Below are 111,908 nucleotides of genomic sequence, written 5' to 3' on the forward strand. Positions count from 1 at the left end.
CGGCTACGTCTGCGATGACCGCCGAGCCGAATAAATCAGCGTTTCCCTAGCCTTCGTGCGCTATCCGCCTATCCATTTAAACGAACACGACGTGCTTTGCGCGAGATCCGCCGCGACGTCGTGCGCCCACTTATATCGAGGATGCCCGTGACCCATCTGGCCCGTGATGGCGCCGCTCGCACGAGCGGCATGATCGAACTGTCCCACAGCTTCGACGCAAACCGGTTTCTCGCCGCGCTCGACCGCGACGAACGCGCAGCGCTGATTCCTCAGCTTCAACTGGTCCATCTGAAATCGGGGCAAGTGCTGTGCGAGCCCGGCGCCAGGCTGGCCGCCGTCTACCTGCCCGTCACGACCGCGATCTCGCTGCAGTACGTGTCGTCGGGCGGCATGACGCTCGAGGTCGCCGAGATCGGCAGCGAAAGCATCGTCTGCGACGACGTGATCGGCGGCAGCGGCACGATGCCGTGCCGCGCGGTCGCCTGCCGCGACGGCTTCGTCTACCGGCTCGACCGACAGGCATTCGCCGCGGCGTTCGACGCATCGCCGGTGATTCGTCATCTGGTGTTCGTCAGCGTGCGCCTGCTGATGGCGCAGGTGTCGCAAATCACGTTCTGCAGTCGCCATCACGTGTTGAAACATCAGTTATGCAGATGGTTCATGCTGGCCTATGACCGCTCGCGCAGCATCGAGATTCAGGTCACGCACAGCATGCTCGCGCAGATGCTCGGCGTGCGCCGCGAGACCGTCACCGATGCGGCCGGCGAGATTCAGAAGCTCGGCCTGATCCGGCAATACCGCAGCTCGATCGTGCTCGCCGATCTGCAGGGTCTCGAGAAGATGTCGTGCGGTTGTCGCGCCATCGTGCGCGACGAGATGAAGCGGATCCTCTCGGCCGACAGCGGCGTGCCGGCCGCGGCACGCGTTTGACCGTTGTCATGCGCCGGTACTCGAGCGCACATCGGGCCTGCCGACTGTAGGTTGGCGAACAGAACACGGCGACCCCGGGTGGTCTACTGACGCAGGACTGCCGGGGGGAAGTCAGCGCGCTGCGCCGCTTCTTCCCGTGCGGACGACACCACGCACGCCGGAGTTGCATGTGAAAAACGAAATCAGAGCCATTCTCAAGCAAGTCGCCCACCTCGAAGCCGCAGTCGATTCGATCGGTGACGCAGACGATCTGTACGAAGCGGGCCTGTCGTCGCTCGACACGATTCAGCTGATGCTCGCGCTCGAGCGGCAGTTCAACGTCGAAATTCCCGACGAGCTGCTGAACCGCAATCTGTTCCGCAGCATCGACGCGCTCGCCGAAACGATCGGCGCCCTCCAACGCACCGAGCACTCCGCATGAACGCGATCCTGCCCGAACTCGAAGCGGACGACACCGCGGGCCGGCTCGACGAAGCCGCGCACGCCGTCGCCCGCATCGCCGCGCAGCACGCGGATGCCGTCGATCGCGATGCGCGCTGTCCCGTCGAAGCGATCGAGGCGATGCGCTCGCGCCGCCTGCTGAGCGCGCTCGTACCGACGCGGCTCGGCGGTATCGGCGCCTCGCTCGCGGAGGTCGCATCGGCGTGTACGATCCTCGGCCGCGCCTGTGCATCGTCGGCGATGGTCTTCGCGATGCATCAGATCCAGGTCGCGTGCGTCGTCGATCACGCGGTCGACCACGGGTGGCACAAGCTGTTCCTGCAGCAGCTCGTGCGCCATCAGTGGCTGCTCGCGTCGGCGACGTCGGAAGACGGCGTCGGCGGCAACCTGCGCGCGAGCCAGTGCGCGCTCGAAGCGGACGGCGGCGAATTCCGGCTGCACAAGGCCGCGCCGACGATCTCGTACGGCGAATATGCGGACGGCATTCTGGCCACCGCACGCCGCGACGCCAACGCGCCCGCGTCCGAGCAGGTACTCGTCACGCTGCTGCGCGACGGCTATACGCTCGCGCGCCGCGGCGACTGGGACACGCTCGGCATGCGCGGCACCTGCAGCAACGGCTTCATGCTCGACGCGCACGGCGCGACCGTGCAATGCCTGCCCGTGCCGTTCGCGCAGATCGCCGAACAGACGATGGTGCCCGTGTCGCACATTCTCTGGGCCGCCGTGTGGATCGGCGTCGCCGGCGACGCGTTCAACCGTGCACACCAGTTCTTCCGCGCGCAGGCGCGCCAGAGCGACGGCGCCTCGTCGCCCGCGTCGCGGCGGCTCGCCGAATCGCTCGCGCTGCTGCAGGCGATGCAGGCGCGCGTCGACAACGTGCTGCGCCTGTACGAGAGCGGCGCGCCGCGCTCGTGGTCGGGCGGCATGGCATGGGCCGCCGAGATCAACACGCTGAAGACCTACGTATCGACGACCGCGCTTCAGGTCGCACACGAAGCGATGATGATCTGCGGGATGGCCGGCTACAAGCACGGCACGCCCTTCAGCGTCGGCCGTCATATTCGAGACCTGCATGCGGCGCCGCTGATGATCAACAACGACCGCATTGCCACCAACACTTCGAGCCTGCTGCTCGCGCTGCGTCCCGCGACGCTGGAGAAACACACGTGAACGATCGCCTCTCCGTAGCCCCCGCTGCCCCCTCCGTTCCGGCGGATGCGCCGCTCGACCGCGCGGGCGTGAACCCGCTGCGCGACGAAATGATCGATGCGGGCCTGCTGGTCTCGACCGGCATCCAGGGCCTGTTCGGCCGCAGCGAAGCGTTCGAGCGCGTCGTCGAAGCGCTCGACGCGTACGTCTCGCGCCTCGGTGCGGACCAGCACGCGGAAGTGCTGCGCTTCCCGCCCGCGATGAGCCGCCTCGAGTTCGAGCGCAGCGAATACATGAAGAGCTTTCCGCAGCTTGCGGGCAGCGTGCATTCGTTCGGCGGCAACGAACACCAGCATCAGCGGCTGCTGCAATGCCTCGAGCGCGGCGAGGACTGGACCGAGAACCAGAAGCCGACCTACGTCGTGATGACGCCGGCCGCGTGCTATCCGATCTACCCGGTCGTCGCACGCGCCGGTGCGCTGCCGCCGGACGGCCGGATCTTCGATGTCTTCTCGTACTGCTTCCGTCACGAGCCGTCGCTCGATCCGACGCGCATGCAGCTGTTCCGGATGCGCGAGTACGTGCGGATCGGCACGCCCGAGCAGATTCTCGCGTTCCGCCAGACGTGGATCGAACGCGGCACGCAGATGATCGACTCGCTCGGCCTGCCGAACACGATCGATCTCGCGAACGATCCGTTCTTCGGGCGCGGCGGCAAGATCGTCGCCGACAGCCAGCGCGAGCAGAACCTCAAGTTCGAGCTGCTGATCCCGATCGAACACGACGGCCGGCAGACCGCCTGCCTGAGCTTCAACTACCACATGGACCACTTCGGCCTGCTGTGGAACATCCGCACCGCGACCGACGACGTCGCGCACACCGGCTGCGTCGGCTTCGGGCTCGAACGCCTGACGCTCGCGCTGTTCCGCCACCACGGCTTCGACATCGAGGCATGGCCGGCCGACGTGCGCAACGTACTGTGGGGAACGCCATGACATTCGTATCCCGCGACGGCGAGGATGCGTCGTTCGACGCGGTGCGCCACCGCGCGCGCCACTATCTGCCGCATCCGCTGCATGGTCCGGAGATGGTCTGGAAGCAGACCAACTGCTACGTCGACATGTGGCTCGAGGTGCTCCGGTGGTGGGGCTTGAACCCGTATGCGGCGCTGCCGTTTACGATCGCGCTCGATTTCGAGGGCGACCAGTTCACGTTCTTCAAGTTTCCGCTCGACGAACTCGAACGGCTGTACGGCATCGTCGTGCAGGAGCATTCGATCTACGAGCCGCTCGACCGCCACATCGAGACGCAGGTCGCGCGCGGCCATCTGATGATCGTCGAAGTCGACGCGTGGTTCCTGCCCGATACGCGCGGCATCAGCTATCGCGCGCAGCACACGAAGACGACGATCGGCATCGATGCGATCGACCGCGAGCGCCGCCAGCTCGGCTACTTCCACAACAGCGGCTATTACGTGGCCGACGGCGACGATTACGACGGGCTCGTCGGCGAGGCATCGCCGATGACGCTGCCGCCGTACGTCGAGTGCGCGAAGCGGCGCTTCCCGCCGCTCGACGAGCGCGCGCTGTGCGAAGCATCGCTCGCGCTGCTGCAGCGCCACCTGCGGCGGCTGCCGGTCGTCGATCCGATCGCGGCGTTCCGGTATCAGCTGCGCGACGAAGCGAAGCGTCTTGCCGACGCGCCGATCGAACGCTTTCACGCGTATTCGTTCAACTCGGTCCGGCAGCTCGGCGCGAACTTCGAACTGTTCGGCCATTACGCGCGCTGGCTGCAGGCGAACGGCTGCATCGGTCCGTTCGCCGACATCCGCAGCGCCTGCGAGCGCATCGCATCCGAAGCGATGGTGCTCGAGTTCCGGCTCGCGCGCGCCTGTTCGCGCGGCAAGGAAGAGCGCGGCGACGCGACGCTCGACGCGATCGAAGCCGCGTATCACGATCTGATCGCGTGCGCGCGGCAGATCGCGCCGCCGCTGCTGCATCGCGCACCGATACGCCACGACGCGGCGGCGATGCCGCTCGGCCGATGACGCGGTCCGGCGCCGCGCCCGCGTGGTCGATGCTGACGACCGACGCGGGCGCGGCGGACGAACCGCGCGAATTGCCGACCGAACGAGGCTGGATCGACGCACCGGTGCCCGGTACGGTCGCGCAGGCGCTCGCGCTTGCGGGCCGTACCGACGAGATCGCGTCGCTCGCCGAGCGCGATCACTGGTACCGAACGGAACTGCACGGTCACGGGCCGCGCGTGCTGCGCTTTCACGGCCTCGCGACGCTCGCCGACGCATGGCTCGACGACACGCCGATCCTGCAGTCGCACAGCATGTTCGTCTCGCACGATGTTCCCGTCTCGCTCGACGGCGCGCACCGGCTCACCGTCCGCTTCCGCGCGCTGGCGCCGCATCTGCGCGAGGTGCGCGCGGCGCGGCGTGCACGCTGGCGCACGCGGCTCGCCGAACCGGCCGGCCTGCGCGCGGTGCGCACGTCGCTGTTCGGGCACATGCCCGGCTGGTTTCCGCCCTACGTGCCGACCGGCCCGTGGCGGCCGGTCGACGTGCTCGATCCGGCGCTCGGCCCGGTGATCGTGCATCGCGATCTGCAAGCGCGCGTCGACGGCGAGACCGGCTGGCTCGACGCGGAGCTCGGCTTCGCGTCGCCGCTGCCCGATGACGCCGCCGTGCGGCTCGCCTGCGGCGAGCACGTCGCGACGCTCGAACGCGTCGCGCCCGACCGCGTACGCGGGAGCGTCGCCATACCGAACGTCAGGCGCTGGTGGCCGCATACGCACGGCGAACCCGCGCTGTACGACGTCGAGCTGCATCTCGGCGACGAACGCCGCCCGCTCGGCGCAACCGGTTTTCGTACGATCGAAGTGGACGCCGGCGCGGACGGCAAGGGCTTCGCGTTGCGCGTGAACGGCGTGCCGGTGTTTGCGCGCGGCGCGTGCTGGAGCAGCGCCGCGCCGCTCGCCCTGCATGCGGACGACGCGACCTACCGGCGTCTGCTCGGCTATGCGCGCGACGCCGGCTTCAACATGATCCGCGTCGGCGGCACGATGACTTACGAAGCCGATGCGTTCCATGCGTGGTGCGACCGGCTCGGGCTGCTCGTCTGGCAGGACTTCATGTTCGCGAACTTCGACTATGCGCTCGACGATCCGGCGTTCGCCGAGGCCGTCGATCGCGAAGCCGATCAGTTCCTGCTGCGTCATCGTGCGTCGCCGTCGCTCGCGGTGCTGTGCGGCGGCAGCGAGATCGCGCAGCAGGCCGCGATGTCGGGACTCGGCACGAAACAGCGCTTTCTCGAGCTGACGGCCGAGCGGCTGGCCGCCCACGCGGCCGCGCGGCGGCCGGACGTCGTGTACGTCTCCGACTCGCCGGACGGCGGCGTGCTGCCGTTCGTGCCGCGCGAGCGCGTGTCGCACTACTACGGCGTCGGCGCCTATCTGCGCCCGCTCGAGGACGCGCGCCGCGCCGACGTGCGCTTCGCGAGCGAATGTCTCGCGTTCGCGAACGTGCCGTCCAACGCGATGCTCGACGAGCTCGGCTGGCCGGGCGTGCACGAACCGCGCTGGAAAGCGGCCGTACCGCGCGACCCCGGCACGTCGTGGGATTTCGACGATGTGCGTGACCACTATTTGCGCACGCTCTACGACGTGACGCCCGATCGCCTGCGACGCGAGGATCCGGCACGCTACTTCGAACTGTCGCGCGCGGTGATCGCCGACGTGATGCGCGACACCTATTCCGAATGGCGCCGCAACGGGTCGCGCTGCGCGGGCGCGCTCGTCTGGCAGTTCCAGGACGTGATGCCGGGCGCCGGCTGGGGCGTGATCGACGCCTCGCATCGGCCGAAATCGGCGTGGTACGCGTTGCGCCAGGTGCTGCAGCCGGTGCAGGTGCTGCTCGTCGACGAAGGGCTCAACGGGCTCGACGTGCACGTGCTCAACGAGCGGCCGGCGCCGCTGTCCGCGACCGTCGAGCTGGTCGCGCTGCGCGACGGCCGCACGCCGGTCGCGCGTGCCGGCTGCCCGGTGCGGATCGCCGCGCACGATACGCTGCGGCTCGGCTCGGCCGAATTGCTCGGCCGGTTCTTCGACTGGACCTACGCGTACCGCTTCGGCCCGTGCGAGCACGACACCGCGGTCGCGACGCTGCGCGCGGACGACGGCACGCTGCTGTCGCAAGCGTTCTACTTCCCGTCGCGCACGCATCCGGTCGTGTTCGCGCGTCGCGAGCTCGGCCTCGAGGCCTGCGTGTCGCGCAGCGGCGACGTCTGGCATGTCGACATCGACACGCGCCACGTCGCGCGCCACGTGCAGATCGACGCGCCCGGCTTCGTGCCGCGCGACGACTGGTTCCATCTCGCGCCCGACACGCCGGCGCGCGTCGCGCTCATTCCGCTCGAGGGCGATCCGGCACGTGCGGCGGCCGATGCGGCGCCGGTTGTCGAGATCCGTGCGATGAATGCCGCGCGCACCGTGCGCGCCACGCAGGCGGGCTGACGCACGCGCAGCGGCGCGGCGGCACACCGGCATACCGGTGCACCGCTGCGCCGTGCGAATCGAATCGGTTCGATGAAGGTCCGCGGCGCAAGCCGCGGCCCGAGGTGGTCGGTCAGTCGGACGATCCGGTACCGCGCGGCCGCTCGATACCGTAGGCTTCCATCCACCGATACAGCGTCGCGCGCGATACGCCGAGTTCGCGCGCGGATGCCGCGACGCGGCCGCGCGTGCGCAGCAGCGCGGTTTCGATCGCCTCGCGCTCGATCGACTTGCGCATGTCGGCGACCGACGGCGATGCGGCGTCAAGGCAGTATTCGAGCTCGAGATCGCGCGCGGTGATCAGCCGCCCTTCGGTCATCACGACCGCGCGCCGCACGCGATTGATCAGCTCGCGAACGTTGCCGGGCCAGTCGTGCTTGTACAGCGCCGTGATGGCATCGGTCGAGAAGCCGCGCACGCGATGACGCGCATCGCCGCGGAAACGTTCGAGCATGTGATGCGCGAGCAGCTCGATGTCCTTGCCGCGCGCCCGCAGCGGCGGCTGGTCGATCCGCATCACGCAGAGCCGGTGGAACAAGTCTGCGCGGAAGCGCCCTTCTTCCATCGCGTCGCGCAGATCGACGTGCGTGGCCGACACGATCCGCACGTCGACGGGCACCGGATCGCTGCCGCCGAGCCGGTGAATCGCGCGCTCCTGCAGGAATCGCAGCAGGCTCGCCTGACTCTCGTGCGGCAGATCGCCGATTTCGTCGAGCAGCAGCGTGCCGCCGTTCGCGGCTTCGACGTAGCCGATCTTGCGCGCGTTCGCGCCGGTAAACGCACCGCGCTCGTAGCCGAACAGTTCCGACTGCAGCAGATGCGGCGGAATCGCGCCGCAGTTGACCGCGACGAACGGGCCGTTGCGGCGTTCCGAATGACGGTGAATCGCGACGGCCGTCAGCTCCTTGCCCGTTCCCGTTTCGCCGAACACGAACACCGGTGCGTCGGTGCGCGCGAAACGCCGCACGGTATCGAACAGCCGCAGCATCGCGCTGCAGGTGCCGACGATGCCGTGCTCGTCGGATTCGAGCCGTTCGCGATCGCGCGCGAACAGGCATTCCATCCCGTACGCGTGGCCGACCGTATCGGCGATGCGCTGATGCGAGGCCGGCAGCGTGACGTAGTCGAAACAATAGTCGCGCAATAACGCACGAACGTTCGGCGAGGCCGTCTGCCCGGCGTCGACGAGCGCGACCCACACGACGTCGCGCATCGAGGCACAGGTCGATGCGATGCTGCCGATCGCGTCGGCATGGCCGCCGCTGAGATCGAGGATGCCGCAGGTGATCTCGCCGGCGGTGTCGCGCAGCTCGTTTGCATGCGTGACGATCGAGACCTTCCAGTCGCGGCGCGCCAGTTCCTTGCGCAGCATGACGGATGGCGCTTGCGTCCAGTAGATCAGCGGGCGCTGCCCCGCGTCCCTCTCCCCGCCGGCGTTCTTATCGCGCGTTATTGGCATATTCATAACAAACCGTCACTTTCTCCACTCCCGGAACCGTTCGCGTGCGTTGCGGCGGGCGCATGAGCGCCTGTCCGCGCTGCGTTTCCGCAGCTTTGGCGAAGATCGAAACCACGCACGGCGAGAGCCCCCGGAGGTCGAGCCGGATGTTTCCCGGTCCCGTTATCGTACTCGAAGGGAACGCGTGACCTCTTGCGTCACGATGTTCCGGCTTTGATGCGACGTGCCGCCAGGCAAGCACGTCGGCAAACGGGATCTCCGTCCGCATTTGCGTCGCGTCGTACACGACAGCCGCGCCCGATGCTGAACCGGACGGCAACCAACCCGCTTTCGGGATGGCCGCCCCCTTTCGTTCGCTCCTGAATTTACACCCCGTTCCAAGATGGTCTTGTTACCAAACGCTAAACATCGAATCATTCGATTACGCCGCCGCACCCCCCGCCAAAACGGCCCTTTAGCGACTGAGATTTGATTATCTATGACCATTCGCGTCAATCGGTGGCAAATACTACTTTTCCCCACGACCGGCGTCGCGGATTGCCGACGATTGTTGTCGGAATCGCGCCGCCGTTGCGCCAGCCGTTCGTATCGTCGAACAATCGTGCCGGCGTCGGGCCGCTGCTCCCGCCCGACGCGCGCCGTGCACGGGCCGTGCCGTTACAACGTCGTAACGTCCGCGGCTCGCCGGGAACGCAACTCGCTGTGCGCGGCCCCGTGCGTCGCACCGCACCACCCGCCGTGTACGCACGGAACCGAATCGATTCCCATTCACACCCGTCGCGGGCGCCGCCGACCTGCGCGCCGGCCCGCCGGCCGCCGCCTGCACGTCGGCCATCGCGGCGAGCGACGCCGCGCGTCGTTGCGATGTGCCGGGCGCGGGCGGACGGCGCCGCGGCGCGTCCGGAGCATGCGCGACTATAGCTGCGTTCGGCGTGTTGTGCTCAGGCGGCGACGGTCGCGCCGCGACGGCGGGATACGCACGCCGGCGATCGACGTCGCCGACGCGCGCGGTGCGTTCGATGAAGCGTGCGGCGCGCAGCGCGATCGGCTGCGCCATGCAGTCGGTCTCACTCGCCGGTGCACGGACGGCATCGGCGTGCGCGCCCGGTTCACGCTGAACGATCGCAATCATCAAGGACTTCCCCGGTATGTGGAATTCGTATTGGAAATCGACGGCTCGCGTCTTCGGCAAGCGCGTCTGAATGCGTTCATTATCGAAAAGCGTCGGTACGGCCGATGTGTGCTATCGCACACAGCATCGCGCCGACGTTGCGTCGGCAAGCGTGCGCAACGCCTGCGTCAGTATGCTTTCGAACAGACCTCGCGACATTGCATGCGCATCATCAGTATCGTCGCGCCGCAACGGACGCACGTTCGTGCCGCGACATGCGCAAGGCATCACGCGAGGACTGCATCATGGAATGGCATTGTTGTGAATTCGAACACCTGGGCGCCGTCGATCTCTATGCGATCCTGCGCGCGCGCAACGCCGTGCTCGTCGTCGAGGACGCGCACACGCATCTCGACATCGACGGCAAGGACACGGCCGCGCTGCACGTCTATGCACGCGTGCCGGCGCAGGACGGCGTCGAAGTCGCCGCCTACGCGCGCATCCTGCCCGGCGACGACATCGATCCCGACGTCGTGATCGAGAAGGTACTGACGAGCGAAGCATGCCGCGACGACGACACGCTCGAGCGGCTCGTCGAGCGCGCGCTCGCGGCCGCGCACGTCGCGTGGCCCGACACCGCGATCCGCATCCACGTGCCGGCGGCACGCCAGGCGTTCTACAAACGCTTCGGCTTTCGCAAGGCATACGGCCCGTATCTCGAACAGGGCGCGCCGTTCATCGGCATGGTGCGGCCGGCCGATCGCACCTCGGGCGCGCTGCGCACGCTGCTGTCGCGCGTCGTGTCGGCAGCCACGCCGGGCGACGACGATGCGCGTGCGGGCAGCCGCGCGCCGCAACGCCTGCCGGCCGACACGGGAGCCAATCGATGACGCGCACGCTCCGCCCGGTGCCGCAGCCCGATCTGCCGCGCATTCTTCCCGTGATTCTCGCCGGCGGTTCGGGCACGCGGCTCTGGCCGCTGTCGCGCGAACAGCATCCGAAGCAGCTGATCGAGCTGGTCTCGGACGAGTCGCCGCTGTCGGCTACCGCGCGCCGGTTGAACGGGATCGCCAACGCATCGCTCGACGATCGACTGCTGCTCGTCTGCGGCGAGCAGCATCGCTTCATGAGCGCCGCGCAAGTCGTCGGCCGCGGCGCGGGCACCGCGCGCATCCTGCTCGAGCCGAGCGCGCGCAATACTGCGCCGGCACTGACGCTCGCCGCGCTCGACGCGTGCGCGGACGCGGACGATCCGGTGCTGGCCGTGATGCCGGCCGATCATGTGATCGTCGACGTCGCCGCATTTCAGGACGCAGTCGGCCGCGCCGCGCGCTACGCGCAGGACGGCGCGATCGTCACGCTCGGCGTGCTGCCGCGCCGCGCCGAAACCGGCTACGGCTACATCCAGGTCGGCGAGCCGCGCGCGGGCCGCCTCGGCGGTCAGGGCGGCTATGCGATCGGACGCTTCGTCGAGAAGCCCGATGCGACGCTCGCCGAACGCTATCTGCAATCGGGCGACTACTGGTGGAACAGCGGCATCTTCGTCACGCGCGCGTCGGTCTGGCTGAAGGCGATCGAGGCGCTCGCACCGGAGATCCATGCGGCGTGCGAAGCCGCGTGGCGCGCCGGCGTCGCCGACGATCCGTTCTTTCGCATCGATGCGGCAGCGTTCGACGCGTGTCCATCCGACTCGATCGACTACGCGGTGATGGAGCGTCTCGCGGACAGCCCCACGCTCGGCATCGACGGCATCGTCGTGCCGCTCGCGGCCGGCTGGTCCGACGTCGGCACCTGGGACGCGATCTGGGAAATCATGCCGAAGGACGCGCACGGCAACGTCGCGCGCGGCACGGTCGTATTCGAGGATACGCACGACAGTCTCGTGCGTTCCGAAGGGCGCCTCGTCGCGTGCGTCGGGATGAAGGACGTCGTCGTGATCGAAACGCCGGATGCGGTGCTCGTCGCGAACAAGCACGACGGGCAGCGCGTGAAGAACATCGTCGCGCGGCTGAAGATGGATCGTCGCCCGCAAGTGAGCGAACACCGCAAGGTGCAGCGGCCGTGGGGGCATTACGATTCGATCGATCTCGGCGAGCGCTTCCAGGTGAAGCGGATCGTCGTCGAGCCCGGCAAGCAGTTGTCGCTGCAGATGCACTATCACCGCGCCGAGCACTGGATCGTCGTGCGCGGCACCGCGCGCGTCACGCGCGGCAGCGATACGTTCCTGCTCAGCGAGAACGAATCGACGTATATCGCGGTCGGCGAGGTTCACCGGCTCGAGAATCCCGGGCGCATCCCGCTCGAGATCATCGAGGTGCAGTCGGGCGACTATCTCGGCGAGGACGACATCGTGCGCTTCGACGATCAGTACGGACGCGCGGTCGTCGACGCCGGCGCGCCGCGCCGGCCGGCCTCGATCATGTCGCCCGAACCTGCCGAGCGGGCCGAGCCGGCACCGGCCGAGGCAACGACGGAGCGCGACATCGTTCGATAAGTCGCGCGATCCGCGGCGGCGCATGCGCAGAGATTGCGCGCCGCCGCCCGGCCATGCCTGGCACCCAGTCGCCCGCGCGTTGCATTCGAACGCCGGCCGTCGCGGCCCGCGATGCGCGATCGACCGATCGCTCGGCCGAGCATCGCGCATCGCGATCAGCGCGTCTGCCGAAGCGCTTCGCGCACGCGCGGCAGCGACGCCGGATCGGCCCCCACTGCATCGGCCGCGGCCGACATTGCCTGAGTCGCACCGCCGCATAGCGTGCCGATCATCGCGGATGCCGCCGATACGCCGGGCACCGACCGGGCCGCGCAACCGTTCGACGAACCGACCCGCACCGGTTGCGCGCCGATCCCAGCGAGCTGATTGTCCGCGAGCCGTACGTCGGACACGTTGCCCCACAGACGAATGGCGTCGAACCGCGTATTCGACACACGATTGCCGATCACCGTCACGCGCGAGATCTTGCCGGACCACGTGCTGACTTCGATCGCCCCCTGCTGCGTGACCGGGCGCGGATCGGTGCGGTCGGCTTTCGTCTGAATGTCCGAGATCACGTTGTTCTCGATGCGCACGTTCGATGCGCCATACGTGTGCCAGCTGTCTTCCTGCCCGACGAGAATCCCCGAACTGACCTGGACGTTGCGCACGACGTTGTTCGCGATCGTCACGTCGGCGCCGCCGACGACCGTGATGCCGCGGCCCCACGCATTGCCTTCCAGCGAGTTGCCGGTAATCAGCACGTTGCGGCTCAGCGCGCCGTCCTGCTGATAGCTCACGACCGCGATCATGTCGTCGCCGGTGTCGCCGACGACGTTGCGCTGAACCAGCACGTCGCGCGCGCCGTGCGTGATGTGGATGCCGTCCGCGAGCGTCGCGCGCACTTCGTTGCCGACGATCGCGACGGCGCTGCCGCCGAACACGAAGATGCCCGCACTCGCGCCGCCGTCGATCACGTTGCCGAGCACCTGCACGTCGTGGCCCGTCACCTGGATCTTCGTCGACTCGCGCGATCCGAGACGCGTCGTTCCGGTCCCCTTGAACCGGAATCCGACGAGCGCCGTACCGTCGCCGCGCAATTCGAGCGTCTGGTCGTTCGGCGAGGTCGCGACGAGCGTCGCACCGTTGCCCTGCAGCACGACGTGCGGCTGTCGCACGGTGAGCGAGCGGCCGACGACATAGCGGCCCGGCGCGAACACCAGTCGCTGGCCCGGCCGCAGCATGTCGAACGCGCGTTGCAGTTCGGCCGCCTGGTCCGATCCGTCGGCGGCCGGGCGAACGTGCGCGTCCGGCACGTTCGGGCGAACGTCGGCCGCTGCCGACGTGCCGGTCGCCGCGATCGCGTACCGCGGCCACGATAGTCCGCCGGTCACCAGCATGCCGACGATGGCGGTGTAGCTGACGAGCAGCCGTTGTGAGCGATGCATATCGAATCCTTTTCCGTCATGCGTGCGCGGCGAATCGTCGACGCGGCGCGCGATACGTGCGATACGTGCGATACGTGCAATTGAATCATTCGAAACCGGCGCCTCTCGGTGCGTTGCCGGACCGACCGGTTGGCCGATCGCATGCGCTTCGCATCGCGACGGCGCCGCTTGTCGCCGGCAATCGTTCGCGCGCGTTCGCAATTCGACCAAATAACGAATCATCGTTCAATAAACGTCGTCATGCGCGGACTTTCTGCGCCGAATCGCCTGATCGGTAAGCCATCGCACCCAGCGCGACAAATGGGCGGCACACAATGATCCGGACCTCAGGATTCGCGCGTCTCGCACGGAAACCGAACCGCACGCACAGGCCGCGACACCGAAAACCGGAGCACGGATGCGATGAACACGACGGACATGCATCGGTAAATCAGGAATACGTAATTCGTTCAACGACGCGTTGCGAGACGTGCGGCTCGATGTCGATTTGACGATTCACCGGCCGCTGCCGTCACCGTGCGTGACACAGCGAACGATCGAATCGATAGACCCCGAAGATGACTCAAGAAAAGATCGTTCACATTGCCGAAGCGTTCGGTGGCGGCGTGCTGTCGATGCTGACCCAGCTTGCCAACCATGCGGCTGCGGCCGGTATCGACGTGACCGTGCTGCACGCGATCCGTGCGGAAACGCCGTCCGACTTTCCGTCGTTGTTCAGGCCCGACGTGAAGCTCGTCTACGTCGACATGGCGCGCGAGGTCGACGTCAAGCACGACCTGCGCAGCTTGCGCGCGCTCGTTGCGCACTTGCGCCGCTACGACCCGAAGGTCATTCATCTGCATTCGTCGAAGGCCGGCGTGCTCGGCCGCGTCGCCGCGCGCATCGCGACGCCGCATGCGGCCGTGTTCTATTCGCCGCACGGGCTGTCGTATCTGCGCCGCGACGTGTCGCGCATGAAGCAGTACGCGTATCTCGGCTTCGAGCAGATCGCCGCGCGCATCGGCGGCACCGTCGTCGCGTGCTCGGCCAGCGAGCTGGGCGAGATCAAGCAGCGCGTGCGCGCGCGTTCGGCCGTGCTCGTCGAAAACGGCGTCGACGTGTCCGCGATCCCGCAGCGCCGACCGCGCGACGACGGCAAGATCGTCGTCGGAATGAGCGGCCGTGCGTCGTTCCAGAAGAATCACGAAGCGTTCGCGCGGCTCGCGCAGAAGCTGCAGCACGCCGACGTCGAGTTTCTGTGGATCGGCGGCAATGCCGCCGAAATTCCCGATCCCGCTGAACGCCGCGCCGTCGTCTGCAGCGGCTGGGTGACGCGCGCGCGGGCGCTGGATCTCACGTCCGGCATGAGCATCTACGTGCAGACGTCGCGCTGGGAAGGCATGCCGGTCGCGCTGATCGAAGCGCAGATCGCCGGCATACCGGCCGTCGTGACCGACGTGATCGGCAATCGCGACGTCGTCATCCACGGCGTGACCGGTTACGTCGCGTCGAGCGAAGACGACATGGCAGCGTATGTCGCGAAGCTGCGCGACGATCGTCAGCTTCGCGAGCAAATGGGCACCGCGGCACGCACGCTTGCGATGCAGCGTTTTTCGATGAGCGAGATATTCCGGCAATGGCATGCGCTCTACGGCCTGGACACGGACAAGACCGACGGCGTGCGCGTCGATACGCGCGGTTTCGAGCCCGTTGCGGCCGATCATGTCAAAGCCTGATATCGAACGACGACAAGCGACATGAGCACTTTGAAGACTCCGAAACCCCTCGTCTATAACGGCCGCTTCACGACGCAGAAGACGACCGGCGTGCAGCGCGTCGCACGCGAACTGATCGCGGCGCTGATCGACATTCATCCGCGCGACCCGGTCACCGTACTCGTGCCGCCGCAACCGAGCGACGCCGTCAGCGGCGCGAACACGGTGAGGATCGGCTTCGGCAAGGGTGTCGTGTGGGAGCAGCTCGTTCTTCCGCTGTTCGCGCGCCGCGGCCGCATCGTCAATCTCAGCAACTCGGCGTCGATCTTTCTCGGCAACCAGGTCATTTACATGCACGACGCGGCCGTGTTCGACACGCCGGCGCATTTTTCCCGTGCGTTTCGCGTCTGGTATCGGATCATGTTCTGGATCCTCGCGCGTACGTCCGCCTGCGTGCTGACCAACTCGTATTTCTCGCGCGACCGGCTCGCGCATCACTGCCGCGTGTCGGCCGACAAGATCCGCGTCGTGCCGCTCGGCGCCGACCATCTCGATGCCGTGCAGCCCGACACGAGCGTGCTCGAGCGCCATGCGATCAAGCCGGGCCGCTTCGTGCTCGCGGTCAGCAGCATGAATCCGACGAAGAACTTCGGCCGTCTGATCGCGGCATTCCGACAGCTCGCCGATCCGTCGGTCGATCTCGTGATCGTCGGGATGCAGAACAAGACGGTGTTCGGCAAGCAGGATCACGTGACGGCCGACGAACCGAACATCAAGTACGTCGGCTACATCAGCGACGCGCAATTGAAGGCGCTCTATCAGAACGCGGCCTGCTTCCTCTATCCGTCCATCTACGAAGGGTTCGGCATCCCGCCGCTCGAGGCGATGCGCTACGGCTGCCCGGTCGTCGTCGGGAACTCGGCAGCACTGCCGGAAGTCTGCGCCGACGCCGCGCTGTACTGCGATCCGTATTCGGAGGGCGACATCGCGGCGAAGCTGCGCAGCCTGCTCGACTCGGCGCAGCTTCGGGACGAGTTCAAACGCCGCGGTATCGCGCATGCGGAAAAATATCGCTGGAGCCGTAGCGCCGAAATGATGAAGGCCATATTCGAGCGGCTGTAGGACGCGCGCCGCCGCCCTTTCCTGCTCGCCACTCGCTGTCGTCGCGCGCGGATCGACAGGATCCGCGCGCGTGCCATATCGGCGTTGCGTCCGCTTGCAGAAGCCTCACACGCAACACCGAAGACATCGACTCGCATGCCCCCGGATTCGTCGATCGGAACGACGGCCGATCGGCGAATCGCGTTACCGCGAGCGCGCCGGCATATCGATCAGACCGACCCGTTCGCGGTACAGCACATACACGAGCGCCCCCACCACGGCCGTCTCGACCAGCAGCACGGCGATGGCCGCCCCGCGTTCCGCGAACAGCGCCGCGAGCGGCGGCAGGATCGTCACGTTCAGCAGCCCCGACGAGATCAGGATCGTGCTGAATGCGCGCTTCATCCCGAGCGGCAGCATCGTCTGAACGCCGAACAGGTCGGTCATGCAGGCCATGAACGGCACCAGCGCGAGACAGCGCAGCACCGCGACGGTCGGCTCGAACGAGGCGCCATAAAGAATCCGGACCGCCATCGGCGCGAATGCGTAGATCGTCGCCGACATCGCGAGCACGAGCACGCCCTGCCAGACGATCAGCTTGCGCAGGAACGCGAACGCCTCGTCGCGCGCGTGATGCATCAGGTTCGTGATGTGCGGATAGGTCGTCGCCCGCAGCGGCTGCAGCATGCCGACGGCCGCGCGGATCAGCTTGTCGCCGGCGGCAAAGTAGCCTGCCGCGACGTTGCCGGCCACCATGCTCAGCAGCACGGTGTTGGTCGACGCGTAGAACGAAATCGACGTCGATGCGAGAAAGACCTGCGTGCCGCCTTTCACGGCGGTGACGATGTCGGCGAGCCGCACGCGCACGCGCGCGACCTCGCGGCAGACGAACAGATAGGCGAGCAGCGTCACGCCACAGAGCAGCGGCACGGCCGCGTTGATCGCGATCGCGGGGAGAATGTCGTCCGGCGTGTGGACCCAGAGAAAGAACGCGACGACGCTCAGCGCGCGATACACGACGACCGTCATGCTGTAGACGCTGAGCTTCTGGATCCCCTGAAAATACCAGCCCGGCGTGAGCGCGGCGCCCACGGCCATCCCGAACCCGATCAGCAGCGGCGTGCGCTCCGCCGCGAAGTGCGGAATCGCCAGCGTCAGCGCGACCAGCACGCCGAGCCCCGCGATCGCGATCAGCCACTGCGCGGTGACGGTCGTCCAGAAGATTCGCGAACGCTCGAGCTTGTCGCGCGCGAGCGCGACGCGCGGCGTGGCCGTCAGGTCGAAGCTGTAGTTGACCAGATTGATGAAGTACGTCGTCACCGCAAGCACGAACGACAGCCGTCCATACTGCTGCGGGCCGAGCGCGCGCGTAAGCAGCGGCAGCGTGACGAGCGGCACGACATACGTCGAGATTTGCAACGCGAACAGCATCGCGAAATTTTTGCGAATGGCGGTCATCGTGCCTTCTGGGCTGAGAGTGAACGTGCGCCGACTGTCAATGGGCGTGCGGATGCGGCGCCGACGCATCGATGCCGAGTACCGCGTACAGCGACGAGGCGTAGCAGTCGATCGAGTAGCGCGACCAATCGTAACGGCGATTCGCGTCGCCGAGGTGTGCGCGCAGCGCCTCGATCGCGCGCGAAAAATCGTCCGGCGTGTTCCGGTAGAGGATCTTGTTGCCGATCTCGTTGCCGAACGTCGACAGGCTCCCGATGTCGTGGACCAGCACCGGCAGGCCGAGCATCGCCGCTTCGACGATCACGAGCGGCGCATTTTCCACCCAGATCGACGGCAGCACGAGCGCGTCGTGCTGCGGCAGCGCGGCGAACAGCGCCGCATGGTCGAGCCGGCCCGCGAAGCGCAGCCGGCCCGCTTCGACGAGGCTCGCATAGCGCGTTTCGAGCGCATCGCGCTCGGACCCGTCGCCGTAAATCGTGAACGATGCGATCGCCTCGCCTGCCGGCCCGGCCATCAGCGCGAGAAACTCCGCGAGCCCTTTGTCCGGATGCATGCGGCCGACGAAGGCGAGATCGAGCCGCTCGCCCTGCGCGGGCTTCGGCGCACGCGGCATCAGCGTCGTATCGATCGGATTCGACAGCAGCGTGGTGCGCGTGCGCGCGAAGCGCGCGATCAGGTCGCGCATGAACGGGCTCGGGCACAGAATTTCGTCGAACAGGCCGAGCGGATCGAAAAGCGCATTGACGACGTGCCAATGCACCTTCTTCACGACGTCGTGCACGATCCCGTGCGGGCTGGCAACCGACACGAAGCGCCGGTGTCCGCGCAACCGGTCGAGCGACAACGGCTGCGCGCGCCCGCCCGAATAGACCTGCAGGCTCGGATTGTAAAAGACGAGGTGATAATCGTGCGCGGTCAGATACAGACCGCATCCCGAGCGTCGCTTGTAGCGCGCGAGTACCGGCAGGATCGCGCACGACAGCAGGTTGTGATAGTTGTGGACGAGAATCCGCTGCGGCCGGAAACGCTCCAGCAGCGCGACCAGCGCACGCGCGGCCGCCGGCGACCATGCACGTGTGCTGCGCTTGTTCTCGACGCCGCGCAGCGCCTCTTCGTCGAAGGTTTCGACGACGACGTCGTTGCGCGCGCGCAGCACATCGACCGACACGCGGTAGACCTCCTCCGCGCCGCCCTTGCGGACGAAGTCGTTGATGACCAGCACGCGCATCACGACGGACCTCGATCCGTGATGTAGCGGACCGTCGACATATCGACGCCGCATCCGGACGTGGCCGCGATCCTCGCGCGGCCGCGCTGCGCGCCGCTGTCGCGCGACGCGCCGCGGACGATGCCGCGCGCCGCCTGTCGGCAATCAAGTAGGCTCAATCTTTGCATGGCGTGCAATTTCGTTTCGTCGACCTTCGGAACGGCGTCGCCACACCGCGCCGCTTCCACGAAGCGGCCGGTCCCCGACGACACTGCGACGATAAGGCGTCCGGCACGGCGAAACTGTACGCACGGTCACTTAGGCCGGCATTCGCAAAGCGCGGCCGACGCGGCGGCATGGGTGCCGCCGCGTCCCGCCCGGACGGCGGCAGCGGCCGCGAAACGGACGCTCCGCCCCCGACAACGATTGCGCGTCAATGCGTCGATTCGGTGCGATGCTTGCGCAAATGCCACGACATCGTGCGTCTTGCCTTCGGCAGCGGCGCCGTACGCTCTGCCGGCGCCCACCAGCATGCGAGCAGCTCCGCACAGCGCTCGATGACGTATTGCGCGGCGCGTTCGCCGTGCAAGGAATGATCGACCGTTTCCTGCACGTCGGCCGACACGTTCGGCAAGTGCGCGAACGCACGCGAGACGGGCCCGAAATGGCGCACGACCGCATCGACGCCGGGATCGTAGGTGCCGTAGATCAGATGGGTGCGGATGCCGCGCGCCGACATGTCGCGCAGCAATCCGCGCGGCGTATCCTTGCCTGGGCCGCGCCCGAGCCGCTCGGCCACGCGCATCAAGGGCACCGACATCGCATCGGCGGAGAAACGCCATAGCGCGCGCAGCACCGGGCGCAGATCGCGACGTCGCGCGAACAGCCGTCGCCACTTGCCGGCGCTGCGGACCGACGCGAAATAGCCGCGCATCGAGTTCGTCTGATTCTTGACGGCATTCTCGAGCGTCTGGCCGCGCGGCCACACGAATACGGGAAGATTGACCGCGATCGCGCCGGCGAGCTGCCCGGTCGCCGCGGCATGCAGCGACGTATAGGCACCCGAGCAGATCCCGAATGCGACGATCTTGTGGTGGCCCTCGGCCTTCAACCAGTTGGCCGCGTTCAGCACGTCGTCGATCAACTGGTCCGAATACGGGATGTCGGACTGAACGTCGCGCGCACGCTCGCTGCTGTCGCCGGTGCCGGTCGAATCGAACCGCAGCGTGCAAATGCCGCGCGCGGCCAGCGCTCGCGCGAGCCGCACGGCGAGCCGCCCGTCCGCGGTGCGCGGGTTCGCGGCCGTATTGGTGATCAGCAGCGTCGGCGCGGCCGCGCGCATCGTCTGCTCGTCGGGCTCGCACAGCACGCCGACCAGGTTGTCGGGGCCGATGCGGATCACGCGCTCGACACTGCCCTCTCCTCTGAGCACGACGTCCGCGTCGGGCCACTTCGGCGATACGCGACCGATTGCGTCGGCGCCGGCGCCGGCCTCAACGTCGATCCAGTCCGCGACCGTATCGAACAACCCGGCCGGGAATCGCGACCACAACGGCTCGCGCATCGCGACGGGCCAGTCCGCACACGGCTGGACTTGCGCGGCGACGCCGCGCGCCTGCAACGCGCCCGCGAGCATCGCGGAGTCGCCGTACGGCGCGTCGACGAGCAGCGCGCGCGCCGGGAGCGCGCCCAATTCGCCGACCGCCTTCGACAGATCGAGATGCCGCAGCGTCGCGACGAGATCGTCGGGATAGGCATGTCCGAGGACATTCATCGGCTTCTCGTCGCGCATCGTGTTGCGCACGACGGGCGGCATGTTTTCGAGCCAGTGCTGCGCGACGGCCGACAGCTCGCGCAGATAGCCGCGCCCGCGCACGACGGGCGCAAGCGCGACGAACCGCGTGACCTCGGGCATCGCGTCCGCCGCGAGCAGCGCGACGGCGGCGCCCGCGCGCACGCCGACGAGCGCCACGCTGTCGACCGCGACGCGTTCGCGCAGCGCCTGCACCGCGCGCCGCGTGCTGTCGATCATCTCGGCGAAGCGCCCCTCGTCGCGTTCGTCGCCGAGCGAATCGCCGCTCGCCCGATAGTGAAAGCGCAGCACGGGAAAGCCGCGATCGGAAAGATGCTCGGCGAGCGAGCGGACGAGCTTGTGAAGCCACAGGGCTTCGTGCCCCAACGGCTCGCAAATCACGATGCCGTGCGTGCGCGTGCCTTCGTGCAACCAGCCGATGCATCCATCAAACTGGATCGGTGTCATGTTTGGTTCCTTGCGCTAACAATTCGGGTTTTGGGAGCGGCCAACGCGCCGCCGGCTCGATCAACCCCTTTGTAGTTTCACTTACTGCGAGCTTACTGCGAGATTACTGCCCATCGATGCTCAATCATCCATGCAGGCCGCGGATCCTTGTGTGGTCGCGATTACCGAGCTCGACGGTGCGTCGTCGCGCGACTCGACCGGCCCGGCGATGCGCGCCGCGCAAGGCGGCCCCTCTTGTTTGCGTAACGGCGTGGGGCGTCCACCGGCCGACGCTGCGGCATCCAACCCGCCGCGCCGGGATACACGGCGCCGGCGCAGGACGCGCGACTGGCACCGGTCGCACGCCCGCCGCCGACTGCGTCGGGTACTGCTGTCGAAAGCCGAATCGACGCTCGCCGTTCAGCCTTCGGCGTCGCCCGACGCGAGCGCGCCGCTTCTGCGCCGCGCCGTCACGGTACGCGCCAGTTGAACGCACGGCACTTCACAGACGCGATAGCCGGCCCACGCGAGCGGGACCAGCGGCACGAGCGGCACGACCATGTACAGACCCAGCGGCCATCCGACGATATGGAAGCGCTGACACAGCCAGAACGCAACGAATAGCGGCAGGCTGTGCAGCAGATAAATCGAGTAGCTGATCTCGCCGAGCCATGCAAGCAGCCGGATGCGCAGCTTCAGCACGGTCGCCAATGCGGCGAATATCGCGATGCCCGCCAGGTAGGCGAGCGACGTCGGCAGATGTTCGAGGTTGCGATGCCAGTCGTTGACGGCGCCCATCACCGCAATCACGGCAATCGGCACGGCCACCCACGCTGCGGCTGCGCGATACGTGATCGACAGATCGGCGAGCGGGCCGCGCTTCGCCAGGCGGATAGGCAGCAATCTCGACGGCGTGTCGTACGCCTGCCGAAAACACGCGCCCCAGAACATGATCGCCAGGTGGTACGGCAGCGTCTTGTATTGGCTCAGCACGTCGGCCGGGATCAATTGCAGCTTCAGCGCTGCGACGAACAGCAGACACAGACCGATGCTGACCAGACACAGCGCGCGCATCCGATGAAGCGCGCCGCACCAGAACAGCACGAGGCACGCGCCGTAAAAATACAGTTCCGTTTCGAGCGTCCAGCCGTGCGGCAGGATCAGGCTTTCGCCGAACGCAGCCGGCATCATCGTCAGGTTCGCGAGGAACCCGCCGATGTCCATTTGCCTGCCGAACAGATACCAATGGACGACATAGCCGGCAGGAAGCGCGAACCAGTACGCGGGATAGAGTCGAAAGAACCGACGCACGAGAAACCGTTTCGTGCCGGCACGCACGGGCCCGTGCAGACTCGTCGGGATCAGCATCCCGCTGATCGCGAAGAAGATCACGACACCCATGCGCCCGAAATTCAGCGAACGCTGCAGCGTATCGAGCGCGTGCTGCGAGCCTGCCAGCGACGCAAACCGCTCGGCGTAGTGGGTCCATATGACGAGTATCACGGCAACGGCGCGCATCGCATCGACATGGTAGAAATGTTCGGAGCTGTTTGTTTTCGACATGACTGTATGGTGACGCGCCGCGCGAGGCGATGTGCCTGCCGCATGCGCGCGAGATGGATCAGAGTGCCCGGACGCAGCCACCGCGACGATGCCCACCCGCGAAGGTAGGCGACGCTGCAGCAGCCGCCGACAATCCCATCGAATACAGTCAAATCCATGCCTTCAAACACCTGCGCGTCCCTCTTGTTTCATCCGCCGTCCCTGCGGATCCGGGGCGCTTCGATTCCAGCCGATACAACGAAAACGGTAGCCGGCACGCGCTCGACGTCGCGCGCGTGCATGCGTCGGATCAGCTCGCCGTTCGCTTGTCGACGCAATACCACCAGAGGAGCGCGAGCACCGCGTAAAAGAGGGTGCGCGAGCCGAACATCATCCAGTACTCGCCTTGCTGGACGGCGAACGTCGCATACGAAAACACCTTCGACATCAGCCACAGCATCACGACGCCGCCGCGCATCGCGACCTGGATCTGCAACGCACCGAGCGCGCCATAGACGAGGCCCGTCATCGCGACGAACAGCGCGCCGCCGACATAACCGAACCAGTACACGGGGATGGCCATGTTCCCCATCGTGAACGTGACGTCGTCGAAGATGTACGCCTTCAGCAGTTTCGGCTCGGTATACGACATCATCAGATCGCGCAGGCCGCTCGGTTCCGCATCGCTGAAAAACGTCGGCATCGTCCACGAGCCGAGCGAATGCACGAAACGCCAGAATGCGTCGATGCCGCCGTACATCGGCGGCGAGAACATCCCGGCATCGCTGTCCACCACGTACCACGGCTGCCCCTGCAGCAGGAAGCGCGACGAGATCACGTCGGCGACTTCGAGCCCCTGCCCGCGGTATGCGTAGATGATCGACACGGTACCGAGCAGCAGCGCGAGTCCCGCGCCGATGCCCAGATAGCGCACGACCGGCTTGCCGTTCATCGCATGCAGCGCGATGAACGGCGTCAGCGTGCAGAGGCCGATGTGGAGCACGGCCATGAACTGCTCGCCATGCAGCACGTTCAGCGCGAGGTCGACCGCCATCGTGACGATCGCCAGCCATCGAATGCGCTTGTCGGTATTCGTCGCGATCGTGCCGAGCAGCAGGCCGACGAAGGTTTGGTTGTTCAGGAACAGGTTGAACATCGCGCCGTTCGATGCGTCGTTGCGCAGCGCGTACCGGTTGATGCCGGTAAACATCGAGAAGCCGGACGTCAGACCCGCGAGCACGCCGACGACGATCACCGCGAAAGCGAGCCCGAAGCCGACGATCACGCTGGCCGGCTGCCGTGAAAGGCGCGCGACGATCGTCTCGCGGCCCGGGCGCTCGTCCAGGAACCGCTCGAACGCGACGAACGCACAGGCGACGAAGATCAGATAGAACGTCAGGAGCCGGCTGAACGCACCGGTCGCTTCGCCGGTGATGTCGGTTTCGCGCAGATAGCCGCCGTTCTCGAGTCCGACGCCCGCGAGGAAGGCCGTCAAGCCGATCGCGAGCACGTAGAGCATCGAGATCGAGAACACCGGACGCGCTCGGACGAGCGCGACGACGCCCAGCATCGCCAGCACCAGCGTGCATGCCGCGCTCGACTCCTTCATGCCGAGCGCCGGCATCGCCGCATTGATCAGCAACGCGATCGCAAACAGCGTCGATATCATCAGGCCCGACACGGACATCGATCCGCCGTCGACCCGCATCGTCCCCGTCGTCTTACCTGTCATGCTGCAACCCGAGATTCGTCCATCGGTCATGCACCGTGCGAGCCGGTGCACCCTGCAGCCGGGCGCCGCCGCCTGCGGCGGCGTCTGCGTCGACACCGTGCAGGTGCGCGACGAGGCCCCGGCTGCTCATGTCATACGCCGCCCGGCACATGCCGAGCGGCGCTGTTCTCAATCGCTGCCGGTTCGTGCCAGCAGCGTGCCCGGGACGGCTTCGCCGGCATCCTCGCGCGGCGGGCTGTCCTTCGTCGATCGATGCGCGCTCGCGTAGGCGTCGCGACTCAGCGACGGCGATTCGAAGCCGTTGAACACGAGACCGTCGACTTGCGCACCGACCTTGCTCAGGTTCTCGACCGCTTCCGCGACGGCGACGTAGGTGACCGCACCCTGCCGGGCCGTCATCAACGTGACGTCGACGAACCGCGACAACATCGCGACGTTCGCGACGGCACGCGCGGACGGTGCATCGACGACGATCATGTCGTATTCGTCGCGCAGCGACGCGATCAGTGCCTCGAGCCGCTCCGTACGGAACAGGTTACGCAGCGGCTCGACACCCTTGCCTGCCGACAGCACGTCGAGGTGATCGTTGATCGGGGAGATCGCGCGCTTCAGTTCGAGCGTGCCTTTCAGCAGATCCGAGAGGCCCTTCTCGTACTTCATCGGCAACGTGCGCCCGGTGCCGACGTCGCCCGCATCGGCGCGCAGCAGCAGCGTCTTGAAGCCGCTCTCCGCGAACAGGTAGGCGAGATTGGCCGCGATCATCGACGTGCCCTGCCCCGGTTCCGGCGACGTCATCAGCACCGCCTTCGAGTTTTCGTGCTGCGCAGTCAACCGGTAGTGGAGCAGCAGCGCGAGATTTTCCAGCGCTTCGCCGAGCGGCGTATCGCGATGTTCGCGCGCCACGACGAACGGCGGCCGATCGCCTGCGCTAGCCTGCAGCGCACGCGGCGCGGCAGGCAGCACGCCGAGCATCGGCACGCTGACCACCGCTTCCAGATGCTTCGGGTCGCGGACGCGTCGCGAGAACAACGCGCTGGCCTGCGTCGCGGCGAGACCGAGAATCAGCCCCAACGCGGCGCCCAGTGCGATCACGAGCACGCGCTTCGGCCGGATCGGCTTGTCGCTGACATCGGCCTTGTCGATGATCGACGCATTGCCGACCGTGCCGGCCTTCGCGATCTGCAGCTGCTGCGAGTTGTTCAGCAGGCCGACGTAGAGCTGGCTGTTGACCTCGACTTCGCGAGCGAGACGCAAATACGTCTGCTGTTGCGACGGCAGGTGCGCGACCTTGTTCTTCAGGTCGGCCGACTGCTGATCGAGCGTCTTCAGCTTGCTCGCGACCGCGGCGAGCTCCGGTTGTCCCGCGACGTACTTCGACGACAGATCCTGATACTCGAGCTTCGCTTCGAGCCGCGCCTTGTCGACGAGAGACAGTTGATCGATCAGCAGCTTCACGTCGCCCTGCGGATCGATCGATCCCTGCGCGTTGCGGAACGTGTTCAGCGCTTCCTCGGCCTGCTCGAGGCGCGCCTTCACGACCGGCAACTGCCGATCGAGGAACGCCAGGCTGCGCTCGGCGTCTTCGGCGCGGCGCCGCGCGTTCGCGTCGAGATACGCGGCCGCAATCGCGTTGAGCAGCCGTGCGGCATACACCGGATCGTGATCCTCGAAGCTCAGCTGCATGATGCCCGATTGACGCTTCGTCTCCGCGCCGCTCAGTTTCGTCAGGATCGAATCGAGCCGCACCTGCGTCGACTCGCGGCGTACGCGAAACTCGGTGCCGGGGCGCGCGACGATCCGCGCCACCTCGACGTTGTAACCGTTCGCGACGGTCGGCTTGCCGACCACGCCGCGCAGCACTTCGTCGCCGTGGCTGTCCCTCAGCACGAAGCGGTTGCCGGGCAGATAGTCGAGCTCGAGCTTCTTGCCGATCTGCGCATCGGGAATGTCGAATTTCCGGAACTCGACGCGTTCGCCACCCCACGCCCAGAACGGCGTATTGAACAGCGGCACGACGAGACCGTTGCGGTCCTTGCGCAGAAGCGATGCGACGAAGCCGCCGATCAGCGGAATCGGATTGCGGACCGACACGTCGACTTGTGCGAGCGTCTCGTCCATCGCGCGCGTGACGACGGTGCGCGAACGTGCAATATCGATTTCGCCCACGACGCTCGAACTTTGAATATCGAGTGCGTTGGAAATCTCGGAAAGCGAGCCGAGCGCGCTGTGTTTGTTTTCCTCGACCTTGATCAGCGTGTCGACCGAATAGACCGGTGTTGCCGTGATCGCGTAGATCGTCGCCAACAACAGGCAGCCGAGGAAAACGGCGAGAAAGAGACGGCGATGATCGAGCACGTTCCGCAGCGATTCGCTCATCGTCAACTTGAACGTATCGCGAGAAACAGTTGCCGACCCGTCTCGATACCCGTTCGATGAAGGTCTATCCAGTGCCATGCGTATGCTCCAAAAGTGCCACCCTGACAGGTTCATCGCTGCAGTGCGTGCGTTTGGTCACGCATGTCGCGCCACTCGTGCCGCACCTTTCGCTCCGGCACCCGCCCTGCATTCAGTGACGTAGTTGGATGCGCACGCCACCGAATGATTGACCCCAGGACAATTGATTCTGTTTGCCGAGCCCACTATGCGATAAACGGGCGGCATGCTAAGTGCGATGCCTTACATTAAGAAGCAGCGATGACGCGAAGCACTGGGTTTGCCGATCCATCTCGTGCTACGTTTAGCGCACCGTTGCATGACGCACGAGCTGTCATGGCGAAACCGTCGATCGGCAACGATCAAGGCCCATCGAACGGACGCGGAATATCGACGAGAACGCGAGCGTGAATTCGACGCGCGCTTCGGCCGGCAACGTCGATCGGCATAAGCGCAACGGGTGTGCGTAGTGGAGTGGCCGCGGGCCGCGACGCGCCGGGATCGCGCGAGCCAGCGGTGGCGAAGCCGGTACGCGGTCGCCCCGAAGGCTGCGAACCTGCCCGTTCTTCACATAAATATTTTTGTTTAACGATGCTGAATAACGACATGAACAGCCACCAGCCATTCGACACGTCCGTGCCGATCAACAACCGCCCTGCGGTGCGTCGCGCGTGCGCCGCGTTCTCCGTCGCCATTTGTGCGCTGCTGTCCGCGTGCGGGATTGCGCCAGGCCAGCACATGGCCGATCCGCCCGCCTTGCCGGTCACCACGTCCGACAACGGCGACGTGACGAGCGACATGAAGGTGCCGGTCAAGCAGATCGATCTCGCGCTCGTCAATCAGATTCGCGCGGAACAGAAAAGCGTGACCGCCGCACCGGTTCCTGCCGACCTGTTCGGCAGATCCAGCGGCTACAAGCTCGGTCCGGGCGACGTGCTGCAGATCACCGTGTGGAATCACCCCGAATTCGCGGCCGCCGCGGGCCAGCCGATGCAGAACACGCGGTCTGCCGACGCGGCACCGGGCTTCGTGATCGAAAGCGACGGCAGCGTGCAGTTCCCGTACATCACGCGCCCGATTCGCGCGGCCGGTAAGACACCGTCGCAAGTCCAGCAGGAGATCGAAGCCGAGCTGAAGAAGGTCTTCGTGAAACCGCAGGTCACGGTGCGCGTCGCGTCGTTCCGCGCCGGTCAGGTCTACGTCGACGGCGAGGTACGCGCGCCCGGCTCGCAGACGATCAACGACATTCCGATGACGCTCGTCGAAGCGGTCAACCGCGCAGGCGGCTTTGCGCCGACCGCCGACCAGAGCCGCGTGACCATCACGCGCAACGGCACGGCCTATCCCGTGAACGTCGCACAACTGATGAAATCGGGCGTGAACCCGGCCACGATCATGCTGCAGCCGGGCGACCTGTTGCACGTCGCCGCGCGCGAAGACAATCCCGTCTTCGTGATGGGCGAAGTCAACAAGCCGGCCTCGGTGCCGCCGCAACGCGACGGCACGCTCACGCTGAGCGAAGCGCTGTCCGAGGCCGGTCAGCTCAACCAGCAGACGTCCGATGCGAAGCAGGTGTTCGTGCTGCGCAAGCAGGCCGACAACGTGCCCGTCATCTATCACCTCGACCTGAAGTCGCCCGTGTCGATGCTGCTCGCGAACCAGTTCCCGCTCGCGTCGAAGGACGTCGTCTATGTCGACAACACCGGGCTCGTCCGCGCAAGCCGCGTGCTGAATCTGCTGATCCCGGCGATCAGCGCAGGGCTCACCGGCGCGCTCGTCACCAAGTAATCGTTCTTATCCGAAGGGCCGGCATGGCGATGCCGGCCCTTCGCACCCGTGCCCCGTGGCGCATCGTCGCGCATCGCTGCATCTGCGTGGCGCAAACGCATCGTCGTCCCGGTGTCGCGATCGTCACGACATCGCGGTCCTCCGCCCTTCTCCATCGTGCGTAGCATGCATTGCGCACCGCTCGTCGAGCCGCGTTTTCACCGGCACTTCTTACTCCGCTGCACAGCCGCAATCGGGAACGATGACCGGTTTTTCACCCGTGCGGCAACGCGCTGGAACAAAGATCGGATGTATCGGTAGAAACACCGATGCTGTAGTCAAACTACATTCCTACTATTAGGCGCTGCAGAGAATCGCTACATCCGCTTGCGCGGCGTCGTGCGGCTTGCACACGCTCGTCGACGCACGTCGGACGCGCCGATCCGGCCGTCGCGATTCCCCGCCTGCTGGCATGCCGCCCCGCCTCACCCCGCATCGCCAGCCGAATGCGTTCGGTGCGAATCCACCGGACGCGCGCAGCTCCAGATACATCCGAACAACACGCAATACGATCATGGAGAGCAACATGCGGGACAAACTCTGGCCGGCCGCCCTCTTGGCGGCGGCCCTCTGCACCGGTGTCCATGCGGGCACGAACGATTTTTCGTCTGCGGCCGATGCCGCCGATGCCTTCGCGTCGAGCGCCGCGCAGCGGCGTGCCGATCTGCTCGTGCGCAAGATGACGCTCGACGAGAAACTGCAGTTCATCCATTCCCAGTACGAAATGTCGAAGGTGCCGGGCGGCGGCGCCGGCTACATCCAGGGCGTGCCGCGGCTCGGCATCCCCGATCTCAACATGGTCGACTCGGCGACCGGTTCCGGCAGCACGTCGCAGGCCAGCACGACGTTCCCCGCGACGATCGCGGTGGCCGCGAGCTGGGATCGCCGTCTCTCGTACGACTACGGCAAGCAGGTTGCGATTCAGTTGCGCGCGCAAGGGTTCGGCATGGGCCTCGGCGGCGGCACGAACCTCGCGCGCGAGCCGCGCGGCGGCCGCCTGTTCGAGTATCTCGGCGAGGATCCGCTGCTCGCGGGCGACCTGCTCGCCGAGCGCACGCTCGCGACACAGCGTCAGAAGGTCATCGCGACCATCAAGCACTACGCCGGCAACGAGCAGGAGCATGGCCGGATGGGCGGCAACAGCCAGATCGACGAGCGCACGCTGCGCGAGCTCTATCTGCTGCCGTTCGAGATCGCGGCGAAGCGCGGGCGGCCCGGCAGCGTGATGTGCAGCTACAACCGGCTGAATGGCACCTATGCTTGCGAGAACAACCATTTGCTCAACGACGTGCTGAAGAACGAATGGGGCTTCGAAGGGCAGGTGCAGTCCGACTGGGGCGCGACGCATAGCACGGCCGCCGCGATCAATGCGGGGCTCGACGAGGAAGAGGACGTCGGCCCGAGCGTGTATCTGACGCCGGCCGCGGTCAAGCAGGCGATCGCGAACGGATCGGTATCGACCGCGCGCCTCGACGACATGGTGCGCCGCAAGCTCGCGGTGATGATCCGCGTCGGCGTGATGGACGACCCGGCGAAAGCCGGCGGCTCGATCGACTTCGCCGCCGCGAACCGCTTCGCGCAATCCGTCGCCGAGCAGTCGATCGTGCTGCTGAAGAACGACGGCAACCAGCTGCCGCTCGTCGCGTCGTCGCTGTCGCGCATCGCGGTGATCGGCGGACACGCCGATGCTGCCGTGATGTCCGGCGGCGGCTCGGGCAATACGCGCGATCCCGTCACCGGTTCGTTCGCCGGTTGCGGCGGCCTCGCGTTCGGCACGTCGACCGGCTGCAACTGGTGGCGCAATCCCTGGCTGAAGGTCGATGTGCCGATCGTCGCGGCCATTCGCGCGCTCGCGCCTGCCGCGCAGGTCACGTTCGCCGGCAACAGCGATCAGCAATCGCCGTTCCGCGCGTATACGCAGCAGGAAATCGACCAGGCCGCGGCGCTCGCTGCGCGCTCGGACGTTGCGATCGTCGTCGTCGCGCAGCCGGCCGGCGAAGACTTCGGCGATCTGCAAAGCCTGAGCCTCGCGAATCCGTCGAATCAGGACGCGCTCGTCGAAGCGGTCGCGCGTGCGAATCCGCACACGATCGTCGTCGTGCAGAGCGGCAATCCGGTGCTGATGCCGTGGAAGGATCGCGTGTCGGCGATCGTCGAGGCATGGTATCCGGGCGAAGGCGGCGGCAAGGCGATCGCGAACGTGCTGTTCGGCGCGGTCAATCCGTCCGGCAAGCTGCCCGTCACGTTCCCGGCGCGCGATCAGGACACGCCGACCTGGGGGCAAAACGGCGCGTTCGAGAGCGATCCCGTCTACGCGGAGAAGCTGAACATGGGCTATCGCTGGTACGACGCGCACAACATCAAGCCGATGTTCGAATTCGGCTACGGGCTGTCTTATACGCACTTCGCGTATTCGGGGCTCTCGGTGACGAAGCAGCGTGACGGTTCGCTGAACGTCGCGTTCACGGTGCGCAACGACGGGCGTGTCGCCGGCGCCGAAACGCCGCAGGTGTATCTCGGCGTGCCGTACAAGGACGAACCGCCGAAACGGCTGGTCGGCTGGGAGAAGATCCGGCTGAATCCGGGTGAGGCGCGGCACGTTCGCATCACCGTGTCGCCGCGGATGCAGAGCGTGTGGGACACGGCGCGTAACGGCTGGCGGTACGTGCCGGGCGCGACGGTATATGTCGGTGCATCGTCGCGCGATATTCGCCTGCAAGGGGGCTGAGCACGCGCCCGCGCCGTGGCGGGCGGCGGCTGCCGGACGGGCCGACGCCCGCGTACGCATTCGTGCGACAAATCACTGCGGATTTCCCGAGCGCGCGGGCAATCGTCATGCCTCGTTCGCGTGGCCAAGCCGTCCTCGTCAATTCGCGCGCCGGTCGGACATGATCGAAAATCGGGAACGCCATCCATTCCAGGATTGCCTTGCTCGCACCTCCCGTTCGCGTACGATATGAGCGTGCCGACAGGATCGGGTACCGGCCCCGACGCACGAACGTGATGGCGCGGTGAAATCGCCGCGGGCGCCGTGCTGGCGCGGCACGCGCTGCAGCGGTGGATCGCGGGCGCGCCTCGTCGTCAATCGTCATTGCAAAGGAGCTTTCTACCATGTGGACCAAACCTGCCTACACGGATCTGCGTCTCGGTTTCGAAATCACGATGTACGTGTCGAATCGCTGATTCCGCAACGCGGCGCCGAACAGCAAGCCTCGGTCCGCCGAGGCTTTTTCTTGGCGCCGCATGCGTCCTCACGGCGGATCGACATGCGCATCCATATCCTCGGTTCGGCCGCGGGCGGCGGCTTTCCGCAATGGAACTGCAACTGCGCGAATTGCGCGGGGTTTCGGGCGGGCACGATCCACGCGCGCGCACGAACGCAGTCGTCGCTCGCGCTGTCCGACGACGGCACGAACTGGATCCTGTGCAACGCGTCGCCCGACATTCGCGCGCAGTTGCAGCGCTTTCCTTCGCTGCAACCCGCCCGTGCGCTGCGCGACACCGGCATCGGTGCCATCGTGCTGATGGACAGCCAGATCGACCATACCGCCGGGCTGCTCAGCCTGCGCGAAGGCTGTCCGCTGCAGCTGTGGTGCACCGACATGGTCCATCAGGATCTGACCACCGGCTTTCCGCTGTTCGACATGCTCGAGCACTGGAACGGTGGCCTCATATGGAACCGGATCGCGCTCGACGGCCGCTTCACCGTGCCCGCATGTCCCGCCCTGCGCTTCACGCCGCTGCCGTTGCGCAGCGCCGCGCCGCCCTACTCGCCGCACCGTTTCGATCCGCACCCCGGCGACAACATCGGGCTGCTCGTCGAGGACCGCCGCACCGGCGGCACGCTGTTTTATGCACCGGGGCTCGGCGAAGTCGACGACACGCTGCTGCAACGCATGAACGACGCGGACTGCGTGCTCGTGGACGGCACGCTGTGGGACGACGACGAAATGCGACGACGCGGCGTCGGCACCCGCACCGGCCGCGAAATGGGCCATCTCGCGCTGAACGGGCCGAGCGGCATGCTCGACATGCTCGCGCGGCTGCCGCGGCCGCGCAAGGTGCTGATCCACATCAACAACACGAATCCGATTCTCGACGAACGCTCAGCCGAACGCGCGACATTGCGGCAGCGCGACATCGAAGTCGCTTTCGATGGAATGGACATCGTGCTATAGACGAACGTCAGGGTTGCGCCGCCACGCCGACGGGGCGCATGAGCGCACGCATCGATGGTGCGACGCCGCGTCGGTTCTCCACCCCACACTCTCATGGAACCGTCGATGAGCCGACCCGCTCTCACTCCGGCCGAGTTCGAACAAGCGCTGCGTGCGAAGGGCGCCTTCTATCACGTTCACCATCCGTATCACGTCGCAATGGCCGAAGGCCGCGCGACGCGCGAACAGATCCAGGGCTGGGTCGCGAACCGCTTCTACTATCAGGTGAACATCCCGATGAAGGATGCGGCGATTCTCGCGAACTGCCCGGACCGCGAAGTACGCCGACATTGGGTTCAACGCCTGATTGACCATGACGGCGCAACCGGCGAAGAAGGCGGGATCGAAGCATGGCTGCGGCTCGGACAGGCAGTCGGGCTCGACCCCGACGAACTCCGATCGCAGACACGCGTGCTGCCCGGTGTGCGCTTCGCCGTCGATGCGTACGTGAATTTCGCGCGCCGCGCGAGCTGGCAGGAAGCGGCGAGCAGTTCGCTGACCGAGTTGTTCGCGCCGCAGATCCATCAGTCACGCCTCGATACGTGGCCGCGCCACTATCCCTGGATCGATCCGGACGGCTACGCGTATTTCCGCACGCGCGTCGCCGAAGCGCGACGCGACGTCGCGCACGGGCTCGACATCACGCTGCGACACTACACGACCTATGAAGGCCAGCGGCGGATGCTCGACATCCTGCAGTTCAAGCTCGATGTGCTGTGGACGATGCTCGATGCGATGTCGATGGCTTACGAACTGCATCGGCCGCCCTATCACACCGTCACCGACCGGCCCGTCTGGCACAAGGGAATCGCGTTATGAGCCTCGACAGGAATTGCGTGCCGCACTGGCGTCCGGGCTTTCGCTTTCAGTTCGAGCCGGCGCAGAATGTGCACGTGCTGCTGTATCCCGAAGGCATGATCCGTTTCAACGAAAGCGCGAGCGCGATCAGCGCGCTGATCGACGGCGCGCGCACGGTTGCCGACATCGTCGCACACCTCGAACGACAGTTCCCCGACGTGCCCGAACTCGGCGGCGACGTCGACGCTTTCATGGAGACCGCCTGTGCCGAACACTGGATCGAACTCGCGTGACGCGACGCCGCTCGACGCGGCCCGGCCGGCTGTCGGACTGCCGCTGTGGCTGCTCGCGGAACTCACGTATCGCTGTCCGCTGCAATGCCCGTACTGTTCGAATCCTCTCGATTTCGCGCGTCACGGCGACGAGCTCGACACCGGGCAGTGGTTCGAAGTCATGGCGCAGGCACGGCAAATGGGCGCCGTTCAGATCGGCTTCTCCGGCGGCGAACCGCTGGTTCGGCCGGATCTCGCTGCGCTGCTCGGCGAGGCACGCCGCCTCGGCTACTACACGAACCTCATCACGTCCGGCATCGGGCTGACCGAGGACAAGATCGACGCGTTTCGCCGCGCCGGCCTCGACCATATCCAGATCAGCTTCCAGGCGAGCGACGCGACCGTCAACGACATGCTGGCCGGCTCGAAAAAGGCGTTCGCGCAGAAGCTCGCGATGGCGCGTGCGGTAAAGGCACGCGGCTATCCGATGGTGCTGAACTTCGTCACACATCGGCACAACATCGACGATATCGACCGCATCATCGAGCTATGCATCGCGCTTGATGCGGATTATGTCGAACTCGCGACCTGCCAGTACTACGGCTGGGCGTATCTGAACCGCGCGGCGCTGCTGCCGACACGCGCGCAGCTCGCGCGCGCGGAACGCATCACGAATGAATACCGCGCGATACTCGCGGCCGCGAACAACCCGTGCAAGCTGATCTTCGTCACGCCCGACTACTATGAGGAACGGCCCAAGCCTTGCATGAGCGGCTGGGGCAGCCTGTTCCTGATCGTGACGCCCGACGGCACGGCACTGCCGTGCCACGGCGCGCGGCAGTTGCCGATCGCGTTTCCGAACGTGCGCGATCACGACCTCCGGCACATCTGGTACGACTCGTTCGGCTTCAACCGCTATCGCGGCGACGCGTGGATGCCCGAGCCTTGCCGCTCGTGCGACGAGAAGAAGAAGGATTTCGGCGGATGCCGCTGCCAGGCGTACATGATGACGGGCGACGCAAGCGTCGCCGATCCGGTGTGCGGCAAGTCCCCTGATCATGAAATCGTCGTGCACGCACGCGAAGCGGCGCTCGCGCCGCTGCAACCGATGACGCAACTGATCTTTCGCAATGCGCGCAATTCGCGTGCGCTGCCGAAGTGATGACGGATACACGGGGCTGCACGGGTGTTTCCGGATTTGAAACGCAGTGTTCGCGCATTGCGCCGGAGCCGCCCACTATAATTTGACCACCTAACCGGACCTACCGCCTATTACCGGAGCAGACCATGAACGACCTCCATATCGTCGCCGTGCTGTACGCGAAAGAAGGACAGGAAGCGCAGTTGCGCGAAGATTTGATCGCACTGGCTGCGCCGTCGCAGCAGGAAGAAGGCAATCTTCGCTACGAGGTGCACGTCGACAGCGAAGATCCGCGCCGCTTCGTTTTCGTCGAACACTGGGCGAATCCGGCGCTGCGCGAAAAGCATCACACGCAAGGCGAGCACATTCTGAATTTCCATGCGAACGGTGTGAAAAATGTCGAGCGCGCGGAAGTCTTCAAGTTATCCCGCCTCGCCTGACCGTCCGCTTCCGCTGGAGCGCCGCATCGGCCGCGGCTGCCCGGCCGCTCTGCCGCCCCGACACGCGCGTGTCGCTCCGCACAAAGCCGCCCCGCGCCCGCGCACTGCGCGCGGGCGTTCCCCGAAACGAATAAGCCCGGACATCCGACGATGTCCGGGCTTCGCTCTGCTGGCGCGGCACGCGATCGTCATGCGACGAAACGATCGAATGCCGGCGCCCCCTCGTGCCTACTGCTTCGGAATCGCAAATGCATACAGCTTCTTGTTGTCGCCTGCGTACGGCAGGCCGAGCACCTTCGTGTGATAGCCGCTGCCCCAGTACACCGACCCGTCGACGACCGCCGCGCCCGACACGACCGCCCCCCCGCTCTCGAACTTCCACTTGATCTCGCCGGTGGCCGCGTCGAGCGCGTACATGTTCGCGCCGGTTCCGGCGAGCGAGCCCGCATAGACGACGCCGTTCGCCTCGGTCATCGCAACCGTATCCATTGCCTGCTGCGGATCGGCGGTGCGCCACAGCACCTTGCCCGTCGACGCGTCGACGGCGGCCCAGATGCCGCCCGTGGTCGTCGTCGTGCCCTGCGGCCCGGTCACCGCAATCGATTCGTGATTCAGGTTGCCGATCGATACGTAGATCCGCTTGCCGTCGGCTGCCGTTCCCCACAGCATACCGCCGAGCAGACTGCCCGGCCCGACCTGCGTCTGCCACACCACCTTGCCGGTCTTCGGCTCGAGCGCCCAGTAGACGCCGCTCTTCTGGCCCGCGCCGAGCAGCGTGCGCTTGCGTCCGCCGATGGTCGTCGTGAACAGGTTCGGGCCCGAGCCGAAGTCGTAGTCGGGGCCGTCATCGTGATCGAAGTTCGTCGACATGTCGGCGGGCAATGTGCGCGTCGCCCACGCGATCTTGCCGGTCTTCAGATTGAGCGCGACGAAACTGTCGATGTAATTGTCGCGCGCCCCCGGCTTGCATTTCGTCTGCGTCGGATACCGGCACACGCCCGGCGGCACGGTGAAGTTGTTGCCCGTGGTCACGTAGACCAGACCGGTCTCGCGATCGACGACGGGCGTGTTGCCCCACACCGAGCCGCCCGTATAGCCGACCGGCACCATGTAGGTCTTCCAGAGCAGCTTGCCGGTCATCGCATTCAGTGCGACGACGCTGCCGCGATACTTCGGCACGTCCTTGAGCGCCTCAGCCCGCGACGACACGCCGACGTAGACGATGCCGTCGTCGATGACAGGCGAGCTCGTGATCACCGCCGACGGATCCGCTTCGACCTGCGTGCGCCACAGCGGCGAGCCGTCTTCGGCCTTGATGCCCAACATGTACGCGCCCGACGGATTGTTGGTGACCTGTGTGCCCTGACCGATCACCAGCGTACCCTTCCAGTACGCGGGACTCGTGCGCGACGCGTCGTTCGGGACGCCGCTGTACTCGCTGACCTTCTTGCGCCACTTCACCTGCCCGCTCGCCGCATCGACCGCCCAGAGCGTGCCGCCGAAGTCGGGAACATAGACGACGCCGTCCACGACCGTCGGCGTTGCCGACACGTTGCCGTCGGTATCCACCGACCATCGCGGCGCGAGCTTTGCGACGCTGTCGACGCCGATCGCGCGCTCGTCCGACGCGCTGCGTGTGTTGTGGGCGCTTCGGCCCGCCATCGGCCAGTCGGTCGCGGTTTGCGCGAGGGCAGCCGTGCCGGCCGCGACGGTTCCCGCCAGCAGCGCGGCGACCGCGATCGCCGAGCGCCGTCCCGGCCGGCAGGCATGCCACCGAATGCCTTTCCTGTTGAGCGTCTTTTTCATTTTTCCCTCTCTTGTGAGATCGTGGATGGGGACCAGTACCGAACAGCGGCGTGTATCGAACTGCGCGCAACGTACGTCGCTCGCCACGAACGACGCAATCGATTCGACCTTCGGTCAGACGAGCATGGAAACGTCGGTCGCCCCGGCGCGGCGATCACGTCGACGTGAACCGGGTCCGCATAGTCGTTTCATCGGTCGGACTCCTGTCTGTTTGCGTGGGGTTGCCGCGACTCATTCGGCCGGACAACCTCGCCCGCTTCATGCACGCGCCGATGTCGTCGACGCTCGTCGACACGCGCGCGAACTACTCGTGCGCACCTGATCATCGCGTGTTATCGCACGGTCAACAACTCGGCGCCGGGCAATGCAGCGATTCCGTTTCTTCGACGGTATCCGACGGTTCGCCGCGGGCGGCCGGCGCCCACGGCGCATCGGACAATTGCTCCACCAGATAGTCGACGAATGCGGTCACGCGCACCGGACGCAGCGTGTTCGGCGGCATCACGAGCTTCACGCCGACCGGATCGACGTGCCAGTCCGACATCACGGTGACCAGATCGCCTCGCTTCAATGCGTCCGCAACGACAAACTCCGGTTGCAACGCGATACCTCGACCCGCCAGCAACGCCGGCATGACGACGTCGGCGCTGTTGCTGCGAACGCTGCCGCGCGTGCCGACCGCGAACGTCGTTCCATCCGCATGGCGGAATTGCCACGGTTCGGGCGCCGCCCAGCCGGTGTAGACCAGACATGCATGGCGGGCGAGATCGCGCGGATGCATCGGCCGGCCGCGCCGCTTCAGATAGCCGGGCGACGCCACCAGCGCGAAATGCACCGCATGGAGCCCACGCATACGCAACGACGAATCGCCGAGTTCCGCGATGAGCACCGCCAGGTCGAATCCGCCTGCGACGACATCGACGGTCCGGTCGGTGACGGACAGGTCGATTTCCACGTCCGGATAGCGTTCGATAAACGCGGGAAGCAACGGGGCAATATAGCGGCTCGCGAACGACATCGGCGCGGCGACACGCACCGGGCCGCGCAGTTCCGTCGCATGCGACGACGCCTCGTTCTCGGCCGCCGCCGCTTCGCTGAGAATGCGCATTGCGCGCGAGCGGGCAAGTTCGCCGGCAGGCGTCAGCGATACCTGACGCGAGTTTCGATACAGCAGCGTCGTGCCGAGCCGACGCTCGAGCCGGGAGATCGCCTTCGACACGGTCGGCTGTGACAGATCGAGCGCTTCCGCCGCGCGGGCGAACGAGCCCGTTTCGAGCACGCGCGCGAAAATCGCCCATGCTTCGAGATCGGGAAGTCCCTGCATCGTTGCTCCTCCATTGGGTTTTCGCTACGGCTGGCCGTCCGCTGCGAGTGTGTCATTCGTGCGTTACCGCCCATCCGTTACCCGCCGCGGTGCGTACCTCGCTAGAACACCGTATGAACACCGATTCGTCCGATGCCCTGATTCGCACCGGACGATGCGCCGTCCGGCTCCATGACGCCGTTGATGCGCGCCTGCGCACCGTTGCTTGCGTGCTGCCACGCCGTGCTCGCGTACACCATCGTGCGCTTCGACAGTGCGTACTGCACGGTCGCGGTGACCTGATGCGCGTGGTTGTGGTCGAGCGCTGCGTTGCCCTTCATGTACATGTAATCGGCGCCGATCAGGAGCGGACCGGCAAACTGCCACGTGCCGCCCCATTCCGTCATCCAGATCGAGCCGCCGGATGCCGCGTTGCGCACCGTCGTCACCAGCGCGCTCAGCCTGGCGGGACCGATTCGATAATGCGCGCCCGCGCCCCAATTGCGCACGCTTGTGGCGGCGAATCCGGGCCGCGGTTCGTACTTCTGGGTCGTGTAGGCGGCGGCCGCCCCGAACGGGCCGACCTCGTAATCGACGCTCGCGCTCACCGCATTGCCGGCGCCGATGGAGCCCGGTACGCCGCCGAACCCGTAAAGCACGCTCGCCTTCAATCCGTGAAAGACCGGGCTTACGTACTTCACCGAATTGGCGATGCGCTGGCTGCCGGCCATGCGGTCCCAGTCGAACGCACCGGTCGGATTGCCGGGCAACGCGAGCTTGCTGAACGGGCCGTTACGCAGGTTGTACAGCCCGGCGACATCGGCGGCCGCGTCGGTACCGCTGAAAAACAGCGTTTCCGCCATGAACTCGTACTGATTGCCGAAGGTAACCGTGCCCAGACGATCGTTCTGTACGCCCACGTACGCTGTCCTCGCGAACAGGCCGTTTCCGATCGTCGCGCCGGTGCCCGGCGAAAGCTGGCTCACGAGCTGGAATATCACGCGCGTGCCGCCGCCGATGTCTTCGCTGCCGCGCAAGCCGAGCAGACTCGGCGTGAAGATTCCGTCGTCGAACTTCGCGGCGGCGTGGCCGCGCTCATTACTGACGTAACTGAGTCCTACGTCGAGGGCACCAAACAACGTGACGCTGCTCTGCGCGCACGCGATCGGTACATGCGCGACTATCAACAGCCCCGTGACATAAAAACGCTTTCCGGCCATGAACGGTTTTCTCTATTGATTCGCGATCCGAATGAATCGGTGCGAACTTCCTCGTATGCCGTGCGCCTGCAGATGTACGCACAACTTGTCGGTTACACCGGACCGGACGGCCGACCCGCGCGGCCATCGGAGCGCCGGCAGGGCACCGCGTGTTGCTGGCCTGGCGGCACGCCCGTCCTGGAAAAGTCTAGCGTATCGAACCGCGTTTCGACGTTCGTGACACGAGAACATAATGTTCTGCATCTCGCGGCTACGCAGCGCCGCCTCGATCGCCTACACTGGTTGGTCGCCCGCGGTCGTCCCGCAATCGAACGATGCATTCGCCGCGTGTGCCGTCGCGCTCGCCAGCCCCACGCCGACGACAATCGCCCGGCATGAAGACGCCGCGCCTCGAGCGGCGGCGGGCGGCCACGGCCGACCGCGCAACGCGCCGCTACAATCGCATCTGGCCCATCATTCGCGGCTTGCTTGCGCGAAACCGAAACAGGGAGATTCAGATGCGCATCGAAACGTCATTTCTGTTCGATCTCGACGGTACGCTGGTCGACAGCGTCTATCAGCACGTGCTCGCGTGGAAGGAAGCGCTGGATGCCGAAGGTCTCGAGCTGTCCGTGTGGCGCATCCACCGGAAAATCGGCATGAGCGGCGGCCTTTTTCTGAACCAGCTGCTGCGCGAAACATCGGAAAACATCGACACCGACCGCATCGAGCGGCCCGCACGCCTGCATGCGGCCGCCTACCAGCGGCTGCGCGCACAGGTCCGCCCGCTGCCCGGCGCGACCGAACTGCTGAGCTCGCTTTCCGCCGCCGGCATCCGCTGGGCGATCGCGACCAGCGGCCGGATGGAGACGGCGAGCGTCAACCTCGACGCGCTCGGCGTCGACGCGACGAAGGCGGTCGTCGTGACGCGCGACCAGGTCAAGTATGCGAAACCCGACCCCGATCTGTTCGTCGAAGCCGCGCGCCGGCTCAACGTGCCGATCGAGCACACGGTCGTCGTCGGCGACAGCATCTGGGACATGCTCGCCGCCTGCCGCTGTCGCGCGCTCGGCGTGGGACTGCGCTCGGGCGGCTATGGCACCGAGGAACTGCAAGACGCCGGTGCGCTGCGCGTCTATGACGACCCGGCGGACCTGCTCTGGCATCTCGACGAAATCGCCGCGCGGCCGTAGGTGCGTCGCGCGGTGGTTCGATACGGTGCGGACGCGCGTTGTCGACGTGCAACGGTCCGCGCGACAGCGCGTATCAAGAGCTGCATATGCCTAAAGGCCGAAACAGAGAAGGCCACTTCGTCATGGCACACCTGTAAGACGCGGAAATCGTCAGCGCATCTCGCCGACGCATCTGAAGTGGCCGATCAGCTTGCGCGCGAGGCAAGCCTTATGCGGGATTGATTCCAATGTCTGTCGCCATCGTGCTCTTTCGCCGCGACCTGCGGCTTTCCGACCATCCCGCGTTGTCGGCGGCATGCGCGCGGCACGATGCCGTGCTGCCCGTCTACGTACACGCGCCGGATGAAGACACGGCGTGGGCGCCGGGCGCGGCGAGCCGATGGTGGCTCCACCACAGTCTGACGTCGCTCGATCGCGCGCTGCGGCAGCAAGGCGGGCAATTGCACGTGATGGAGGGCGACCCGACGATCGCGGTGCCGATGCTCGCACGTGCCGTCGGGGCGCAGGCCGTGCACTGGACGCGCCGGTACGAGCCGGCCGCCATCGCGTGCGATACGGCGCTGAAAACGACGCTGCGCGCTGAAGGCATCGCCGCACACAGCCACCCCGGCGCGCTCTGGCAGGAACCTTGGACGCTCGCGACCGAGGCCGGGCAGCCGTATCGCGTCTTCACGCCTTTCTGGCGCAAGCTGCGCACGAGCTTGTCCGACTGTCATCCGCTACCGGCCGCACGGCCTCGCCGATGGCTGACTGCGGACGGTTCGATCGCCATCGATACGATCGGCCTGCTGCCGCCGATTCGATGGGACGCGGGACTGGCCGAGGCGTGGCGCCCCGGCGAAGCAGGCGCGTGGGAACGTCTGGAGCAGTTCGTCGACGAAGCGCTGGCCGAATACGGCGACGCGCGCGACGCGCCGGCTCGCATGGGTACCTCGCGGCTTTCTGCGCACCTGCATTTCGGCGAGATCACGCCGACGCAGATTCTACGAACGCTGCAAGAGCGCGTAGCGCGGACGAGCGACAGCGATCGGCCCGACCTGGAGCCGTTTCTGCGCGAACTCGGCTGGCGCGAGTTTGCGCATCATCTGATCTATCATTTCCCGCACACGACCGACGCCAACTTCGACGCACGCTTCGACACCTTCACGTGGGCGCCTGACGACAGCGAGCAATTGGCGCGTTGGCAGCAGGGGCGCACGGGCATTCCGCTCGTCGATGCCGGCATGCGGCAGCTCTGGCAGACCGGCTGGATGCACAACCGCGTGAGAATGGCGGTCGCGAGCTTTCTGACCAAGAACCTGCGTCAGCACTGGCGGCACGGCGCGCGATGGTTCTGGGATACGCTCGTCGATGCGGATCTGGCGAACAACACGCTCGGTTGGCAATGGGTCGCCGGTTGCGGGGCCGATGCCGCACCGTACTTCCGCGTGTTCAATCCGTATCTGCAAGCCGCCAGGTTCGATCCCGACGCTGCGTATCTCAAGCGCTGGCTCCCGGAGCTGTCGGGGCTGCCGGCCGACGTGCTGCATCGGCCATGGAAGCATCCGGCCGCGCTCGCGGCCTGCGGCTATCCGGCGCCGATGATCGACCTCGCGGCTTCGCGAGAAGCTGCGCTGGCGGCGTATGCTCGACTTCCGAAGTCGCGCGGCAACCCATCATGACGATGCCCGTTCGGCCTGTCGCAGCCTCGACGGCGCTGCGCGGGCAAGCGCGGGACACAAAAATCGCCATTTGCCCGCCCGTCCGCCGGTCGCGTTTCCCAGCCTCGGGCTCGACTCTCCGCTTCCTCCACTTCGGTTCGCCGCGCGCAACGACTTTCGATACCGCGACACGCCCATCGGCGGATAATGGCCGCGCATAGTATCGAGTTGCCGAAGTCTCGCCCGGTCACTGTCGGAATCGTGTCGTCATGGAAAATCGTCTGAGCTATGTCCAGGTCACGGCCTGCGCGGAACGAGAGATACAGCATCATCTGTTGGCGGCCGCGGCACGTCCGCGCGGCAGTCATGCGGCCGATCTGCATCTCGGCGCGGCCATCGGCGCATTCGACCTGTGGCGCTGCCTCATGATCGAGCTCGGTGCCGAAGGGCTCGAACAAAGTTACGCCGGTGACGCACAACGCCTTCAGGCCCTGCTCGGCGCGGCCTCGTCCTCGTGAGCGCCCGTCATCGGCGCTGCTCCCGCCGCCGAGTCTAACGAAACCGGGACGGCACGACAGGCAGGCATGCCGCGCATGCTACGATCAGCGACGTCGGCCGCGACCGATAGCTCTCTCGCCGCTTTTGGGGTAATCATGCCCATCAACTATCTTCGCGCATTCACCACGCTCCATCGCAGCGACGCCGCGAATCGCCGTCTGGGGCGATCGTTGGCCTTCGTAGCGGGGGCGGCCAATGCCGGCGGATTCTTCGCTGTCGGGCAATACACGTCCCACATGTCCGGCATCGTATCGTCGATGGCCGATAACCTCGCGCTGGGCGACATCGGCGTCGTGGCGGCCGGCCTCAGTTCATTGCTGTCCTTCCTCGCCGGGGCCGCCACGTCGGCGATCCTCATCAACTGGGGCCGCCGCCGGCAGCTAAGCAGCCAGTACGCGATGCCGCTGATTCTCGAAGCGACGCTGCTTCTCCTGTTCGGCCTCCTCGGATCGGGACTCGAAACGCACCACGTGCTATTCCTACCGGCCACCGTCTGCCTGCTCTGTTACGTGATGGGCCTGCAAAACGCGATGATTACCAAGATCTCGAAGGCGGAGATACGTACGACACACGTCACCGGGTTGGTCACCGACATCGGCATCGAACTCGGCAAGCTGATTTATTGGAACGTCGGAGCGTCGCAGCGGGATCTCGTTCGCGCAGACCGGCAGAAACTTCTTCTGCTTGGATCGCTGCTGCTGTCGTTCCTGGTCGGGGGACTGGCAGGCGCGGTCGGCTTCCGCCATGTCGGGTTCCTGTCGAGCGTACCGCTCGCCATTGTCCTCGTGACACTCGCCGTCGTGCCCGTCTTCGACGACATGCTTGCTCGACGTCGTTAGCTGCGGCGCCGGCCAATACCGGCTGCAATGCGCCAGCCGGTCACCGCGATCGCGGGCGGCGTGCCCGCGTCGAGCTTTCCGCGTACTCGGCGCACTGGCCTATCGGCCAGCCGGATCGGAAAGCATCGTCACGCGGATCCGGCCGTCGCCGTGCGATACCCGAGCCGGACAGCGAGCCGGTCGGCGCCCTTTTCGATGGTTCGCGATCGGCAGAAGCGAACGTGCCGCGATGTCGATACTGACGGCCGTCGCCGTTGACCGGGATCAATCTGCCGCGCGCCATCGTCGCGAAAATGGCTGTACGCAGACTCTCTGCGACGACCGGAGATAGTCATGAGCGCCAGTGCTTCCGCCACCGAGGCTCACTACGCACATCGGCGCGTGCTGATCGCGATCGACGTTTCCGCCGCCTCCGAGCGCGCGCTTGCGTACGCCCAACGCATGCTGCACGCGAACGCGTTCGTGCACCTCGTCAGCATCGCGGAAAATCCGCGCACGCTCGTACCGCTCGGATCGCACGCGATGTCGTTTCTTCACGCCGCCCGAAACGAACTGCTGAAAGACGCCGCCGACTGTCTGTCGCGCGCCCAGCGCACCATGACGCGGCGCCCCGACATCGTCGTGAGCACCGAAGTCGTCGACCTTTCAGCGCACGGCGGCGATATCGTCGACGCACTGACCGACCGCGCACAGACGTGGCAAGCCGATCTCGCGATCGTCGGCACACGTCAGCATCATGGCGTGCGTCGCTGGATCGAGGGAGCGGTCTCGGGCCCGCTTGCGGCTCGTATCGGCTGCCCGCTGCTCATCGTGCCCGAAGGCTTCGTGCCGAATGCCGACGCTCTGCCACGCCGCATCCTGTTCGCGGTCGATGGAAGTGGTCCGGCACTCGACGCGTTACGCGTCGGATTGCAGTTCGCGACGCCTGGCGCCGAACTTCGTGCCCTATATGTCGTCGATCGCGCCGTCTCGCTCGGCGACTTCGTACCGATCGACACGGTCGAACGTGCATTGAACGCAGAGGGTGACACCGCGCTACGCGAGGCCACGGCAATGCTCGTAGCCATCGGCGCGCACGCACACTCACACCTCACTCAAACGGATCAGACGGCGCCGGACGTCCCGCACGCGATCGTGCGCGAAGCCGTCGAGTGGCATGCCGACCTGACCGTGATGGGCACGCACGGCCGGCGAGGAATCGCAGGCTGGGCGCTCGGCAGCGTCGCGGAACGCGTCGCGCGAATCACGAACACGCCACTGCTCCTCGTCAATGCAAACCCCGCCTGATGCGCAGCAATCAGGCGGCCGGCCGATCATCCGAAACGACGGGCCGCTCGAAATGCAGCACATCGTACGCGGCATCCGTCCAGCCGCTGTCCGTCTACGATAGGCGCCCGTCCTCGGCCGGCAACCCGGATCCGGGCGGCCGCAGGAACTGCAGGCGAAGCGTCAGGCCAGATTGAGGCGATCGACGACTTCGCGAACGCCGGCGACCGACGCCGCTGCGCCGCATACGGCGCGTCTTTCCGCCGGCGACGCCACCGTGCCCGTCAACGTGACGACGCCATCGTTCGCCTGGACCGAGATGCCGGCCGATTCGCGCCGCGCGCGACGCGCCAGCGCGTCCGCAATCCGTGCGCCGACGTCCGGCACCGTGCGGTCGGTCCGCACGCGGAGGCGATCGGCTATGTCTACGACGCCGATCATCCTGCTCACCATCGCTTCGGCCGCATCGCGCTGCGATGGATGATCGACTTCGCCGTCGAGCGTCACGCAGCCGTGATCGACCTCGACATGGATCTTCTGACCGCGCAACGCCTGCTGCCAGCCGAGCGCGAATGAGATCGCGATCGCGAGTTCCCGATCCGCGCACGCGTTCTCCGGCGGAACGACACGCAGTTCGAGCAGCAGCACCCGTGCGTCGGCAATATGCAGCGCCGTCTTTTGCGCCTCGAGTTTCTGCGCCCGGCTATCGACCGTGCCGCGCAACGTGACGACGCCGTCGCGCACGGTTACGTCGATCCGGCGCGCGTCGATCGCCGGGTTCCAGAACAGCGACTGCTCGACTTCCTGCTCGAGTGCTGCGTCGGACTTCATGTCGGTCTCCTGTCGGCCACGGCGGCCGCGATTCGTGCGGCCGGCTTCGCGCGATGCCGGAACGAGCATCGCGCATCGGCGCGCCGCCAGTTTGACGAGGATCAAGCGGCGTTCGGCTTGCCGTGATGTAGGCCGTCCGCGCGGCACGTCGCGACATGTCGATTCGTCCGTTGATACAGATCAATCCGCCGGCGCCGCACCACGCGATCATGACGCAAGACGCCGGAAAAGCCGCGCGCCGCGCGAACGCTTCGCGGCGCACCGCAACCGGTGTCGTCCGGGAGACCGCCATGATCCGAAACCATTACCGAATCGCTCTCGCGACGCTCAGCGTGTTCCTCGCGATTGCGTCGCTGGTCGGCATCGTTCACGGGATGCTGTTCGACGAACGTGTCTTCAGATATTCGATCGCCACGTTGATTTCGAGCATCCTCTCGTTCGTCGTGCTGCTCAATCCGGCGCCGGGCGAGCGCCCGTGACAGACGCGGCCGTCACGGAACGCACGATATTCGGTTCCGTCCCGCCGCATGCCCGTTCGCGGGCCGACCGACTCGCGACAGCCCCCTTCCGGCGAGGTCTTCATGAAACTGACTTTTCTCGGTGCAACGGAAACCGTCACCGGTTCGAAGTACCTGCTCGAGTACGGCAAGCGCCGCGTCCTGATCGATTGCGGGCTGTTTCAGGGAACGAAGAATCTGCGGCTGCGCAACTGGAGCCCGTTGCCGTTCGCGCCCGACACGCTGGACGCCGTCGTGCTCACGCATGCGCATATCGACCATAGCGGCTACCTGCCCGTGCTCGCGCGCAACGGCTATCGCGGGCCGGTATATTGCACAGCGGCCACCGCCGAACTATGCGACATCATGCTGCGCGACAGTGCGCGCCTGCAGGAGGAAGAAGCCGACTTCGCGAACCGGCACGGTTACTCGAAGCATCACCCGGCGCAACCGCTCTATACGGTCGACGACGCGCAGCGCGCGCTGCATCTGCTCATGCCGATCGCATTCGACGAGTGCACGACACTCGCCGACGGCCTCTCGTGTCGTCTACTACCGGCCGGGCATATCCTGGGCGCGGCGAGCGTCGTCGTGCACTGGGATCGCAAGGTGCTCGCGTTTTCGGGTGACCTCGGCCGCTATCGCGATCCGATCATGCAGCCGCCGCTGCCGCCCGTTTACGCCGACTATCTGGTCGTCGAATCGACGTACGGCGACCGGCTCCATCCCGATTCGGATCCGGAGAGCGAGCTGGCCGCGCTGTTCGACAAGACGTTCGCGCGCGGCGGAGTCGTCGTGATGCCCTGCTTCACCGTCGGCCGCGCGCAGGAAGTCCTGCACTATATCGCGCGGCTCAAGGCAGCGGGCCGCATGGCGCACGTACCCGTCTTTCTCGACAGCCCGATGGCGACCGACGTCACCGACATCTATCGCCGCCACGTCCTCGAACACCGGCTGACGCTGTCCGAGGCCGACGCGCTTGGCCATGCGGCCACGATGACCCGCACGGTCGATCAGTCGAAGGCGATCGGCGAACATCAGGGTCCGATGGTCGTCATCGCCGGCAGCGGCATGGCGACCGGCGGACGCGTGTTGCATCATCTGAGCCGCTACGCGCCCGATGCGCGCAATACGATCGCGCTGGTCGGCTATCAGGCCGCGGGCACGCGCGGCGCCGCGCTCGCCGCACACGAACCGACGCTCAAGATTCATGGCGAATACGTACGCGTGCGTGCCCAGGTCGAATCGATCACGGCGCTCTCCGCGCATGCCGACTACGCCGACTTGCTGCGCTGGCTCGGCACGCTGCAGCGCGCGCCGCAGCGGACCTTCGTCACGCACGGCGAACCCGGCGCGGCCGATGCGTTGCGGCGACGCATCGCCGAGCGACTGCGCTGGCGGTGCGAGGTACCCGTCTACGGACAGTGCGTCGATCTCGACACGCCGGAAACCGGCGAACTGCGTGAGCGCGCCGCGCCCGCGACGGTTTCATCCTGACCCGCGGCCGTGACGCCGGCTCGCCGGCGCCACGCGCAGGTGAACCGGCAATGCGAGCCGCAGTCCGCTCGTGACGAGCTCGACACGATCAGCGCAGTGGCTCGACCTCGCGCGCCGCTTCCTTGCCGTGCGCACGTACGGCCGCGCCGTCGGGCGATCCGCTCCCGTCGATGTCGCCCGCGATCCGGTGCTCGAGGGCCGTCATCCAGTCGTGCCACGGCATGCTGGCCCCATCGACGAGCGCCAGCCGGCTCAGATCGGGCAACCAGTCGATCTGTTCGCGCGGCATCACACCCGCGCCGTATTCGCGCGCCCACGCGCGCCAGACGCCGGCGCTTTCGTATTGCCTGCGCAGCGCCAGCTCGGCCGCGTCCTGCCAGATCGCGACGGACGCAATGGCGTAGTCGCGCATCGCCCGCTGCACGATTTCGCCGAAAGCCGGCCAGTTCTGTGCTTCCGCCAACGCCTGCTGCAACCGACGGATCGCGTCGCGGTCCCGCTCGATGCGCCGGCCGGTCAGCGCATGCCATCCGTGCTGCCAGTCGGCGATCAGCGCGTGGATGCGCAATGCGAGATCGCTCGTGGCGCACCAGACTTCGTTCGGCTTCGTCAAAGTGTCGGTGCTCATCGTCGTTCCTCGTTCGGTCCGGTGACCGGGCTGTCGTCGTCTTGCGGCCGGCTCGAGCGGCGAGCGCGGCACCGCGTCCCTGCCACTGTGCGGCGGCAGCGCACAAGCCCCGTTGATCTGCGTCAAGCGCGTACCGGGCACGCTTCCTAGACTGAACTGCACTGACGGATGACCCGTCGATGGAGCGATTCCGATGACCTACAAAAGCCTAGTCGTGCATCTCGACACGAGCACCGGCGCTCACGCGCGCCTCGAGTTCGCGCTACGCGTCGCCCGGCGCTTCGGTGCGCATCTGACCGGGCTGTTCGCGACCTATACGCCGGAACCGCACTCGTTCTACGTCATGGCAGGATCCGCCGACTACTTCCGCGATCAGCGCGAGCGGCGCGACGAGCGGCGCGCGGCACTCGAACGCCTGTTCCATGCCGAAACCGTGCGCGCGAAGGTGCCGTCGGCCTGGCTTCGCACGGACGCACGCGCGAACGTCGCCGTGCCGCGCGCGGCGCGGCTGGCCGATCTGGTGATCGCCGGCCAGAGCGATCCGAACGATCCCGAGACCTACATCGACGACCAGTTTGCGGAAAATCTCGTCCTGTCCGCCGGGCGCCCTGTGCTGTTCGTGCCGTACACGGGAACGTTTCCGTCGGTCGGCGAGCGCGTAGCCGTCGGCTGGGACGGCAGCCGCGAAGCGACGCGCGCCGCGCATGACGCATTGCCGTTTCTCGAACATGCGAAGCGCACGACGGTCGTTGCCGTGACCGACGGCGATTCGGCAGCCGCCACGATGCGCGTGCCGGCCGCCGATGCCGCGCTGATGCTCGCGCGCCATGCACCGGACGTCGATGTGCTCGACATCGATGCAGGCGCCGGTGCGTCGATCGGCGACACGCTGCTGTCGCGCGCTTACGAATCGGGCTCGGACCTGCTCGTGATGGGTGCATACGGGCATTCGCGATGGCATGAACTGCTGATGGGCGGGGCAACGCGTACGGTGCTTGCGTCGATGACGCTGCCGGTGCTGATGTCGCACTGAACGATGCGTACGCTCGCGCGGCTCGTCGAGCTCGTCGTGCCGGAATGCCTCGTCGTGCCGCGCCTGTTCGATACCGGCGCGCTGATCGCGCCGCTCGGCAGGCTCGACACGCGCGTTTTCGCCGCCGGCATCGGCGAGTGTCCGGCCGATTTGCGCGAAAGGATCTGCACGTCCCGCGCGCAGCTCGACATCGACGTCGATCCCGCGGCGAGCGCGGCCGATATGCAGATCGTGTCCGCGGCGTCGCGCGCCGTCACGGTGGCCGTCGAGCGAACCAACGCAACGTCAATCGCCGCGCGCCCCACGCTCCGTCTGCTGCACGGCCAAAGCGGCGCTTGATCCAGATCAGCGCGACCGGCGCGCACGCGCCGATGATGAAAGCGTGCACCACCATTCAAGGGGACCATCGTGTATTCGAACATTCTCGTCGCGCTCGACGGCAGCGAAACGTCGTCGCGAGCGCTCGACGCCGCGCTCGACGTGGCGGCGCAAGCGGGTGCGCAACTGACGCCGGTCTATGTCGTCGACTTCCTCGTGCCGGCTTACGACACGTTCGGATACGACCCGTCGATCCTGATCGATTCGTTCCGCGAGGAAGGGCTGCGCGTCGTCGAAGACGCGGCGCGCCGGATGGCCGCGCGGGGCGTGCGCGGCACGCCGCAGATCGCCAACGTCGAGCCGGCCGGCGAAGACGTCGCCCAGCGCATCGTTCGCATCGCGCGCGACATGGACGCCGATCTGCTGGTGATGGGCATGCACGGCCGGCGCGGTTTTCGGCGCGTCGTGCTCGGCAGCGTGGCCGAACGGGTCCTGCGTCAGGCGACGTGTCCCGTTCTGATGATCTCCGCCGCCTGCGTCGCGAAGCAGCCGGCCCCCACCGTCGCGGCATCAACCGAAAAGGCATCGACATGAGCTACAAGACCCTGCTCGTCCATCTCGACGACAGCGAACGCTGCGCGACGCGCGTCGCCCTCGCGCTCGATCTCGCGGGACGCTGGAATGCGCATCTGATCGGTCTCTACGTGGTCTGTCAGGATCTGTTCGAGCCGCTGCGGCGCCCGGACGAGCCGCTCAAGCTCGCCGTCTACGAGCGCCTCTGCGACCAGCGGCGCAAAGAGGCCGAGGGCAGATTCCTCGCGGCCGCCGAACGAGCCGGACGCAGCGTCGAATGGCAAGCGCCGTCGGGCAATGCGATCGACGCGGCGGTTCTGCATGCCCGTCATGCCGATCTGCTGCTGCTCGGCCAGGAGGATCCCGACGATCGCATGACGCACGTTGCGCGCCATTTCGTCGAGGACGTCGTGATGGGCAGCGGACGTCCGGCGATCGTCGTGCCGTATGCGGGCGACCTGCGCAGCTTCGGCCGGAACGTGCTGATCGCATGGGACGGCGGACGCGAAGCCGCACGCGCGATGAGCGATGCGCTGCCGCTGCTCGCGCCTGCGCGGTTCGTGCACGTCGAAACGGTCGTTCACGGGCATCGCGACCCCGAGAAGACGCCGGCCGGCGTCGACGTCGCCGCGTATCTCGAGCGTCACGGCATCCGCGCGGCGTTCTCGTCGACGCCGCACGATCCCGCCGCCGGCGTCGGCGCGACGCTGCTGAACCGGATCACCGACCTGCACGCGGATCTTCTCGTAATGGGCCTGTACAGCCACACGCGCATGCACGAGCGCGTGCTCGGCGGCGCGACGCGTACGATCCTCGAAGCGATGACGGTGCCGGTTCTGCTGTCTCACTGAAGCAGCCGCGCTGCATTGCCGGCGGCGGAGGGCGCCGCCTGCGGGCGCCCCTGATTTTGCTCATAGGCGGCCGGCAGCGAAATCCGGCCCTCACGCACCACCCGCACCGGCCGGTCCGCGTCGCGTTCGGCCGCCACGCCTACCGGGACGGCCGACGTGTCCGCCCCGTCCGCATCGATCGTCTGCGCAGCGCGCGCCGGACAGCGCAAACCCAGCTTTCGCATCGGTCCCGATTGGCGAAAACGGCAAAGCGGCGCACAATCGCGCACGAGATCGCCGTTTCCGTGCAGCCTCGCCCTTCGCGCCTCGCATGCCGTGCCACCAGCCTGCGGCGTCCGCCACGATGAACGGCAGTGACGGCCAAGGCGCCCGCTTCGAAGACCGTATCGGCTTCAGGCCCGGCGCAGGCTTCACGGTCGCCGTCACGCTATCGCTTCGTGCGATCCGCCAAGGAGGCGTCCTGCCATGATCAAGGTCCTTATCGCCGACGACCACGCGCTCGTGCGGGACGGCCTGCGGCACATCCTGCAAGACGCGCGCGGCTTCGACGTGGCCGGCGAAGCGCGCGACAGCGTGTCCACGATCGCGCTCGTGCGCAACACGGACGCCGACGTTCTCGTGCTCGACCTGTCGATGCCCGGCCGGAACGGTGTCGAGCTGATCAAGCAGATCAAGGACGAGAAGCCGTCATTGCACATCCTCGTGCTGACGATGCATGCGGAGCAGCAATATGCGGTGCGCGCATTCCGGGCCGGCGCATCCGGCTACATGACCAAGGAAAGCGCGAGTGCCGAACTGGTCGCGGCGCTGACGAAGATCGCCGCGGGCGGCGTCTACGTGAGCCTCGCGATGGCCGAGCAGTTCGCGCAAAGCCTGAATGAACCGACCGACCTGATGCCGCATCAGCGCCTGTCCGACCGCGAGTTCGATGTGTTTCGGCGCGTCACGAGCGGGCAGTCGATCTCGGAAATTGCCCAGGCGCTGTGCGTGAGCGTCAAGACCGTCAGCACGTACAAAACCCGGATCCTCGAAAAAATGCAGATGCCGAACGATACGGCGCTCGTGCGCTACGCGATGCGCCACAAGCTGTTCGACGATCCGGACGAGCTCTGACGGTCCGAGCCGGGCGAACCGACTCTCGCGATGAAGGCGCGGCCGCGAACGGAACGCGAGCGCGCCGAGCGCTGCACGGCGATCGGCATCCGATGCCGCAAAGCCGGGCGCGCATCGTCGAGGTGGGTCGGGCATGCGGCCGCTGCGCGGACGTCGCGCGGGTCGCACCGATCGCGACAGGCTGCCGCATCGCTGTAGGAAACGCCCTACAGCCCTTCCGCGTCGCCTACCGCATCTTCAATTCCTGCTGATTTTCTTCACGGCGGCCGGCATCCATACTCCGTATCAAGAAAAACGACCACGCGCGCCACCCGGAACACACGCAGCGTCACGATCGAGGCCGGCCTATCGACCTCCGCGCTCAGCCGGCGTGGTGCCCCGGTCAAGGACAGCGGCGGAAACCGAAGCCGCCGGTACGGCGGCCCGCACGATCCTGGCGGGCAGCAATGCGCCGCCTACGAATTGGAGCCGATCATGCAGAGCCATGCCGATGTTTTGTCGCCGCACCCATCGCGTCCGTTCATCCCCTTGCATCCGGTCGAGCGGACTGACCAGCCCAAGCGTGCGGCGTCCCGCTGTTCATCGTGCGCGCTGCGCACGGTGTGCCTGCCGGCCGACCTTTCGGCAGACGATTTCGCACGCGTCGATGCGATGATCTGCACGACGCGGCACATCAGGCGCGGCGAGACGCTTTACCGCGCCGGCGACACGTTCAACAGCATCTATGCAGTGAGAACGGGATCGTTCAAGACCGTCATGATGCATCGCGACGGCGACGAGCAGATCACCGGCTTTCAGATCGTCGGAGAATCGCTGGGACTTGACGGCGTTTGCGCCGGGCGACACAACGCAGACGCGATCGCGCTCGAAGACAGCACGGTCTGCATCATTCCGTTCGGTCAGCTCGAGCAGATTTGCCGCGAAGTGCGCACGATGCAACATCACGTGTATCAGATGATGAGCGGCGAGATCGTCCGCGAATCCGCGCTGATGCTGCTGCTCGGCACGATGAGCGCCGAACAGCGCGTCGCCGCGTTTCTGCTGAACCTGTCGGCGCGCTTCAGGGCGCGCGGCTACTCGGCCGCCGAGTTCGTGCTGCGGATGACGCGCGACGAGATCGGCGAATATCTCGGGATAACGCTCGAGACGGTCAGCCGCATGCTGTCGAAGTTTCAGCGCACCGGGCTGGTCGCGGCACACGGCAAGCAGATCAGCATCGTCGATCCGAAAGGGCTGAGCCGCATCTGACGCAAGCCCCGGCCTGCGCGTCGAATCTCATTCGCGCACGCTCAGCACCGCTGCACCGGATACGCGTCCCATGCGCAGATCGTCGAGCGCGCGGTTCGCGTCGGTCAGCGCATAGCGCACGGCTTCGACCTTCAGCGGCATGGCGTCCGCGACGCGCATGAACGCGCGGGCATCCGCGCGCGTCAAGTTCGCGACCGACGCGATGCGGCGCTCGCCCCAGAGCCAGGCGTACGGGAAAGCCGGGATGTCGGTCATGTGGATGCCGCCGCACACGACGATTCCGCCCTTTTCGACCGCTCGCAGCGCCGCCGGCACCAGCGCGCCGACCGGCGCAAAAATCAGCGCCGCGTCGAGCGGCTCCGGCGGCGTCTCGTTGCTGCCGCCGGCCCATGTCGCGCCGAGCGATCGCGCGAGCTGCTGGGCCGCCATATCGCCCGGCTTCGTCAGCGCAAATACTTTGCGCCCTTCGAGATGCGCGACCTGCGCGACGAGATGCGCGGCCGCGCCGAAGCCATAGATTCCGATCCGCCGTGCATCGCCCGCCATGCGCAATGTCCGATGACCGATCAGCCCCGCACACAGCAGCGGCGCGGCCTCCAGCGCCGAGTAGCGCGGTGGCAGCGGCACGCAATACCGATGATCGGCGACGACGCATTCGGCATAGCCGCCGTCGATCGTATAACCGGTAAACGCCGGGCTGTCGCACAGATTCTCGCGACCCGATGCGCAATAGGCGCAATGACCGCACGTCCATCCCAGCCACGGCACGCCAACCCGATCGCCGACGGAGAAGCCCGTCACGCCTGAACCGAGCGCTCGCACGGTTCCGACGATTTCGTGCCCTGGAATCAGCGGCAGCTTCGGGTGCGCGAGCTCGCCGTCGATCACGTGAAGATCGGTGCGGCATACGCCGCACGCCAGTACGTCGATCGATAGCTGCCCCGGCGCGGGCCGGGGATCGGGAGTCTGTGTCACGTGCAGGATCGGCGTCGTGCCGTCGAACGTCATTGCAAGCATGCTGACCTCCGTGCGCGATCGTTCGCGTTCCATTCTCCCAGCGTAGCCGCCGGCGCACCGCATGCACACGTTTGCGGTAACGCGCGCTTGACGTGAGTCAACGGCCGCCGGCCGGTTGCTGAGACGATGAAATGGCATGCCGCCGGCCCGGCGACCAGGAGATGACCGCATGATATCCGTTACCCCGCTTGCCGCCAGCGCCCATCCCGACAGACGGCTGAAGTCGCTTCTGCGTTATGCGGCGCTGGCGCCGTCGAGCCATAACTCCCAGCCGTGGCGGTTCATCATCGACGGCAATACGATCGCCCTCTGCGCGGACCGCGCCCGCGCCTTGCCGGTGATCGATCCGTTCGACCGCGAGTTGATTATCAGTTGCGGCGCGGCATTACTGAACCTGCGCGTCGCGCTCAATCACGCGGAACTCGCGCACACGATCAGCACGTTTCCTTCCGATATCGACCCCGATCTGCTTGCGCTCGTGCGCATATGCAACGACGGCTATACAGACACACTCCTCGGCACGCTGTTCGACTCGATGCCGATGCGCGTAACGACGCGTGCGCCGTTCGAATCGACCGCGGTGCCCGACGAGATCCAGCGCGCGATGATCGCGGCGGGCGCGGCAGAAGGCGCCGATGTCGTGTGCATCGATTCGGTCGCGCATCGCGCACGGGTGGCCGAGCTGGTCGCCGAGGCCGATCGTCAGCAGTTCGCGGACCCGCGCTTCCGGCGGGAGCTGGCGAGCTGGATCGATCCGCGCCGGCGCTTCGACGGCATGCCGGCATTCGCGGCTGGCGTGCCCGCGCTGCTGGATTTCGCGGCGCCCATCGCCACGATGGCGGTACGCACGTTCGATCTCGGCAACGGTCTGGCCGCGCTGCATCATCAGCTCGTCGGCGCATCGCCGTTGATCGTCTGCCTCTCGACCACACGTGACCACCGCGACGCATGGCTCGCTGCAGGGCAGGCGCTGGAGCGGATCCTGCTCGTGGCAACGCGTGCCGGCTACACCGCGTCGTACCTGAATCAACCGATCGAATCGCCCGGACCGCGTGCGCATCTGCGCCATGTGCTCGGCCTTCAAGGCGAGCCGCAGTTGCTGCTGCGCGTCGGACGCGGCCCGCATGTGCCGCATTCGCCGCGACGCCCGCTCGACGACATGATCTCCTGAACGCGCGCGGCGTTGCGTTCGCCGCTGGCCCCCCGAAAGAGGATGAAACGACATGAACGTCGTACGTTGCCTGCCCTTCTGCACGATCGCCGCGGCCAGCATCGTCGCTGCTCAGACAACCCTGCCGGAGCCAGTCGAACTCGTCGACGCGCAGCACTGCATGTTCTGCCACACGTCCGACCTGCCGTTTCTCGGCCCGTCGTTTCAGCAGATCGCGCAGCGATATCGCGGCGTGCCGAATGCTGCCGACAAGCTGGAGCGCAAGTTGCGCGTCGGCGGCCCGGTCCATTGGGGAGACACGCCGATGCCGCCCGCCGTCGATCGCGGCGCGGCGCTGTCCGCGGACGATGCGCATCGGCTCGTGCAATGGGTGCTCAGTCAGTGAGCATTGCGCGCCGTCGTCCTGGGCGGGCCAGTGCGTGCAGCGCGCGACCGAAGCAACCGTCGCACCGGCCTGCATCGAACGGACGCGCGCACGTTCAAGCGAGGGCGCAAGGAGCGAAGCGGACGAGCGTCATGTGTCTCCGGCGCCGCGGGCGCGCTCACGCGCCGCTGCGCACCGGTCGACGACAACGACGAGACCATTCTGCAGCGCGCGAGCATGCGCGGCACCCGGCTGCAGTTCCACTACTGGAAGGCGGAAGCGCGTCTGCAGAAGGCGCGCATTTACCATGCAATCGTGAGTCGCGACCTCGAGCTATTTACCTATTGCAAATCCGCAACCGGCATCTGGCACGCGATCGGATGCTGGTACGCGCAGCGCCGCGCGTAGCGGACGATACGGCGCCGCGCTTCGTCGAAGCCATCCGCCATGTAGGAATCCGCCGACGTCGTTTGCGCGATTCCTACCGCAGCTTCCGGGCCGGCTGATTGAATCGTCCGGACACGGTGACGATACTGAAACCGTAGAAGCCGCCTGCGTCGCAGGCCGGCCGCAGCCATCAGGAGACACGCCATGTCATACGCTGCCCCCCCCTCGTTCCGGTCCGGACGCCGGCGCCGCCCGTCGCGTGAGCGAACCGGCCGTCGCCCTCGACCTGCAGGCGCTCGTCGAACTTGCCCGGGAAGCCGGCATGCTCGTGATACTGGACGGTCAGATCGGACGCGAGCGCTACGAGAGCGTCACGGGCTCGATCGCCACACTCGCCCGTTTCGCACGGGCGTTGCAGCTTTCGGCGCCCGAAGCGGCATGACGCCGAGTACGCGTCACGCAGCAACGTCGATCATGCATGCCGTCCGGCGGTGCTTGCATCGCCGGTTGATGCGAACGATCGGCGGCGCCCGGCGTTGCGTGGATCGGTCGCGGCTCGTCACCTTCCGCCAGCCGTGCGCCTTGATACGCGTCGCGTCGCGTTAGCGCCGATGGAGGATGAAACCGCGATGAGGCGTCTCCTTTTCGCACGAATTGCACGCCTGCTGCCCGGCACTGCCGTCATCGCGCAGTATCGACGCGCGTGGCTCACACGCGATCTATATGCGGGCATCGCGCTGTCGGCTGTACTCGTTCCGGTCGGAATGAGCTACGCGCAGGCGGCCGAATTGCCGCCCGTCACCGGACTCTATGCGTCAATTGCCGCGCTGCTCGCCTATGCGCTGTTCGGGCCGAGCCGGATCCTCGTGCTCGGCCCCGATTCCGCACTCGCCGCACTGATCGCCGGTGCGATCACCCCGCTCGCCGGCCACGATCCGCAACGTGCCGTCGCGCTTGCGGGCGCGCTTGCGTTGTCGTCCGGCGCGATCTGCATCCTGCTCGGCACGCTGCGACTCGGCTTCGTCACCGATCTGCTGTCGCGTCCGATTCAATACGGCTACCTGAACGGCATCGCCATTACGCTTGCCGTCGGCCGCCTGCCGGAGCTGTTCGGGATGCCGGGCTCCAGCACGGACGTCTTGCCGAACATTCCGCAGATCCTGCAAGCGCTTTCCGAACACCGGTTCTCGGCGGACGCCGCGCTGCTCGGTGCGGCCGTCCTTGCCGGCATCGCGCTCATGAAGCGAACGGTGCCGCGTTGGCCCGGCGTGCTCGTCGCCGTCGTCGCTGCGACGGCGCTCGCGCGGCTATTGCCATTGCACGGCATCGCCACCGTCGGCGCGTTGCCGGCCGGTGCGCCCGCGCCGCATCTGCCGCACGTCTCGCTCGCCGACTTGACCTCGCTCGCGTCCGGTGCGGCAGCGATCGCACTCGTATCGTTCGCCGACATCAGCATGCTGTCGCGTGCGCTTTCCATACGTGCAGGCGACATGCCCGATCGCAACCAGGAGCTCGTCGCGCTCGGTGCGGCGAACCTGCTCGCCGGCGCGATGCAGGGCTGCGCCGTCAGCAGCAGCGCGTCGCGCACGCCCGTCGCGATCGCGGCAGGTGCACAGAGCCAGCTCACGAATCTGATCGCCGCCGCCTGCATCGCGTTACTGCTCGTGGCCGCACCGATGCTGCTGACGCTCGTTCCGCGCGCGGCGCTGGCCGCAGTCGTGGTCTATGCCGCCATCGGCATCGCCGACGTTCGCAGCGTCGTCCGACTCTATCGGATGCGGCGCGGCGAATGCCTGATCTCGGTGCTGTGTTTCGCGGGTGTCGTCGGCATCGGCGTCGTGCCCGGCATCCTGCTCGCGAGCGCGCTGTCGCTGCTGTCGTTCGTCTGGCGAGCATGGCACCCATACGATGCCGTGCTCGGCCGGCTCGCCGGCGTGCGCGGTTATCACGACATCGCGCGGCATCCGGATGCGGTGCAGACACCGGGGCTCGTGCTGTTTCGCTGGGATGCCCCGCTCTTCTATGCAAACGTCGAAATCTTCTGCGAGCATCTGCACGCCGCGATCGCCCGGGCGGCGCGGCCCGTCGCACGCATTGTCGTTGCGTCCGAGCCCGTCACCGATATCGACGTCAGCGCCGCCGATCGGCTCGTCGCACTTTGCCACGAACTTGGCGAACAAGGGATCGCATTGAACTTTGCGGAGATGAAAGGTCCTGTGAAGGACCGGCTGCGCGCGTACGGCCTGTTCGACGTTTTCGGGCCGGCCAGCTTCTTTCCGACGGTGACCGATGCCGTCGCCCATCACGTTCAGCGGAGGAAGCCGGCCAGCGGCTCGAACGGTGATCCGGCACCGTATGAAACCGCGCCCCATGTGCGAGATCGAGCGGGCCGATGATCGCGCAAAACGCGCTACGCACGGATCCTGCGCGGACCGCATCGCGCAACAGCGCGACCTCGCCGTCGATGCGACCCGCGGGTCCCGCGGCAGTTCAGATCGTGAACGTGTTCGCCTTCTTCATTTCGACCCACGTCATGCCGGCACGAAGTCCTTCGACCGCGGCCTCATGCTCGGTCGCATACGTCCTGCCGGGCGCGAATGTCCGCTCGCACGCGCCCTCCGGCGCCGTCAACGTCAGACGGACGCGACAACGATAGCCGCCCCCGTCCGCGGCGGCCGTTTCGATCGCCACCGTCCAGTCGGCGTCGCGAAGCTCGCCTGAAATCGCCATCGGATCGCCCCCCTCTTTTGTACGGACATCGGCGCCGTCCGTCGCTCATTCGACGATCAGATCGTCGACGACTGCGCGCACGCCGCGGGCCGACCACGCGGCGCCGCGCACGGCCTTGCGCTCCGAGAACGAACCGACCTTGCCCGACAGCCGCACAGTCCCGTCGCGCACGTCGATGCCGATGTGCCTCGCTTCGCGCTCCGCATGTCGCATGATCGCGCGGCGGATGTTCGCGCCGATGTCCGCCGATCCCGCCGCGCCTTGCACGCTGATGCGATTCGTCACGCCGGTCACGCTGCGCATCTGCGAGATCGTGCGTGCGGCGAGATGGCTCTGGTATGCCCAATCGACCTTGCCGGACAACGTGATCCAGCCGTGTTCGACCTGCACCTTGACTGCATCCTCGTGCAACCCGACCGTCCAGTGCAGGACCGAGCGCACGGCATGGGCGATGTCCTCGTCAGTGCGCACGTCGTCGTTGGGCAGATGCACGGTCATGTCGACCACGACCGCCCTGACGCCGGCCACACGATTCGCCGCACGCTCGACGGCCAGCTTCTCGGCGTAGCTGGGAGGATGACCCGAAAGCGTCACGATCCGGTCGGACACTTCGACACCGATGCGCGTCGGGTCGATCGCCGGATCGGACGCCAGTTCCTCCTGCACTTCCTGCTTCAACTGCTTGTCGCTTTTCATCGTCCGTGCTCCAGTGACGACGGCCCGCCCGCGGGCCGCACGCATCCAGATTTGCACATGGGCAACACCGGTTCGCTGACGCAGGTCAACGGCAGCTGCGGCAGATGGTCCGCGCGTTATCCGAGCGACTTCGGTATGGCTCAATACGCGCCACGGTAGAATTTCGTTTTCTCGTTTCACCGGCCCATCCAGGTACCGTGAAAGCAAAATCCCCGTTTTGCTTCCACGCCGATCAACATCGAACGATCGATCGCGGCAGCAGTACCTCAGCCTCTGGATTCCTCTCGCATTTCATCAGTCCGGACCATGCCCTACTCGCTCGCCGCCGCCACCACCCGGGAACTCGAAATCCGCAAAAGCCGCTTCATCGCACACGCGATCCCGGTCGAAGACCGTGAGGCCGCCATGCAAGCGCTGCAGCAACTGCGCGACGCCCACCCGACGGCCACGCACGTCTGCTGGGCGCTGCTCGCGGGCGGTCAGTCGGGAATGTCGGACGACGGCGAACCGTCGGGCACCGCGGGCAGACCGATCCTTGAAGTGCTGCGCCATCACGATCTCGACGGCGTACTCGGCGCAGTGGTGCGCTACTACGGCGGCGTAAAACTCGGTGCGGGCGGCCTCGTGCGCGCCTACACGGACGCGATCGCGTCGGCGCTGCTCGATGCGGAACGCGTCGCGCGGATTCGCCACACGCGGTTCGCCATCGAAATCGGTTATCCGGACGAGGCGCGCGTGCGCCGCTGGATCGAACAGGCGGGATACGAACTGGCAGACAGCGCGTACGGCATGACGGTCAGGCTCGTGATCAAACTGCCCGAGACCGCCGAAGCGGCCGCAAAGACAGCGCTGTTCGATCTGACGCAAGGCCGCGCGGGCTTCCCTACCGCGTGATGCGGCATGCGTCGCACCGCGCACGCATGGCGATCGACCGACGCCTCGCGCCCGCGCCGGTCACCCGCACCGGTCAATAGATTTCCGGCACGATCATGTGATCCGGCACCGGCCGGCGAATGTAGTCCTCGTGATGCTCGCGCTGCGGCAATTCGATCGTCGGCCGCGGCACTTCGTGGTACGGCACCTGGCTCAGCAGATGATGGATGCAGTTGAGCCGCGCGCGCTTCTTGTCGACGGCCTGCACGACCCACCACGGCGCCTCGGGGATATGCGTACGCTGCAGCATCTCCTCCTTCGCGGCCGTATAGGCCTCCCAGCGACGGCGGCTCTCGAGATCCATCGGGCTCAGCTTCCACTGCTTCAGCGGATCCTCGATCCGGCTCTGGAAACGCAGTTCCTGCTCGCTGTCGGTGATCGAGAACCAGTACTTGACGATCTGGATGCCGCTGCGCACGAGCATCTTCTCGAACTCGGGCACCGACCGGAAGAACTCCTCGTATTCGTCGTCGGTACAGAAATTCATCACGCGTTCGACGCCCGCGCGGTTGTACCAGCTGCGGTCGAACAGCACGATCTCGCCGCCGGCCGGCAGATGCGCGACGTAGCGCTGGAAATACCATTGCGTCCGTTCGCGGTTGTTCGGCGCGGGTAGCGCAGCCACGCGGCAGACGCGCGGATTGAGCCGCTGCGTGATGCGCTTGATTACGCCGCCCTTGCCGGCCGCATCGCGCCCCTCGAAGATCACGACGAGCCGATGCCCGGTGCTCACGACCCAGTCCTGCAGCTTCACGAGCTCGCCCTGCAGGCGGAACAGTTCGCGGAAATACTGCTTGCGCGCCTCGCGGCGCTCCTGCGAGAACAGCAGCTCGTCGCCGTCGTCGAAGCGGCGATCATCGAGCTCCATCTCGAGCTCTTCGTCGTAGGCGTCGACGAGATCCTCCTCGAAACGGCGCCGACGCGCGTCGAGCGATTGCGTGTCGGAGCGGTCGTCGGTTTCGGTGCGGTTGTCGTTCATCGAGCCTCCTTCGATCGGGTCGCAGCCAAACTCCCGCATTATCCCAGCGTCGCGCGTCAAATTGATGAAAAACGACTTCGTGCCGGCGCCGGCACGGCACGGCACGCGCGACACGCACGGCAGCGCGCCGCATGCGCCGGTCCACAACGGAAAACGCCGGGCGCGAACCCGGCGTCTCGATTGTCAGCGCGGCCGCGCGAATGACGCGCGTTACCGGATGATGCGCGTCACGCCGCGTCCGCGCGGATCGGCCACCGCTTCCGGCGTTTTTCCGTCGACCTTGATCACCTGGATGTCGCCGCTGAAGTCCTGTCCCTTCAGCGTATAGCCGCGCGCCTCGAGCTGCTTCGCGAGCTCACCCTCGATCGGGTGGTACGGCTCCCAGAAGATCGTGTTCGGCGGCAGCAGTTGGTGATGGAAGCGCATCGCGCCGACGGCCTCCTTCAACGGCATCTTGAAGTCGTAGATGTTGTTGATCACCTGGAAGATCGACGTGAAGATCCGCGAGCCGCCCGGCGTGCCGATCACGAGCGACACCTTGCCGTCCTTCGTCAGGATCGTCGGCGACATCGACGACAGCGGACGCTTCTTCGGCTCGATTGCGTTCGCGTCGCTGCCGACCACGCCGAACATGTTCGCGACGCCCGGCTTCGCGGAGAAGTCGTCCATCTCGTCGTTCAGCACGATGCCCGTGCCGTCGGCAATCACGCCCGACCCGAAATAGCCGTTGATCGTGTACGTGTTCGAGACCGCGTTGCCCCACTTGTCGACGACGGAGTAGTGCGTCGTCTCGGCCTTCTCCGGCATCGTCGTGCCGAGGCCAGGCTGCACGCTCTTCGTATCGGACGGCTCCTTCGGGTTGACTTCGGCTGCGCGCTTCGCGATATAGGCGTCGTCGGTCAATTGCGCGACCGGCACCTTGTAGAAATCCGGATCGCCGAGATACTGCGCACGATCGGCGAACACACGCTTCTCGATTTCCGCGACGAGATGGATGTATTGCGGCGAGTTCAGCGTCACGCCCTCGAAATCCTGCTTCCGATCGGCCTTCATCTTCAGCAACTGCACGAGGCCGATCCCGCCCGAGCTCGGCGGCGGCGCGGTGATCACGTCGTAGCCGTTCCACTTGGCCTGCACGGGCTCGCGCCACACCGCGCGATATTGCGCGAGATCCTCGGTCGTGATCAGGCCGTTGCCGTCGCCGCTCTTCATCGATGCGGCAATCAGCTCGGCCGTCTTGCCCTTGTAAAAGCCTTCCGCACCCTGGTTCGCGATGCGCGCCAGCACGGCGGCGAGATCGGGCTGCTTGAAGTTCGCACCGGCCTTCAGCCCCGAGAAGTACTTGTCGAAGTTCGTCTTGCCGCCGAACTCCTTCGATGCATCGACGCCGCGCTGCGCGAGCTGCTCGTCGACGATGAAGCCGTCGCGCGCGTAGTGGATCGCCGGCGCGAGCACCTGCTTCCATTTCAGCTTGCCGAAGCGCTTCTGCGCCTCCCACATGCCGGCGACCGTGCCCGGCACGCCGACCGCGCGCGGGCCGTAGAGGCTCATCCCCTTGATGACGTTGCCGTCCTTGTCGAGGTACATGTCCTTCGTCGCCGCGAGCGGCGCGCGTTCGCGGTAGTCGATGAAGTACGGCTTGCCGTCCTTGTAGATCGTCATGAAGCCGCCGCCGCCGATGTTGCCGGCTTCCGGATACGTGACGGCGAGCGTGAATGCGATGGCGACGGCCGCGTCGATCGCGTTGCCGCCTTCCTTGAAGATCTGCTCGGCGGCATCCGCGCTGTACTTGTCGGCGACCGCGACGGCCGAGCTCGTCAGCACCGCGGGTTGCGGGCCCTTCGCATAGACGGGTGCGTTCGGCAGGAAACCGATGCCGGCCACCGTCGCGAACACGACGGCGGATGATTTGAAGCGATTCAGCGTAGTCATTGCATGTCCCCCATATGGATCTCCTTCAGGCTGGAAAAGCACCCGATCCGTTTATAGCCGCTGGCGCGCCGGCGGCCATAGGCCGGTTTCGTAGTACAGGGGGACAAAAAGGGTCGAACACGCGCCGCACCGCGAATCGTCATGCGCTTGTGTGCGTCGTGCCGCTCTGCGATGAAACGGCACGCGCGGTTCCCGTGCCTCGCGCCGAAACGAAAAAATCTGCAACCGATCGCCCGCTGCCTGCACGCATCTGAGAAGATAGCGCCCCGCTTTTCCGGGCGCGGCGCCGCCGTTCCCGTTCGTTCAGGCTTCTTCGTCTTTCGTTTCATATGGCATCGCACAACGCGCATCATGCGTCCGGCTTCGCGGCGGGCGTCGCGGCCGCCGCCCTCGTCGCGCAAACGGGCGCCACCGGGCCGTGGCATACCGCGCTCGTCGCCGCATTCATCGCCGGCGTCGCGGGCGGCACGGCGCCCGACTGGCTCGAACTCGCGTGGTGGAGCCGCAAGCGGCGGCTGTGGATCGCGCATCGCACCGTCACGCACTGGGGCATCGGCTGGCTCGCGCTGCTCGCGCTCGGCTGGCACGGACTCACGCATCATCCGCATCCGCTCTGGGCCGCGCCGCTGTTCGGCTTCGCGTGCGGCGGCCTGATGCATCTGCTCGCCGACTGGCCGAACCCGCTCGGCGTGCCATGGATCTGGCGGCGCCACTCGCTCAATCTCTGGAACAGCGGCCACTGCGATCTGATCGTCGTCGCGGCCGCGTGGGGCGGCACGCTCTGGCTCGTGCAGTCTGCGTGGACGCCCGCGCCGCTGCTGCAGCACTGGCTCGGCTGGCTGCATCGCGTGTAGCGCACGGCGGCGACGCGTGCGCGCACGTTGAAAGTCGCGCGACGTCCCCCATCTGTGGTGAATCCCCGTTCCGTCACGCGCGGCACGCGCGCGCGACGTCTGGCACACTGGCGATGCGCGCACGGCCGCGCCTGCGCTCGCACCCCAATTCACCGAACCGATGGACGCCACCGCTACCCGCCCCGCCACGCGCGCGCTGGATGTGTTTCATCCGGCCGTCGCCGCTTGGTTTCGCCGCACGTTCGCCGCACCGACCGGCGCGCAGGCGCTCGCGTGGCCGCACATCAAGGCCGGCCGCTCGACGCTCGTCGCCGCGCCGACCGGTTCCGGCAAGACGCTGACCGCGTTTCTGTGCGCGCTCGACGAACTCGTGCGCGACGCGCTCGCGCATGACGGCGCGCTGCCGGACGCGACGCTCGTCGTCTACGTATCGCCGCTGAAGGCGCTGTCGAACGACATTCACGTGAATCTCAATGCGCCGCTTGCCGGCATCGCCGAATCGCTCGCGCAGCTCGGCATGCCCGTGCCGACGATCCGCACCGCGGTACGCACGGGCGATACGACGCAGGCCGAGCGCAGCGCGCTGCGCAAGCGCGCGCCGCACATCCTCGTGACGACGCCCGAATCGCTGTACGTGCTGCTGTCGTCGACCTCGGGCCGGCAGATGCTGTCGACCGTTCGATCGGTGATCGTCGACGAAATCCACGCGCTCGCGTCGTCGAAGCGCGGCAGTCATCTCGCGCTGTCGCTCGAACGGCTCGACGCGCTGGTCGGCCGTGCGCTGCCGCGCATCGGGCTGTCGGCCACGCAAAAGCCGATCGATGCGGTCGCGCGCTTTCTCGTCGGCGGCCCGGCCGACGCGCCGCGCGAATGCGCGATCGTCGATACGGGCCACACGCGTGAACGCGATCTCGCGCTCGAACTGCCGAACGTGCCGCTCGAACCGGTGATGGCGAACGACGTGTGGGAACAGCTGTACGACCGCATCGCGGCGCTCGCGGCCGCGCATCGCACGACGCTCGTGTTCGTCAACACGCGGCGCACGGCCGAGCGCATGGCGCGTCATCTCGCCGAGCGGCTCGGCAAGGACGCGATCGCCGCGCATCACGGCAGTCTCGCGAAGGAGCATCGCTTCGATGCGGAGCAGCGGCTCAAGCGCGGCGAACTGAAGCTGCTCGTCGCGACCGCATCGCTCGAACTCGGCATCGACATCGGCGATGTCGATCTCGTCTGCCAGGTCGGTTCGCCGCGCGGGATCGCGCCGTTCCTGCAGCGCGTCGGCCGCTCGGGGCACCACGTCGGCGGCGTGCCGAAGGGCCGGCTGTTTCCGCTGTCGCGCGACGAGCTCGTCGAATGCGCGGCGTTGCTCGACTGTGTGCGCCGCGGCGAACTCGACACGCTGCGGATTCCGGAAGCGCCGCTCGACGTGCTCGCCCAGCAGATCGTCGCCGAAGTCGCGTGCGCGGAATGGCGCGAGGACGCGCTCTACGCGAGCTTCACGCGCGCCGCGCCCTATGCGCGCCTGTCGCGCGAGCGCTTCGACGACGTGATGAAGATGCTTGCGGAAGGCTTCACGAGCCGCCGCGGCGTGCGCGGCGCGTATCTGCACCGCGACGTCGTCGGCGGCACCGTGCGCGGCCGGCGCAACGCGATGATGACGGCGACGACCTCCGGCGGCACGATTCCCGACATGGCCGACTACGCGGTGCTGCTCGAACCGCAAGGCATCCAGGTCGGCACGGTCAACGAAGACTTCGCAGTCGAGAGCCTCGCCGGCGACGTGTTCCAGCTCGGCAATCAGTCGTACCGGATCATTCGCGTCGAAACGGGGCGCGTGCGCGTCGAGGATGCGCAGGGCCAGTCGCCGAACATTCCGTTCTGGCTCGGCGAAGCGCCGGGACGCAGCGACGAGCTGTCGGCGGCCGTCGGCCGGCTGCGTGCGCAGCTCGACGCGCTGTTTGCCGAAGGCGATCGCCGGACGCAGGCGCGCGCCGCATCGCGCAAGCGCGCCGGCGCCGATGCCGATCCGGGCGCCGCACCCGCAACCGGCGTCGCGCTCGCGGACAGCCGCCTGGCGCCGGCGCTGCGCTGGCTCGTCGACGAGCTGCGGCTGTCCGACGAAGCGGCCCGGCAGATCGTCGACTATCTCGCGCGCGCCCGCGCGGCGCTCGGCGCACTGCCGACGCAGGACACGCTCGTGATGGAGCGCTTCTTCGACGAATCGGGCGGCACGCAGCTCGTGATCCACTCGCCGTTCGGCAGCCGCATCAACCGCGCGTGGGGGCTCGCGCTGCGCAAGCGCTTCTGCCGCAGTTTCAACTTCGAACTGCAGGCGGCGGCGACCGACGATGCGATCATCCTGTCGCTGTCGCTCGCGCACAGCTTCGCGCTCGAGGACGTATGGCGCTACCTGCGCTCGACGAGCGCCGAACACGTGCTGATCCAGGCGCTGCTCGACGCGCCGCTGTTCGGCGTGCGCTGGCGCTGGAATGCGACGACGTCGCTCGCGCTGCCGCGCTTCACGGGCGGCCGGCGCACGGCACCGCAACTGCAGCGGATGAAAAGCGACGACCTGCTCGCGACCGTGTTTCCCGATCAGGCCGCGTGCCTCGAGAACGTCGTCGGCGAACGCGAGATTCCGCATCACCCGCTCGTCGACCAGACGCTCGACGATTGCCTGCACGACGCGATGGACGCCGACGGCTGGCTGGCGCTGCTACGCCGGATCGAAAGCGGCGCGGTCGAACTGATCGCGCGCGACCTGCCCGCGCCGTCGCCGCTCGCGGCCGAGATCCTCAACGCGAAACCGTACGCGTATCTCGACGATGCGCCGATCGAGGAGCGCCGCACGCAGGCGGTGTTGTCGCGCCGCTGGAGCGATCCCGAATCGGCCGACGATCTCGGCGCGCTCGACGCTGATGCGATCGCCGCGGTGCGCGACGAAGCGTGGCCGCTCGTGCGCGATGCGGACGAAATGCACGATGCGCTGCTGACGCTCGCATGCATCGCCGAAGACGAAGCGAACGCACACGAAGGCTGGCCTGCGTGGCTCGCCGAACTCGCGGGCAGTCGCCGCGCGACGAAGCTCGTCACGCCGGACGGCGCCGCGCTGTGGGTGCCGGTCGAACGGCTCGTCTGCGTGCGCGCGGTGCACGCGGATGCGCGCGTGACGCCCGCGCTGAAGGTGCCGGCCGCATGCGCGCAGCCGTGGGAAGCGGACGCCGCGTGCGTCGAGCTGATCCGCGCGCGGCTGACCGGTTTCGGCCCGTTGCCGCTCGATGCGATCGCGCGACCGCTCGGCCTGCCGCCGGCCGCCGCCGCGGCGGCGCTCGCGGCCCTCGAACGCGAAGGCTACGTGATGCGTGGTCGCTTCACGCCGGGCACGCCCGTCGACGAATGGTGCGAACGCCATCTGCTCGCGCGCATTCATCGCTATACGGTGAAGCGGCTGCGCCGCGAAATCGAGCCGGTCGAGCGTGCGGACTTCATGCGCTTCCTGTTCCACTGGCAGCATCTGACACCCGACACACGCGGCACAGGCCGCGACGCGCTCGCGGCCGTCGTCGAGCAGCTCGAAGGCTACGAGGCCGCCGCGGGCGCATGGGAAGACGCGCTGCTGCCGGCGCGGCTCAGCGACTACACGGCGGGCGGCCTCGACGAGCTGTGCCGCTCCGGCAAGCTCGTCTGGACACGGATCGGCGCGCCCGCGCGCGCGGCCGGCACGCCCGTGAAGACCACGCCGATCGTGCTGCTGCCGCGCCGGCATCTGGCCGCATGGCATGCGCTGCGCGATCCCGACGCGCAGCCGACGCTGTCGGCGCGCGCCGCGCAGGTGCGCGATGCGCTCGCCGCGCACGGCGCGATGTTCTTCGACGCGCTGCTCGACGAGCTGCACATGCTACCGGTCGAACTCGAACAGGCGCTCGGCGAACTCGTCTCGGCCGGCCTTGCCAACGCGGACAGCTTCGCGGGGCTGCGCGCGCTGCTGAAGCCGGCCGTCAAGCGCAGCGCGACCTACGCGCCGCGCACGCGGCGCGGCGGCGCGCTGATCGGCGGCATGGACGACGCGGGCCGCTGGGCGCTCGTACAGCGCCCGGCCGAGCGCGCGCAGACGGATGCACCGAAGCGCCACGCGCCCGCGACCGATCCGGCCGCGCTCGAACACGTCGTGTGGACATTGCTGCGCCGCTACGGCGTCGTCTTCTGGCGGCTGCTCGAGCGCGAAGCCGACTGGCTGCCGAGCTGGCGCGAGCTCGTGCGCGTGCTGCAGCGCCTCGAAGCGCGCGGCGAAATCCGTGGCGGCCGCTTCGTCGCGGGCCTCGCGGGCGAGCAATTCGCGTTGCCCGAAGCGATCCCGATCCTGCGCGAAATACGGCGGCAGCCGGGCGACGGACAGACCGTCTGCGTGACCGGCGTCGATCCGCTCAACCTCGTCGGCACGCTGCTGCCCGGCGACAAGGTGCCGGCGCTCGCCGGCAATCGCGTGCTGTTTCGCGACGGCGTGCCGATCGCCTCGCTCGTGTCCGGCGCGTTCCGCTATGTGCCCGACCTGACGGCCGCCGAGCGCGAGGACGCGCGCATCCGGCTCGCACGCCGCTACTGACGTCCGCTGACATCGGGCGCGCCGCCGACTACTGATCGCCGCGCCGCGGCCCCGCTGCCGTTCGGGTAGCATCGGACGATTATTCACCGCGCGGCACGCCGCGCGTACGACAAGCCGTCCGGAGACAGTCACCCATGCGCTCGCACGCCGATTCGCCCGCCGCTCATCACGGCGGTTCGCTGACGATTTTCCAGGGCGCCGCGCTGTATATCGGCGCGGTGCTCGGCACCGGCGTGATCGCGTTGCCCGCGCTGGCCGCCGACGTCGCGGGCCCCGCGTCGCTGCTCGCCTGGGCCGCGCTCGTCGTGCTGTCGGCACCGCTCGCGGCGACGTTCGCGGCGCTCGGCGCGCGCTACCCGGACGCCGGCGGCGTATCGACGTATGCGCGACGCGCGTTCGGGCCGAAGGCGGCGGCCATCGTCGGCTGGTGCTTCTATTTCGCGGTGCCGGCCGGCGCGCCGGCGGCCGCGATGTTCGGCGGCGCGTACGTCGCGGCCGTGACGGGCGGCGGACAAACGACCGTCATCGCGACCGCGGCCGCGCTGATCGCCATCGTGTCGGCTGCGAACGCGTTCGGCGTGACGGTGTCGGGCCGCATGCAACTCGTGCTGTCGGCGCTGCTCGTGACGCTGCTGCTCGCGGCCGTGCTCGCGTCCGCGCCGCATGCGCGCACGGCGAACCTGCATCCGTTCGCGCCGCACGGCTGGCTCGCGGTCGGACAGGCGGCCGCGCTGCTCGTCTGGAGTTTCGCCGGATGGGAAGCGATCACGCATCTGGCGGCCGAATTTCGACGCCCCGCGCACGACATGCCGCGCTCGGCCGGCATTGCGGTCGTGGTCGTCGGCTTGCTCTATCTGTCCGTGGCCGCGGCGAGCGTGATGGTGCTCGGGCCGTCGGCCGGCGCGTCGGGCGCCCCGCTCGCCGAACTGATCGCCGGCGGTATCGGCGGCCATGCGCAGGTGCTGGCGACGGCCGCGGCGCTGCTGCTCACGCTCGGCACGATGAACGCCTATTTCGCCGGCGCGGCGAAACTCGGCGCGGCGCTCGGCCGCGACGGCGCGCTGCCCGCGTGGCTCGCGCAAGGCAGTCAGGTCGGCGGCGTGCCGCGCCGCAGCCTCGCTGCGATTGCGGTGCTCGCGGCGGCCGCGCTCGCCGCGACGACGCTCGCGGGCGTCGGGCCGACGCCGCTCGTGCTCGTCACGTCGGGCTGCTTCGTGATGGTGTACGGGCTCGGCGCGGCGGCTGCACTGAAACTGCTGCCGCGCGGCAGCGTCGCGTATCGCTGCGCGTGGATTTCGCTGATCGCGGTCGCCGGGCTGTTCGTGACGACGGGATGGTATGTCGTGTGCCCGCTGCTGCTTGCCGGCGGCGCGCTGCTCTATCTGCGGATGATGGTGCGGCGGGGGTGATGCGATGCGCCGTGTGGTCGCGGGTGCGGGTGGCGGCGTGGCGGTTGGTGCTCGGCGGTTGGCGCTCGACGTTTGGAGCTCGACGTTTGGAGCTCGACGTTTGACGCTTGGCGCTTGGCGCTTCGCGCTTGGCGTTTGGCGTTTGGCGTTTGGCGTTTGGCGTTTGGCGTTTGGCGTTTGGCGGTTGGCGGTTGGCGGCCCGCAGCTAGCGGTTGACGGCCCTGCGGCTGACGGCTCGCGGCTGGCGGTTGGCGATTGGCGATTGGCGGCAGGCGGTTGACGGCCCCCGCGGCTAACGGCTCGTAGCTCGTAGCTCGCGGCCGACGGCTGACTGCCCTGCGGCCGACGACTCGCGGCTCCGCGACGCGTCGCCCACGCCCTCGCCCGCGCATCCAACCTCGACCGCGACACCCTCGCGCGTCAGCCGCCACGACGCGCCGGTTTGCGCGCCGCGCGGCGCGGCCGCGCGTCGCCGAAGCGCGCACGCGCAATATCGCGCACCGCGTCGATCAGCGTGCGCGCGACGGGCGTCGGCTGCGCGTCGGTGCGCAGCACGAGCCCGACCGGCTCGTCGGTGCCGGCGGCCGGCAGCGGCAGCCGCGCGAGCGCGCCGGCCGACAGATCGTATTCGGCCGCATACAGCGGCACGAACCACACCGCATCGTTCTCGAGCGCGAGCGCACGCGCGACCGACACCGACAGCACCTCGATGAACGCATCGAGCGGCGGCGCCCCGCACGCGCCGAGCAGCTGCTCGGCCGACTGGCGAATCAGCGTACCGTACGGCGGCAGCACGACCGGATAGCGCGCGAGCTCGGCGGCCGGCGCGGCGCTTGCGAGCAGCGGATGGCCGGCGCGCACGACCGCGACGAGCGGCTCGTTGTACAGCTGCTCGAACGCGAGCCCGACCATGCGCTCGGGCTCCGACAAGCGCCCGATCGCGCATTCGATCGCCCCGGCCTTCAGCCGTTCGAGCAGCTCCGTATTGGCCGCCGTCGCGATCCGCACGACGACGCGCGGCCAGCGTGCGGCCAGCGCCTTCATCAGTGCCGGCGCGAGCGACGCGGCCACGGTCGGCAGCATGCCGATCTCGAGCGTCGCGGCGGCCGCGCCGCCCTCGCGCGCGAGCAAGCCGACGCCCTGCCGCAATGCGAGCACGCACGCGTTCGCATGCGGCATGAAGAGTTGCGCTTCGCGCGTCGGCTGCGCGCCGTGGCGGCCGCGCTCGAACAGCTTCACGCCGAGAATGCCCTCCAGCTCGGCGATCGTCTTCGACACCGCCGGCTGCGTGATCGACAGGCTTTCCGCGGCCTTCTGCACGCCGCCCAGCTGCGCGACCGCGAGAAAGCACTGCAGATGCCGGAACTTGACGCGGCCGTCCGCGATTCGATTATTCATAACAGATCGTTATGCGATGGGCGATAAAGTGCCATTTTGCATAACTTTTCGGCAAAACCGAAGCAGCCCGAGGTCCGGGATCGACAGCGTGGCGGAAACAGATCGCCGAAGACGCGCCTCACGGCCCGCCCGACGCCCGCCGACACGCGGCGCCACGCGAATCGGCGCGCTCGACCGATGTATAACCACCCGTTATACGATCCGCGAAAAAAGGTCATTTTGCATAACTTTCCGGATTGGCTAAAGTCCTGCCATCCACTTGTCGAAACATCTTCAGGAGACGCCCGATGGATGCCCCCACGATCCTCACGCCGCGCGACTGGCCGTCGCATCCCGCGTATGTCCATCCCGAGTACCGCTCGTCGGTCAAACGCGGCCCGACGCGGCCGCTGATCCCGCTGAAGGAAAAGCTGCGCGACCAGTACGCGCCCGTCTACGGCGCCGAGGATCTCGGCCCGCTCGACCACGATCTGACGAAAAACGCCGTGAAGAACGGCGAGCCGCTCGGCGAGCGGATCGTCGTCACGGGCCGCGTGCTCGACGAAGGCGGCAAGCCGGTGCGCAACACGCTCGTCGAAGTGTGGCAGGCGAACGCGGCCGGCCGCTACGTGCACAAGGTCGATCAGCACGACGCGCCGCTCGATCCGAATTTCCTCGGCGCCGGCCGCTGCCTGACCGACGACGAAGGCCGCTACCGCTTCCTGACGATCAAGCCCGGCGCATACCCGTGGGGCAACCATCCGAACGCGTGGCGCCCGAATCACATCCACTTCTCGCTGTTCGGCGACTATTTCGGCTCGCGTCTCGTCACGCAGATGTACTTCCCCGGCGATCCGCTGCTCGCGTACGACCCGATCTTCCAGGGCACGCCGGAAGCCGCGCGCGAGCGGCTGATCTCGCGTTTTTCGATGGACATTACCGAAGAAGGCTATGCGCTCGGCTACGAATTCGACATCGTGCTGCGCGGCCGCGACGCCACCCCGATGGAGCGCTGAACCATGACGACGCTGAAGCAAACCCCTTCGCAAACGGTCGGCCCGTATTTCGCCTACGGCCTGTGTCCGCAGCAGTACGACTACGATCTGAAGAGCCTGTTTACGCCGACGCTCGCCGCGCCGCACGCCGAAGGCGAGCACGTGCTGCTGGTCGGTCAGGTATTCGACGGCGACGGCAACGTCGTCAGCGACGCGATCCTCGAGTTCACGCAGGTGGACGGCGCGGGCCGCTATCCGGCATCGCGCGACGACATCGCGAAGTCCGGCTTCACGGGCTTCGCGCGGGTCGGCACCGGCACCGATCCGCAGCATCGCTACGTCGTCGAGACGGTCAAGCCCGGCCGCATCGGCGCGGACGACGCACCGCACGTGAACGTGACCGTCATGATGCGCGGGATCCTCACGCACGCGTTCACGCGCCTGTATTTCGACGACGAAGCGGCGGCGAACGCGAACGATCCGGTGCTGAACGCGGTGCCGGCCGAGCGCCGTGCGACGCTGGTCGCGAAGCGCGACGCACAGCCGGGCCGGCCGGTCGTCTATCGGTTCGACATCCGGATGCAGGGCCCGGACGAAACGGTGTTCTTCGACGTGTAAGGCGCGCGCCGGCCGACGCCGGCGCACGTGACGCGACGCCGCGTGTCGCGATGCCGAATCCGGCGTCGCGGCACGCGGCGTTATCGTTTGCGCGCTGAATCGATGCTGCGTCGCGCAAGCGCCGCGGGCGGCGGAAACGGCGCGGAAACGGCGTCCGGACGGGCCGCCGTGTGCGCGCGACGACGCGTAGACGACACGCATGCTGCGCACGCACATGCGTCGTCGGCACGACGGGTTTTGGCTTGCGTGATCCGCATCCTATTCTGTCTTATCGACCGCAATTCGACGTCATTGAATCGTATTAGGAAACAATGATCGCGTGACCCACAGACCAGGCGGCTCGGCGCATGCCGCCGGGCGTTTTTGCCGACCGAGTGCCTTTGAGCGCGGCTGCAGAATCCGGCAGACGCGCGTTTTTTTGTCCGCTGCCGCAAGCCGCGGCAGCGCCGCCTCAGCGCAGCATGAACGACATCGCCGACAAGCTGTTCAGCGTGCGCACCACGTGCTCGACCGACGGCCCCTCGAAACGCAGCGTCACCGCATCGACGCGCTCGAGCGACGGCAGCACGCAGAACAGGTCGGCGATTGCGGGCGTCTGTACGCGCAGCGTGCAGTGCGCCGGCGCGGGCCGATGCGCGCCGGCGCGCAATCCGCTCGACACCGCGCGCGCGACCGTTTCGCGCGCGGCGATCGCAATCCGCGCGCATGCGGCGGCCGGCGTCAGCGTGTCGCCGCTCGATGCGCCGCCGGCCGTCTTCACGGTCTCGAAACGGGCATCGGGAAACAGCGGCTGCGTTTCTTCGGCGAACACGTCGTCGCCGGACGCGAGCACGACGTGCGCGCCGTATTCGCGCGCGAGCGCGCCATAGAGCCCCGCCTCGCCGAGCTCGACGCCGTTGAGCCAGACCTGCGTAAAGGCGAAGGTGTTGATCGTGTGCGCAAGCACGCCGCGCGTCTGCGACTTCGCGTGATAGCCGATCATGAACACGAGGTCCGGCTGCCGTTCGAGGCCCGCCATCATCCCGAGCGTGCGCGGCTTGCCGAGCACGACGCGCGCGCGTGCGTCGAGCGCGTCCGGCAGCAGGTTGCGATAACCGCCGTGCGAGTCGTTGACCCACACGGACTGCGCGCCGCCCGCGAACGCGCCTTCGATCGCCGCATTCGCTTCGGCGGTCATCCAGCGCCGCGCCCGTTCGTACTCGGGATTGCCGGCGCGCGTCTGCTCGACGGCAAACACGCCGGCGACGCCTTCGATATCGGTCGAGATCAGGATCTTCATCGTTGAATGGTGGTCGGTCCTTCGTTGAGCAGGCGGTCGAGGTCGGGCACCGCGTCGCGCAGCGCGCGCCGCACGTGCCCGTCGCGGCCGACGACCGTGACAGCCTGCAGCAACGCGTCGGCGATCGCGTGCTCGACGCTGTCGGCCGCGGCCATGAACAGCGGGTCGAGCGCGGCATCGGCGACGAGCGCCGGCAGCGCGACGTAATCGGCATCGTGCGCGATCGTATAGGCGGTCGAGAACGCGAGCGCGATGTCGCCGCTGCCGTGCCCGTACACCGAGCCGGTGCGCGCGAGCCCGGCCGCCGCACGACGCGCGAGCCGCGACAGTTGCCGCGCGTCGAGCGGCGCATCGGTCGCGACGAGCATGATGATCGAGCCCTGCTCCGGCCGCGCGACCGGCTCGCCCGCCGCCTGCCGCGCCGCGACGATGCGTCCGACCGGCACGCCGCCGAGCGTCAGCATCGGCAGCCGGCCGAAATTCGCGAGCACGAGCGCGCCGACCGTATAGGGCCGACCGGCCGCGATCGCGACGCGCGACGCGGAGCCGATGCCGCCCTTCAGATCGAAGCACGACATCCCGCGCCCGGCGCCGACCGCACCGCGCGCGACCTCGCGCGACGCGGCCGCGCATGCGGCGTCGTAATGCGCGGGTGCGATCGCGAACGCGTGAAGGTCGTTCAGATAACCGTCGTTGCACTCGAACACGAGCGGGTTCACGGTCGGCCAGTCGCGGCCGATCTGCGGATTCGCGGCGACGGCCGCACGGATCTGCGCCTGCGCGACGGTGCCGACGCCGAACGTGTTCGTCAGCGCGATCGGCGTGTCGAGCGTGCCGAGCTCGTCGACCTGCACGAGCCCGACGCTCTTGCCGAAGCCGTTGATCACGGCCGCGCCGGCCGGCACCTTGCTGCGGTACGGATCGCCCGGATGCGGCTTGACGACCGTGACGCCCGTCTGCACCGCGCCGTCGTCGAGCGTGCAATGGCCGACCGTCACGCCCGGCACGTCGGCGATCGTGTTGCGCGGGCCGGCAGGCAACGCGCCGTTCCACCCCGGCACGGTGTGCATCAGCGACGCTCCAGTTTCGGGTCGAGCGCGTCGCGCAGGCCGTCGCCGAGCAGATTGAACGCGAGCACGGTCAGGAAGATCGCGAGGCTCGGAAAAATCGCGACGTGCGGCGCGGCGACCATGTCCGCACGCGCTTCGTTCAGCATCGCGCCCCACTCGGGTGTCGGCGGCTGCGCGCCGAGCCCGAGGAACGACAGGCTCGCGGCCGTGATGATCGAGGTGCCGATGCGCATCGTGAAGTAGACGACGACCGACGACACGGTGCCCGGCAGGATGTGCCGCATGATGATCGTCCAGTCGGACGCGCCGATGCTGCGCGCGGCCTCGACGTAGGTCATGTGCTTGAGCATCAACGTGTTGCCGCGCACGAGCCGCGCGAACGCCGGGATGCTGAAGATCGCGACCGCGCAGATCACGTTGACCATCCCGTTGCCGAGAATCGCGACGACGCCGATCGCGAGCAGGATGCCGGGAAACGCGAACAGCACGTCGGCGATGCGCATCGTGATGCGGTCCCACCAGCCTTCGTAGTAGCCGGCGAGCAGCCCGAACAGCGTGCCGATCAGCGCGCCGAGCGCGACCGAGAAGAAGCCGGCCGCAAGCGAGATCCGCGTGCCCGCGACGATCCGGCTGAAGATGTCGCGGCCGAGCGAATCGACGCCGAACCAGTGCACGGCCGACGGGCCCGCGTTCAGCGCGTCGTAGTCGAAGTAGTTCTCCGGATCGAACGGCACGACGTGCGGGCCGACGAACGCGAGCACGACGAGCATCAGCACGAATCCGCCGGCGACGAGCGCCACCGTCTGCTTGCGGAACTTGCGCCAGAATTCGCGCCACGGCGTGCGCACGGCGGTTTCGGCGGGCGCGGTCGGGCCTGGAACGGTTGCGTTCATGCGCACCTCACTTGAACCGGATGGTCGGATTGATGACCGCGTAGAGCACGTCGACGGTCAGGTTGATCAGGATGAATTCGAGCGAGAACAGCAGCACGATCGCCTGGATCACGGGGTAATCGCGCATCGTCACCGAATCGACGAGCAGCCGGCCGAGCCCGGGCCAGTTGAACACGGCCTCGACGACGATCGACCCGCCGAGCAGGAAGCCGAACTGCAGCCCCATCATCGTGACGACCGGAATCATCGCGTTGCGCAGGCAGTGCTTGAGCACGACCTTCGGCTCGTGCACGCCCTTCGCGCGCGCGGTGCGCACGAAGTCCTCGTTCATCACCTCGACGAACGACGCGCGCGTGAAGCGCGCCATCACGGCCGCGACCGCCGCGCCGAGCGTGAGCGACGGCAGCACGTAGCTCTTCCACGTGCCGTCCGGCACGACGGGCAGCCAGCCGAGCTTCACCGAGAAGATTTCCATCAGCAGCATGCCGAGCGCGAACGCCGGAAACGAGATGCCGGACACCGCGAGCGTCATCCCGAGTCGGTCCGGCCAGCGGTTGCGCCATACGGCCGACGCGATGCCGATCGCCATCCCGAACAGCGTCGCCCACGCCATGCTGACGATCGTCAGCATCAGCGTCGGCATGAAGCGCTCGCCGATTTCCGTCGATACCGGCCGCTTGCTGCGCGTCGATACGCCGAAATCGCCGTGCGCGATCTTCACGAAGAAATTCGCGAACTGCGTCGGCAGCGGCCGATCGAGGCCGAGATCGGCGCGCACGAGCGCGACCGTCGCTTCGTCGGCTTCGGGGCCGGCCGCGAGCCGCGCCGGGTCGCCCGGCAGTAGATGCACGAACAAGAACACGAGCACCGCGACGATCGCGAGCGTGGGCAGCAGGCCGAACAGCCGTTTGATGATGAAAGTCAGCATGGTGACACCGAACAGGGGCCGCTTGCCGGCGCGATCGACGCGATGCGCCGGCAAGCCGCGATGCGCGCGAGCGCGCTCAGTTCATCGAAACCTCGTCGATATTGAACGACCCGTCCGGCATCACGTAGATGCCGTGCAGCCGCTTGCTGCGCGCATAGACGATGTTCTCCTGCACGAGGAAGATCCACGGCGCGTCGGCCCAGATCCGCTTCTGCGCATCGCCGTAGAGCTCGGCCTTTTTCGCGCGATCGACGGTCTGCAGCGCCTTCGAGAGGTCGTCGTCGAGGGCCGGGTTCCGGTAGTACGCCGTATTGAACAGCTTCGGCGGCATCGACGCCGCCGCCAGCAGCGGCGTGAGCGCCCAGTTCGCTTCGCCGGTCGACGCGGACCAGCCGATATAGAACATCCGCACCGGCGCGGTGGCCGGGTCCGGCGCGCTCTCGACCTTCGACACGCGCTCGCCCGATTCGAGCGCCTGCACCTGCGCCTTCACGCCCACCTGCGCGAGCTGCTGCTGCAGGAACTGGATCACCTTCTGCGAGGTCGTGTTGTTGTAGCCGGACCAGAGCACCGTCTCGAAGCCGTTCGGATAGCCGGCCTCCTTCAGCAGCGCGCGCGCCTTCGCCGGATCGTACGGCCACGGGCCCGTCTTCGTCGAGAATTCGACGCCCGGCGGCACGACGCCCGTCGACGGCGTCGCGAAGCCCGAGAACGCGACCTTCACGAGCGCCTCCTTGTTGATCGCGTAGTTCAGCGCCTGGCGCACCTTCAGGTTGTCGAACGGCTTTTGCTGCATGTTCAGCGACACGTAGCGCGCGACGATCGACGGCCGCTCGACGATGTCGAGCTTCGGATTGCTCTTCAGGTCGGGCACCTGCTCGTACGGAATGCGGAACGCCATGTCGGCCTGTCCGGCCTTCATCAGCGCGGCGCGCGTGTTGTTGTCGATCACGGGTTTCCAGTCGAGCGCGTCGATCTTCGGATAGCCCTTCTTCCAATAGCCGGCGAATTTCTTCACCTTCAGGTCGTCCGTCTGCTTCCATTCGACGAACTCGAACGGCCCGGTGCCGACCGGATGCAGCGCGACGTCGCGCCCCCACTTCTTCAGCGCGGCCGGCGAAATCATCACGGCCGACGGATGCGCGAGCGTGTTGATGATCGCGGAGAACGGCTCGCGCAGCGTGAGCTTCACCGTGTACGGATCGACGACTTCGGTCTTCTCGATCACGCGGAACAGGTTGTAGCGCTTGAGCTTGTTCGCCGGGTCGGTCACGCGATCGAAGTTCGCCTTCACGGCGTCCGCGTTGAAGTCGGTGCCGTCATGGAACTTCACGCCCTTGCGCAGATGGATCGTGTAGACCTTCGCGTCCGGCGACGCGTCGTAGCCGGTCGCGAGCACGTTCACGACCTTCATGTCCTTGTCGAAGCCGAACAAGCCCTCGTAGAACGACTTCGCGGCCGCCTGCGACACCGTGTCGTTCGCGTCGTACGGATCCATCGTCGTAAACGTCTGGTCGACCGCGATCACCGCGGTCTGCTGCGCGAACGCGGGCAGCGCGGCCGTCAGCGCGAACACGCTCGCGCCGGCGGCGAGCAGCGCGCGCGGACGGAACATCGGCAACGAAAGCGACTTGTTCATAAAGGCTGGCTCCTTGTGCATGGTTCTGTGACGCGTGACGGAAGACGCGGGATCGACTGCCCCGCGCCGGACAAACACATTGCCTCGCAGACGCGCGACGCGGCGTCAGTACGCGCCGCCGACGCGATGCGTCGCGACGTAATGATCGGGCCCGACGGCGACGAGCGGCGCGACGACCGGCTCGTCGCCGACCGCGCGGATCGGGCTCGGAATCTCGTCCGCGGCGAGCTGGCGCGGCGCGTGCCGGCGCGCCGGATCGGCGATCGGCACCGCGCTCATCAGCTTCTTCGTATACGGATGCTGCGGCGCTTCGAACACCGCGCGGCGCGGGCCGATCTCGACGATCTGGCCGAGATACATCACCGCGACGCGATGGCTGATGCGCTCGACGACGGCCATGTCGTGCGAGATGAACAGATACGCGACGCCGAGCTCGCGCTGCAGGTCGAGCATCAGGTTGACGATCTGCGCCTGCACCGACACGTCGAGCGCCGACACCGACTCGTCCGCGATCACGACCTTCGGATTCAGCGCGAGCGCGCGCGCGATCGCGATCCGTTGGCGCTGGCCGCCGGAGAATTCGTGCGGATAGCGCCGTGCGGCGTCGCGCGGCAGCCCGACCTTGTCGAGCAGCCAGTCGACGCGCGCCTGCGCGTCGCGGCCGCTCGCGACGCCGTGCACGAGCAGCGGCTCCATGATCGAGAAGCCGACGGTCAGCCGCGGATTCAGCGAAGCGAACGGGTCCTGGAAGATGAACTGGATGTTGCGCCGCAGTGCCTGCAGGTCGTGGCCGCTCAATGCGCTGATGTCGCGGCCGTCGAACTCGATCGAGCCGCTCTGCGATTCGACGAGACGCAGCAGCGAACGGCCGGTCGTCGACTTGCCGCATCCCGATTCGCCGACGAGCGCGAGCGTTTCGCCCGCGCGCAGTTCGAAACTCACGCGCTCGACCGCATGCACGTATTGCGACACGCGGCCGAACAGCCCGCTCTTTACCGGGAAGCGCGTGACGAGATCGCGCACGCGCAGGATCGGCGGCGCCGCGGGATCGACGCGCGGCTGCGTGTCGGTACGCGCGCCGGCGGGCGTGTCGCGTGCCTCGTCCGCATCGTCGTTCGCCGCGGGCGCCGCCGTCGCGGGGGCGGCAGCGGGCGCGGTCGCGTCCGCGTTCAGCAGCGGAAATTTCTCCGGCACGTCGGTGCCGTGCATCGATCCGAGCCGCGGCACGGCCGCGAGCAGCGCGCGCGTGTAGCGATGCGCGGGCGTCGCGAAGATGCGCTCGGACGCGCCCTCCTCGACCTTTTCGCCGCGATACATCACGAGCACGCGGTCGGCCACTTCGGCCACCACGCCCATGTCGTGCGTAATGAAGATCACGCCCATGTTCATCTCGTCCTGCAGCCCGCGAATCAATTGCAGGATCTGCGCCTGGATCGTCACGTCGAGCGCCGTCGTCGGCTCGTCGGCGATCAGCAGCGCCGGCCGGCACGACAGCGCCATCGCGATCATCACGCGCTGCCGCATCCCGCCCGAGAGCTGATGCGGATAGCGCGCGAACACGCGGCGCGCTTCCGGAATCCGCACGAGGTCGAGCAGACGCAACGCTTCCGCGCGCGCCTGCGCGGGCGACTTCGCCTGATGCAGCGCGATCGCCTCGCTGATCTGGTCGCCGACCGTGAAGACCGGATTCAGCGACGTCATCGGTTCCTGGAAGATCATCGCGACATCGGCGCCGCGAATGCCGCGCATCGTCGCGGCGCTCGCCTGCACGAGATCGACGACTGCGCCGCCGCGGCGGCGCAGCGCGATTCGCCCGCTCGTGATCTCGCCGCCGCCATGCTCGACGAGCCGCATCAGCGCGAGCGACGTGACCGACTTGCCGGAACCCGATTCGCCGACGATCGCGAGCGTCTCGCCGCGATCGACGTGAAACGACACGTGGCGCACCGCGTCGAACGTCGCGCGCTCGCGCCGGAACATCACCGACAGATCGTCGACGGCAACGACGCGCTGCTCGGGCAGCACCAGACCTGACGGGCTCGGTTTCATGCGGGTCTCCTCGAACACGGCGGCATCAGCTCGCATCGTCGTCGCGATAGATGCCGACGACGGGCGCCGCGCCGACGCGCGCATGACCGCGATACATCCCTTCGGTGTTGAACGGCATCGCGACGTTGCCGAACGCGTCGACCGCGATGATGCCGCCGCGGCCCGCGATCCGCGGCAGCTGGTTCATCACGACGTCGTGCGCGGCCTGCGCGAGCGTCGCGCCGCGATAGGCGATCTGCGCCGCCACGTCGTGCGCGGCCGCGAGCCGGATGAACATCTCGCCGGTGCCCGTCGCGGACACCGCGCAGGTCGCGTCGTCCGCGTAGCAGCCCGCGCCGATGATCGGCGAGTCGCCCACGCGTCCCGGCTGCTTGTTCGTGATGCCGCCGGTCGAGGTCGCCGCGGCGACATGCCCGTGCAGATCGCGCGCGACCGCGCCGACCGTGCCGTGCTTGCGGTCCGGATCGAGCGGCTCCGCGCGGCGCGGCGCGCCGAACGCGAACGTCGCCGCATCGTGGTCGAGCATCATGCCGGCCGCCGCGCGTGCGTTGAGCCACTGCGCATGACGCGCGTCGGTATCGAAGTAGCCCGGCTCGACGAGTTCGAGCCCCTGCGCGGCCGCGAATGCATCGGCGCCCGCGCCGGCAAACAGCACGTGCTCGCTCGCTTCCATCACGCGCCGCGCGGCGAGTACCGGGTTGCGCACGCGCGTCGCGCAGCAGATTGCGCCGGCCGCTCGCGTCGCGCCGTCCATGATCGCCGCATCGAGTTCGTGCTTGCCTTCGGCCGTATAGACTGCGCCGCGTCCCGCATTGAACAGCGGACAGTCTTCGAGCATGCGCACGGCGACCGTCACCGCGTCGAGCGCACTGCCGCCCTCGGCCAGCACTGCCTGCGCGGCCTGCAGGATCGCAGTCAGCTCCGCGCGGTACTGCCGTTCGGTGTCGGTGTCCATTGCATCGCGCAGGATCGTGCCTGCGCCGCCGTGAATCGCGACGATCGCGGGTGAAGTCATGATGGGTCCGGGCGGGGAAAGGAAAGGTTCGGAGCGGGAACGGCCGCTGGCGGCTGCAAGAGCCACGGCAGCACGAATTCGGTCATCTCGGCCGCGGATTTCGCGGAACGGTGCGTGCGCAGCGCGACCGCGTCGATCAGCGCTTCGATCGTCGCCAGCACGGCCGCCTCGGACGTCGCCGCGAAGCGCCGCTCGGCCTTCACGTACAGACTCAGCGAGGCGATCGGCGCGAGCGGCGATTCGCGGCCGTCGGTGATCGCGAGCACGCGTGCGCCGCGCGCAGCCGCCCGCGTGGCGAGCTCGACCGTGTCCTTCACGTAGCGCGGAAACGCGAGCGCGATCACGAGGTCGCGCGCATCGGCCGTGTAGAGGCGCCGCGCCGCATGCGACGGGCCGCCGAGCAGCGCGAGCGACTGCACGTTGTCGTGACACACCGAGAGCCCGTGTTCCATCAGCCCCGCGAGAAACGCGCTCGATCCGGCGCCGAGAATCAGCACGCGCCGTGCGCCGACGATCGCCTCGACGGCGGCCTCGACGTCGGCGGCGTTCAGCTGCGCGCGCGTGTTCTCGATATTGGCGACCGCCTGATCGAACACCGTGTCGATCCAGGCGCTGCCGCGCACGCCGGGCTCCTGCTCCTGCGCGGAGCGCAACCGTTCGACCGGCGCGAGCGTCGCCTCGAAACCGCGCACGAGCGCCGCGCGCATCGCCGGATAGCCGTCGAAGCCGAGCGCCTTCGCGAAGCGGTTCGCGGTCGCGATCGACGCGTTCACCGCAAGGGCGAGCTCGTCGATCCGCATCGTCGCCGCGCGAAACGGATTCGCCAGCACGAACTCGCCCATGCGCCGGTGGATCGGCGTCATCGACGGCATCGCGGCCGCAATGCGCTCGGCGATCGCGGGTTCGTCGGCACCGACATCGGGAGGAACGGAAAGCGTCATGGACGGAAGGCCGCAACGAAGATGTAAATCAATTTACACAATCCGCAAGGCGGAAAAAATAAACTTTCATCAGGGTTGTCACGCGGGTGCGCGCTCGCCGCGCCGGCCCGTCGACGTCGCGCGCGCGTCATGCGGGTTTTCCCTTATTCGCCGAATACCTTACAATTCGTCAGCTTGATTTTGCTGCACGACCCTTTCTGCAGTCCCGACACCGGGGTACATTCGATGCACGCCGCATCAGGGTCCGGCGCGCGATGCGCGGCCGGGGCGGCGTCGCGCTTCGTTGCACCCGCTACTGGATGCCCGCCATGCCCGATTCCCGTTCCTCGCCACGTACGACGTTCAAGCCGCAGGTCGTGCTGCCGTCGCTCGCGCTGATCGGCGCGTTGCTCGTCGTCTGTGCGCTGCTGCCCGACGAGGCCGGCGCGCTGTTCAGCGCCGGTCAGCAATGGGTCGTCGCGCGCTTCGACTGGTTCTATGTGCTGGCCGTCACGGCGTTTCTCGTGTTCCTCGTGCTGATCGCGGCCAGCGATTTCGGCAACATCCGCCTCGGCCCCGACGATGCGGAGCCCGAATTCAGCTTCGTCTCGTGGACGGCGATGCTGTTCGCGGCCGGCATGGGTATCGGCCTGATGTACTTCGGCGTCGGCGAGCCGATGCAGCACTTCCTGAAGCCGCCGACCGTCGAGCCCGCTTCGCCCGGCGCCGCGCGCGAAGCGATGCTGATGACGTTCTTTCACTGGGGCTTTCATGCGTGGGCGATCTACGGGCTGATGGGCCTGGTGCTCGCGTACTTCGGCTTTCGCTACAACCTGCCGCTCACGCTGCGCTCGGGGCTCTATCCGGTGCTGCGCGAGCGCGTGAACGGCTGGATCGGCCACGCGGTCGACGCGTTCGCGCTGGTCGGTACGGTCGCCGGCATTGCGACGACGCTCGGCTACGGCGTGATGCAGATCAGCGCCGGGCTGCATACGGTGGCCGGCTGGGACACCGGCGGCAACGCGTTTCGCGTCGGACTCGTCGCGCTGGTCGTGATCCTCGCGGGCCTGTCGGCGGCGAGCGGTCTCGACAAGGGCGTGCGGCGCCTGTCCGAGCTGAATCTGCTGCTGGCATTCCTGCTGCTCGCGTTCGTCGCGATCGCCGGGCCGACCACGTTCCTGTTGCGCGCGCTCAGCGACAACATCGGCCAGTATCTGTCGAGCCTCGTCGACCTGTCGTTCCGGACGTATGCGTACGCGCCGCCGCGCGACGAAGGCTGGTTCGGCGGCTGGACGATTCTCTACTGGGCGTGGTGGGTGTCGTGGTCGCCGTTCGTCGGGATGTTCATCGCGCGCATTTCGCGCGGCCGCACGATCCGTCAGTTCGTGATCGGCGTGCTGCTCGTGCCGACCGCGTTCAACCTCGTCTGGATGACCGTGTTCGGCAACAGCGCGATCTGGCTCGACGCGCACGACGCGGCCGGTGCGCTCGCGCAGACGGCCACCAACGTCGACGCCCTGCTGTTCCGCTTCTTCGATTTCCTGCCGCTGTCGCAGTTGCTTTCGATCGTGGCGATCCTGCTGATCGCGGTGTTCTTCGTCACGTCGGCCGATTCCGGCGCGTTCGTGATCGATCAGATCGCGACGCGCGGCGCCGCGCGCTCGCCGGTCTGGCAACGGCTGTTCTGGGCCGCGCTGCTCGGCGTGACGGCAGCCGTGCTGCTCGTCGCCGGCGGCCTCGGCGCGCTGCAGGCGATGACGCTGATGGCCGCGTTGCCGGTGGCCATCATCATGCTCGCGTTGTGCTACGGCCTCTGGCGCGGGCTCGCCGCCGATCGCGCGCACTACTCGCAGGATGTCGCGCCCGCGACGAGCTTCTGGACCGGCCAGCACTGGCGCCATCGTCTGACGCACATCCTGCGCCAGACGACCGAGGTCGATGCGCGCCAGTTCGTCGCCGACACCGTGATGCCCGCGCTGCGCAAGGTCGCCGACGAATTGCGCGCGGGCGGCGTCGATGCGCACGTGCAGCGCGACAGCGACGATGCGGTGCGGCTCACGGTGCCGACCGCCGAGCAGCGCGATTTCGTCTACGGCGTGCGCGTGACCGCGAAAACCGCGCCGGCGTTCCTGATGCGCGAAGCGGCGGAGCCGCAGTCGGCGCGCCCGCATGTGTACGGGATCATCACGTTCTTCGAGGACGGTCGGCTCGGTTACGACATCGAATACCTGCGCGGCGACGAAGTGATCGCCGACGTGTTGCGCCAGTACGAGCGCTACGTATCGCTCGCGGCCGACAAGCGCACGCATCTGCTGAGCCGCGCGCCGGGACACGCGACGGAGTCGGAATGAACGCGCGCCCCATCCCGCCCGCGACGCATGCAGGATCCGTGCGATGAGCGGCATCCTGCACGATCGCACTGCCGACTTCGTCGCGCTCGGCACGCTCGTTCTGCTCTATCTCGGCGGCTTCGGCGTCGCGCTGTGGCGCATTCGCGCCGCTGCGACGCGCGGCAAGCTCTACTGGATCGTCTGCGTGGCGCTGCTGGCCGGCGGCGCGGTCGCGATCGCCGGCAACCTCGCGCCCGTGCCGAACAGCGGCGCGATGCCGCCGGGCTTCGCGCTCGGCGTCGAGGCGATCCTGCTCGGACTCGCGCTCGTCGCGACGGGCTGCGCGTGGCTGATGCTGCGCGCACGGCGTCGCTGATCTGCATGCGCGGTCGCGCCGGGCGGCATCGCGCACGGACGGCGCGCCCGGGATGCGCGCGGCCCCCCGCGCGGCTGCCCGCGCCGCGCCTTACGCCGCCGACGATGACGCGCGTGCGCTGACCAGCCAGCACGCCGCGTCGAAGCGCACGTCGGCGCCCTGCACGTAAGGTTCGAACGCGTTGCGGATCGTTTCGACGACGCGGCGCCGCGTCGTATCGTCCACCCGCTGCAGCGCCAGGCCGACCGGCCCCAGTCGCGCGATGTAGTCGTTCAGCGCGGATTCCGGCAACGCGCACGCGATATCGACGGGCTCGATCGCGAGGTCGGCCCAGCCGTTGTCGGATAGCACCGCTGCGATCCGCTGCCGGTCGCCGAACGCGAACTGCCCGGGCGCGCCCGGCCGTCGCGGCGGCAGGTCCGGCAGCAGCGGCGCTGCGGCCCGCTCGGCGGTCGTCATGAACGGATTCTCGAGCGCACTGCGCCACGCGACGAATCGCAATGCCGCGCCGGTGCGCGCCGCGCGCCGCAGATTCGCGAACGCGCGGACGGGATCGTCGAAAAACATCACGCCGAAACGCGACACGATCAGATCGACACTGGCGGGCACGAACGCATGCGTCTGCGCATCCGCGCACACGAAGTGCACGCACAGGCCGCTGCGCTTCGCACGCTCGTGCGCCGCGTCGATCATCCGCGCCGAAATGTCGACGCCCGTGCACTGCGCGCCCGCGCCGAGCCGCCGCGCGATTTCGAGCGTGACCGCGCCCGTCCCGCAGCCGACATCCAGCACGGCGCGCGCGGACGATGCGGCTGCGGCATCCGCGAGCAGTGTCGCGAACGGCTCGAACAGCCGGTCGAGCGACGGCTGGATGTCGACCCAGGCGCGTCCCGACGGGCCGTTCCACAGCGCCGACTGTTCTTCGTTGACGTGGTCCTGTTTCATTCGCGGCTCCCGTTGCCTGCTTCGTTGACCGTCCATCACACTGTGCTGCCTCAAGCCGGCTTGAAGTCAAGCCTGTCGCGACGCGTCCCGACACGCCCGCGTCGCGCCTTATTTTCATATTTCTTACATTTGCGCTGCGTAACGTTGGCGGCTTTCGTACGGTGCTCCCCATGCGACGACTCCTCTCTCGCGCGTTGCGCGCGCGCTGCGCGGCCCTTGCGGCCCTCGTGTCACTGTCCGCGTGTTCGAACCACATCGATGCGCCCGCCGATCCGGCCAGCGCCGCCATCAACGTGCAGGCCGCGTGGGTCGAGATCGGCGATGCGAACCAGGCGATCGCGCGCGCGATCACGACCTATCAGCCGGCATCGTCCGACGATCCGCTGTGTCCGCAGCTCATCGTCGACGGCAAGCTGTCGCGGATGACGCTGCGCGCGGGCGCCGCGACGGTGCCGCAACGCCCGACCGCGAGCGACCCGGCCGATTCGAAGCCGTCGAGTTTTCCGGTCAGCGTCTGCGAAGCGACGCTGCCGGCCGACGCGCAGACGGCCAGTGTCGCGGGCCGCACCTTGCCGCTGCCGAAAGCGCAGCCGCAGCGCATCGCGATCATCGCCGACACCGGCTGCCGGATGAAAAAGGCCGACAACGCATGGCAGGCGTGCAACGACCCGACGGTATGGCCGTTCGATACGATCGCGGCCAGCGTCGCGAAGCTGTCGCCGGATCTCGTGCTGCACGTCGGCGACTATCACTACCGCGAAAACGCGTGCCCGCCCGATATCGCGGGCTGCAAGGACAGCCCGTGGGGCTACGGCTGGGATACGTGGCAGGCCGACCTGTTCCGGCCGGCCGCGCCGCTCATGGCGAAGGCGCCGTGGGTCGTCGTGCGCGGCAACCACGAGGAATGCGCGCGCGCCGGTCAGGGCTGGTTCCGCTTCCTCGATCCGCGCCCGTACTCGGCGTCCCGCTCGTGCGACGATCCGGCCAACGACAACGACGCGAACTATTCGGAGCCTTACGCGGTATCGCTCGGCGGCGGTACGCAGGTCATCGTGTTCGATAGCGCGAAGGTGGGCCGCAACGCGCTGAAGCCGACCGACGCGCAGTTCCGCATCTATCAGAAGCAGTTCCAGACGGTGGCCGCGCTCGCATCGAAAGCCGGCATCACGACGACGATCTTCACGAACCATCATCCGATCCTCGCGTTCGCGCCGATCGCAGGCAGCACGCCCGCGCCCGGCAACCTCGCGCTGCAGTCGGTGATGTCGAGCCTCTACGCGCAGGCGTACTACCCGCCCGGCGTGCATGTCGCGCTGCACGGCCACGTGCACGATTTCCAGGCGATCAACTTCTCGTCCGGGCATCCGGCGACGATCGTGTCCGGCAACGGCGGCGACAATCTCGACGTCGCGCTGCCCGATCCGTTCCCCGCCGGGCTGACGCCCGCGCCGGGCGCCGTGATCGAACGGCTGTCGCACAACAACAGCTTCGGCTTCCTGATCATGGAGCGGCGCGCCGCGCCGGCGACGGGCTGGGTATTCCACGCGTATTCGGCGGCGGGCAAGCTGCTCGCGTCGTGCGACCAGTCGGGGACGACGCTTGCATGCGACAAGACGGGATTCATTGCACCGTGATCGACGAGGTTCGATATGCGCATCGTCCGGCACATGGGCGCGATCGGTGCGCCGCCGTGACGAAGTCGCTCACGGATTCGGAGCGAGTTTCCGCTGCGATGGCCGGCGCCGTCCCGTTCGAGACGTCGGCTCCGGCTGCCGCTTCCGCCGCTTCGGCAGACCGGGCTGCCGCGCCTGCGGGAGGCGGGACTTCCGGCCCCGCGCGCGCCCGTCGAAAACGCATGCTGCTGGCATGGGCGGCCGCGATGCTTGCCGGGCTGGCGCTTACGGCAAGCGCCGCGCCGCCTTCGGAAACGGTCCTGCTGCCCGGTGCGCCGCCGTCGCGCGTGGTCGGCGTCGTCGGCAACGGCACACCGCAGGTCGCGGGCAAGATCGACGCGGCAACTGCGCGCTTCGCGCCCGATCCCGCGCTCGTCGCGCTCGGCCGCCGGATCTTCTTCGATACGCGGCTGTCCGAGCCGCGCGGCATGTCGTGCGCGGCGTGCCACGATCCGGGCCGCGCGTTCGCGCCGACGCTGTCGGCGGCGTCGCTCGCGGGGCCCGGCGTGCCGCAAGGCAGCCGGCCCGGCCGCTTCAGCGCGCGCAACGCGCCGTCGCTGCTGTACGTGCGCTACGTGCCGCGCCGCCATTTCTATCAGGACGACGACGCGCCCGCGCCGTCTCCGTTCGGCGGCTTGTTCAGCGACGGCCGTGCCGACACGCTCGCCGAGCAGATCCGCGGCCCGCTGTTCGATCCGAACGAGATGAACAACCGTTCGCCGGCCGCGCTGCTGGGCAAGGTCGACGCGACCGATCTCGGCGCCGATCTGGCCGCCCGCTTCGGCATCTCGGTGCGGCGCGACCCCGAGCAACTCGTGCGCGCGCTCGGGACCGCCGTCGAAGCGTTTTTGCAGAGCGCCGAAATGGCGCCGTTCACATCGCGCTTCGACGCATATCTGCGCACGCGTGCGCCGCTCGCGCCGGCCGAGATGCGCGGGCTCGCGCTGTTCCGGAATCCCGACAAGGGCAACTGCATGAGCTGCCATACGCTGTCGGACACGTCGAGCCGCCCGGAGCGCTCGCTGTTCACCGACTTCGGCTACGACGCGATCGCGGTGCCGCGCAATCGCGCGCTCGCGGCGAATCGCGACCCGCGGCACTTCGACAACGGGCTGTGCGACACCGCGCGCCGGCTGCGCTGGCCGGAGCCGACGCAATGGTGCGGTTATCTGCGCACGCCGGGGCTGCGCAACGTCGCGGTGAAGCAGACGTTCATGCACAACGGCGTGTTCGCCAACTTGCGCGACGCGGTCGCGTTCTACAACACACGGTCGACCGATCCGCGCCGCTGGTATCACGGCGCGGCGACGTTCGACGACGTGCCGGCCGCGTATCGCGGCAACATCAACGTCAATTCGACGCCGATGAACCGCCGGCCGGGCACCGTGCCCGCGCTGACCGACGCCGAAATCGACGACATCGTCGCGTTCCTCGGCACGTTGACCGATGCGCGCTATGCGGGGCTCGCCGCCGCACGTAGCGGAACGGCCGCCGATGCGGCGCGCTCGGCGGCACCTGGCTCGGCCGTGCGCGCCGCTGCCGCCGCGCCGGCGCGCTGACCCTGGCCGGATAGCCAGGAGCGCGCGTGCTCGCTTGCAGTCGCCCCAAACACTGTTTATATTTACAGTACTGTATCGATGAACAGTGGAGGTGTGCGATGGAACATCTGGTCCGTATCGTCAACGACACCGACCGCCAGGTACTGGCATGGCTGCGGGCGCAGGTCGGCGATGCGCGCGTCGAGCGCGCGGCCCGTCAGCTCGGCCATACGCGCAAGCCTTACCCGTCCGCGGTGTGCCGGTATCTGGGGATGAACGCGCCGGCCACGCTGCGGCATGCGCATCGGCCGCGCGTGGCGCGCGACTTTTCCGTCGGCGATCGCTATCTGTCCCTGATTCGCGAACACCTCGCCTCACATAGCGCAGGCCGCTGATCGTGCGCGCGCCTTCCCGCTCGCGAGCCTTTCGCGCGACCGATCGCGTCCGCTCAGTCCGACGCGATCGCGTCGCGCACGAGGCGGCCAAGCGTGTCGAATGCCGCCTCCTGTGCCGCGTCGAAGGCCCGCGTGCAGCCGATCCGGATATAGGCGTCGAAGCGATTCGAGTTCGAAAAGATCGAACCGGGCGCGATCCTGATGCCTCGAGCGAGCGCGGCATCGAACAATGCGTCCGAATGCACGCCGTCGGGCAGCGCGATCCAGAGCAGCATTCCGCCCGGCGGCCGGTTCATCCGTGTACCGGCAGGGAAATGCCGCGCGATCGCATCCGCCGTTGCGTCGCGCTGTACGCGCAGTTGCTCGCGGAATCGGCGCAGATGGCGGTCGAACGCGCCCGAACCGACGAATTCGGCCGCCACCGCCTGAAGCAGCGCCGCGTTGTGACGGCTGTGCGCGAACTTCAGCATCTTCACGCGCGCATGCCAACGCCCGCCGCTCATCCAGCCGAGCCGCATCCCCGGCGCGAGTACCTTGTTGAACGACGGGCAATAGATGACGGTGCCGTCCCGGTCCCATGCCTTCACGGGCTTCACCGTGTGCGGCGCGTCGACGAGTTCGCGGTACGGCTCGTCCTCGATCACGGCCACGCCGCGGCTTGCGCACAGCGCGACGAGCGCCGCCTTGCGCTCGTCGGGCATCACGCTGCCGAGCGGGTTCTGCAGGTTCGGCACGACCACGACGGCGCGAATGTCCGGATAGGCGTTCAGCGCGACTTCGAGCGCTTCGATCGAGAGCCCCGTCGTCGGGCTCGCTGGAATTTCGAGCGCGCGCATCCCGAGGCTTTCGAGCAGTTGAAGCAGCCCGAAGAACGCCGGCGATTCGATCGCGATCGTGTCGCCCGGCTGCGCGACCGCGCGCAGCGCGAGATTGACTGCGTCGACGCCACCGCTCGTCGACATCACGTCGTCCGGCGATACCGTCACGCCGTACGACAGCGCGCGCTTCGCCATCGCGTGGCGGAACTCCGGGAGGCCGTCGATGCGCCCCGCGTCGGTCAGCAGCGTGGGCTTGCGCCGCAGCAGCCGGATCGCGAGCGCCTGCAGACGTTCGGCCGGATACAGCGACGCGGCGGCGGACGCGCCGCCGAGGTTCAGCGCATCGGTCGCCGTGTGGCCGCGGTCGATCACGCGCGACACGCGTTCGTGCAGCCCCGCGAACGGCGGCGCGATGGCGAGCGGCGCCGCATCGCCTTCGGGCAGCGCGTCGAGCACCGGCGATGCGCGGCGGCGCACGAAATACCCGGACCGCGGCCTTGCCTCGCACCAGCCCGAATCCTCGAGCCGCCGGAACGTCTGGATCGCCGTCGACAGGCTCACGCCGTGCTGCGCCATGAACGTGCGCACGGACGGCATCCGGTCGCCGGGCGACAGCGTGCCGGCCGCGATGATGCGGCGGTAATGCTCGGCGAGCCGTTCGTACAACGGCTCGCCGTCCATCGGCAAGGCTTCTCGGGCGATGTCGGCAAAGGGTGTCATGCGAGCGATCGTGCCGGCCGCGCGCAGTGCGCGCCAGATACAGATGCGAGGTAAACCCGCCGATACAGCGCGCAAAAATCGCGGCCTGCACCGCAACAGATTCGCGCCGGCTGAATCTGTTGCGCTTGCGCCCGTTTCCCTAACCTGAGTGCACGCTGTCGCCCCGCCGTCGCGGGGCTGCATTACCGGGAAAGGACTCGCGATGCAAACGCAAGACATCCGGCTCGACGCCGGGCAAAGCCACTTTGCGTGGCTCGACAAGGGCTGTCGGTTGATCGTGCTGGACGGCGCGCTTGCCGTCACGTGGCGGGACCGCACGCTCGACTGGTTGCCGGACGCGCCGCTGGCAGTCCGGCGCGTGCTGACCGAAGGCGAATGTCTGACGATGGACACGTCGGGTCACGTTGCACTCGCGGCCGGCACCGGCACAGGCGTACGCGTGACGATCGCGGCGGCCGCCGATCGATACGGCTGGCGCGACCGGCTGCGGGCGTGGTTGAGCCGGCTGCCCGCCCGGCTCTCCGCATCGGCGCGCGCGCACGAGGGGTCTTGACGCTACGGTTCGTCGTCTGTCCGCGGCCCCGCCCCTATGCCGGATCGCGGCCCGCACCATGACGCCGATATAACCCGGGACGCCGGCATCGACCGCTGCCGAAACGTCCCGCCGCGTCATTCCCATCTCGCAATCGCCCCGCGCCCGATCACACGTTCTCCCCCGCGATCGCGTCCGCGCCGGCCTCGCGCGGCGCGCCGCCGCGCACCGCGCCGAGTACGAGGACAGCAAGCCCGGCAACTACACAGGGCACCGCGACCAAGGCAAACGCCGTACGCAACGACAACCCCGCCGCCAGCATCGCGCCGCCCGCCATCGAACCGACCACCGACCCGCCGCGCCCGATCCCGTTGGCCCAGCTGACGCCCGTCGTCCGGCAGTCGGTCGGATAGAACGCAGCCGACAACGCATTCGCCCCCACCTGCGAGCCCGACACGCAGAAGCCGGCCGCGAACACCGCCAGGGCCGCGCCGGCCGGCGACGCGGCACACAGGCCGATCGCCGCGACGAATACGCCGGCCGCCACATAGCTGCAGGCGAGCACGCGATGCGGATCGAAGCGGTCCATCAGCCAGCCGAGCACGATCGCACCGAGCGTACCGCCGATCTGAAACATCGCGGTCACGCGCGCGGCGGTCTGCAGCGTCGTGCCGGTCGTGCGCAGCAGCGTCGGCAGCCAGCTCGACAGCAGGTAGATCACGAGCAGACTCATGAAGAACGCGAGCCACAGCAGCAGCGTACCGCGCAGCAGATCCGGCCCGAACAGCCGCCCGAGCGGCGACGCCGCCGGCTTGCCGCGCGGCGCGACGAACGACGCGCGCGCGAGATGCGGATCCGGCGCGATGCGCGTCAGCAGCGCCGCGATCCGCTCGCGCGCCGCGCCGCTGTTCACCAGATAGCGCACCGATTCCGGCAGCCGCCATGCGAGCACCGGCAGCAACAGCAGCGGCGCGACACCGCCGACGACGAGCACCGCGCGCCAGCCGTCGCGTTCGATCAGCGATGCGGCGACGAGGCCGCCGAGCGCCGAGCCGATCGTGAAGCCGCAGAACATCGTCGTCACGAGCAGCGAGCGGCGTCGCGCCGGACAGTATTCGGACGTCAGCGTGATCGCATTCGGCATTGCACCGCCAAGCCCGAGCCCCGTCACGAAGCGCCACGCGATCAGTTCCGTGACACCGCCCGCACTCGCCGACGCGGCGCTCGCGACACCGAAGCATGCGACGCAGGCGAGCAGCAGCCGCTTGCGCCCGAACCGGTCGCCGAACGGCCCGAACGCCAGCGCGCCGGCCATCAGCCCGGCGAGCCCCGCGCCGAACACCGGCGCCAGCTGCGCGGGCGACAGTTGCCATTCCGCCCGAATCACGGGCGCGACGAATCCGATCGACGCGGTGTCGAACCCGTCGATCGCGACGATGAGAAAGCACAGCACGACGATCGCGATCTGAAACGGCGACACGCGTCGCCGGTCGATCCATTCGCTGACGTCGACGGACAGCGTGGTATTCATGATGATGTCTCCTCCAGGAACGCGCGCGGCTCGGCCGGCGCGCGGGGGCGTCGTGCGCGTTACGCGACCGGCTTCAGGCAGTCCTCGGCGCGCCATCCATGCAGCCACTCGAGCGCGTCGTAGAACTGCGACTGCGTGCGTCCGACCCACAGCGCATTGCGCACCTGCCGCTCGACGCCCTTCGCGTGATAGATGCGCCCCATTTCGCGCGCGGAATACAGCACGCGCGCGGTACGCGGAATCCGCACGCGTTCGTACAGCGCGAAAGCGGCCTCGAAATCGCCGTCGGTCTGCGCGACGGCCGCGCCGAGCGTGACCGCATCCTCGAGCGCCTGACAGGCGCCCTGCGCGATGTACTGCGTCATCGGATGCGCGGCGTCGCCGAGCACCGTCGCGCGGCCCGCGCTCCAGCGCTCGACCGGATCGCGGTCGGCCGTCGCCCAGCGCTTCCACGACGTCGGCCGATCGAGCATCTGCCTGGGCAGCGGATGAATGCCCTCGAAATACGACAGCACTTCCTCCTTGCTGCCGTCGCGCACGCCCCAGGTTTCCTGCTCGCGGCTGTGGAACGTGACGACGAGGTTGTACTGGCGGCCCCCACGCAACGGATAGTGGACGAGATGGCAATGCGGGCCGGCCCATACGACCGGCGCATTGATCTGCAGATCGGCCGGCATGTTCTCGACGTCGACGACCGCGCGGTACACCACGTGCCCCGTCACGCGATGCGCGTCGCCGATCAGCGCGTGGCGAATTGCCGATTTCACGCCGTCGCAGCCGATCACCGCCTCGGCGCGATAGCGTTCGCCGTGCTGATCGATTACGGTCACGCCGTTGCCGTCCTGTTCGAAGCCGCACACCTGCGTGCTGGTGCGAAACTCGATCAGCGGATGATTCCTGACCGCCTCGTAGATCGACAGATGGATGTCCGCGCGATGAATCACCGCATACGGATTGCCGAACCGCGCGCGATACGCGGCGCCCGTATCGATGCGCGCGACCTCGTGCGCATCGACCGCATCCATCAGCTGCAGCCAGTCGGTAAACACCGCGCGGCTACGCGCCGCCTCGCCGACGCCGAGCGCGTCGAGCGCATTGAACGCGTTCGCGGCGAGCTGGATGCCCGCCCCGATTTCGCCGATCTGCGCGGCCTGTTCGAGCAGCTTCACGCGGATGCCCTGGCGCGCGAGCGCGAGCGCCGTCGCGAGCCCGCCGATGCCGCCGCCGATCACGAGCACGCGGCGGCCCTTGTCTCCTGCCTGATTCATGTCTGTCTCCCCATCGCCTCAGGCGACGTAATCCGGTTGCCGCTGCGGCTGCGCGGCCACGAAGGCCGGCTCGCGCTGCGCGTGTTCGTACACCGCGAGGCTGCGCGGAAACGCGCGCAGATCGCAGTCCATCCGCAGCGCGTTCGCGACTTGCGGGACGAGACACACGTCGGCCAGCGTCGGCGCATCGCCGAAGCACCACGGCCCCGTGTCGGCGCGCGCGAGCAGGCGCTCGACGCCCGCCATCCCTTCGGCGATCCAGTGCCGGTACCACGCCGTCTTCTGCTGCGGCGTCACGTTGAGCTCGCCGTCGAGATAGCGCAGCACGCGCAGGTTGTTCACCGGATGGATGTCGCACGCGATCAGCAGCGCGAGCTCGAGCACGCGCGCACGCTGTCGCGGATCGACCGGAATCAGTCGCGGCTGCGGATGCGTCGCGTCGAGATAGTCGATGATCGCGAGCGACTGACCGAGGCGGAAATCGCCGTCGACGAGCGCGGGCACCGACGCGGAAGGATTGACGTCGTCGACGTAGTGCGCGTCGCGATGCGCGCCGATGCGGATGTTCACCGGCAGCGTGTCGTACGGCAGCCCTTTCAGCGCAAGCGCGATGCGCACCCGATAGGACGTCGAACTGTTGAAGAAGCTATGCAGTTGCACGATGGGACCTTTCGAAAACGGGCGTCAGACGACGCGCACGGTGAGTTCGCCGAGCCGCTCGACCCCGACCTTCATCTCGTCGCCGCGCGCGACCGCGCCGACGCCTTCCGGCGTGCCGGTAAAGATCACGTCGCCCGGTTCGAGGCGGAAGAACTTCGACAGGTCCGCGACCGTCTCCGCGACCGACCAGATCAGGTGCGACACGTCGCTCTGCTGCTTCGTCGCACCGTTGACGGTCAGCCACAGGCCGCCCTGCTCGAAATGGCCGACTTCGCTGGCCCGATGCACCGGGCCGATCGGCGCCGACCGGTCGAACGCCTTGCCGATTTCCCACGGGCGGCCCATCTCGCGCATCTTCATCTGCAGGTCGCGGCGCGTCATGTCGAGGCCGACGGCATAGCCCCACACGTGGTCGAGCGCGCTGTCGAGCGGAATGTCGGCCCCGCCCTTGCCGATCACCGCGACGAGTTCGGCTTCGTAGTGATAGTTCTGCGTCTGCGACGGATACGCGAGTTCGAGCGTTTCGCCGTATGCGACCGGCACGACGGCGTCGGCCGGCTTGCAGAAGAAGAACGGCGGCTCGCGGTCGGGATCGAAGCCCATCTCGCGCGCATGGGCGGCATAGTTGCGGCCGACGCAGTAGACGCGGCGCACCGGAAAACGGGCATCGCTGCCGGCGACAGGAAGTGCGACCGGGGCTTCGGGCGGGAAAACGAAAGTCATGATCGGGACGGCTCCAGCTTGAACAACGAGTGAGGGGTACGCGCCGCTTGCGCGGCGCACGAAACGAATCGAAACGAATCGAAACGAATCGACTGACCGCGAGGCGGCAGCCGGCGCCGTCAGTCGCGCGCTTCGCGCAGCAGGTTCAGCGCGGACAGCACGGGCCGGTCGGAATAGCTGAACAGCACGCTGTCGGACGATGCCGACAGCCGCACCGGCACCCACGACGGCACGACGAAGATGTCGTGCGGCTCGAACGCGAACGCGTCGCCGCCGATATGCGCGGTGCCGCTGCCTTCGACGACGCAGTAGATCGTCGCGTCGGTGCTGCGATAGGTGCGGCCGTCGAAGCCGGCCGGCAGAAACTGCATGAAGGTCGCGATCGTCGGCATCGGCCAGCCGCCGGTGGCCGGGTTCACGTAGCGCAGCTTCACGCCGTCCCACGCGTCGAGTTCGCCGTTCCGGTACAGCGCGTCGAGCGCCTCGCGGCTGCGCGCATACGGGTAGCTGAAGATCGGCGAGGTCGGATCGGTCACGCGATGCCGCACCGGCACCATGTTGTGGCCGTAGCGCGCGAAGCTGTCGCCTTCGGGCCGGCTGACGGGCTGCACGGCTTCCGGGTAGTTCTCCGCGAACCCCGCGTCGAGATGCGCGACGAGCGGGATGTCGAGCCCGTCGAGCCACACGACCGGCTCGCCGCCCGCTTCCGCGGACGGATTGCCGTGGTCGTGCCAGGTCCACGACGGCGTGATGATGAAGTCGCCCGGATGCATCGTCGTGCGCTCGCCGTTCACCGCGGTCCACGCACCGCGCCCTTCGACGATGAAGCGCAGCGCCGACTGCGTATGGCGATGGCTCGGCGCGATCTCGCCCGGCAGGATCAGCTGCAGGCCCGCGTACAGGTTCGGCGTCATGCTCGAGCGACCGGGCAGCCCCGGATTCTCGAGCACGAGCACGCGGCGCACGGCCTCTTCGGCGCTGATCACGTCGCCGGCCTGCATCACCAGATCGCGCACCTGCGCGTACTTCCAGATCGCGGGTCGGGCGGCCGGCTGCGGCGCCTTCGGCACGAGGCTGTGCAGCGACTCCCACAGCGGCGTCAGGCGCTGCTCGGCGATGCGCGCGTAATAGGCAGCGCGCGACGGGTCCGGATGTCGGGTCGTCATGGTGTCTCCTGGTATCGGCCGATCGCGGCATCGGCGCTCGTTCTGGGCGGCGGCCGCACGAGGCGGCCCATTGACGGATTTATATGCGACCAGCCATATCCCGTAAAATGAACAAATCATCTAATCCATATGGTTCTGGATATATCTCTCGATACGAGGCAGGCAATGGACTGGACTTATCGTCTGCGGCTGCGGCATCTGCAGGTGCTGCTGAGCCTGGCGAGCACCGGCAATCTGAGCCAGTCGGCGGCGGCGCTGGCGACCACGCAGCCGGCGTTGTCGAAGTGGCTGAAGGAACTCGAAGAGGACGTCGGGCTGCCGCTCTTCGAGCGGCATGCGCGCGGGTTGCGGCCGACGCCCTACGGCGACGCGCTGATCGAGCACGCGCGCCGCGTGGAGGCGCAGCTCGACGTCGCGCGCGACGACATGGCCGCACTGCGCGAAGGCGGCAGCGGCCTCGTGACGATCGGCACATCGGGCGTCGCGGCCGCCGACACGGTGCCGCTCGCGGTGTCGCAATTGCTGAAACGGATGCCGCGCGCGCAGGTGCGGCTCAACGAAAGCACGCTGGTGCAGCTGATGCCGCAGCTCGCGCGCGGCGAACTCGACATCGTCGTCGGCCGCACCGGCTCCGCGTCGGTCGATCCGCTGCTGCAGGTCGAAACGCTGTACGTCGATCCGGTCGTGTTCGTCGCGCGACCCGATCACCCGCTCGCCGGTGCGGCTTCGGTCGGCTGGGACGACGTGCTGTCGTACACGTGGATCGTGTGGCCGGCCGGCACGCCGGTGCACAATGCGCTGCAGGCGGCGCTATCGGCGGCCGGCCGCACGCAGCCGCCGCATTGCGTCGAGTCGAACTCGTCGCTGCTCAATCTGACGCTGCTGAACAATACGGACCTGCTCGGCGTCGCGTCGCAACGTGCCGCGCGACGCTTCGAGCAACTGAATGCGATCCGGATCCTGCCGATGCGGCTCGAAGGCCAGGGCGCGGTCGCGATGTACTGGCACCCGGACAGCGCGAACCGCGCGGCCGTCGCGGCCGCGATCGAATGTCTGCGCGCATGCGCCGCGCCGCAGATCGGCAGATGGGAGAAGGAAACGGCGGATTAGCGGCAGCGGCGCAGGCAGGCGGCATGCGCCGCGCTGCGTGCGCCGCCGTGCGTCACGCGCATTCGTCGGCGGCGGCGCCGTCGAGCATCAGTGTGCCGACTCGGGCCGGCACGAGCGGCGAGCGCGGCGCGGGCGGCGTCCAGCCGAACAGCGCTTGCGCGGCCGCACCGCATACGCGCCCCTGACACGCCCCCATTCCGCAGCGCGACTGCAGCTTCGCGGCCGTCCAGCCCGGCGCGCCGGCCACCGCGTCGAAACGCACGTCCTCGCATCGGCACAGCAGCGTATCGGGCTTCGCGAGCCGGCGAATCGGCTCGCGAATCGCGAAGCGCGCGCGCACCGCATCGGCGAACGCCTGCCACTGCGCGCGGCGCGCGACGAGCGCCGGCAGCGCATCGGTCTGCCCGGTCGCCGCACAGCCCGCGATTTCGCCTTCGACCATCGCGAGCTCGCTGCCGCCGACGCCCGTGCACTCGCCGGCCGCGAAATGTCCGTCGCGGCTCGTGCGCTGATGCGCGTCGACGGCTACCGCGCCGTTTTCGATCCGGCATCCGAGATGACTCGGCAGCACGGTGTTCGGCACGAGGCCGAAGCCGCACGCGAGCCGGTCGCACTCGACGTCGAATTCGCGGTCGCCGCTTCGAATCCGCACGCCTTCGAGCCGTTTGTCGCCGAACGCCGCAACGACGTGCGCATCGGGCCGATAGGCCGCCGTGAACAGCTTCGCGGCCTGCGCGAGCTTCGACGGCCAGCGCCACAATCCGGCGCCGAACGCAGCCACGTCGCGCCAGGCGGCCTGCTCGAGCACGTGCGACACCTGCGCGCCGGCTTGCCGCGCGGTGGCCGCGCTCGCGAGCAGCAGCGGGCCGCTGCCTGCGATCACGACGCGCCGGCCGCGCACGTCGAGGCCGTACTTGATCAGCGCCTGCAGCCCGCCCGCACCGGTCACGCCGGGCAGCGTCCAGCCGGGGAACGGCAGCAGCAGTTCGCGCGCGCCGCAGCACAGGATCAGCGTCCGGTATTCGAGCAGCAGTGCGCGTTCGTCGTCTTCGAGCAGCAGCGTATGCGGCTGCGATTCCGCGACGATGCGCGTGGCCGCGAGATGCTTGACGTTCGGCAGTCGCAGCACGGCAAGCCGCTCGGCGGCCGCCGGTACGGGCGTCGCCGCTGCCGGCTGACGCCAGATCTGGCCGCCTGCACGCGGATTGTCGTCGACGATGGCGATCGTCGCGCCGCTGCGGGCCGCGGCGCGCGCGGCCGACAGCCCGGCCGGGCCCGCGCCGACGATCGCGATGTCGACGCTCAGTCGTTCCTGCTTCATCGCGTGCGCTCCACCTGCATGCCGTCGCGGCACAGCGTCTGGCACGCGAGCCGCCGACGGCCGTCGATCGTCATCCTGCACTCCTGGCAGACGCCCATTCCGCAAAACGGCGCGCGCGGCGCGCCCGTGCACGACACGCGCGTCGTGTCGTCGCCGCTCGCCGCCACGGCGGCCGCGACGGTCACGCCGTCCGCCACCGTCAGCGCGCGGCCGTCGAGATGAATGATCATGAAAGCGCTCCGGCTACAGGGGACGTCGTCAGAAAACGTCCCGGCAAATACGGTTCGATGTCGATCGCGGGCCGCTCGCCCGCCATCTGCGCGGCCAGCAGCCGCGCACTGCCCGGCGCGGTCGTCACGCCGAGCCCTTCGTGGCCCACGGCGAGCCATACGCCGGGCCGCGCCGGATGTTCGCCGAGCAGCGGCAGGCCGTCCGGGCTCGCGGCACGGAAGCCCGTCCATGCGCGGATCGCGTTCAGCTCGGCGAGGTCGGGCAGGTAGCCGGCCGCGCGGCGCAGCATCCGCGCGAGCACCGGCGGCTCGATGCGCGGATCCTCGGTGTCGAACTGGCGCGACGATCCGATCAGCAGTTGGCCCGTCGGCCGCGGCTGCACGTTGAACGCGACCGACGTGCCGTCGCTCGCATGCGCGCTCGCCGCATAGCCAAGTTCGACGAGCTGATGCGCGACGCGCCCCGGATAACGGTCGGTAATCAACAGATGGCCCTTCTTCGGGCGTAGCGGCAGTTCGGGCAGCAGCGTACGCGCGGCAACACCGTTCGCGACGACGACGCGTTGCGCACGCAGCACGTCGCCGCTCGCGAGCGTGACGCGCGCGCCGTCGACGTCGACCGCGCGGTCGCGCCGCAGCACGATGCCGGGCCCGCGCTGCAGCAACCAGTTCGCGGCGACCGGCGCATAGAGAATGCCGTCGCCGGGAATCTTCAGCGCGCCGCCGAGGCCCGGCCGCAGCATCGGCTCGAGCCGCGCGAGCGCGGCCGCGTCGAGCAGTTCGCCCGCCACGCCGTGCGCGGCCAGCATCGCCTGCTTCGCGCGCGCGAGATCCATCTCGTGCGCGTCGGCCGCGAGCCACAGCGTGCCGCAGTTGCGATACGCGCAGCCGTCCGGCATGTCGCCGCTCAGTGCGCGCCACAGTTCGATCGAGTAATGGCTGAGCGCGAGTTCGGCCGCGTTGTCGTCCATCGCGACCAGGTGCCCCATGCCGGCCCCCGTCGCGCCGCCGCTCGCATCGTCGACGACGATCACGCGCAGCCCGCGCTGCGCGAGCTCGTGCGCGCACGCGGCGCCGACGATGCCCGCGCCGATCACGACGACGTCGGTTGCCGATTCGCTCACGACACGATGCCCCAGCCGAACGGATCGTCGTCCTCGATCAGCAGCGTCGCTTCGGCACTCAGATGCGCGCTGCCGCGAATCGTCGGCACGATGCCGCCGTCGGCCTGCACATAGCTCGCATGGAACACGCTGCCGATCACGCTAGCCTGGCGCCACACCGCGCCGGGCGCGAGCTTGCCGTCGGCCGCGAGGCACGCGAGCTTCGCGCTGGTGCCGGTGCCGCACGGCGAGCGATCGTACGCGAGACCGGGGCACAGCACGAAGCTGCGGCTGTCGTGTTCGGGATCGTCCGCGAACAGTTCGATGTGGTCGATCTCGCCGCCGTTCGCGCCCGTGATGCCCGCGCGTTCGAGCCCTTCGCGCACCGCGCTCGCGTATGCCGTCAGCGCCGCGACGTTGTCGCCGGCGACGCGCTGCCCGTGATCGCTGATCAGGAAGAACCAGTTGCCGCCCCACGCGATGTCGCCGCGCACCGGGCCGTAACCCGGCACGTCGAGCGCGACGTCCTTCACGTGGCGATACGCGAGCACGTTGCGCACGCTGACCGACAGATCATCGTGCAGCGTCGCCTCGACGGTGCCGACCGGCGTTTCGATCCGGTGCACGCCGGGCCCGATGCGGCCCATGTGATGCAGCGTGCGCACGACGCCGATCGTGCCGTGGCCGCACATGCCGAGATAACCGCTGTTGTTGAAGAAGATCACGCCGGCCGCGGCGTCGGGCGACACGGGCTCGCACAGCAGCGCGCCGACGAGCACGTCGCTGCCGCGCGGTTCGAGAATGCACGCGGTGCGATAGCGGTCGTACTCGCGCGCGAGCACGTCGCGCCGTTCGGCCATCGTGCCGCTGCCGAGCGACGGAAAGCCGGACACGACGAGCCGTGTGGGTTCGCCGCCCGTGTGCGAATCGATGATCTGGATGCGCTTCATCATGCGTCGTCCGAAAGTGGGGAAAGGGGCATAGCTTCCTCCGTCGCGCGTCCGGCCGCTTGTGGGTTTTCAATGAGGCCGGCGACGAAATCGGCATAGCGCGCAAGCACGCCGCACGCGCCCCGAAGCGCTGTGCCGATTTCGTCATTCTGCTCCGGTAAACCGCTCAAGCGCGATAGTGGTTTGCGCGGCGATACTGGTTTCCGTTCCCCCGACGGCGGCATGCAGGTCTTCCCCCCTTCGCGCCGTCGTCTTCGGTCCGGCTGGGCCCGCGGGACGTTCGTATCGGCGCCTGCCCGCGCTGCACGAATGCCCGCGGGCCGTCCGGTCGCTCGAACCGGATTACGCCGACCGGCAGGCGTGCGCCGCTGCTCCGTCGGAGCGCGGCGCACATGAAGCCTGTGCCGACATTCCCATAGGAGACACGCCCATGCCAGGCCAAGGCAACGCTCAATCGTCCGTCCCGCTTTCCGGTTCCGCGCACCCCGACGCGGGCCACGGCAAGTTCAAGAAACAGCTGTCGCTCACCGACCTGACCTTCATCGGTCTCGGCGCCATCTTCGGTTCCGGCTGGCTGTTCGCCGCGAGCCACGTGTCGACGATCGCCGGCCCCGCCGGCATCTTCTCCTGGCTGCTCGGCGGCTTCGCGGTGCTGCTGCTCGGCATCGTCTACTGCGAGCTCGGCGCCGCGCTGCCGCGCGCGGGCGGCGTCGTGCGCTATCCGGTGTTCTCGCACGGCCCGCTGCTCGGCTATCTGATGGGCTTCATCACGCTGATCGCGTTCTCGAGCCTGATCGCGATCGAAGTCGTGGCCGCGCGGCAATATGCGGCCGCATGGTTTCCGGGGCTCACCGTCGAAGGGTCGAGCGACCCGACGACGCTCGGCTGGCTCGTGCAGGCGGCCCTGCTCTGCTTCTTCTTTTATCTGAACTACTCGAGCGTGAAGACGTTCGCGAAGGCGAACAACATCATCAGCATCTTCAAGTTCATCGTGCCGCTGGCCGTGATCGCGGTGCTGTTCACGTTCTTCAAACCCGCCAACCTCACCGTGCACGGCTTCGCGCCGTTCGGCATGCCGGGCATCGAAATGGCCGTGTCCGCCGGCGGCATCATCTTCGCGTATCTCGGCCTCACGCCGATCGTGTCGGTGGCGAGCGAAGTGCGCAATCCGCAGCGCACGATTCCGATCGCGCTGATCCTGTCGATCCTGCTGTCGACGCTGATCTACGTGCTGCTGCAGCTCGCGTTCATCGGCAGCATTCCGACCGACATGCTCGCCGCCGGCTGGCACGACGTCAGCAAGGCCTTCTCGCTGCCGTACCGCGACATCGCGCTCGCGCTCGGCGTCGGCTGGCTCGCGGTGATGGTCGTCGCCGACGCGATGGTCTCGCCGAGCGGCTGCGGCAACATCTACATGAACGCGACGCCGCGCGTCGTGTACGGCTGGGCGAAGACGGGCACGTTCTTCAAGGTCTTCACGCGCGTCGACGAGGCGTCGGGCATCCCGCGTGCGGGCCTGTGGCTCACGTTCGGCCTCTCGATCTTCTGGACGATGCCGTTCCCGTCGTGGGAAGCGCTGATCAACATCGTGTCGGCGGCGCTCGTGCTCAGCTACGCGGTCGCGCCGGTATCGGTCGCCGCGCTGCGCCGCACGGCTCCCGATCTGCCGCGGCCGTTCCGCGCGAGCGCGTTCGCGATCACCGGCCCGGCGTCGTTCGTGATCGCCGCGCTGATCGTCTACTGGTCGGGCTGGCACACGGTGTCCTGGCTGCTCGGCCTGCAGATCGCGATGTTCGCGATCTATCTCGCGTGCCGCCGCTGGGTGCCCACCGCGCATCTGAGCCTCGCCGAACAGGTGCGCTCGTCCGCGTGGCTGATCGCGTTCTACGCGGCCATGATCGTGCTGTCGTATTTCGGCGGCTTCGGCGGCACCGGCCAGCTCGCGCATCCGTACGACACGGTCGTCGTCGCCGCGGTCGCGCTCGTCATCTACTACTGGGGCGCGAATACGGGCGTGCGTTCCGACAAGCTGCAGCTCGAGGACGACGAAGGCTGACGCGCGCGCTTTTCCCATCATCCGCCGGCCGGGCGATCGCGCCCGGCCCTGCTTTTTTCCGAGGAGAACCATGCAACTCACAGGTCAGCTGTTGATCGGCCGGTCGGCCGTCGCCGGACAGAACGGCACCTTCCACGCGATCGCCGCCGCGACGGGCGAACCGCTCGAACCGGCGTTCGGCGGCGCAAGCCTGCAGGACCTCGAGACGGCCTGCGCGCTCGCCGACGACGCCCTCGACCTCTATCGCGAAACGAGCCTCGACGCGCGCGCCGCGTTTCTCGACGCGATCGGCCGCAACATCATGGCGCTCGGCGATGCACTGATCGAACGCTGCGTCGCCGAATCGGGGCTGCCGCGCGCACGCGTCGAAGGCGAACGCGGCCGCACGGTCGGCCAGCTCGCGCTGTTCGCGTCGCTCGTGCGCGACGGCGGTTTTCTCGACGCGCGCATCGATCCCGCGCGCCCCGATCGCAAGCCGCTGCCGCGCGTCGATCTGCGCCTGCGCAACGTCGCGATCGGGCCGGTCGCGGTCTTCGGCGCGTCGAACTTCCCGCTCGCGTTTTCGGTCGCCGGCGGCGATACCGCATCGGCGCTGGCCGCCGGCTGCCCCGTCATCGTGAAGGCGCACTCCGCGCACCCCGGCACGTCGGAACTGGTCGGCCGCGCGATCCAGCAAGCCGTGCAGGAATGCGGTCTGCCGGCCGGCGTGTTCTCGCTGCTGTTCGACGCGTCGCGCGAAATCGGCCAGGCGCTCGTCGCCGATCCGCGCATCAAGGCCGTCGGCTTCACCGGCTCGCGCGGCGGCGGCGTCGCGCTGATGCATATCGCGGCCGCGCGCCACGAGCCGATCCCCGTCTACGCGGAAATGAGCTCGATCAATCCCGTGCTGCTGTTGCCGGCCGCGCTCGATGCGCGCCACGATGCGATCGCGCAGCAGTTCGTCGCGTCGCTGACGCTCGGCGCCGGTCAGTTCTGCACGAATCCGGGCCTCGTGCTCGCGGTCGACGGCCCCGCACTGCGCGCATTCGAGGCGGCCGCCGCGAGTGCCGTTCGCGGGGCCGCCGCGCAGACGATGCTGACGCCGCACATCCACGCCAGCTATGCGCGCGGCGTCGCCGCGCTGAGCGACCACGAAGCCGTCGAATCGCTCGCGCAAGGCGCCGAAGGCGGCCGTCATCAGGCACGCGCGGCGTTGTTCGCCACGTCGGCCGACGCGTTCATGGCACACCGCGAACTGCGCGACGAGGTGTTCGGCCCCGCGTCGCTGATCGTCCGCTGCCCGGACGCCGAGACGCTGCATCGCGTGCTGAAGTCGCTCGAAGGCCAGCTGACGATCGCCGCGCACCTCGCCGACGGCGACGCGCCGATGTTCGCCGCGCTGCGCCCGACGCTCGAGCGCAAGGCCGGGCGCATTCTCGTCAACGGTTTCGGCACCGGCGTCGAAGTCGGGCACGCGATGGTGCATGGCGGTCCGTTCCCGGCGACGTCCGACACGCGCACGACGTCGGTCGGCGCACGCGCGATCGAGCGCTTCCTGCGGCCCGTGTCGTACCAGGACGTGCCGGACGCACTGCTGCCCGACGCGATCCGCGATGCGAATCCGCTGAACGTGCCGCAACGCATCGACGGCGTGCCGATGCCGCGCGAGGCGCGCAATGGCTGAGCCGATCGACGCCGTCGTCCTGTCGCTCGATGAAGTGCACGCGCTCGCGCTGCGCGTGCTCACGCATCACGGGCTGTCGGACGCGCATGCGCGCGCGATCGCGAACGTCATCACGCAAGGCCAGCGCGACGAGTGCCACTCGCACGGCATCTACCGGCTGCTCGTCTGCGTGCGTTCGCTGCGCAAGGGCAAGGTCGACCCGCAGGCGGTGCCGACGCTGCGGCGGCTCTCGTCGTCGATCGTCGCCGTCGACGCGCATCGCGGCTTCTCGCTGCTGAGCTTCGAGACGGGCCTGCCCGTGCTCGTCGAGATGACGAAGCAGCACGGGATCGCCGCGATGGTGATCAACCGCTGCTATCACTTCTCCGCGCTCTGGCCCGAGGTCGAGGCCATCGCGGCGCAAGGGCTCGTCGGCATCGCGATGAATCCGAGTCACAGCTGGGTCGCGCCGGAAGGCGGCAAGGAGCCCGTATTCGGCACGAACCCGATCGCGTTCGCGTGGCCGCGCCCCGGCGGCATGCCGTTCGTGTTCGATTTCGCGACCAGCGCGATCGCGCGCGGCGACATCGAACTGCACGCGAAGCAAGGCAAGCCGATCCCGCCCGAATGGGCGATCGACGCGCAAGGCCGGCCGACCACCGATCCGCAAGCCGCGCTGCAAGGCGCGATGCGCACGTTCGGCGGCCACAAGGGATCGGCGCTCGCGGCGATGGTCGAGCTGCTCGGCGGCGCGTTGATCGGCGACCTCACGAGCCGCGAATCGATGGACTTCGACGAAGGCGTCGGCGCGACGCCGTGCCACGGCGAGCTCGTGATCGCGTTCGATCCGAAGGTCTTCCTCGGCGACGATCTCGACGCGGGCCTCGCGCGCGGCGAGCGGATGTTCGACTCGATCGTCGCGCAGGGTGCGCGGCTGCCGTCGCAGCGGCGCTTCGATGCGCGCGCCCGCAGCATCGCGAACGGCGTGCGCATCCCGCGCGCGCTGTACGACGAGATCGTCGCGCTGCTCGACTGAGCGGCGAGCGGCTGGCGGTTGGCGGCCGGCGGCGGCGCGGGCGGGCTGGCGCGGGCCGCCGCCCCACCCGCGCGGCGCCTGTGGGATAATCGCCGGGTTTGCCCAGGGCGCAGCTCAAGAGGTTGTTCGCACGGGCGCGCGAGGGGCCTCAATCCCGTGCCCCCACCCTTTTCCGCGATCTTTCTTCAGCAACCACAATGCCCACATACCGTTCCAAAACCTCCACCGCCGGCCGCAACATGGCGGGCGCGCGCTCGCTGTGGCGCGCCACCGGAATGAAAGACGACGATTTCCAGAAACCGATCATCGCCGTCGTCAACTCGTTCACGCAGTTCGTGCCCGGGCACGTACACCTGAAGGATCTCGGCCAGCTCGTCGCGCGCGAGATCGAAGCCGGCGGCGGCGTCGCGAAGGAATTCAACACGATCGCCGTCGACGACGGCATCGCGATGGGCCACGACGGGATGCTCTATTCGCTGCCGAGCCGCGACATCATCGCCGACTCGGTCGAATACATGGTCAACGCGCACTGCGCGGACGCGATGGTCTGCATCTCGAACTGCGACAAGATCACGCCGGGCATGCTGATGGCCGCGATGCGCCTGAACATTCCGGTGATCTTCGTGTCGGGCGGCCCGATGGAAGCCGGCAAGACGCGCCTCGCGAACCCCGTCACGAAGACCGTCGAACTGAAAAAGCTCGACCTCGTCGACGCGATGGTGATCGCAGCCGACCAGTCCTACTCCGATGCCGACGTCGCCGAAGTCGAACGCTCGGCCTGCCCGACCTGCGGGTCGTGCTCGGGGATGTTCACCGCGAACTCGATGAACTGCCTGACCGAAGCGCTCGGCCTCTCGCTGCCCGGCAACGGCACGGTCGTCGCGACGCACGCCGATCGCGAACAGCTGTTCAAGCGCGCCGGCCGCCGCATCGTCGAACTGACCCGCCAGTACTACGAGCAGGACGACGAACGCGTGCTGCCGCGCTCGGTCGGCTTCAAGGCGTTCGAGAACGCGATGACGCTCGACATCGCGATGGGCGGCTCGACCAACACGATCCTGCACCTGCTCGCGGTCGCGCAGGAAGCCGGGATCGCGTTCACGATGAAGGACATCGATCGGCTGTCGCGCGTCGTTCCGCAGCTCTGCAAGGTTGCGCCGAACACGAACAAGTACCACATCGAAGACGTGCATCGCGCCGGCGGGATCATGGCGATCCTCGGCGAACTCGATCGCGCCGGCAAGCTGCACACCGACGTGCCGACCGTGCACGCACCGACGCTGAAGGACGCGCTCGATCAGTGGGACATCGTCCGTACGCAGGATGAAGCGGTCCGCAAGTTCTATCTGGCCGGCCCGGCCGGGATTCCGACGCAGGTCGCGTTCAGCCAGGACACGCGCTGGCCGAGCCTCGACCTCGATCGCGCCGAAGGCTGCATCCGCTCGTACGAGCACGCGTTCTCGAAGGAAGGCGGGCTCGCGGTGCTGACCGGCAACATCGCGCTCGACGGCTGCGTGGTGAAGACGGCGGGCGTCGACGAAAGCATCCTCGTCTTCGAAGGCATCGCGCATGTGACCGAATCGCAGGATGAGGCGGTCGAGCACATCCTGAACGACAAGGTGAAGGCCGGCGACGTCGTGATCGTCCGCTACGAAGGCCCGAAGGGCGGCCCGGGGATGCAGGAAATGCTGTACCCGACGAGCTACATCAAGTCGAAGGGCCTCGGCAAGGCATGCGCGCTGCTGACGGACGGCCGCTTCTCGGGCGGCACGTCGGGTCTGTCGATCGGCCACTGCTCGCCGGAAGCGGCGGCCGGCGGCGCGATCGGTCTCGTGCGCGACGGCGACAAGATCCGCATCGACATCCCGAACCGCACGATCGACGTGCTGGTGTCCGACGAGGAACTGGCGCGCCGTCGCGAGGAGCAGAACGCGAAGGGCTGGAAGCCGGCGAAGCCGCGGCCGCGCAAGGTGTCCGCGGCGCTGAAGGCGTACGCGAAGCTCGTGATGTCGGCCGACAAGGGTGCCGTGCGCGACCTGTCGCTGCTCGACGACTGATGTCGGCTCGCGGGCGTCTGCCCGCGCGTCTGCGAAGCCGCTCCACGGAGTGGCTTTTTTTGTGTCGTCGCCGATAGCCAGGGAACGCCGTCGCAGCACCGTGGAGATCGGCTCGGCGCCGATAGGCTTCTGCGCGCCGCGCCGTCGTCCGCCGGCACGCGCTCAAGCTTTTCGCGGACGATCCGTTAACGCGTGCGTCTTCTAACCATTCAGCCGACGAACAGGCGCGGAGATTGGACGCACATGCTATTGAACAAAAAGCGCTTCGCCGCGTTGATGCTCGTGATTTCGGTCTCGAGCCATGCCAGCGATACGACCTCGGAGGTCAATCGCGAACAACTGGCAGCAGTCAAAACCGTGACGGTCGTCTATCCCGGTAAGCCGGTGTATATCGCGTTCGGACCGTCCGGCGCCGTTCACATCCCCATTCCGCTTCCGGGTGCGGGCGTGGTCGGCGCGCTCGCCGCAGGCGCCGCGGCAGGCGCGGTCAACGCCGGACTCGGCAAGAACGACGACCATTCGCCCACCTTGCTCAACGATCTGGTCACCGCCCGATTCGGCGACACGGGGCTGAACCGGCGCTTCACCGACCGCATCGAGACCGTCCTGCGCAACCACGGCTTCACGGTCAAGGAAGTCGATGCGTCTGCGCCGGGTCTCCCGACGGTCAAACCGGACGAGCATTTCGCGCTGCGCGCAAGCGGCGCGCCCTATCAGGGAAGCGATGCGGTTCTGTTCGTTCGCGTCGGAACAGGCTACGTGTCGCCCGGCCGCTATCACGCCTACACGCGCAGAGCGATCGGCAACATCGTGATGTTCAAGAGCGACACCTACGAGGCGATTCTGAGCCAACACGTCAACTGGAAGCAGTCCGACGACCCATACCGCTACGCATCCGTCGATGCGCTGGGAAGCGATCTTCAACATGCCATCGACGGACTCGAGGAAGGCCTGATGGCCCAGGTCGAGCCGTTCGACAAGCTGTTCGATGCGCCGCAGCGCTAAAGCGTCTCGAAGCGATCGCACGCGCTAAAATCGACGGTCGACGACCCCCTTGATAGATGGAATGACGACGACATTCGACGACGCGACGACGGCCGCGATCGCGGCTTTTGCGCACCTGGATTTCTACACGGCCGTGCAGGCGATGCGCGCCGAGGCCGATTACGACCGCGAGCGGGACGCGTGGATCTCGCGCTATATCGATGAGCACGGCGGCGGCGCGGACGACGCGGAATACGACGCATTGCACGCGCAAGCGCAGGCAACGCCGGAATACGCGGCGTTCATCGATGGGATGCGCCGCGAAATCCTCGACTACTTCGGCGTGACCGACGATCAGCTGGACTGCATGATCGTGCTGCGCAATGACGACAGCGATGCGCTGTGGGCGGAAGTCAATCGGCAACGCAATGCGCTGGGAACCGGTGAAGTGCGCGGGGATCTTTGAGCGTCGCGTGTGCTTTAGGGTCGCAAGCGATGCCGGATGCGCGATCCGTGCGCGGGCGGGCAAGCGGTGCACCGGGCACCGCTTGTTGTAACCGCTTCAATCGAAAGGCAAGCTTTCCGGCGGAAGGGGAAGCATTCGGATCCGGGGGAGTGAGCGAGTGTTGTCCGTCCGAGGCGCGTTCAAATGTTGCCTCGGGATGACGCGCCGCAACCGCGCGAGCAAGCGATGTCCGCGTAATCCGCCGATGTCGCCGCTTCTCGCCGCCCTTCAGCCATGCGCGACCCTGCCGCGCCGCTCAATGACGGAACTCGTCCCCGCCCCCGCCTCGACCACCGCCCGCGTTCCCGCCGCC

General features: G+C 67.8%; 94 protein-coding genes. 55 read left to right on the plus strand and 39 right to left on the minus strand.

Features of this window, described 5'->3' with window-relative positions; all coding sequences use genetic code 11:
• The first annotated feature begins 189 nt into the window (after positions 1 to 189).
• From ACSHSS_RS11630 to ACSHSS_RS11655, 6 genes are all read left to right on the plus strand, one after another.
• Positions 190 to 930, plus strand: a complete 741-nt coding sequence (locus ACSHSS_RS11630; protein WP_006402403.1) for a Crp/Fnr family transcriptional regulator — start codon at positions 190 to 192, stop codon at positions 928 to 930.
• 169 nt (positions 931 to 1,099) lie between these two features.
• A complete protein-coding gene (locus ACSHSS_RS11635; protein WP_006402404.1) occupies positions 1,100 to 1,351 on the plus strand; it encodes an acyl carrier protein in 252 nt (83 codons plus the stop codon).
• Entirely contained in the window at positions 1,348 to 2,544 is a 1,197-nt protein-coding gene (locus ACSHSS_RS11640) for an acyl-CoA dehydrogenase family protein (protein WP_006402405.1), read from the plus strand. The genes ACSHSS_RS11635 and ACSHSS_RS11640 overlap by 4 nt, the downstream gene beginning before the upstream one ends.
• Positions 2,541 to 3,518 (plus strand): amino acid--[acyl-carrier-protein] ligase, encoded by a 978-nt coding sequence (locus ACSHSS_RS11645; protein WP_043279916.1) that lies wholly within the window; start codon positions 2,541 to 2,543, stop codon positions 3,516 to 3,518. Before ACSHSS_RS11640 ends, ACSHSS_RS11645 begins: the two co-directional genes overlap by 4 nt.
• Positions 3,515 to 4,570: a DUF1839 family protein gene (locus ACSHSS_RS11650; RefSeq protein ID WP_445544976.1), complete on the plus strand. Its 1,056-nt coding sequence runs from the start codon at positions 3,515 to 3,517 to the stop codon at positions 4,568 to 4,570. The genes ACSHSS_RS11645 and ACSHSS_RS11650 overlap by 4 nt, the downstream gene beginning before the upstream one ends.
• The gene (locus ACSHSS_RS11655; RefSeq protein ID WP_445544977.1) at positions 4,567 to 7,044 is read left to right on the plus strand and encodes a glycoside hydrolase family 2 protein; all 2,478 of its coding nucleotides are present in this window, start codon (positions 4,567 to 4,569) and stop codon (positions 7,042 to 7,044) included. The genes ACSHSS_RS11650 and ACSHSS_RS11655 overlap by 4 nt, the downstream gene beginning before the upstream one ends.
• Before the next feature lie 112 nt (positions 7,045 to 7,156).
• Here the strand turns inward: ACSHSS_RS11655 and ACSHSS_RS11660 are convergent, their stop codons facing one another.
• On the minus strand, positions 7,157 to 8,548 hold the full coding sequence (locus ACSHSS_RS11660) for a sigma-54 dependent transcriptional regulator (protein ID WP_035487738.1): 1,392 nt from the start codon (positions 8,546 to 8,548) through the stop codon (positions 7,157 to 7,159).
• A 1,410-nt stretch (positions 8,549 to 9,958) separates the two neighbouring features.
• On the opposite strand from ACSHSS_RS11660, the gene ACSHSS_RS11665 reads away from it, so the two are divergent.
• Complete coding sequence (locus ACSHSS_RS11665) at positions 9,959 to 10,543, plus strand: GNAT family N-acetyltransferase (RefSeq protein WP_445545013.1); 585 nt, start codon at positions 9,959 to 9,961, stop codon at positions 10,541 to 10,543.
• A complete protein-coding gene (locus tag ACSHSS_RS11670) occupies positions 10,540 to 12,147 on the plus strand; it encodes a mannose-1-phosphate guanylyltransferase/mannose-6-phosphate isomerase (protein WP_445544978.1) in 1,608 nt (535 codons plus the stop codon). Before ACSHSS_RS11665 ends, ACSHSS_RS11670 begins: the two co-directional genes overlap by 4 nt.
• 155 nt (positions 12,148 to 12,302) lie before the next feature.
• Here the strand turns inward: ACSHSS_RS11670 and ACSHSS_RS11675 are convergent, their stop codons facing one another.
• Positions 12,303 to 13,574 carry a right-handed parallel beta-helix repeat-containing protein gene (locus ACSHSS_RS11675; protein WP_445544979.1) on the minus strand — a complete coding sequence of 424 codons (1,272 nt, stop codon included), beginning with the start codon at positions 13,572 to 13,574 and terminating at the stop codon, positions 12,303 to 12,305.
• 557 nt (positions 13,575 to 14,131) lie between these two features.
• On the opposite strand from ACSHSS_RS11675, the gene ACSHSS_RS11680 reads away from it, so the two are divergent.
• Positions 14,132 to 15,289, plus strand: a complete 1,158-nt coding sequence (locus ACSHSS_RS11680; protein ID WP_445544980.1) for a glycosyltransferase — start codon at positions 14,132 to 14,134, stop codon at positions 15,287 to 15,289.
• A gap of 21 nt (positions 15,290 to 15,310) precedes the next feature.
• Positions 15,311 to 16,390, plus strand: coding sequence for a glycosyltransferase family 4 protein (locus ACSHSS_RS11685; RefSeq protein ID WP_445544981.1), 1,080 nt, complete (start codon positions 15,311 to 15,313; stop codon positions 16,388 to 16,390).
• A 183-nt stretch (positions 16,391 to 16,573) separates the two neighbouring features.
• Here the strand turns inward: ACSHSS_RS11685 and ACSHSS_RS11690 are convergent, their stop codons facing one another.
• From ACSHSS_RS11690 to ACSHSS_RS11715, 6 genes are all read right to left on the minus strand, one after another.
• Positions 16,574 to 17,827, minus strand: coding sequence for a flippase (locus tag ACSHSS_RS11690; protein ID WP_006402418.1), 1,254 nt, complete (start codon positions 17,825 to 17,827; stop codon positions 16,574 to 16,576).
• 37 nt (positions 17,828 to 17,864) lie between these two features.
• On the minus strand, positions 17,865 to 19,055 hold the full coding sequence (locus tag ACSHSS_RS11695; RefSeq protein WP_060042108.1) for a glycosyltransferase family 4 protein: 1,191 nt from the start codon (positions 19,053 to 19,055) through the stop codon (positions 17,865 to 17,867).
• 412 nt (positions 19,056 to 19,467) lie between these two features.
• A complete protein-coding gene (locus ACSHSS_RS11700; protein WP_445544982.1) occupies positions 19,468 to 21,294 on the minus strand; it encodes a serine aminopeptidase domain-containing protein in 1,827 nt (608 codons plus the stop codon).
• Between the two features lie 399 nt (positions 21,295 to 21,693).
• The gene (locus tag ACSHSS_RS11705) at positions 21,694 to 22,836 is read right to left on the minus strand and encodes an acyltransferase family protein (RefSeq protein ID WP_445544983.1); all 1,143 of its coding nucleotides are present in this window, start codon (positions 22,834 to 22,836) and stop codon (positions 21,694 to 21,696) included.
• A 289-nt stretch (positions 22,837 to 23,125) separates the two neighbouring features.
• Positions 23,126 to 24,523, minus strand: a complete 1,398-nt coding sequence (locus ACSHSS_RS11710) for a DUF6418 domain-containing protein (RefSeq protein WP_445545014.1) — start codon at positions 24,521 to 24,523, stop codon at positions 23,126 to 23,128.
• A gap of 192 nt (positions 24,524 to 24,715) precedes the next feature.
• The gene (locus ACSHSS_RS11715; protein WP_445544984.1) at positions 24,716 to 27,001 is read right to left on the minus strand and encodes a GNVR domain-containing protein; all 2,286 of its coding nucleotides are present in this window, start codon (positions 26,999 to 27,001) and stop codon (positions 24,716 to 24,718) included.
• 585 nt (positions 27,002 to 27,586) lie between these two features.
• Here ACSHSS_RS11715 and ACSHSS_RS11720 point away from each other — a divergent pair.
• The 8 genes from ACSHSS_RS11720 to ACSHSS_RS11755 all read left to right on the plus strand — a co-directional run bounded on the left by ACSHSS_RS11720 (position 27,587) and on the right by ACSHSS_RS11755 (position 35,675).
• Positions 27,587 to 28,768: a polysaccharide biosynthesis/export family protein gene (locus ACSHSS_RS11720; protein WP_192839275.1), complete on the plus strand. Its 1,182-nt coding sequence runs from the start codon at positions 27,587 to 27,589 to the stop codon at positions 28,766 to 28,768.
• 565 nt (positions 28,769 to 29,333) lie between these two features.
• Positions 29,334 to 31,535, plus strand: coding sequence for a glycoside hydrolase family 3 C-terminal domain-containing protein (locus tag ACSHSS_RS11725; RefSeq protein WP_445544985.1), 2,202 nt, complete (start codon positions 29,334 to 29,336; stop codon positions 31,533 to 31,535).
• A 383-nt stretch (positions 31,536 to 31,918) separates the two neighbouring features.
• Entirely contained in the window at positions 31,919 to 31,990 is a 72-nt protein-coding gene (gene pqqA, locus ACSHSS_RS11730) for a pyrroloquinoline quinone precursor peptide PqqA (RefSeq protein ID WP_080599499.1), read from the plus strand.
• Positions 31,991 to 32,073: 83 nt separating this feature from the next.
• A complete protein-coding gene (gene pqqB / locus ACSHSS_RS11735; RefSeq protein WP_105842116.1) occupies positions 32,074 to 32,985 on the plus strand; it encodes a pyrroloquinoline quinone biosynthesis protein PqqB in 912 nt (303 codons plus the stop codon).
• A gap of 105 nt (positions 32,986 to 33,090) precedes the next feature.
• On the plus strand, positions 33,091 to 33,843 hold the full coding sequence (pqqC, locus tag ACSHSS_RS11740) for a pyrroloquinoline-quinone synthase PqqC (protein ID WP_105842136.1): 753 nt from the start codon (positions 33,091 to 33,093) through the stop codon (positions 33,841 to 33,843).
• Entirely contained in the window at positions 33,840 to 34,115 is a 276-nt protein-coding gene (gene pqqD / locus ACSHSS_RS11745) for a pyrroloquinoline quinone biosynthesis peptide chaperone PqqD (protein WP_105842115.1), read from the plus strand. The genes pqqC and pqqD overlap by 4 nt, the downstream gene beginning before the upstream one ends.
• Complete coding sequence (gene pqqE, locus ACSHSS_RS11750) at positions 34,087 to 35,256, plus strand: pyrroloquinoline quinone biosynthesis protein PqqE (RefSeq protein ID WP_217059820.1); 1,170 nt, start codon at positions 34,087 to 34,089, stop codon at positions 35,254 to 35,256. Before pqqD ends, pqqE begins: the two co-directional genes overlap by 29 nt.
• 125 nt (positions 35,257 to 35,381) lie before the next feature.
• On the plus strand, positions 35,382 to 35,675 hold the full coding sequence (locus ACSHSS_RS11755; protein WP_105842113.1) for a putative quinol monooxygenase: 294 nt from the start codon (positions 35,382 to 35,384) through the stop codon (positions 35,673 to 35,675).
• Positions 35,676 to 35,903: 228 nt separating this feature from the next.
• On the opposite strand, the gene ACSHSS_RS11760 is transcribed toward ACSHSS_RS11755, so the two are convergent.
• The 3 genes from ACSHSS_RS11760 to ACSHSS_RS11770 form a co-directional block, all read right to left on the minus strand.
• Positions 35,904 to 37,481, minus strand: a complete 1,578-nt coding sequence (locus ACSHSS_RS11760) for an outer membrane protein assembly factor BamB family protein (protein WP_445544986.1) — start codon at positions 37,479 to 37,481, stop codon at positions 35,904 to 35,906.
• A gap of 343 nt (positions 37,482 to 37,824) precedes the next feature.
• The gene (locus ACSHSS_RS11765) at positions 37,825 to 38,805 is read right to left on the minus strand and encodes a LysR family transcriptional regulator (protein WP_105842111.1); all 981 of its coding nucleotides are present in this window, start codon (positions 38,803 to 38,805) and stop codon (positions 37,825 to 37,827) included.
• A gap of 101 nt (positions 38,806 to 38,906) precedes the next feature.
• The gene (locus ACSHSS_RS11770; protein WP_445544987.1) at positions 38,907 to 40,004 is read right to left on the minus strand and encodes a porin; all 1,098 of its coding nucleotides are present in this window, start codon (positions 40,002 to 40,004) and stop codon (positions 38,907 to 38,909) included.
• Positions 40,005 to 40,501: 497 nt separating this feature from the next.
• Between ACSHSS_RS11770 and ACSHSS_RS11775 the strand changes: the two genes are divergently transcribed.
• The 5 genes from ACSHSS_RS11775 to ACSHSS_RS11795 all read left to right on the plus strand — a co-directional run bounded on the left by ACSHSS_RS11775 (position 40,502) and on the right by ACSHSS_RS11795 (position 45,500).
• Entirely contained in the window at positions 40,502 to 41,176 is a 675-nt protein-coding gene (locus ACSHSS_RS11775) for an HAD family hydrolase (RefSeq protein ID WP_445544988.1), read from the plus strand.
• 227 nt (positions 41,177 to 41,403) lie between these two features.
• Entirely contained in the window at positions 41,404 to 42,837 is a 1,434-nt protein-coding gene (locus ACSHSS_RS11780; protein ID WP_445544989.1) for a cryptochrome/photolyase family protein, read from the plus strand.
• Positions 42,838 to 43,085: 248 nt separating this feature from the next.
• The gene (locus ACSHSS_RS11785) at positions 43,086 to 43,334 is read left to right on the plus strand and encodes a hypothetical protein (protein ID WP_105756203.1); all 249 of its coding nucleotides are present in this window, start codon (positions 43,086 to 43,088) and stop codon (positions 43,332 to 43,334) included.
• A gap of 135 nt (positions 43,335 to 43,469) precedes the next feature.
• Entirely contained in the window at positions 43,470 to 44,213 is a 744-nt protein-coding gene (locus tag ACSHSS_RS11790) for a YoaK family protein (protein ID WP_261527028.1), read from the plus strand.
• Positions 44,214 to 44,546: 333 nt separating this feature from the next.
• The gene (locus tag ACSHSS_RS11795; protein ID WP_088926993.1) at positions 44,547 to 45,500 is read left to right on the plus strand and encodes a universal stress protein; all 954 of its coding nucleotides are present in this window, start codon (positions 44,547 to 44,549) and stop codon (positions 45,498 to 45,500) included.
• Between the two features lie 162 nt (positions 45,501 to 45,662).
• On the opposite strand, the gene ACSHSS_RS11800 is transcribed toward ACSHSS_RS11795, so the two are convergent.
• On the minus strand, positions 45,663 to 46,310 hold the full coding sequence (locus tag ACSHSS_RS11800) for a BON domain-containing protein (RefSeq protein WP_105841851.1): 648 nt from the start codon (positions 46,308 to 46,310) through the stop codon (positions 45,663 to 45,665).
• 155 nt (positions 46,311 to 46,465) lie between these two features.
• Between ACSHSS_RS11800 and ACSHSS_RS11805 the strand changes: the two genes are divergently transcribed.
• Positions 46,466 to 46,789: a DUF2964 family protein gene (locus tag ACSHSS_RS11805; RefSeq protein ID WP_373421891.1), complete on the plus strand. Its 324-nt coding sequence runs from the start codon at positions 46,466 to 46,468 to the stop codon at positions 46,787 to 46,789.
• A 102-nt stretch (positions 46,790 to 46,891) separates the two neighbouring features.
• On the plus strand, positions 46,892 to 48,304 hold the full coding sequence (locus tag ACSHSS_RS11810; protein WP_105841742.1) for an MBL fold metallo-hydrolase RNA specificity domain-containing protein: 1,413 nt from the start codon (positions 46,892 to 46,894) through the stop codon (positions 48,302 to 48,304).
• 88 nt (positions 48,305 to 48,392) lie between these two features.
• Here the strand turns inward: ACSHSS_RS11810 and ACSHSS_RS11815 are convergent, their stop codons facing one another.
• Positions 48,393 to 48,932 carry a hypothetical protein gene (locus ACSHSS_RS11815; protein ID WP_217060035.1) on the minus strand — a complete coding sequence of 180 codons (540 nt, stop codon included), beginning with the start codon at positions 48,930 to 48,932 and terminating at the stop codon, positions 48,393 to 48,395.
• Between the two features lie 193 nt (positions 48,933 to 49,125).
• On the opposite strand from ACSHSS_RS11815, the gene ACSHSS_RS11820 reads away from it, so the two are divergent.
• The 4 genes from ACSHSS_RS11820 (at position 49,126) to ACSHSS_RS11835 (ending at position 51,707) form a co-directional block, all read left to right on the plus strand.
• A complete protein-coding gene (locus ACSHSS_RS11820) occupies positions 49,126 to 49,965 on the plus strand; it encodes a universal stress protein (RefSeq protein WP_088926995.1) in 840 nt (279 codons plus the stop codon).
• A gap of 54 nt (positions 49,966 to 50,019) precedes the next feature.
• Positions 50,020 to 50,304 carry a hypothetical protein gene (locus tag ACSHSS_RS11825; RefSeq protein ID WP_258179086.1) on the plus strand — a complete coding sequence of 95 codons (285 nt, stop codon included), beginning with the start codon at positions 50,020 to 50,022 and terminating at the stop codon, positions 50,302 to 50,304.
• 69 nt (positions 50,305 to 50,373) lie between these two features.
• Positions 50,374 to 50,877, plus strand: coding sequence for a universal stress protein (locus ACSHSS_RS11830; RefSeq protein ID WP_445544990.1), 504 nt, complete (start codon positions 50,374 to 50,376; stop codon positions 50,875 to 50,877).
• On the plus strand, positions 50,874 to 51,707 hold the full coding sequence (locus ACSHSS_RS11835) for a universal stress protein (protein ID WP_105756210.1): 834 nt from the start codon (positions 50,874 to 50,876) through the stop codon (positions 51,705 to 51,707). Before ACSHSS_RS11830 ends, ACSHSS_RS11835 begins: the two co-directional genes overlap by 4 nt.
• Here ACSHSS_RS11835 and ACSHSS_RS11840 read toward each other — a convergent pair.
• Entirely contained in the window at positions 51,701 to 51,931 is a 231-nt protein-coding gene (locus tag ACSHSS_RS11840; RefSeq protein ID WP_445544991.1) for a hypothetical protein, read from the minus strand. The genes ACSHSS_RS11835 and ACSHSS_RS11840 overlap by 7 nt on opposite strands.
• A 241-nt stretch (positions 51,932 to 52,172) precedes the next feature.
• Here ACSHSS_RS11840 and ACSHSS_RS11845 point away from each other — a divergent pair, with 241 nt between their 5' ends.
• The gene (locus ACSHSS_RS11845) at positions 52,173 to 52,820 is read left to right on the plus strand and encodes a response regulator (protein WP_088926999.1); all 648 of its coding nucleotides are present in this window, start codon (positions 52,173 to 52,175) and stop codon (positions 52,818 to 52,820) included.
• A 474-nt stretch (positions 52,821 to 53,294) separates the two neighbouring features.
• Positions 53,295 to 54,068: a fumarate/nitrate reduction transcriptional regulator Fnr gene (gene fnr, locus ACSHSS_RS11850; RefSeq protein ID WP_105836733.1), complete on the plus strand. Its 774-nt coding sequence runs from the start codon at positions 53,295 to 53,297 to the stop codon at positions 54,066 to 54,068.
• Between the two features lie 27 nt (positions 54,069 to 54,095).
• On the opposite strand, the gene ACSHSS_RS11855 is transcribed toward fnr, so the two are convergent.
• Positions 54,096 to 55,085 carry a zinc-dependent alcohol dehydrogenase family protein gene (locus ACSHSS_RS11855; protein ID WP_088927502.1) on the minus strand — a complete coding sequence of 330 codons (990 nt, stop codon included), beginning with the start codon at positions 55,083 to 55,085 and terminating at the stop codon, positions 54,096 to 54,098.
• A 169-nt stretch (positions 55,086 to 55,254) separates the two neighbouring features.
• On the opposite strand from ACSHSS_RS11855, the gene ACSHSS_RS11860 reads away from it, so the two are divergent.
• The 5 genes from ACSHSS_RS11860 to ACSHSS_RS11880 all read left to right on the plus strand — a co-directional run bounded on the left by ACSHSS_RS11860 (position 55,255) and on the right by ACSHSS_RS11880 (position 59,403).
• Entirely contained in the window at positions 55,255 to 56,256 is a 1,002-nt protein-coding gene (locus ACSHSS_RS11860; RefSeq protein ID WP_105841748.1) for an Acg family FMN-binding oxidoreductase, read from the plus strand.
• Positions 56,257 to 56,308: 52 nt separating this feature from the next.
• A complete protein-coding gene (locus tag ACSHSS_RS11865) occupies positions 56,309 to 56,641 on the plus strand; it encodes a c-type cytochrome (RefSeq protein ID WP_217059817.1) in 333 nt (110 codons plus the stop codon).
• Positions 56,642 to 56,644: 3 nt separating this feature from the next.
• Positions 56,645 to 57,028 carry a hypothetical protein gene (locus tag ACSHSS_RS11870; protein ID WP_146126210.1) on the plus strand — a complete coding sequence of 128 codons (384 nt, stop codon included), beginning with the start codon at positions 56,645 to 56,647 and terminating at the stop codon, positions 57,026 to 57,028.
• Positions 57,029 to 57,266: 238 nt separating this feature from the next.
• On the plus strand, positions 57,267 to 57,449 hold the full coding sequence (locus ACSHSS_RS11875; protein WP_088927003.1) for a hypothetical protein: 183 nt from the start codon (positions 57,267 to 57,269) through the stop codon (positions 57,447 to 57,449).
• Between the two features lie 187 nt (positions 57,450 to 57,636).
• Complete coding sequence (locus tag ACSHSS_RS11880) at positions 57,637 to 59,403, plus strand: SulP family inorganic anion transporter (RefSeq protein ID WP_217073946.1); 1,767 nt, start codon at positions 57,637 to 57,639, stop codon at positions 59,401 to 59,403.
• 94 nt (positions 59,404 to 59,497) lie between these two features.
• Here the strand turns inward: ACSHSS_RS11880 and ACSHSS_RS11885 are convergent, their stop codons facing one another.
• Together ACSHSS_RS11885 and ACSHSS_RS11890 are read right to left on the minus strand one after the other, a co-directional pair.
• Complete coding sequence (locus ACSHSS_RS11885; protein WP_445544992.1) at positions 59,498 to 59,737, minus strand: hypothetical protein; 240 nt, start codon at positions 59,735 to 59,737, stop codon at positions 59,498 to 59,500.
• 45 nt (positions 59,738 to 59,782) lie between these two features.
• The gene (locus tag ACSHSS_RS11890) at positions 59,783 to 60,433 is read right to left on the minus strand and encodes a BON domain-containing protein (protein WP_217261367.1); all 651 of its coding nucleotides are present in this window, start codon (positions 60,431 to 60,433) and stop codon (positions 59,783 to 59,785) included.
• Between the two features lie 306 nt (positions 60,434 to 60,739).
• Between ACSHSS_RS11890 and ACSHSS_RS11895 the strand changes: the two genes are divergently transcribed.
• Positions 60,740 to 61,327 (plus strand): IMPACT family protein, encoded by a 588-nt coding sequence (locus ACSHSS_RS11895; protein WP_105836699.1) that lies wholly within the window; start codon positions 60,740 to 60,742, stop codon positions 61,325 to 61,327.
• 73 nt (positions 61,328 to 61,400) lie between these two features.
• Here the strand turns inward: ACSHSS_RS11895 and ppk2 are convergent, their stop codons facing one another.
• Positions 61,401 to 62,345 carry a polyphosphate kinase 2 gene (ppk2, locus tag ACSHSS_RS11900; protein WP_006402457.1) on the minus strand — a complete coding sequence of 315 codons (945 nt, stop codon included), beginning with the start codon at positions 62,343 to 62,345 and terminating at the stop codon, positions 61,401 to 61,403.
• A 210-nt stretch (positions 62,346 to 62,555) separates the two neighbouring features.
• Complete coding sequence (gene ggt, locus ACSHSS_RS11905; RefSeq protein WP_445544993.1) at positions 62,556 to 64,277, minus strand: gamma-glutamyltransferase; 1,722 nt, start codon at positions 64,275 to 64,277, stop codon at positions 62,556 to 62,558.
• Positions 64,278 to 64,606: 329 nt separating this feature from the next.
• On the opposite strand from ggt, the gene ACSHSS_RS11910 reads away from it, so the two are divergent.
• The 3 genes from ACSHSS_RS11910 to ACSHSS_RS11920 all read left to right on the plus strand — a co-directional run bounded on the left by ACSHSS_RS11910 (position 64,607) and on the right by ACSHSS_RS11920 (position 71,143).
• The gene (locus tag ACSHSS_RS11910; RefSeq protein WP_445544994.1) at positions 64,607 to 65,131 is read left to right on the plus strand and encodes a metal-dependent hydrolase; all 525 of its coding nucleotides are present in this window, start codon (positions 64,607 to 64,609) and stop codon (positions 65,129 to 65,131) included.
• A 160-nt stretch (positions 65,132 to 65,291) separates the two neighbouring features.
• Positions 65,292 to 69,734: a DEAD/DEAH box helicase gene (locus tag ACSHSS_RS11915; protein WP_445544995.1), complete on the plus strand. Its 4,443-nt coding sequence runs from the start codon at positions 65,292 to 65,294 to the stop codon at positions 69,732 to 69,734.
• Between the two features lie 134 nt (positions 69,735 to 69,868).
• On the plus strand, positions 69,869 to 71,143 hold the full coding sequence (locus tag ACSHSS_RS11920) for an APC family permease (RefSeq protein ID WP_445544996.1): 1,275 nt from the start codon (positions 69,869 to 69,871) through the stop codon (positions 71,141 to 71,143).
• Positions 71,144 to 71,563: 420 nt separating this feature from the next.
• On the opposite strand, the gene pcaQ is transcribed toward ACSHSS_RS11920, so the two are convergent.
• Positions 71,564 to 72,541: a pca operon transcription factor PcaQ gene (gene pcaQ, locus ACSHSS_RS11925; protein ID WP_006399889.1), complete on the minus strand. Its 978-nt coding sequence runs from the start codon at positions 72,539 to 72,541 to the stop codon at positions 71,564 to 71,566.
• 287 nt (positions 72,542 to 72,828) lie between these two features.
• Here pcaQ and pcaH point away from each other — a divergent pair, with 287 nt between their 5' ends.
• Positions 72,829 to 73,536, plus strand: a complete 708-nt coding sequence (pcaH, locus tag ACSHSS_RS11930) for a protocatechuate 3,4-dioxygenase subunit beta (RefSeq protein ID WP_006399888.1) — start codon at positions 72,829 to 72,831, stop codon at positions 73,534 to 73,536.
• Between the two features lie 3 nt (positions 73,537 to 73,539).
• Complete coding sequence (gene pcaG, locus ACSHSS_RS11935) at positions 73,540 to 74,133, plus strand: protocatechuate 3,4-dioxygenase subunit alpha (protein ID WP_006403756.1); 594 nt, start codon at positions 73,540 to 73,542, stop codon at positions 74,131 to 74,133.
• 451 nt (positions 74,134 to 74,584) lie between these two features.
• Here the strand turns inward: pcaG and ACSHSS_RS11940 are convergent, their stop codons facing one another.
• The 8 genes from ACSHSS_RS11940 to ACSHSS_RS11975 form a co-directional block, all read right to left on the minus strand.
• Entirely contained in the window at positions 74,585 to 75,412 is an 828-nt protein-coding gene (locus tag ACSHSS_RS11940; RefSeq protein ID WP_105756221.1) for a M55 family metallopeptidase, read from the minus strand.
• Positions 75,409 to 76,482 carry a DmpA family aminopeptidase gene (locus ACSHSS_RS11945; protein ID WP_445544997.1) on the minus strand — a complete coding sequence of 358 codons (1,074 nt, stop codon included), beginning with the start codon at positions 76,480 to 76,482 and terminating at the stop codon, positions 75,409 to 75,411. The genes ACSHSS_RS11940 and ACSHSS_RS11945 overlap by 4 nt, the downstream gene beginning before the upstream one ends.
• The gene (gene gsiD, locus ACSHSS_RS11950; RefSeq protein WP_012217143.1) at positions 76,482 to 77,375 is read right to left on the minus strand and encodes a glutathione ABC transporter permease GsiD; all 894 of its coding nucleotides are present in this window, start codon (positions 77,373 to 77,375) and stop codon (positions 76,482 to 76,484) included. Before gsiD ends, ACSHSS_RS11945 begins: the two co-directional genes overlap by 1 nt.
• A 7-nt stretch (positions 77,376 to 77,382) precedes the next feature.
• Positions 77,383 to 78,303, minus strand: a complete 921-nt coding sequence (gene gsiC, locus ACSHSS_RS11955; protein ID WP_035954655.1) for a glutathione ABC transporter permease GsiC — start codon at positions 78,301 to 78,303, stop codon at positions 77,383 to 77,385.
• A gap of 76 nt (positions 78,304 to 78,379) precedes the next feature.
• Complete coding sequence (gsiB, locus tag ACSHSS_RS11960) at positions 78,380 to 79,942, minus strand: glutathione ABC transporter substrate-binding protein GsiB (RefSeq protein WP_006399880.1); 1,563 nt, start codon at positions 79,940 to 79,942, stop codon at positions 78,380 to 78,382.
• 105 nt (positions 79,943 to 80,047) lie between these two features.
• Positions 80,048 to 81,991: a dipeptide ABC transporter ATP-binding protein gene (locus ACSHSS_RS11965; protein WP_445544998.1), complete on the minus strand. Its 1,944-nt coding sequence runs from the start codon at positions 81,989 to 81,991 to the stop codon at positions 80,048 to 80,050.
• Between the two features lie 25 nt (positions 81,992 to 82,016).
• Complete coding sequence (locus ACSHSS_RS11970; protein WP_035954654.1) at positions 82,017 to 83,006, minus strand: isoaspartyl peptidase/L-asparaginase family protein; 990 nt, start codon at positions 83,004 to 83,006, stop codon at positions 82,017 to 82,019.
• Entirely contained in the window at positions 83,003 to 83,947 is a 945-nt protein-coding gene (locus tag ACSHSS_RS11975; protein ID WP_445544999.1) for a MurR/RpiR family transcriptional regulator, read from the minus strand. The genes ACSHSS_RS11970 and ACSHSS_RS11975 overlap by 4 nt, the downstream gene beginning before the upstream one ends.
• A gap of 308 nt (positions 83,948 to 84,255) precedes the next feature.
• On the opposite strand from ACSHSS_RS11975, the gene ACSHSS_RS11980 reads away from it, so the two are divergent.
• Positions 84,256 to 86,277, plus strand: a complete 2,022-nt coding sequence (locus ACSHSS_RS11980; RefSeq protein WP_445545000.1) for a BCCT family transporter — start codon at positions 84,256 to 84,258, stop codon at positions 86,275 to 86,277.
• Between the two features lie 43 nt (positions 86,278 to 86,320).
• Positions 86,321 to 86,632, plus strand: coding sequence for a hypothetical protein (locus ACSHSS_RS11985; RefSeq protein ID WP_006399875.1), 312 nt, complete (start codon positions 86,321 to 86,323; stop codon positions 86,630 to 86,632).
• 90 nt (positions 86,633 to 86,722) lie between these two features.
• Here ACSHSS_RS11985 and ACSHSS_RS11990 read toward each other — a convergent pair whose 3' ends face one another.
• Complete coding sequence (locus ACSHSS_RS11990; protein WP_445545001.1) at positions 86,723 to 87,577, minus strand: class I SAM-dependent methyltransferase; 855 nt, start codon at positions 87,575 to 87,577, stop codon at positions 86,723 to 86,725.
• 170 nt (positions 87,578 to 87,747) lie between these two features.
• On the opposite strand from ACSHSS_RS11990, the gene ACSHSS_RS11995 reads away from it, so the two are divergent.
• The 3 genes from ACSHSS_RS11995 (at position 87,748) to ACSHSS_RS12005 (ending at position 91,183) form a co-directional block, all read left to right on the plus strand.
• Positions 87,748 to 89,211 (plus strand): metallophosphoesterase family protein, encoded by a 1,464-nt coding sequence (locus ACSHSS_RS11995; protein WP_445545002.1) that lies wholly within the window; start codon positions 87,748 to 87,750, stop codon positions 89,209 to 89,211.
• Positions 89,208 to 90,809 (plus strand): cytochrome-c peroxidase, encoded by a 1,602-nt coding sequence (locus tag ACSHSS_RS12000; RefSeq protein WP_445545015.1) that lies wholly within the window; start codon positions 89,208 to 89,210, stop codon positions 90,807 to 90,809. Before ACSHSS_RS11995 ends, ACSHSS_RS12000 begins: the two co-directional genes overlap by 4 nt.
• Before the next feature lie 98 nt (positions 90,810 to 90,907).
• Positions 90,908 to 91,183, plus strand: coding sequence for a hypothetical protein (locus ACSHSS_RS12005; RefSeq protein ID WP_012217152.1), 276 nt, complete (start codon positions 90,908 to 90,910; stop codon positions 91,181 to 91,183).
• Positions 91,184 to 91,236: 53 nt separating this feature from the next.
• Here the strand turns inward: ACSHSS_RS12005 and ACSHSS_RS12010 are convergent, their stop codons facing one another.
• The gene (locus ACSHSS_RS12010; RefSeq protein WP_445545003.1) at positions 91,237 to 92,721 is read right to left on the minus strand and encodes an aminotransferase-like domain-containing protein; all 1,485 of its coding nucleotides are present in this window, start codon (positions 92,719 to 92,721) and stop codon (positions 91,237 to 91,239) included.
• Between the two features lie 202 nt (positions 92,722 to 92,923).
• Here ACSHSS_RS12010 and ACSHSS_RS12015 point away from each other — a divergent pair, with 202 nt between their 5' ends.
• Positions 92,924 to 93,274, plus strand: a complete 351-nt coding sequence (locus ACSHSS_RS12015; protein WP_445545004.1) for a hypothetical protein — start codon at positions 92,924 to 92,926, stop codon at positions 93,272 to 93,274.
• 148 nt (positions 93,275 to 93,422) lie between these two features.
• Here the strand turns inward: ACSHSS_RS12015 and ACSHSS_RS12020 are convergent, their stop codons facing one another.
• The 5 genes from ACSHSS_RS12020 to gtdA all read right to left on the minus strand — a co-directional run bounded on the left by ACSHSS_RS12020 (position 93,423) and on the right by gtdA (position 98,601).
• A complete protein-coding gene (locus ACSHSS_RS12020) occupies positions 93,423 to 94,784 on the minus strand; it encodes an MFS transporter (RefSeq protein ID WP_445545005.1) in 1,362 nt (453 codons plus the stop codon).
• 59 nt (positions 94,785 to 94,843) lie between these two features.
• Positions 94,844 to 96,052, minus strand: coding sequence for a 3-hydroxybenzoate 6-monooxygenase (locus ACSHSS_RS12025; RefSeq protein ID WP_012217156.1), 1,209 nt, complete (start codon positions 96,050 to 96,052; stop codon positions 94,844 to 94,846).
• Between the two features lie 18 nt (positions 96,053 to 96,070).
• Positions 96,071 to 96,712, minus strand: coding sequence for a maleylacetoacetate isomerase (gene maiA / locus ACSHSS_RS12030; protein ID WP_012217157.1), 642 nt, complete (start codon positions 96,710 to 96,712; stop codon positions 96,071 to 96,073).
• Between the two features lie 24 nt (positions 96,713 to 96,736).
• Positions 96,737 to 97,435 (minus strand): fumarylacetoacetate hydrolase family protein, encoded by a 699-nt coding sequence (locus tag ACSHSS_RS12035; protein WP_048803732.1) that lies wholly within the window; start codon positions 97,433 to 97,435, stop codon positions 96,737 to 96,739.
• Positions 97,436 to 97,554: 119 nt separating this feature from the next.
• Positions 97,555 to 98,601 (minus strand): gentisate 1,2-dioxygenase, encoded by a 1,047-nt coding sequence (gtdA, locus tag ACSHSS_RS12040; protein WP_088927020.1) that lies wholly within the window; start codon positions 98,599 to 98,601, stop codon positions 97,555 to 97,557.
• A gap of 165 nt (positions 98,602 to 98,766) precedes the next feature.
• On the opposite strand from gtdA, the gene ACSHSS_RS12045 reads away from it, so the two are divergent.
• Positions 98,767 to 99,711, plus strand: coding sequence for a LysR substrate-binding domain-containing protein (locus ACSHSS_RS12045; protein WP_006403781.1), 945 nt, complete (start codon positions 98,767 to 98,769; stop codon positions 99,709 to 99,711).
• A 52-nt stretch (positions 99,712 to 99,763) separates the two neighbouring features.
• Here the strand turns inward: ACSHSS_RS12045 and ACSHSS_RS12050 are convergent, their stop codons facing one another.
• From ACSHSS_RS12050 to ACSHSS_RS12065, 4 genes are read right to left on the minus strand one after another with little or no spacing between them, the layout of a single operon-like run.
• Entirely contained in the window at positions 99,764 to 101,032 is a 1,269-nt protein-coding gene (locus ACSHSS_RS12050; protein ID WP_445545006.1) for an FAD-dependent oxidoreductase, read from the minus strand.
• On the minus strand, positions 101,029 to 101,262 hold the full coding sequence (locus tag ACSHSS_RS12055; protein WP_006399860.1) for a 2Fe-2S iron-sulfur cluster-binding protein: 234 nt from the start codon (positions 101,260 to 101,262) through the stop codon (positions 101,029 to 101,031). The genes ACSHSS_RS12050 and ACSHSS_RS12055 overlap by 4 nt, the downstream gene beginning before the upstream one ends.
• Positions 101,259 to 102,386, minus strand: a complete 1,128-nt coding sequence (locus ACSHSS_RS12060) for an NAD(P)/FAD-dependent oxidoreductase (RefSeq protein WP_445545007.1) — start codon at positions 102,384 to 102,386, stop codon at positions 101,259 to 101,261. The genes ACSHSS_RS12055 and ACSHSS_RS12060 overlap by 4 nt, the downstream gene beginning before the upstream one ends.
• Positions 102,383 to 103,315, minus strand: a complete 933-nt coding sequence (locus ACSHSS_RS12065) for a 4-hydroxyproline epimerase (RefSeq protein ID WP_445545016.1) — start codon at positions 103,313 to 103,315, stop codon at positions 102,383 to 102,385. Before ACSHSS_RS12065 ends, ACSHSS_RS12060 begins: the two co-directional genes overlap by 4 nt.
• 430 nt (positions 103,316 to 103,745) lie before the next feature.
• Between ACSHSS_RS12065 and ACSHSS_RS12070 the strand changes: the two genes are divergently transcribed.
• From ACSHSS_RS12070 to ACSHSS_RS12095, 6 genes are all read left to right on the plus strand, one after another.
• Entirely contained in the window at positions 103,746 to 105,371 is a 1,626-nt protein-coding gene (locus ACSHSS_RS12070; RefSeq protein WP_445545008.1) for an APC family permease, read from the plus strand.
• A 70-nt stretch (positions 105,372 to 105,441) separates the two neighbouring features.
• Positions 105,442 to 107,034 (plus strand): aldehyde dehydrogenase (NADP(+)), encoded by a 1,593-nt coding sequence (locus ACSHSS_RS12075; protein ID WP_445545009.1) that lies wholly within the window; start codon positions 105,442 to 105,444, stop codon positions 107,032 to 107,034.
• Positions 107,027 to 108,049, plus strand: coding sequence for an Ldh family oxidoreductase (locus ACSHSS_RS12080; RefSeq protein ID WP_445545010.1), 1,023 nt, complete (start codon positions 107,027 to 107,029; stop codon positions 108,047 to 108,049). Before ACSHSS_RS12075 ends, ACSHSS_RS12080 begins: the two co-directional genes overlap by 8 nt.
• A 197-nt stretch (positions 108,050 to 108,246) precedes the next feature.
• On the plus strand, positions 108,247 to 110,106 hold the full coding sequence (ilvD, locus tag ACSHSS_RS12085; protein WP_445545011.1) for a dihydroxy-acid dehydratase: 1,860 nt from the start codon (positions 108,247 to 108,249) through the stop codon (positions 110,104 to 110,106).
• A 243-nt stretch (positions 110,107 to 110,349) separates the two neighbouring features.
• A complete protein-coding gene (locus ACSHSS_RS12090; RefSeq protein WP_105761627.1) occupies positions 110,350 to 111,111 on the plus strand; it encodes a hypothetical protein in 762 nt (253 codons plus the stop codon).
• 61 nt (positions 111,112 to 111,172) lie between these two features.
• Positions 111,173 to 111,556 (plus strand): ATP-dependent protease, encoded by a 384-nt coding sequence (locus ACSHSS_RS12095; RefSeq protein ID WP_445545012.1) that lies wholly within the window; start codon positions 111,173 to 111,175, stop codon positions 111,554 to 111,556.
• Positions 111,557 to 111,908: the final 352 nt, after the last annotated feature.

Source organism: Burkholderia sp. BC1 (assembly GCF_052683555.1).

What these genes read in the sequence shown, in the direction of transcription:
- ACSHSS_RS11630 (WP_006402403.1), top strand. Translation starts at nt 190, where the DNA reads ATGATCGAACTGTCCCACAGCTTCGACGCAAACCGGTTTCTCGCCGCG.
- ACSHSS_RS11640 (WP_006402405.1), top strand. Translation starts at nt 1,348, where the DNA reads ATGAACGCGATCCTGCCCGAACTCGAAGCGGACGACACCGCGGGCCGG.
- ACSHSS_RS11650 (WP_445544976.1), top strand. Translation starts at nt 3,515, where the DNA reads ATGACATTCGTATCCCGCGACGGCGAGGATGCGTCGTTCGACGCGGTG.
- ACSHSS_RS11655 (WP_445544977.1), top strand. Translation starts at nt 4,567, where the DNA reads ATGACGCGGTCCGGCGCCGCGCCCGCGTGGTCGATGCTGACGACCGAC.
- ACSHSS_RS11660 (WP_035487738.1), bottom strand. Translation starts at nt 8,548, where the DNA reads ATGAATATGCCAATAACGCGCGATAAGAACGCCGGCGGGGAGAGGGAC.
- ACSHSS_RS11665 (WP_445545013.1), top strand. Translation starts at nt 9,959, where the DNA reads ATGGAATGGCATTGTTGTGAATTCGAACACCTGGGCGCCGTCGATCTC.
- ACSHSS_RS11670 (WP_445544978.1), top strand. Translation starts at nt 10,540, where the DNA reads ATGACGCGCACGCTCCGCCCGGTGCCGCAGCCCGATCTGCCGCGCATT.
- ACSHSS_RS11675 (WP_445544979.1), bottom strand. Translation starts at nt 13,574, where the DNA reads ATGCATCGCTCACAACGGCTGCTCGTCAGCTACACCGCCATCGTCGGC.
- ACSHSS_RS11680 (WP_445544980.1), top strand. Translation starts at nt 14,132, where the DNA reads ATGACTCAAGAAAAGATCGTTCACATTGCCGAAGCGTTCGGTGGCGGC.
- ACSHSS_RS11685 (WP_445544981.1), top strand. Translation starts at nt 15,311, where the DNA reads ATGAGCACTTTGAAGACTCCGAAACCCCTCGTCTATAACGGCCGCTTC.
- ACSHSS_RS11690 (WP_006402418.1), bottom strand. Translation starts at nt 17,827, where the DNA reads ATGACCGCCATTCGCAAAAATTTCGCGATGCTGTTCGCGTTGCAAATC.
- ACSHSS_RS11695 (WP_060042108.1), bottom strand. Translation starts at nt 19,055, where the DNA reads ATGCGCGTGCTGGTCATCAACGACTTCGTCCGCAAGGGCGGCGCGGAG.
- ACSHSS_RS11700 (WP_445544982.1), bottom strand. Translation starts at nt 21,294, where the DNA reads ATGACACCGATCCAGTTTGATGGATGCATCGGCTGGTTGCACGAAGGC.
- ACSHSS_RS11705 (WP_445544983.1), bottom strand. Translation starts at nt 22,836, where the DNA reads ATGTCGAAAACAAACAGCTCCGAACATTTCTACCATGTCGATGCGATG.
- ACSHSS_RS11710 (WP_445545014.1), bottom strand. Translation starts at nt 24,523, where the DNA reads ATGCGGGTCGACGGCGGATCGATGTCCGTGTCGGGCCTGATGATATCG.
- ACSHSS_RS11715 (WP_445544984.1), bottom strand. Translation starts at nt 27,001, where the DNA reads ATGGCACTGGATAGACCTTCATCGAACGGGTATCGAGACGGGTCGGCA.
- ACSHSS_RS11720 (WP_192839275.1), top strand. Translation starts at nt 27,587, where the DNA reads ATGAACAGCCACCAGCCATTCGACACGTCCGTGCCGATCAACAACCGC.
- ACSHSS_RS11725 (WP_445544985.1), top strand. Translation starts at nt 29,334, where the DNA reads ATGCGGGACAAACTCTGGCCGGCCGCCCTCTTGGCGGCGGCCCTCTGC.
- pqqB (WP_105842116.1), top strand. Translation starts at nt 32,074, where the DNA reads ATGCGCATCCATATCCTCGGTTCGGCCGCGGGCGGCGGCTTTCCGCAA.
- pqqC (WP_105842136.1), top strand. Translation starts at nt 33,091, where the DNA reads ATGAGCCGACCCGCTCTCACTCCGGCCGAGTTCGAACAAGCGCTGCGT.
- pqqD (WP_105842115.1), top strand. Translation starts at nt 33,840, where the DNA reads ATGAGCCTCGACAGGAATTGCGTGCCGCACTGGCGTCCGGGCTTTCGC.
- ACSHSS_RS11755 (WP_105842113.1), top strand. Translation starts at nt 35,382, where the DNA reads ATGAACGACCTCCATATCGTCGCCGTGCTGTACGCGAAAGAAGGACAG.
- ACSHSS_RS11760 (WP_445544986.1), bottom strand. Translation starts at nt 37,481, where the DNA reads ATGAAAAAGACGCTCAACAGGAAAGGCATTCGGTGGCATGCCTGCCGG.
- ACSHSS_RS11765 (WP_105842111.1), bottom strand. Translation starts at nt 38,805, where the DNA reads ATGCAGGGACTTCCCGATCTCGAAGCATGGGCGATTTTCGCGCGCGTG.
- ACSHSS_RS11770 (WP_445544987.1), bottom strand. Translation starts at nt 40,004, where the DNA reads ATGGCCGGAAAGCGTTTTTATGTCACGGGGCTGTTGATAGTCGCGCAT.
- ACSHSS_RS11775 (WP_445544988.1), top strand. Translation starts at nt 40,502, where the DNA reads ATGCGCATCGAAACGTCATTTCTGTTCGATCTCGACGGTACGCTGGTC.
- ACSHSS_RS11780 (WP_445544989.1), top strand. Translation starts at nt 41,404, where the DNA reads ATGTCTGTCGCCATCGTGCTCTTTCGCCGCGACCTGCGGCTTTCCGAC.
- ACSHSS_RS11785 (WP_105756203.1), top strand. Translation starts at nt 43,086, where the DNA reads ATGGAAAATCGTCTGAGCTATGTCCAGGTCACGGCCTGCGCGGAACGA.
- ACSHSS_RS11790 (WP_261527028.1), top strand. Translation starts at nt 43,470, where the DNA reads ATGCCCATCAACTATCTTCGCGCATTCACCACGCTCCATCGCAGCGAC.
- ACSHSS_RS11795 (WP_088926993.1), top strand. Translation starts at nt 44,547, where the DNA reads ATGAGCGCCAGTGCTTCCGCCACCGAGGCTCACTACGCACATCGGCGC.
- ACSHSS_RS11800 (WP_105841851.1), bottom strand. Translation starts at nt 46,310, where the DNA reads ATGAAGTCCGACGCAGCACTCGAGCAGGAAGTCGAGCAGTCGCTGTTC.
- ACSHSS_RS11805 (WP_373421891.1), top strand. Translation starts at nt 46,466, where the DNA reads ATGTCGATTCGTCCGTTGATACAGATCAATCCGCCGGCGCCGCACCAC.
- ACSHSS_RS11810 (WP_105841742.1), top strand. Translation starts at nt 46,892, where the DNA reads ATGAAACTGACTTTTCTCGGTGCAACGGAAACCGTCACCGGTTCGAAG.
- ACSHSS_RS11815 (WP_217060035.1), bottom strand. Translation starts at nt 48,932, where the DNA reads ATGAGCACCGACACTTTGACGAAGCCGAACGAAGTCTGGTGCGCCACG.
- ACSHSS_RS11820 (WP_088926995.1), top strand. Translation starts at nt 49,126, where the DNA reads ATGACCTACAAAAGCCTAGTCGTGCATCTCGACACGAGCACCGGCGCT.
- ACSHSS_RS11835 (WP_105756210.1), top strand. Translation starts at nt 50,874, where the DNA reads ATGAGCTACAAGACCCTGCTCGTCCATCTCGACGACAGCGAACGCTGC.
- ACSHSS_RS11840 (WP_445544991.1), bottom strand. Translation starts at nt 51,931, where the DNA reads ATGCGAAAGCTGGGTTTGCGCTGTCCGGCGCGCGCTGCGCAGACGATC.
- ACSHSS_RS11845 (WP_088926999.1), top strand. Translation starts at nt 52,173, where the DNA reads ATGATCAAGGTCCTTATCGCCGACGACCACGCGCTCGTGCGGGACGGC.
- fnr (WP_105836733.1), top strand. Translation starts at nt 53,295, where the DNA reads ATGCAGAGCCATGCCGATGTTTTGTCGCCGCACCCATCGCGTCCGTTC.
- ACSHSS_RS11855 (WP_088927502.1), bottom strand. Translation starts at nt 55,085, where the DNA reads ATGCTTGCAATGACGTTCGACGGCACGACGCCGATCCTGCACGTGACA.
- ACSHSS_RS11860 (WP_105841748.1), top strand. Translation starts at nt 55,255, where the DNA reads ATGATATCCGTTACCCCGCTTGCCGCCAGCGCCCATCCCGACAGACGG.
- ACSHSS_RS11865 (WP_217059817.1), top strand. Translation starts at nt 56,309, where the DNA reads ATGAACGTCGTACGTTGCCTGCCCTTCTGCACGATCGCCGCGGCCAGC.
- ACSHSS_RS11880 (WP_217073946.1), top strand. Translation starts at nt 57,637, where the DNA reads ATGAGGCGTCTCCTTTTCGCACGAATTGCACGCCTGCTGCCCGGCACT.
- ACSHSS_RS11885 (WP_445544992.1), bottom strand. Translation starts at nt 59,737, where the DNA reads ATGGCGATTTCAGGCGAGCTTCGCGACGCCGACTGGACGGTGGCGATC.
- ACSHSS_RS11890 (WP_217261367.1), bottom strand. Translation starts at nt 60,433, where the DNA reads ATGAAAAGCGACAAGCAGTTGAAGCAGGAAGTGCAGGAGGAACTGGCG.
- ACSHSS_RS11895 (WP_105836699.1), top strand. Translation starts at nt 60,740, where the DNA reads ATGCCCTACTCGCTCGCCGCCGCCACCACCCGGGAACTCGAAATCCGC.
- ppk2 (WP_006402457.1), bottom strand. Translation starts at nt 62,345, where the DNA reads ATGAACGACAACCGCACCGAAACCGACGACCGCTCCGACACGCAATCG.
- ggt (WP_445544993.1), bottom strand. Translation starts at nt 64,277, where the DNA reads ATGACTACGCTGAATCGCTTCAAATCATCCGCCGTCGTGTTCGCGACG.
- ACSHSS_RS11910 (WP_445544994.1), top strand. Translation starts at nt 64,607, where the DNA reads ATGGCATCGCACAACGCGCATCATGCGTCCGGCTTCGCGGCGGGCGTC.
- ACSHSS_RS11915 (WP_445544995.1), top strand. Translation starts at nt 65,292, where the DNA reads ATGGACGCCACCGCTACCCGCCCCGCCACGCGCGCGCTGGATGTGTTT.
- ACSHSS_RS11920 (WP_445544996.1), top strand. Translation starts at nt 69,869, where the DNA reads ATGCGCTCGCACGCCGATTCGCCCGCCGCTCATCACGGCGGTTCGCTG.
- pcaQ (WP_006399889.1), bottom strand. Translation starts at nt 72,541, where the DNA reads ATGAATAATCGAATCGCGGACGGCCGCGTCAAGTTCCGGCATCTGCAG.
- pcaH (WP_006399888.1), top strand. Translation starts at nt 72,829, where the DNA reads ATGGATGCCCCCACGATCCTCACGCCGCGCGACTGGCCGTCGCATCCC.
- pcaG (WP_006403756.1), top strand. Translation starts at nt 73,540, where the DNA reads ATGACGACGCTGAAGCAAACCCCTTCGCAAACGGTCGGCCCGTATTTC.
- ACSHSS_RS11940 (WP_105756221.1), bottom strand. Translation starts at nt 75,412, where the DNA reads ATGAAGATCCTGATCTCGACCGATATCGAAGGCGTCGCCGGCGTGTTT.
- ACSHSS_RS11945 (WP_445544997.1), bottom strand. Translation starts at nt 76,482, where the DNA reads ATGCACACCGTGCCGGGGTGGAACGGCGCGTTGCCTGCCGGCCCGCGC.
- gsiD (WP_012217143.1), bottom strand. Translation starts at nt 77,375, where the DNA reads ATGAACGCAACCGTTCCAGGCCCGACCGCGCCCGCCGAAACCGCCGTG.
- gsiC (WP_035954655.1), bottom strand. Translation starts at nt 78,303, where the DNA reads ATGCTGACTTTCATCATCAAACGGCTGTTCGGCCTGCTGCCCACGCTC.
- gsiB (WP_006399880.1), bottom strand. Translation starts at nt 79,942, where the DNA reads ATGAACAAGTCGCTTTCGTTGCCGATGTTCCGTCCGCGCGCGCTGCTC.
- ACSHSS_RS11965 (WP_445544998.1), bottom strand. Translation starts at nt 81,991, where the DNA reads ATGAAACCGAGCCCGTCAGGTCTGGTGCTGCCCGAGCAGCGCGTCGTT.
- ACSHSS_RS11970 (WP_035954654.1), bottom strand. Translation starts at nt 83,006, where the DNA reads ATGACTTCACCCGCGATCGTCGCGATTCACGGCGGCGCAGGCACGATC.
- ACSHSS_RS11975 (WP_445544999.1), bottom strand. Translation starts at nt 83,947, where the DNA reads ATGACGCTTTCCGTTCCTCCCGATGTCGGTGCCGACGAACCCGCGATC.
- ACSHSS_RS11980 (WP_445545000.1), top strand. Translation starts at nt 84,256, where the DNA reads ATGCCCGATTCCCGTTCCTCGCCACGTACGACGTTCAAGCCGCAGGTC.
- ACSHSS_RS11985 (WP_006399875.1), top strand. Translation starts at nt 86,321, where the DNA reads ATGAGCGGCATCCTGCACGATCGCACTGCCGACTTCGTCGCGCTCGGC.
- ACSHSS_RS11990 (WP_445545001.1), bottom strand. Translation starts at nt 87,577, where the DNA reads ATGAAACAGGACCACGTCAACGAAGAACAGTCGGCGCTGTGGAACGGC.
- ACSHSS_RS11995 (WP_445545002.1), top strand. Translation starts at nt 87,748, where the DNA reads ATGCGACGACTCCTCTCTCGCGCGTTGCGCGCGCGCTGCGCGGCCCTT.
- ACSHSS_RS12005 (WP_012217152.1), top strand. Translation starts at nt 90,908, where the DNA reads ATGGAACATCTGGTCCGTATCGTCAACGACACCGACCGCCAGGTACTG.
- ACSHSS_RS12010 (WP_445545003.1), bottom strand. Translation starts at nt 92,721, where the DNA reads ATGACACCCTTTGCCGACATCGCCCGAGAAGCCTTGCCGATGGACGGC.
- ACSHSS_RS12015 (WP_445545004.1), top strand. Translation starts at nt 92,924, where the DNA reads ATGCAAACGCAAGACATCCGGCTCGACGCCGGGCAAAGCCACTTTGCG.
- ACSHSS_RS12020 (WP_445545005.1), bottom strand. Translation starts at nt 94,784, where the DNA reads ATGAATACCACGCTGTCCGTCGACGTCAGCGAATGGATCGACCGGCGA.
- ACSHSS_RS12025 (WP_012217156.1), bottom strand. Translation starts at nt 96,052, where the DNA reads ATGAATCAGGCAGGAGACAAGGGCCGCCGCGTGCTCGTGATCGGCGGC.
- ACSHSS_RS12035 (WP_048803732.1), bottom strand. Translation starts at nt 97,435, where the DNA reads ATGACTTTCGTTTTCCCGCCCGAAGCCCCGGTCGCACTTCCTGTCGCC.
- gtdA (WP_088927020.1), bottom strand. Translation starts at nt 98,601, where the DNA reads ATGACGACCCGACATCCGGACCCGTCGCGCGCTGCCTATTACGCGCGC.
- ACSHSS_RS12045 (WP_006403781.1), top strand. Translation starts at nt 98,767, where the DNA reads ATGGACTGGACTTATCGTCTGCGGCTGCGGCATCTGCAGGTGCTGCTG.
- ACSHSS_RS12050 (WP_445545006.1), bottom strand. Translation starts at nt 101,032, where the DNA reads ATGAAGCAGGAACGACTGAGCGTCGACATCGCGATCGTCGGCGCGGGC.
- ACSHSS_RS12055 (WP_006399860.1), bottom strand. Translation starts at nt 101,262, where the DNA reads ATGATCATTCATCTCGACGGCCGCGCGCTGACGGTGGCGGACGGCGTG.
- ACSHSS_RS12065 (WP_445545016.1), bottom strand. Translation starts at nt 103,315, where the DNA reads ATGAAGCGCATCCAGATCATCGATTCGCACACGGGCGGCGAACCCACA.
- ACSHSS_RS12070 (WP_445545008.1), top strand. Translation starts at nt 103,746, where the DNA reads ATGCCAGGCCAAGGCAACGCTCAATCGTCCGTCCCGCTTTCCGGTTCC.
- ACSHSS_RS12075 (WP_445545009.1), top strand. Translation starts at nt 105,442, where the DNA reads ATGCAACTCACAGGTCAGCTGTTGATCGGCCGGTCGGCCGTCGCCGGA.
- ACSHSS_RS12080 (WP_445545010.1), top strand. Translation starts at nt 107,027, where the DNA reads ATGGCTGAGCCGATCGACGCCGTCGTCCTGTCGCTCGATGAAGTGCAC.
- ilvD (WP_445545011.1), top strand. Translation starts at nt 108,247, where the DNA reads ATGCCCACATACCGTTCCAAAACCTCCACCGCCGGCCGCAACATGGCG.
- ACSHSS_RS12090 (WP_105761627.1), top strand. Translation starts at nt 110,350, where the DNA reads ATGCTATTGAACAAAAAGCGCTTCGCCGCGTTGATGCTCGTGATTTCG.
- ACSHSS_RS12095 (WP_445545012.1), top strand. Translation starts at nt 111,173, where the DNA reads ATGACGACGACATTCGACGACGCGACGACGGCCGCGATCGCGGCTTTT.